Origin of the sequence: Hydrogenophaga defluvii, from assembly GCF_042665235.1 — a bacterium.
In the GTDB taxonomy this organism is placed as follows: domain Bacteria; phylum Pseudomonadota; class Gammaproteobacteria; order Burkholderiales; family Burkholderiaceae_C; genus Hydrogenophaga; species Hydrogenophaga defluvii_A.
In genome coordinates this window covers 56,999-155,860 of sequence record NZ_JBHTBZ010000010.1, presented here as the reverse complement: position 1 = coordinate 155,860, position 98,862 = coordinate 56,999, and the positions used below count along the sequence as shown (strand labels likewise).

Below are 98,862 nucleotides of genomic sequence, written 5' to 3'. Positions count from 1 at the left end.
GTGCCCGATGACTGTGTGATCGTCAACCCCAACCAGCCCGGCTGCACGTTTGAGAGCAAATCCATCGCGGGCGTGGGTGTGATGTTCTACGTGCTGCTGGCCTTGCGGGCCGAGTTGCGGGAACGCGGCGTTTTCACCGCAGCGACACAGCCCAAGGTAGACGCCCTGCTGCCTCTGGTGGCACTTGGCACCGTGGCCGACGTGGTCAAACTCGATCCCCACAACCGCCGCCTCGTGGCCCAGGGTCTCAAGCGCGTGCGCGCCGGCGCCCTGCCCGCCGGCATGGCGGCGCTGTTCAACGTGGCCGCGCGCCGCCCCCAAGCGGCCACCGCCTTCGACTTCGGTTTTGCCCTGGGTCCGCGCCTGAACGCCGCCGGCCGCCTGGCCGACATGACCCTCGGCATTGAATGCCTGATCACCGACGACGCGGCTCGCGCCGACGAACTGGCCCGCACGCTGGACGGCATCAACCGCGAACGCAAGGCCATCGAAGGCGACATGCGCGAACAGGCGCAACAACTGGCCGAACAACTGTTCGACGAAGACGAGGCACCGCCACCTGCCATCACCGTGTTCGACCCGGACTTCCACGAAGGCGTGGTGGGCATCGTGGCCTCGCGCCTCAAAGACAAGCTGCACCGCCCGACCTTTGTGTTCGCGGCCAGCGCGGCCGAGGGCAAAGGGCACGAACTCAAAGGCTCAGGTCGCTCCATCCCAGGCTTCCACCTGCGCGACGCACTTGACCTGGTGGCCAAACGCCACCCCGGCGTGCTGCTGCGCTTTGGCGGTCACGCCATGGCGGCCGGCTGCACCATCCACGAAGACGGCCTGGACGCCTTCGAACAAGGCCTGGCCCAGGTGGCCAGCGAATGGCTGGACGCCGAAACCCTGCAGCGCCGCCTGGAAACCGACGGCCCGCTGGACCCGCAATACCGCCGCCCCGACGTGGTGGACACCTTGCACGCCGCGGTCTGGGGCCAGGGTTTTGCGCCGCCCGTGTTCTGCGAAGAAGTAGAGGTGGTCTCGCAACGTATCGTGGGCGAAAAACACCTGCAGCTCAAACTCAAACACCAGGGCGCGGCGGTGGACGGCATCTGGTTCAGCCACACCGAGCCCCTGCCCGCCCGTGCCAAGCTGGCCTTCCGGCTCGACGCCGATGAGTGGCAAGGCCAGAAACGGGTGCGCTTTCTGGTGGAGGCGGTGGAGCTGTGACGGGCAGCATCGGGAGGCCATTTCGGGAGACCATTTCTTGGCAAAGATTGCCAAAACCGTTAAGCTGCTGACCATGCCAACCACCATGAACATCTCGCTGTCCGACGAACTGAAATCGTTCGTGGATGAACGCGTCAAAAGCCGTGGCTACAGCACCCACAGCGAGTACGTGCGCGATCTGGTGCGCCGCGACGAGCAGGAAGCAGGGCGTGAGCGTTTGCGCGCCCTGCTGGCCGAAGGTTTGGCGTCTGGCCCCGGGCCGGACTGGACGACCCAGCGCGATCACCTGCGCCAGCGTGCGTTGGGTTCATCCGGCAGCAAGGTTTGAAGCCCTGCCGACCGACGGCCGCTGCAGCAGCGGACATTGACCGTGCCTTCGACCACTACCTCACGCAGGCAAACGCCGACGTGGCGCTCGGGTTCATCGATTCGCTTGACGCCGCTTTCCTGCACCTGGCCGAACACCCCGGCACCGGCTCACCTCGCTACGCACGGCCACTCCACGTGCCCGGCCTGCGCTGCTGGCTCACCACCGGCTATCCCTACGCGGTCTTCTACCTGGAACGCGACACCCACCTGGATGTGATCCGCGTGCTGCATCAGCATGCGGATCTGCCTGCACACTTGGTTTGAGCATGACACGACTCAACGTGGTGCACGCCGACGAGCACTTGCTGGTGCTGGACAAGCCCGCCGGCCTTTTGTGTGTGCCAGGACGCGGCCCCGACAAGGCTGACTGCCTGAGTGCGCGCGCCCAAGCGGTCTACCCCGACGCCCTCATCGTGCACCGGCTGGACATGGCCACCTCGGGTCTCGTGGTGATGGGGCGCGGTGCGGCCGCCCAGCGCACGCTCAGCCTGGCGTTTGCCGATCGCCGGGTGCTCAAGCGCTACGAGGCGGTGGTGGCCGGTGTGCCCGATGCCTCGGCCGCCGATGCCGAGGGCTGGAGCGACATCCACCTGCCCCTGATCGTGGACTGGCCCAACCGGCCCAAAAGCAAGGTGGACTTTGACCTCGGCAGACCCAGCCACACCCGTTGGCGCACGCTGCAAGTGAGTGAAGTGCCTGGGCTTGGCCCCTGCGCAAGGTTGGCGTTGGTGCCGGTGACCGGCCGCTCGCACCAACTGCGCGTGCATTTGCTGGCGCTGGGCCACCCCATGTTGGGCGATGACCTGTATGCCGACGGCGCTGCGCTCGCGGCCTCACCTCGGTTGCTGTTGCACGCCTGCGCCATCACCTTGCCCCACCCCCACACCGGCCAACCGATGGGCTGGACCAGCCCTGCGCCTTTCAGCGCATGAAGCTGCTCTCCACCCGGTTGCGGCCGTTCTGTTTGGCGCGGTAGAGCTGGTGATCGGCCGCGCGCACGGCCGCGTCGCTGCTGTTGTGCTCCGGTTGCGCCTCGCTCAGGCCGATGCTGAGCGTCACATGGTCGGCGGCAGGCGGGCGTGAGATGTCGACCGCATGACGCAGCTTTTGCGCCACACGCAAGGCCTCGTCGGGCGGCGTCTGGGGCAGCAACACCAGAAACTCCTCGCCACCGCTGCGGCCCACAAAGTCGGTGGACCGCAACTGGCGCCGCAGCACATCGGCCACGTGCCGCAGCACGGCGTCACCCGCCGCATGGCCATGGCTGTCGTTGACCAGCTTGAAGTGGTCCACGTCCAGCACCAACACCACATACGCCACGCCGGTGCGGCGCATGCGTTCGAACTCCAGGGCCAGGCGCTCGTCACAGGCGCGCCGGTTGGGCAAGCCGGTCAGCGGGTCGTGACGGGCCAGGCGCTCCAACTCGGCGTTGCTGCGGGCGAGTTCGGCCGTGCGCTCGGCCACTTTGTCCTCCAGCTCGTGGTTGCTGCGCTCGAGCGCCTGGCGCCGGGCAATCAGGGTGGCCGCCATGCCTTTCAAGGCGGTCGACAGGGCACGCACCTCGGCACTGCGTGCACCGGCGTCCAGCACCACATCTTCTTCGCCCCGCTCCACACGCAAGGCCAGGCCGGTCAACACCTCCAACGGGCGGCTGATGATGCGCGCGCCCCACCACGCCAGCAGCAAAAACACCAAGCTGGCCAACAAGGTCACGCCCAGCACCGCGCGCTGCAGATCGACCAGATCGCCCAGCGCTGCGGTCAGCGGCTGTCGCACCACCACACGCCACCCCAGCGGGCTGGCAGGCCCGGCCTCGGGCACGGGCATGGCCACACTGAGGTACTCACCCCCTTCCGGCCAGCTGTCGAGCACTTGCGGCACCTCGGACACAAGTCCGTCGGGCACGCGATCGGCGCCCAGAGCACGGTCGGGGTAGCTGATGTGCCCCGTCTGGTCGACCAGGAACACATCGATTTGTTGCCGCGCACTTTTGCGGGGGACGATGGCACCCACCACGTTGGCGGCCCAGCGCCAATGCAGGTGGGCGGACAGCACACCACTCACGCTGCCGTCGGGTGCCCGCAGCGGCACCGCCACGTCGATGAAATACAGCGGTTCGGACGCGCCCGGCGCCAGCAGCGACTGCAGCAGATCCGCGCGGTGGCGGTCGCCCAGGTACGGGCCGTTCAGACCGGCGGCAAACCAGGGGCGCTGCGCCACCGAACGCCCCACCAGCAGGCCACCCGTGGCCACCTTGACCACGCCCTGCGCGTCCGTGGCGCCGATCCACGCGTACACGGGGTAGGCAGCCTGCAAGGCGTCCAACGTGGCCGCACCGGCCTCCTCCGCCCGCACGCCCGCCAATTCGGGCGACAAGCGAGCCACCTGACCGATCTCGCGCAAGCGCTCTTCCAGGTTGAGCGACACCACCGACGCCACCGCCTCGGCCAACTCGTGCAAGGCCTGTTCGCGTTCGCGCACCAGCTGCTGCCCATAGACGTGGGTGACGTAAAGGTAAAACGGCAAGCCCACGCCCAGGGCCAAGACACCAATCGCCAAGGCCAAACGTGAACGGAAGGTTTCAGGGAGCCATTTCATTGTCAAACATTTGCAAAAACCGACCCACCCTATCGTATGCTTGGCCGCAATGGCAAACACGTCGAAACAGTGTACGGGTGGTGATGCGGTCGCGCTCCGATTATTCGTGCGCAGCCTGACCCTGGGTCTGGCCTGTCTTCTCACCCTGCCGACCGTGGTCAGTGCGCGCGAGGTGCGCGTGGGCGTTTACGACAACCCGCCCAAGGTCACCGCCGATGCCAGCGGCCGGCCCAGCGGCATCATGGGCGACTTGCTGCAAGAAGTGGCGCGCCGCGAAAACTGGACCTTGGTGCCCGTGCCCTGCCGTTGGGACGCCTGTCTGGCGAGCCTGGAGGCCGGCTCTCTGGACCTGATGCCCGATGTGGCGCGCACCGACTCGCGGGTGCGCCTGTACGACTTCCACCGCGTGCCAGCCCTGCACAGCTGGTCACAGCTCTACCGCAAACCGGAGCAACACATCGAGTCGATGCTGGACCTGCAGGGCAAACGTGTGGCCGTGCTCGATGGCTCCAGCCAGCAAGAGTACCTGGCCACCTTGCTGGCCGGTTTTGGCCTGCGCACGGAACTGGTGCCACACACCACGTTTGACGAGGCGTTTGCCCGTGTGGCCGCTGGTGAGGCCGACGCCGTCGCCGTCAACCACCACTTTGGCGACTTGGCGGCGAGGCGCTACAAGCTGGTGGAAACCAGCCTGATGTTCCAGCCTTCGCGCCTGTTTTTTGTGGCGGCCAAAGGCCGCAACGCTGATGTGCTGGCCGCGCTCGACCGCCACCTCGAGCCCTGGCAGGCACAGCCCGATTCGCCCTACTACCAGGTGCTCAAACGCTGGGCCGTGCCACGCGAATCACCGCCCATTCCGGCCGCGTTCTGGTGGGGGCTGGGGGGCGTGGTGACCGCGCTGTTGCTCGCGCTGGCTTTTGTGGCGTTGCTCAAGCGCGAGGTGGCGCGTCGCACCGCCGAGCTGCGCGCCAGCGAGGACAAGCTGTCCACCATCCTCAACAGCGTGGACGCCTTCATCTTCATCAAAGACACCGAGCTGCGCTACCTCTATGCCAACCGACAGGTCTGCGAGCTGTTCGGCAAACCCCTGTCCGAGATCGTCGGCCAAGGCGACAGCGCTTTTTTTGACCAGACCACAGCCCGGCACCTCCGGGTCACCGACCAGCGGGTGTTCGACCGGGGCGAACGTCTGGTGCAGGAGGAAGTGAACCGGCTGCCCGACGGCAGCCAGCGCACCTACCTCTCCGTCAAGTTGCCGCTGCGCCGGGCCGACAACAGCATTTACGCGCTGTGTGGCATTTCCACGGACATCACAGAACAGCGCCAGTTTTTGCAGGAAATCCATCAGCTCGCGTACCACGACCCACTCACCCACCTGGCCAATCGGCGCCAGATGATCGAGCGCCTGCAGCAGTTGTTGGCCGATCCGGCCGCCGGCCTGCACCAGCACGCCCTGCTGCTGCTCAACCTCGACAACTTCAAGGGCCTCAACGACACCCACGGCCACAACGTGGGCGACCTGCTGCTGCAACAGGTCGCACAACGCCTGAGCGGCTGCGCCCGTGCCGACGACCTGGTGGCGCGGCTGGGCGGCGACGAGTTCGGCCTGCTCATGACCTCGCTCAACGCCCAGCCCGGCCTGGCCATGCGGCAGATCGAAACCGCCGCCACCCAATTGGTGCGCGCCATCACCGACATGCCCTTCCAGCTTGAAACACTGACCCACCCGGCGTCGGTCAGCGTCGGCATCGCGCTGCTGAACCAGCAAGACCACTCGGTGGAGGCGGTGCTCAAACAGGCCGACATCGCGCTGGCCCAGGCCAAGGCCGCCGGGCGCGGCACGGTGCGCTTTTTCCGCTCCGACATGGAGGCGGTGATCGCGGCGCGTGCGGCGCTGGAAGCCGACCTGCGGGAAGGCCTGGCGCAGCGTCAGTTTCTGCTCCACTACCAGCCACAGATCGACGAACACGGCGCGGTGTTCGGGGTCGAGGCCCTGGTGCGCTGGCAGCACCCGCAACGTGGCATGGTGCCGCCGGGCAGCTTCATCGGACTGGCCGAGGTGTCGGGGCTGATCGAGCCGCTGGGCCTGTGGATTCTGCGCAGCGCGTGCGAACAGATCGCAGCCTGGCGCGACGACCCACAGCGCGCACACCTGCTGGTGGCGGTCAACATCAGCGCACGCCAGCTGCACCACCCCGAATTTGTGCAACTGGTGGCCACGGTGTTGGCCGAAACCGGGGCCGACCCACAACGCCTGGAACTGGAGCTGACCGAAAGCCACCTGGTGGAAGACGTGGACGGCGCCACCGCCAAAATGCACTCGCTCAAATCGCGTGGGGTGCGGCTGTCGCTCGACGATTTTGGTACCGGGTATTCGTCGCTCAACTACCTCAAGCGCCTGCCGCTGGACCAGCTCAAGATCGACCAGAGTTTTGTGCGCGACCTGCTGCTCGACGCCAACGACCTGTCCATCGTCAAAGCCATTGTGGACATGGGCCGCAACCTGAAACTGAACGTACTGGCCGAAGGGGTAGAGACCCAGGCACAGTTCGACATGCTGCGGCAAGCCGGTTGCAAGCGCTACCAGGGTTACCTCTTTTGCCACCCGGTGCCCGTGGACCAGCTGCCCACAACCTACACCCTCCACCCGCCTCACTCGGAGCTGACCGCATGACCCCCCCCGTTTTGTTTGGCCTCATCGTTCTGGTGCTGGCGGTTGTGGCCTACCTCGTGCTGCGCCGTGCGGCGCCGCGCCGTGACAACACACCCACCACCATGCGCCCCGCCGAGCCGCGGGCCGCTCCGCCCTCACACCAGCCCGTTGCGGTCCCACACAGGGCTCCATCTGAGGGCACACCTGTGGCGGTGTCCTCACGCCCATTGCCCCCCGAACTGGCGACTTTCCGCATCACACCGGTGCAAGACATGCCCCCCGCCCAGCGCGATGCCCTCACCGAGTCCTTGCGCAACATTCCCCGACCACCCCGTGCGCTGCACCGCCTGATCTCGCCCGAGTTCCTCGCCACGGCCACCTCGACGGAAATGAGCGAGCTGGTCATGAGCGAGCCGCTGATTGCCGCCAAGGTGCTGTCCACCGTCAACTCTCCGCTGTATGGACTACAGCGCTCCGTCACCAGCATTGGTCAGGCCATCACCTTTCTGGGCATGAACACCGTGCGCAGCATCTGCGTGCGTTACCTGCTCGACGAATCCTTCCAGGCCAGCGACCCCGCCAGCCGCCGCGTGTTCGAGCAGTTGTGGACCGCCAGCGCCATTGCCAGCGAGTTGTGCTCACGGCTGAGCAAACAGCTGCACATGGCCGACGCCGGCACCCTGGTCACCCAGGTGGTGCTCTCGTTTGTGGGCCACATGGCCGTGGCCACCCTGCCCCAGAGCCGCGCCCAACCGGCGTTGACCGACATGTCGCTTGATTTGGTGCAGCGCTACAGCGCACAACAGCAGGCGCTGGGACTGTGTGCGCCCGAAATCGGTCGCCTGTTGATGACCAGCTGGGAACTGCCCGCCAGCATCGTGCACGGGGTGGGTGACATCGACCTGGTGCTGACCCAGCCCGCCAGCGGCCTGGACACCCCCGCCGCAACACGCCGTGCCCTGCTCTACCTGTGCGCCCGTCTGGCCGAGCGCCTGACCGCAGGCGCGCTCGACACACTGGCCCAGTGGCACTTGGCCACCGACACCGCCCTTTGCACCCACCACCTGGCGGGTCATTTGCAGCCCGCCCAGGAGGCCGCGCTGCAAACGCTGCTCGGCGCGCCCGAGCTGCAAACCAGCGTGGATCAGCTGTTGGGCAAAGGCGCCGACACGGCGGCGTGAGCAATGGGCAACAAGGACGAGGCCGCATCGGCCAGCAGCACCGCCCCATAACCACGCGAACGCGGCACCGCACCGGCCACACCCATGCGCAGCGGACCCAACGCGGCAATGGCTGCGGCCACCCGCTGGCCCGCCAGTTGCGCGCCGTCCAGCGGCGTGTCGGGCAACAACACCGCCACCCGCTGAGGGCCCAGACAGGCCACGAGGTCGGTGGTGCGCTTCATCTCGGCGGCCACCGCGCGTGTCACATCGCGCAACAACACCGAGGGCTCGTTGGCCGATTCGACCCCCCAGTCAAGCAGGATCATCGACAGCGGTGACTCGCTGCGAAAACCGCGCGCCGCTTCTTCTTCCAGCCGGGTTTCAAACAGGCGCGCATCGGCGGCCTGGAGTTCGTCGTCAAAATGGCCCTGGCGCGCCAGGCGCTCGTGCAGCACCTGGGCGCTGGCGGCCACCGCGTCGGCCGCAGCCAATGCGGCGTCGCGCGCGCGGGCGTGCGCGGACAGCTCCAGGTACAGGTGTCCCACCAGATTGAGCAGCGCGCGCTGGCCGGCCTCAGATACACCCGGATCGTCCTCGTAGGCATCCACGGCCGCCCGCCCCGCTTTCACCTGGCGCATCTGCCGCACCATCGATGGGTCCACCCCCAGGATGTGCAGACCGATCCACGACACCAGAAATCCCATCAGCCGGCCATGCAGGTCGGGCTGGGTCGCGCGGCCATTCCACATCTCGCGCAGGTTGATGATGAACTGCTCGTGCTGGCGGCGGTGTTTCTGCTGGTGGCGCTCGTCGATGCCGGCCTCACGCATGAGTTGCTCTTCGCCGGTGAACTGGGCTCGGGCGTAGTTCATGAGGCGGTCGAAGGCGCGGCGCAGCGCGGCTTCGCGTTCGTCGGACGACACACCGGCGTGGAACAGGGTGTCGTGCAAGCGGTTGAAGACGTCGATCAGCGCCTTGTGCTGCTCGTCCAGCTCGGGCAGGCCGGTGCTGAAGTGGTGGTCCCAGACAAACAATTGCATGGTGCGCGGTCTCCTCGTGTCGCGGCCTGACCGCAGCACGGGCTGTGGTCGAACGCCTCAGATAATACGCGCACCTGGCGCTGAGTCGGCTGACCCGGCCTCAGGCCAGCGCGGCAATCCACTGTGTGGCGCCACGCAGCTTCACCGCCAGGTCGCGGGCCAGGTTTTCCAGCAGCCGTATCTTGATCTCTGGCATCTGTTGGGCCAGTGCCTCCAGGTCGTTCACATGCAGCACGCGGCAGCGCACGTCGCTGTCGGCCACCACCGAGGCGGTGCGCTGGGTCTGGCCCAGCAGCGTCATTTCGCCAAACGCCATGCCCGGCCCCAGCGACGCGATGCGTTGGTGCCCCCCTTCGTCCAGCGGCACCAACACGCTGACCCGCCCGCTCTCGATGAAGAAGACCCGGCCATCGCCGGCCTCGCCGGCCTTGAGGATGGTGTCGCCAGCCCCAAACAGCTCGGTGCTCATGTGGCTGTCCATGAGCTTGAGCATCTCCGGCGAGTAGCCGGCCAGCAAGGGCGAGTCGGCCAGGGGCACGGCCACCTCCTCGGTCGACCCCATGCCTTGCAGCAAGCGGTTTTCGCACCACTCCACCGCCAGGTCGTTGTCTTCAAAAACCAGAAAGCCCCGGTCCTGCGCCCCCGCCGCCCGCGCCAGCGGTTGCAGGATGGCGGCGCGCCGGTGCACCCGCGAGCACACCACCGGTTTGCCCTCGATCTGCAGCGTGCGCCGCACCTGGTGCAACATCAAGGCGGCGCTGTCGGCCACGCCGGTGACCTGGTTCATGTCGAGAATGAAGCAGTCGGTGTCAGCGGCCATGCCCAGCATGCGGCGCACGATGTACTCCACCCCGTCCACCGCCAGCATGCCGTGCAGCGAGAGGTATTTGATGCGGTGCGCGTGCGCCTGCAGGTGCGCCCGGGCCGGCCCCACCGGTTTGCGGCGCGATGCCGCGTCGGCCCCGGTGTAGACCCGGCCTAGGGCCTGGCGCGGGTCGCGCACCTGCTGGAACATGTGCAGGCCAAAATCGCGCGAGATGCGGCGACAGGCCTCGATGCCACGCACGCTGTTGCCCTTGGCGTCCAGCCTGGGCGAAAAGATGGCGATGCCAAAACGCCCGGGGATGACCGCGATGACACCACCGCCGACGCCGCTTTTGGCCGGCATGCCCACCTCGTAGAGCCAGCTGCCAGCAAAGTCGTACATGCCGCAGGTGGCCATGACGCTGAGCACCTGGCCCACGTGTTCGGCGGGCAAGGCGCGCTGCCCGGTCAACGGGTTGACCCCGCCATTGGCGAGCGTCGCGGCCATGTAGGCCAGGTCGCGGCAGCTCACCTCGATGGCGCATTGCCGGAAGTAGTTCTCCAGCGACGCCATGGGCTCGCCTTCGATGATGCCGAAGTTCTTGAGCATCCAGGCGATGGCCCGGTTGCGGTGGCCGGTGCTGCTCTCGGACTGGTAAACCGACCCGTCCACCGTGACCGGGTGCCCCACGAAGGTGGCGATGGACGACTCGATGCGCTGCCACTGCGCCTCGGTGGTGCGCCCGGCCACCAAACTGGTGGTGGCGATCGCACCAGCGTTGATCATGGGGTTGAGCGGCGCACCAGTCTGGGGATGCAGACTGATGGAGTTGAAAGCGTCGCCGCTGGGCTCCACGCCCACCTTGTCGGACATGGCCTGCTGTCCCCGGTCGGCCAGGGCCATGCCGTACACGAATGGCTTGGAGATGGACTGGATGGTGAACAGCTGCTCGGCATCCCCCACGCTGTAGGCCACGCCGTCCATGGTGACGATGCTGATGCCCAGCCAATCGGGGTTGGCCTTGGTGAGTTCGGGGATGTAGCTGGCCAGTTCACCAGCGTTGGCGCCGGCCAATTGTGCGTGCAGCGCCTCGAGGTAGGCGGCGATGGGTGCCTGCATGGAAATGTGCTCTTGGGTGGCCTGAGGTGCAGGCACTGAGCAATTCGCGTACCCGGCGCAGGCGAGCCGGGTACGCACCCCTACCCTAGGGGGTTCAGATCAGCGGCACGCCGGTCTTGCTCTGGATGAACTCACGCGTCACGCCATCGGCCAGCTCCACCAGCTTGAGGCCTTCGGGCGTCACGTCCATCACGCCCAGGTCGGTGATGATGCGGTCCACCACGCCCACGCCGGTCAGCGGCAAGGTGCACTCGGGCAGGATCTTGAGGTCCTCGGTGCCGTCTTTTTTCTTGGCCACGTGTTCCATCAGCACGATCACGCGCTTGACGCCGGCCACCAGGTCCATGGCGCCGCCCATGCCCTTGATCATCTTGCCGGGGATCATCCAGTTGGCCAGGTCGCCGCGCGCGTTGACCTGCATGGCGCCCAGGATGGACAGGTTGATCTTGCCGCCACGGATCATGGCAAAGGACTGGTCGGAGCCGAAGATGGACGAGCCCTTGATGGTGGTCACGGTCTGCTTGCCGGCGTTGATCAGGTCGGCATCGACCTCGTCTTCGTACGGGAAGGGGCCAATGCCCAGCATGCCGTTTTCGCTTTGCAGCCAAACCTCGATGTGGTCGGGCACATGGTTGGCCACCAGCGTCGGGATGCCGATGCCGAGGTTGACGTAAAAGCCGTCTTGCAGTTCAGATGCCGCGCGCGCGGCCATTTGGTCTTGGGTCCAGGGCATGTCGGTCTCCTCAAACTTTGCGGTCGCGGGTGGTGCGCTTTTCGATGCGCTTTTCGGGCGTGGCGTTGAGCACGATGCGGTGCACGTAGATGCCAGGCAGGTGAATGTCGTCGGGCGCGAGCTCGCCGGTGGCGACGATGCGCTCGACCTCGACGATGCAGATCTTGCCGGCGGTGGCGGCGGCGGGGTTGAAATTGCGCGCCGTCATGTTGAAGCGCAGGTTGCCGCTGCGGTCGGCGACGTCGGCCTTGATCAGCGACACGTCGGGCACCAGCGAGCGCTCCATCACGTAGGTTTCGCCGTCGAACTCGCGCAGCTCCTTGCCCTCGGCCACCAGGGTGCCCACACCGGTTTTGGTGAAAAAGGCGGGGATGCCGGCGCCACCGGCGCGCAGCTTCTCGGCCAGCGTGCCTTGTGGCGTGAATTCCAGCTCCAGCTCGCCCGACAGGTACTGGCGCTCGAACTCCTTGTTCTCGCCCACGTAGCTGCTGATCATCTTCTTGATCTGGCGTGTCTGCAGCAGCTTGCCCAGTCCAAAGTCGTCCACACCGGCGTTGTTGGAAATGGCGGTCAGGTTCTGCACGCCGCTGTCGCGCAGCGCGTCGATCAGCGCCTCGGGAATGCCACACAGGCCAAAGCCGCCCACGGCCAGCAGTTGGCCATCGGCCACCACGCCTTTGAGCGCCTCGGCAGCGCTGGGGTAAATCTTGTTCATGCCACCGGTCTCCAGTCAGAAAGTGAAGGGGTCTACGAGAAACGCTACGATACTACGTATTCAGATACGTAGTATTTCGTAATGTCCAACCCGGTCCCCGCACACGCCGCCATCGACTACCGCCTGGCCTTTGACCTGGCGCCGGTGGGCCTGGTGCTCTCGCGCCACCGCACCATGGTGGACTGCAACCGCGCCGTGTGCGACATGTTCGGCGCCAGCCGCGAACAGCTGGTGGGTCAGAGCTTTCAAATCCTCTACCCCAGCGCCGACGAGTACCAGCGCACCGGCGAGCGCATCGCACCCATCATGAACACGCGCGGCCACTATGCCGATGACCGCTTGATGAAACGGGTGGACGGCGCTCAAAAGGGCGAGACATTCTGGTGCCATGTGACCGGGCGTTCGCTGGACAGGAACGACCCCCACGCGGCCGGCATCTGGAGCTTTGAAGACCTGAGCGCACGCCGCACGGTGAAAGCCGACCTCACCGCCCGCGAGCGCGAGGTGGCCGCGCTGGTGATGCAGGGCCTGACGGCCAAGGAGATCGGCAAAACCCTGGCCATCAGCCACCGCACGGTGGAGATCTACCGCGCGCGCCTGATGCGCAAGTACCAGGCCAACGGCATCACCGACCTGGTGCAGCGCTTGTTGGTGGGCTGAACGGCCGCAGCGTCAGGCCCGAACGCCGGACAAGCGGAACACCGACACCGTCTGCAACAGGTCGGCGGCCTTGCGGCGCAGCGCCTCGGCCACCGCCGCCGACTCTTCCACCAAGGCCGCGTTTTGTTGGGTGGCCTGGTCCATGTGGCCCACCGAGTCGCCCACCTGGATCACACCCGCGCTTTGTTCGTCGCTGGCGGTGCTGATCTGGCTGACGATGGTGTTGACCTGCCCGATGCTGTGCACAATTTCTTCCATGGTCTGGCCCGCGCGGTGGACCAGACCGCTGCCTTCGCTCACCCGCCGCACGCTGTCGTCGATGAGGTCCTTGATTTCCTTGGCCGCCGCCGCGCTGCGCTGGGCCAGGTTGCGCACCTCGCCGGCCACCACGGCAAAACCTCGGCCCTGTTCGCCCGCACGCGCGGCCTCCACCGCGGCATTGAGCGCCAGGATGTTGGTCTGAAACGCAATGCCGTCGATGACACCAATGATGTCGGCAATGCGACGCGAGCTGTGGTTGATGCCCTCCATGGTGGACACCACCTGGGTCACCACCTCGCCACCCCGCAGTGCCACCGCGCTGGCGCCTTGAGCCAGCTGGTTGGCCTGGCGCGCGTTGCCCGCGTTCTGCTGCACGTTCACACCGAGCTGCTGCATGGTCGATGCGGTGTGGCTCAGGGTGCCGGCCTGCTCCTCGGTGCGCTGCGCCAGATCGTTGTTGCCCTGCGCAATCTGCGAGCTGGTGCTGGCCACGTCTTCGGCGTTGCTGCGCACACTGGAGACAATGCGGGCCAACGCCTGTTGCATGTCGCGCATGGCCGCCAGCAGTGGGCTGAACTCGTCGTTCGCGCCGTCTCTCACCTCGGTACTCAGGTCGCCATCGCGCACACGTTGCGCCACGGCACGGGTCTGCTCCACCCGCTGGTGCAAACGGCGGCCAATGTAAGCAAACAAGCCCAACAGCACCACCGTGATGGCCACCGCCATGCCCACGAGCAACACCAAGGTGCGCCTGGCGTCGCTGACCAGGCGCCGGGTGTCGGCCTGCAGGCCGGCCTGCTGGGCGCGCCGCGTGTCGTCCAGCACCGCCAGCACGGCGTTGCGGGCCGGTATGGTGCGCCGGACCAGGAAATCGAACGCCTCATCGGTGCGGCTGTCGGCGATCAGTTGGAGGTTGGCCTCGCCTTCCTGCCAGAAGGCTTTGTACAGCCGGGGCAGGTCTGCCAGGCGGCTGCGGGCCTGGTCATCGTCGGCCGCCGCTGTCAGCTGGCCCAACAAGGCATCCAGCGCCTGGCGCTTGGCAACAATGTCGTCGAGGGCGGCGCGGCGCTCGGCCGGGTCACGCGCCAGCATCATGTGGCGCAACTGCAGCGAAACACGGGTGACATTGAGTTCCATCGCCGAGGCCGCCTCCAGCTGCGACACGCGTGAGGTCTCGATGTAGGTGGCGCGGCGTTGCACGTCCCCCAGGTTGTGGTACGCGAACGCGGCCAGCATGGCCAGCCCCAGCGTGAGCACAGCGGCGACCAGATACATGCTGGCGCGCAGACCCAGCGAACGGATGATTGGCATTATTTCCTCCCTGACCCGCCCCGGTGGGGCCCACATCAGCCTGGGCACCGGCCCCTTCCCAAGGGCGGTGCCACACGGCCTATATTACTTTTTTTGTCATTTTCGTTCCCACAGAAACAATTGCCTCACTATTGTTGACTGTTTTAGGCGGGATTGCCCCCGCCCATCAGAAGGTTTCCCAGTCTTTGTCGTCACCACCAGCGGCCGGGCGCGCCGCCGCTGGCGCGGCAATCGCACGGGGGGTTGCGCCCACCTTGGGCGGGGCCGCCGCCGGGCGCGAGGTGGGCCGGGGCTGGGTCAAGGCGGTGGGTGCGGGTTTGCGAGGCGCAGCAGGCGGGGGGGCGGGCCGGCGTGGCGCGACCGGCGCACTGGGTGGCGGCGCCACCGACTCGTTGCCCAAGCGGAACACCGACACCACCTGCGCCAAGCGCTGCGCCTGTTCGCGCATGCTGTCGGCAGCCGCCGCGCTCTCCTCCACCAGGGCGGAGTTCTGCTGCGTCATCTGGTCCAGCTGCGACACCGCCTGGTTCACCTCGGCAATGCCCTGACTCTGTTCGGCCGAGGCGCTGTGGATGTCGGCAATGATGTCGCTCACGCGTTTGACCGAGCTGACGATCTCGTCCATCGTCTGGCCGGCTTGTGCCACCAACTGGGTGCCGCTGTCCACCTTGGCCACCGAGGCGCCGATCAGCTCCTTGATCTCCTTGGCCGCCGCCGCCGAACGCCCGGCCAAGCTGCGCACCTCGGACGCCACCACCGCAAAACCACGGCCCTGCTCGCCAGCGCGCGCAGCTTCCACGGCGGCGTTGAGCGCGAGGATGTTGGTCTGGAATGCGATGCCGTCGATGACGCCGATGATGTCGCTGATCTTGCGGCTGCTGTCGTTGATTTCCCCCATGGTGCTGACCACCTGCGCCACCACCTGACCACCGCGCTGGGCCACCTCGGCGGCAGACGACGCCAACTGGTTGGCGGTCTGGGCACTGCCGGAAGTCTGCTGCAGGGTGCCGGTCAGCTCCTCCATCGACGAGGCGGTTTCCTCCAGGTTGCTGGCGGTCTGTTCGGTGCGCTGAGACAGGTCGGCATTGCCCTGGGCGATTTCGCTGGAGGCGTTGGCGATGCTGTCGGTGGAGCTGCGCACCTCGGCCACAAGCTGGCGCAAGGAATCCACCATCTGGTGCAGGCCATCGAGGATGCTGCCCGTCTGGGTGGGCGGCAGGCGCACGCCCAGGTTGCCCTTGGCCACTTCCGACATGGCGGCATAGGCCACATCAGGCTCGCCGCCAATCTGGCGGATGACCGAACGCGCAATCACCCAGCCAATGCCACCGATGATCAGCAGCGCGACCAGCAACAACACGGCATCCTGCACAAAACGCTGGCGAATCTGCTGGTCCAGGTCATCGGTGTACAGGCCCGATCCCACCATCCAGTTCCACCCATCGACCTTGATGATGTATTGCAGCTTGGGCACCGCCACGGTGGAGCCGGGGCGGGGGAAATTGGTGGGCACAAACGCACGGCCATCGCGGCTGTTTTTCATGCCATCCATCAGCGCCACGATGATGTCCACCCCGGCGCCGTCCTTGACCTTGCCAATCATGTTCTGGCCGTTCCACTCGGTGCGTATGGGGTGCATCACGCCCACACCGTCCAAGGTCCAGATGTAGAAGTACTCGGTCTTGCCCTCAGGGCCGCCGTAACGCGACAGCCCCACCGCCTCGGCGGCGGCCTTCTTGGCGTCGGCTTCGCTCATTTCGCCCTTGGCGGCTTTGGCCTGGTACCCCAGTACGGTACCGTGGGCCGCCTGCACAGCCGTCACCAGTTGCTGCTGGCGCGCTTCGGTGATCTGGGTGCGCGACTGCAGGGCTGCCGTCACCGCCATCAGCATCACCGCGACCACGGAGGCCGCCACCAGCAGGCCAATCTTGGCCTTGAAACTCAAACGGTTGAGCATGTTGTCTCCTCTTGACACCCCAAAAAGGGATGCAATCGTAAGGCAGAAGTCAGCTCAAATTAACATTTCTTACCGCTTGAAACCAGTTGTTTTAGGGCCTCGCACCGAGTGCTGTCAGCGTCCGTCCACCACCTCGGCGGCCGTGCGCATGGCCTCTACTGCGGTGGGTACCCCGCAATAAATGCTGGCGTGCAGCAGCACTTCTCGCACTTCTTCAGGCGTGGCACCGTTGTTGAGGGCACCCCGCACGTGGCCTTTGAGCTCGTGCTGTTTGCCCAGCGCGGTGAGCATGGCCACAGTGATCAAGCTGCGGGTTTTCAGGTCCAGGCCCGGACGCTGCCAGACATCACCCCAGGCGTTGTGGGTGATGTAGTCCTGCATGGGGCGGGTGAACTCGGTGGCGTTGCCAAAGGCCTTGGCCACAAAGTCTTCGCCCATCACGCGTTTGCGCATGGCCAGGCCTTTGTCGTACTGATCGGGGTTCATGGGTGTGTCCTTCGGTTGGAAAACCCAAGGATAAACTTGGCCGAACAACCACGGAGACACGCATGAGCCATACCCCCCGCTACCCCATCCCCGATCTCAACAGCCTGCCCGAGGACATCAAGGCCAAGGTACTGGAGGTGCAGGAAAAAGCCGGCTTTGTGCCCAACGTGTTCCTGGCGCTGGCGCGGCGCCCAGCCGAGTGGCGGGCGTTTTTTGCCTACCACGACGCGCTGATGCTCAAGGAGGACTCGGGCCTGAGCAAGGGCGACCGCGAGATGATCGTGACCACCACGAGCGCGGCCAACAACTGCCTGTACTGCGTGGTGGCCCACGGCGCGATTTTGCGCATTTACGAGAAGAAGCCGCTGGTGGCCGACCAGGTGGCGGTGAACTACCGCAAGGCGGACATCACGCCACGGCAGCGCGCCATGCTGGACTTTGCAATGAAGGTGTGCCAGCGCTCGGATGAGATCGAGGACGCGGACTTTGCGACCCTCCATGCCCATGGTTTTACCGACGAAGACGCATGGGACATCGCGGCCATCACGGCCTTCTTTGGGCTGAGCAACCGCATCGCCAGCTTCAGCGGGATGATGCCGAACCCAGAGTTCTATCTGATGGGGCGGGTACCCAAGGCCAAGTGAAGGGCCTGCTTCGTTGCGCCCGAGGACATGGGGCGCTTGGCTCCGCGGCTGTCCCCCGCCGGCTGCGCCGGCTCCTCCTTTATGCCGCTGCGCCAAGCACCCCATGCCCTCGGGCATCCACCATGTCGGCAAACCAACGGTTGCGCGCCAACATCACTTCAGATCGGGGTGGTGGGGCGTTCTGCAGAGCGAGGTAAAGGAGGAGCCGGCGCAGCCGGCGGGGGACACGAGCGGCGCAGAGCGCCCCGCCACCCCGATCCCGCCCACCCAGTGGCAAAAACCCTCAGGACACCAATGAACGCAACCACTCCGGCATAGGCGCCGACCGCTTGGCCTGGTAATCCACCCACACCGTGGTAGCACCACCCGACGCATACACCGTGTCCGGATCGTCCGCCCGCGACAACACACACCAGGTCTCGAACGAACTGCGCCCCGGGTCGCTCACATACGTGCGCACACGCACATCGCCCGGGTATTCCAGCTGTTGGTGAAAATTGCAGAACGCATTCACCACCAGTGGGCCATGACCAGATGGCGCAGGCGGGCAGCCGATGGCCGTCATCCAGTCGATGCGCGCCACCTCCATGTAGCGAAAGTAGACCGTGTTGTTCACATGGCCCATCGCGTCCATGTCGCCCCAGCGGATGGGCAGGGTCATGTCATGAACCAGCTTTTTCTGGCTCGGCAGTTCCAATTTCACAGGTGCACCTCATCGATGGCGGGCTCGCGGTGCGCGCGCACCGAAGCCACAATGCCCAACACAAACAGGACCGCCGCCACCCACTGCACTGGCAATGGCCAGGTGGCGTCCCACACAAACGAATAGACCAGCGCGAACAGCGTCTCGCTGACGATCAACTGGCCACACAGGCTGGCACTCAAACGGCGGCTGGCCATGGTCCACAACAAGGACGCCAACCAGGCCGAGCCCACGCCGGTCAACACACACACCATCAGGCCTTGCACCAACCCGGGCAAGGCCACCAGTTCGGCCCAGGGGGTGCCCAGCGCCAACCACAACAGCAAGGCGCCCAGCCCGGTGGCCACGCCCAGCCAATTGGTCCACTGGGCCGAATCGACCTCCGGGTGGGCTTTGACCCAGCGCTCGTTGAGCAGCGCAAAAGCCGTCCAGCTGACCATGGACAGCACCGCCAACGCCATGCCCCAGCCGTATTGACCCGACGCCGCATCGCCCAGCGTCACGTGCGCCAGATCGGCCCACACCATCAGCGCCAGCCCTGCGGCCGTGCACACCAGGCCTGGCCAGAGCGCACGCCAGCTGAGGTGCTCAGGTTTGCCCAGCACCATCAGCCACAGGGGGATGGTGCCGATGATGAGCGCTGGCACCGCCGTGCCGGCCCAACCGATCGCCAGCGCCAGCAGCGTGTAGTAGCCGGTGAAACCCAACACACTCAAACCCAGGGCCGCACGCATCTGGGCGCCGGTGGGTGGCACCTCACCGCGCCGCAGGCGCCAGGCCAGAAGCACGGCAGACATCAGCCCAAAACTCATGAAACGGAACGAGGCCACGTCCACACCCGTGAAACCGGGCGCCATGCGCGGCGCCACAAACACCAGACCCCACAGCGCGCCCGCACCCAGCCCCGCCAACAAGCCCACCGTGACACGGCGCTGGGCCAGGGCTGCGTTCGGGTCGGCACCCACCGCCACGTTGGTGGCGCTCACACCGGGCATCCCATGTGGGCGGCCATCGCGCCCCGCAGCCGCAGCGTCGTCGCGCCAGCGTGCCGGGTAGCCCAGGCGACATGGTCCGTCCAATCGATGTGATGCGACATGAGCGTGCTCTCTAGAAAATGGCTTACTTGGAAATGACAGGATCGAGATTGTCTGTGAAGCCCCACTAAAATCCGTCGCGAGCTAGACAAGACCGCCCTGCCCTCGCCTGGGGGCGTGGTGCCACACAACTTCTACCGAGACCCCTCATGACCCACGACGAGATACTGGCGCAGTTCGGCCCCCGCGAATCCATGGAATACGACGTGGTGATCGTGGGCGGTGGCCCGGCTGGCCTGGCCACCGCCATCCGCTTGAAGCAGATCGCTGCCGACAAGGGCCAGGAAATTTCGGTCGTGGTGCTGGAAAAAGGGTCTGAGCCCGGCGCCCACATCCTGAGTGGCGCCGTGATGGACCCGCGCGCCATCACCGAACTCTTCCCCAACTGGAAGGAATTGGGCGCCCCGCTGGCGCAGGAAGTGACCGGCGACGACGTGCTGTTCCTGTCCGAGACCGGCAGCACCCGCACCCCCGACTGGCTGGTGCCCCGCAACTTCCACAACCACGGCTGCTACGTCATTTCCCTGTCCAACGTGGTGAAGTGGATGGCACAGCAGGCCGAGAACCTGGGCGTGGAAATTTTCCCCGGCTTCGCCGCTGCCGAAGTGCTGTACGACGAGCAGGGCCGCGTCAAGGGTGTGGCCACCGGCAACATGGGCGTGGGCAAGGACGGCGAGCCTATGGACAGCTTCCAGCTGGGCATGGAGCTGCTGGGCAAGTACACCATCTTCGCCGAAGGCGCGCGTGGCCACCTGGGCAAGCAGCTGCTGGCCAAGTACGACCTGACCGCCGGCAAAGACGCACAGACGTTTGCCATCGGCATCAAGGAACTGTGGGAAGTGCCTGCCGACAAGGCCCAGCCCGGCCGCGTGGTGCACACCGCCGGCTGGCCCATGGTGGACGACAGCTTTGGCGGTGGCTTCCTCTACCACCTGGAGGGCAACAAGGTCACGCTGGGCTTCGTCATCGGGCTCGACTACAAAAACCCCTGGATGTCGCCCTTCGAGGAAATGCAGCGCTGGAAGACCCACCCGGCCATCAAGGCGCACATCGAAGGCGGCAAACGCATCGGCTACGGCGCGCGCGCCATCAACAACGGCACGCCCCAAGCCCTGCCCAAGACAGTGTTCCCGGGCGGCGCGCTCATCGGCTGCGACGCCGGCTACCTGAACGCCGCGCGCATCAAGGGTAGCCACGCCGCCATCAAGAGCGGCATGCTGTGCGCCGAGGCCCTGGCCGAAGCCGTGGCGGCTGGCCGCGCGCAGGACGAACTGAGCGCCTACCCCGCCGCCTTCGAGAAAAGCTGGCTCAACGAAGAACTGCAGCAGACCCGCAACTTCAAGAACTGGTTCAAGAAGGGCAAGCTGGTCGGCCAAGCCATGACCGGCATCGAGCAATGGCTGCTGCCCAAGGTGGGCGTGGCCAACCCGCCCTGGACGCTCCACAACACCACGCCCGACCATGTGAAGCTGCGCCCAGCCGCCGAGATGCCGCAGATCAGCTACCCCAAGCCCGACGGCAAGATCAGCTTCGACCGCCTCTCCAGCGTGTTCATCAGCAACACCAACCACGAAGAACAGCAGCCGGCCCACCTCACACTCAAGAACGCTGGCGTGCCGGTGAGTGTGAACCTGTCCAAGTTCGCCGGCCCCGAAAGCCGCTACTGCCCGGCCGGTGTGTACGAGTTCGTCAACAAGGACGGCGCCGACCAGCTGGTGATCAACGCACAGAACTGCGTGCACTGCAAGACCTGCGACATCAAGGACCCGACGCAGAACATCGTGTGGGTCACACCGGAAGGCGGCGGCGGGCCGAACTACGTGGGCATGTGAATCGCCCCAAGCTCAACACCAAAGCGGCCTCGGCCGCTTTTTTCGTTCAAGCGGGCGACAGATGCCCCGCCAGCGAGCGCCCTAAATCCCCCTTGACCTGCGCCCAATCGGTACGAACGCCCTGGGTCAGCAAGGCCTGAAAAACCGCGCCATAGGTCAGCACATGCACCGCGCGCGCCAGGGGTTGCAAGGCATCAGCCTCGGGCGCATCACACGCGCAAGCCAAGGCCATGGTCCAGGCGTCCACATAACGCCGGTAGTTTTTGCGGTAAGCCTCTGGCGGTGAGATTTCGCGCTCCAGCTGATAAAGCGCCGCCCAGGCCCGCACGTCACCGCGCATGCTCTCGATCTGCTGCTCCACCAGCAGCGGCACCAAGCGCGCCAACGGCAGGCCCGCATGGGCCTGCGCCGTGCTCACCAGTTGCTGGCCCACCGCGCGCACCCGGCGGTGGATGGTCAAGGCGGCCAGGGCCTGCTTGTCGCTCACGTAGTCGTAGAACGTGCCAATGCCCACACCGGCCACGCCGGCCAGTTCGCGCACGGTCATGGCGGCATAACCCCGGTCCAACAAAACCCGAACAAAGGCATCTTGCAGGGCCTCGGAGCTGGCGCGGGCGCGCGACTGCTGGGGGCGCCGCCGCAGCGCCACCGAGGTGGCGGGAATCCGAACACGTTCGCGGGGCATGGCTCCTAAACTTCTCCGAGGCAAACACACACGCGGAGACATTAGCATGGGCTGGCCCACACACGACGTCACCAACCAGTTCGACGAACTGCAGGACTACAACCTCTACGCCACCGACCACGCCCTGCAGGAGGCCGTGACCCGCCACGGCGGCGCCTCGGCCCACGGCCGACTCGGCGACTACGGCGCGCTGATGGGCACGGCCGACAGCTACGCCAAGGCCGACCTGGCCAACCGCTTCCTGCCCGAACTCAAAACCTTTGACGCCCGGGGCCGCCGTGTGGACCAGGTGAACTTCCACCCCGCGTGGCACGAGCTGCTGGCGCGCTACCGGCAGGCCGGCCTCATCTCCAGCCCCTTCCGCGACAACGCCCCTGGCCGTTGGGCCGCCTGGGCGGCAGGCTTCTACATGCACGCCCAGATCGAGGCCGGCACCTTGTGCCCCTCCACCATGACGTTGGGCGCCATCCCGCTGCTGCAGCGCGAGCCGGCGCTGTGGGCGCAGGTGGGCGACAAGCTCTTCAGCGATGGCTACGACCCGCGCGACCTGCCCGTCGCGCAGAAAACCGCCATTTACATCGGCATGGGCATGACCGAGAAACAGGGCGGCTCCGATGTGCGCGCCAACCAGACCACGGCCACGCCCGTCGGCGCGGGCGGGCGCGGCGGCGAATACCTGCTGCGCGGCCACAAGTGGTTTTTCTCAGCCCCCATGTGCGATGCCCACCTGGTGGTGGCGCGCACGCCCGAGGACGGCCTGGCCTGCTTCTTTGTGCCGCGCTGGCGGCCGGACGGCAGCAAGAACGCCATCCACATCCAGCGCCTGAAGAACAAAGTGGGCAACAAGAGCAACTCCAGCAGCGAGGTGGAGTTCCACGACGCCTGGGGCGTGCTGATGGGCGAGGCCGGGCGCGGCATCCCCACCATCATCGAGATGGCCACCTACACCCGTCTGACCTGTGTGCTGGGCAGCGCCGCGATGATGCGCCAGGCCCTGGTGCAAGGCATCGCCTACGCCCGCCAGCGCAAGGCCTTTGGCTACACCCTGGCCCAGCAGCCGCTGATGCGCGCGGTGCTGTCCGACATGGCGCTGGAAAGCGAGGCCGCGCTGGTGCTGGGCATGCACCTGGCCGAGGCCTACGAACACGACACGCCCGAGGCCCAGGCCTGGCACCGCCTGATGACGCCGGCAGCCAAGTTCTGGGTCTGCAAGCGCGCAGTGGAACTCACCGGCGAGGCGATGGAAGTGTTTGGCGGCAACGGCTACGTGGAAGACGGCATCATGGGCCGCCTGTTCCGCGAGGCGCCGGTGAACTCCATTTGGGAAGGCTCGGGCAACGTGATGTGCCTGGACGTGATGCGCGGCATCGGCCGCCAGCCCGCGCACGCGGAGGTGCTGCTGGCCGACCTGATGCGCCGTGCGGGCGACGATAGAACCCTCACGCAAGAAGCTTTGGCCCTGAGCCAGATGCTGCAGCGCAAGCCGGAGGAACTGGAAGGCATAGGGCGCCAGTTCACCACCCGCCTGTGTGTGCTGGCCCAGGCCTGCCTGCTGCGCCAGTACGCGCCCGAGCACGTGGCCCAGGCCTTCGTGGCCACCCGTTTCAGCGGCCACTGGGGCGCCGTCACCGGCCTGGTGGACCCCAGCGCGCTGGACGTGGACCGCCTGCTGGAGCGTGCCCTGCCCAGATAACCGCACTGAAGGTGATGAACAAATGGAGAAACATGCTGCAAGCTTCGTGTAGTGGCGGGCGTCTACGGAGGACGCCCCATGGCTGATACCGGTTGCCCACCCGGTTTCAAACCCCTGTTTCGCACGAGTCCTTTTCTCGACGCCACAGGCCCCTATTTCTACAAGCCAGAAGAACGTGGTTTTGTGGTTGGGCTGCGGGTAGAAACCAGGCACACCAACAACACCGGGACCGTGCATGGTGGCCTGTTGGCCACCATGGCAGACGTATCGCTTGGGTATGTGACGGCGATGTCGCAGCAACCACCCGTTCGCATGCTGACCACCAGCCTGGGACTGGACTACGTGGGCACCGCCAACGTGGGCGACTGGCTGGAAGCCCACGTGTCGGTGGTCAAAGTAGGGAGCCGCCTGGCATTTGCCAACCTGTTGATCGTCGCCAATGCCGCACCCATCGTCACCGCACGGGCCACTTTTTTGGTGACGGAGCCTACCGCCACACGGTAGGGCATGGCAACTGCAGCGCCCGCTTGCGCGGTCAACATTCATGTAGTAATGTAACTACATTTGAAGCCGTAGGAGGTGCAACATGACCGTGACCACCCTGTCCAGCCGTGAGCTGAACCAAGACGTGACCCGCGCCAAGCGCGCGGCCCAGAACGGGCCCGTGTTCATCACCGACCGAGGCAAGCCTGCGCATGTGCTGTTGAGCTTCGAGGCATACCAGCGGCTGACCCGGCAACGGCGCCACATCGCCGACGCCCTGGCCTTGCCGGGTACCGCGGACATTGCGTTTGAGCCGCCGCGTGTGACCATCGCTACCCGGCCGGCTGATTTGTCGTGATGTACCTGCTCGACACCAACGTGGTGTCCGAACTGCGCAAGGTGCGATTGGGCAAGGCCGACGCGCATGTGGCCGCCTGGGCCGACAGCGTCGATGCCGCCGATCTGTTTGTGTCGGCCATCACCGTCATGGAACTGGAGCTGGGCGTATTGGCCATTGAGCGCAAGGACGCCATCCAGGGCGCCTTGCTGCGCACGTGGTTGGACCAACAGGTCTTGCCGGAGTTTGTGGCGCGCACGCTGCCGATCGACACCGCTGTGGCACAACGCTGCGCCCGGCTCCACGTGCCCGACAAGCGTGGCGAGCGAGACGCGCTGATCGCCGCGACGGCGTTGGTGCACGGCATGACCGTGGTCACCCGCAACGTGGCCGATTTCGAACCCACTGGCGTGACGCTCATCAATCCGTGGTTGCGCCAGACCTGATCAAACGCACCGCCCCGTTTTTTTTGATATCAGTTGCCCAACACGGCCATGCGCCGCCTTGGCACGGCGCTACAATCGCGCCCACGTCAGGAGAGTGTCGCCCCGAGCGACCGCCGAAGGCGCAGGCGGTTTGCACATGCAAACCCTGAACGCTCAGGCAAAAGGACTGGCAGACGCCCGGCAACGGGCGATTCCCCCCTGGAGAGAGGCCATAGAACATGGCCCACCGAAGGAGCAAACGCGGCATCGCCCGCGTGAATCTCTCAGGTAAAGCGGACAGTGGGGCTGGTGCACGGCATGGCCGTGTGTGGCCCCTGCATTTCAAGTCCGCTCCATGTCCTCCGACACCCTGTTGACCACCCCGTTGAACGCCTTGCACCTCGAACTGGGTGCGCGCATGGTGCCTTTTGCAGGCTACAGCATGCCGGTGCAGTACAAGCCCGGCCTGATGGCCGAACACCTCCACACCCGCCAGGCCGCTGGCCTGTTCGATGTGTCGCACATGGGCCAGTTGCGCCTGGTCGGGCCCGACGCGGCAGCGGCTTTCGAAACCCTGATGCCAGTGGACGTGATAGGCCTGGGCGAACACAAACAACGCTACGGCCTGCTGCTCAACGACGAGGGCGGCATCATCGACGACCTGATGTTCGTCAACCGGGGCCGGGACATCTTCGTCATCGTCAACGGCGCGTGCAAACATGGCGACCTTGCCCACATGTTGGCCCGCATCGGCGGTCGCTGCCAAATCGATGTGTTATTTGACCGGGGCCTGCTCGCCCTGCAAGGACCCCAGGCCGTGACCGCCCTCGCCCGCCTGCTGCCCGGCGTCGAGAAACTGGTCTTCATGACCGGTGGCGACTTCAGCTGGAACGGCGCCGACCTCTACGTCACACGCAGCGGCTACACCGGCGAAGACGGCTTTGAGATCTCGGTGCCCGCTGCACAGGCCGAGGCCCTGGCCCGCGCCCTGCTGGCCCAACCCGAAGTGAATCCTGTGGGCCTGGGCGCACGCAACTCGCTGCGGCTGGAAGCCGGCCTGTGCCTCTACGGCAACGACATTGACACCACCACAACGCCAGTGGAAGCCGGCTTGAACTGGGCCATGCAGAAAGTACGGCGCACGGGCGGCGAACGTGCTGGTGGTTTCCCCGGCGCGGACAAGGTGCTGGCGCAGCTGGACGGCGCCGAAGCGCTGACCCGCAAGCGCGTGGGTCTGGTGGCCCTGGAGCGGGTGCCGGTGCGCGAACACACCGAACTGCAGAACACCCATGGCGCAACCATAGGCGAAGTCACCAGCGGCCTGCTGGGCCCCAGCGTGGACAAGCCCGTGGCCATGGGCTATGTGGGCGCAGAATACGCCGCCGTGGGCACCCGCGTGAACGCCATCGTGCGTGGCAAGGTGGTGCCCATGGAAGTGGCCGCGATGCCTTTCCTGCCGCCGCGTTATCACCGCGGCTGAACCCTTTTTTCATCTTCTCAACGGAGCCCTTCATGACCAAACAATTCACCGAAGACCACGAATGGGTCGAAGTCAGTGGCGATGTCGCCACCGTCGGCATCACCCACCACGCGCAGGACGCGCTGGGCGACGTGGTGTTTGTCGATCTGCCCGAAGTGGGCAAGGCCATCGCACAGAAAGAAGTGGCCGGCGTGGTCGAGTCGGTCAAGGCCGCTGCCGATGTCTACATGCCATTGAGCGGTGAGGTTGTGGAAGTCAACGAAGGCCTGCGCGCTGACCCTTCGCTGGCCAACAGCGACCCGCTGGGTGCGGGCTGGTTCTTCAAGGTCAAGCTGTCCGACGCGGGCCAACTCGCCGGCCTGCTGAGCGAAACCGCCTACGCCGATTTCGCGGCCCAGGGCTGACCAGAACCGTGCGTGAGCGGCGTTGCCCCGGCAGCGCCGCTTGCAGACTGTTCTGGAGCCCCCCATGCTGAAGCCCGCCACGCCCCCGCTCGAAGCCCTCGAAAACCCCAGCGAATTCATCGCCCGCCACATCGGCATCAGTGCCGAGGACGAGGCCATGATGTTGTCCGTGATCGGCGAGGCCTCGCGCCGTGCGCTCATCGAAAGCATCGTGCCACGCAGCATCGCACGGTCCACCGGCATGAAGCTGCCCGAGGCCGTGACCGAAGCCGTCGCACTGGCCGAACTGAAAGCCATCGCGCAGCAAAACCAGGTGTTCAAGAGCTTCATCGGCCAGGGCTACTACGGCACCCACACGCCCGGCGTGATCCTGCGCAACATCCTGGAAAACCCCGCCTGGTACACCGCCTACACGCCCTACCAGGCCGAGATCTCGCAAGGCCGCATGGAGGCGCTGGTCAACTTCCAGACCATGGTGACCGACCTCACCGGCATGGCGATTGCCAACGCGTCCATGCTGGACGAAGCCACCGCCGCCGCCGAGGCGATGACGCTGGCCATGCGGGTGGGCAAGTCGAAGTCCAACGTGTTTTATGTGGACGACCAAGTGCTCCCCCAAACACTTGAGGTGGTGCGCACCCGCGCCAAACCCTTGGGGATCGACGTCCGCATTTGCACTGGCCCCGAAGCCTTGGAGAACGACAGTTTTGGGGTGCTGCTGCAATACCCCGCGCTGAATGGCGAAGTGCGCGACCTGCGTGACTGGACCACCCAGTACAAGACAAAAGGCGGCAGCGTGATCGTCGCTGCCGACCTGCTGGCTCTCACCCTGCTGGCGCCCCCAGGCGAATGGGGAGCGGACATCGTGGTCGGCACCACCCAGCGCTTTGGCATGCCCATGGGTGCCGGCGGCCCCCACGCCGCCTACATGGCCTGCCGCGACGAGTTCAAGCGCTCCCTGCCCGGCCGCTTGGTGGGCGTGAGCGTGGACGTGCACGGCAACCCGGCCTACCGCCTGGCGCTGCAAACGCGCGAGCAACACATCCGCCGCGAAAAGGCCACCAGCAACATCTGCACCGCGCAGGTACTGCCTGCCGTCATCGCCAGCATGTACGCCGTTTACCACGGTCCAGAAGGATTGAAACGCATCGCCCAGCGCGTGGCCGCTTACACCGCCATCCTGGCCCAAGGCCTCAAAACGCTGGGCCACACGCTCACCAGCGACAGCGCTTTCGACACCCTGACCGTGAAACTGCCCGATGCCGCCACCGCCCAGGCCGTGGCCGCCAAGGCCCGCGCCAAGCAGGCCAACCTGCGCGTGAGCTGGGGCCAGTTCGTGTCCATGTCGCTCGACGAAACCACGGCCCGCGCCGACATCGAGCTGTTGTGGGGCGTGTTCGCCGCCGAAGGCCAAAGCCTGCCGCGTGTGGCCGACTTTGACGCCGGCGTGGAGCCGCTGATCCCAGCCAGCCTGCGCCGCGCCAGCAGCTTCCTCACGCACCCGGTGTTCAACAGCCACCACAGTGAGACGGGCATGCTGCGCTACATCCGCGCGCTGAGCGACAAGGACCTGGCACTGGACCGCAGCATGATCCCGCTGGGCTCGTGCACCATGAAGCTCAACGCCACCAGCGAGATGATTCCCATCACCTGGCCGGAGTTCGCCAACGTCCACCCGTTCGCCCCCGCCGACCAGCTCAAGGGCTACCAGCAGCTCGACGAGCAACTGCGCACCTGGCTGTGCGAAGCCACCGGCTACAAGGGCATCAGCCTGCAACCCAACGCGGGCAGCCAGGGCGAATACGCCGGCCTACTGGCCATCCAGGCCTACCACGCCTCGCGCGGTGAAAGCCACCGCAACATCTGCCTGATTCCCAGCAGCGCCCACGGCACCAACCCGGCCAGCGCGCAAATGGTGGGCCTGCAGGTGGTGGTCACCAAGTGCGACGACAACGGCAACGTGGACATGGCGGACCTGCAAGCCAAGTGTGAGCAGCACAGCGACAAGCTGGCCGCAGTGATGATCACCTACCCGTCCACCCACGGCGTGTTCGAGACCACCGTCAAAGAGCTGTGCGCCCTGGTGCACCGCCACGGTGGCCGCGTGTACGTGGATGGCGCCAACATGAACGCCCTGGTGGGCGTGGCCGCACCCGGCGAGTTCGGCGGGGACGTGAGCCACCTCAACCTGCACAAGACCTTCTGCATACCACACGGCGGCGGCGGCCCCGGCGTGGGCCCGGTGTGTGTGGTCGACGACCTCGTGCCCTTCCTGCCCGGTCACGAAACGGGTGGCGTGAAAAGTGGCGTGGGCGCCGTGAGTGCTGCCCCCTTAGGCAACGCGGCCGTGCTGCCGATTTCGTGGATGTACATCCGCATGATGGGCGCCGACGGCCTGAAGCACGCCACCGAAGCCGCCATCCTGAGTGCCAACTACATCAGCAAGCGCCTGGCGGACCACTACCCCACGCTGTACGCCAGCGAAAACGGCCATGTGGCGCACGAGTGCATCCTGGACCTGCGCGGCCTCAAGGAAACCAGCGGCGTGATGGCCGAGGACGTGGCCAAGCGCCTGATGGACTACGGTTTTCACGCGCCCACGTTGAGCTTCCCGGTGGCCAACACCTTGATGGTGGAGCCGACCGAAAGCGAAACGCGGGAGGAGTTGGACCGCTTCATCGACGCGATGATCGCCATCCGCGAGGAAATCCGCCGTGTGGAAAAAGGCGAGTGGCCGCAGGACAACAACCCGCTCAAACACGCACCGCACACCGCGGCCACCGTGCTGCAAAGCGATTGGAACCGTCCTTACGCGCGCGAGCTGGCCGCTGCCGCCAAAGGCCACGCGGTCAACACCAAGTACTGGCCCTCGGTCGGCCGGGTGGACAACGTCTACGGCGACCGCAACCTGTTCTGCAGCTGCGTGCCGGTGGGGGAACTCGCCACCGATTGATTTTTTCGGGTCTGTAAGGCCCCACGCAGGATCGGGAGAGACCGCGCGCCTGAGAAGGCAGCGCGGCGCCGAAGGAGCAACCGCCCCGGAAACTCTCAGGCCAAAGGACCGGTCTTGCGAACAAAACTCTGAAGAGCGGTCGGGATTCGTCACCCGGCCCACCGCAGGAGCAAACCCGCCGCCTAAAAGGCACACAGTGGGTGAATCTCTCAGGTCACAAACAGAGGGGGCGTGCCATGCACACGGTGTGTGTGGCACTCCCATCCTCGACGTTTGGAGCCTGAAACCATGCAGCAATCAATCGCCGTCATCGGCGGTGGCATCACCGGTGTCACCACAGCCTACGCGCTCGTCAAGCGCGGTTTTTCCGTCACCCTGTTCGAGCGGCACCGCTACGCCGCCATGGAAACCTCCTTCGCCAACGGTGGCCAGCTCTCGGCCTCCAACGCCGAGGTATGGAACCACACATCCACCGTGCTCAAAGGCCTCAAATGGATGCTCAAGAGCGACGCGCCGCTGTTGGTCAACCCCAAGCCCAGCTGGCACAAGCTCTCGTGGTTTGCCGAGTTCATCGCCCACATCCCGCGTTACCGCGACAACACCGTGGAAACCGCCCGCTTGGCCATTGCGGCGCGCGAGCACCTGTTTGGCTGGGCGCAGGCCGAAGGCATTGACTTCGACCTGAAGAAGCAGGGCATCCTGCACATCTACCGCGACAAAAAGGGCTTTGACCACGCGGCCGAAGTCTCCAAGCTGCTGGCCGAGGGCGGCCTGCCGCGCCGCGCCGTCACGCCCGACGAGATGCGCGCCATCGAGCCCACCCTGGCCGGCACCTACTTTGGTGGCTTCTACACCGAGAGCGATTCGACCGGCGACATCCACAAGTTCACCGTGGGCCTGGCCGCCGCCGCCGAGCGCCTGGGCGTGCGCACGCTGTACGGCCAACAGGTACAGCGCCTGGTGAGCGACGGCCAGCGCGCCAGCGTCACCGCCACCGATGAACATGGCACGCAGACGCACCAGTTCGACGCCCTGGTGGTTTGTGCCGGCGTGGGCAGCCGCGAGCTGGGCGCCCAACTGGGCGACCGCCTGAACGTCTATCCCGTCAAGGGCTACTCCATCACCGTCAACCTGCTGGATGAACAAAGCCAGCGTGCCGCGCCCAACGTGAGCCTGTTGGACGACGAAACCAAACTGGTGACCAGCCGCCTGGGTGTGGACCGCTTCCGCGTGGCCGGCACGGCCGAGTTCAACGGCGTCAACCGCGACATCCGCGCCGACCGCATCCGCCCGCTGATCGACTGGGTGAACCAGTGTTTCCCTGGCGTCAACACCCGCCAGGTGGTGCCCTGGGCCGGCCTGCGGCCCATGATGCCCAACATGCTGCCGCGCGTGGGCGCCGGCAAGCGCGCCAATGTGTTCTACAACACCGGCCACGGCCACCTGGGCTGGACCTTGTCGGCCGTGACGGCAGACATGGTGGCGGGGCATGTGGCACAGTGGCAGCAACAGCAGCGCCCCACCCAGCTCGGCGTACCCGCCCACGCTGTCTGACCCACACACCACCGCCGGAGCACCCCATGGCCATCTCCGCCTTCGATCTCTTCAAAATCGGCATCGGCCCCAGCAGCTCGCACACGGTGGGCCCGATGCGGGCGGCGCGGCTGTTTGTGGCGGGCTTGCAGAACCAGGGGGTGCTGGCGCAGGTGGCGCGAGTGCACTGCGGGTTACACGGCTCGCTGGGCGCCACCGGCAAAGGCCACGGCAGCGACACGGCGGTGCTGCTGGGCCTGGCCGGCCACGAGCCCGAGACCGTGCCCATCGAATCGGTGGCGGCGACCGTGGCCGAGATCCGTGGCACGGCGCACATCCGGCTGTTGGGCCAACACGAGATCGGTTGGAACGAGCGCGAAGACCTGTCCTTCTACCGCCAGCCCCTGCCCTTACACGCCAACGGCATGCGGCTGCAAGCCTGGGACGCGGCGGGTGGCTTGCTGGTAGAACGCGTGTACTACTCGGTGGGCGGGGGTTTTGTGGTCACCGACGAACTGGCCGCCGATGGCAGCCGCCAGAAAGCAATAGCCCCCGACACCACCGCCCTGCCCATCCCCTTCCGCTCGGGCGACGAGTTGTTGCAACGCTGCCGCGAACACGGCTTGTCGGTTGCCGGCGTGATGCGGGCCAACGAAGCCCATTGGCGCAGCGAAGGCGAGGTGCGCGACGGCCTGCTGCACATCTGGGCGGTGATGCAAGCCTGCGTGGTGCGCGGTTGCCAAACGGAAGGTGTGCTGCCCGGTGGCTTCAAGGTCAAGCGCCGCGCGCCCGGCCTCTACAAAGACCTGACCGGCCACCCCGAAAAAGCCCTGACCGACCCGCTGGCCGTGCTCGACTGGGTCAACCTCTACGCCCTGGCCGTCAACGAAGAAAACGCCGCTGGCGGCCGGGTGGTGACGGCGCCCACCAACGGCGCGGCGGGCATTGTGCCGGCGGTGCTGCACTACTACCGCCGCTTCGTGCCCGGCGCCACCGACGAAGGTGTGGTGGACTTCCTGCTCACGGCGGCGGCCATCGGCATCCTCTACAAAGAAAACGCCAGCATCAGCGGCGCCGAGGTGGGCTGTCAGGGCGAGGTGGGCGTGGCCTGTTCCATGGCCGCCGGCGCCTTGTGCGCGGTGCTGGGCGGCACACCCGAACAGGTGGAAAACGCCGCCGAAATCGGCATGGAACACCACCTTGGCCTGACCTGCGACCCCGTGGGCGGCCTGGTGCAAATCCCCTGCATCGAGCGCAACGCCATCGCCTCCGTCAAGGCCATCAACGCCGCGCGCATGGCGCTGCGTGGGGACGGCTCGCACTTCGTCAGCCTCGACAAAGTCATCAAGACCATGCGCGAAACCGGCGCCGACATGAAAACCAAATACAAGGAAACCGCGCGCGGCGGGCTGGCCGTGAACATCGTGGAATGCTGATTGGCTCCCCCCGCGCCGCCTGCGGCGTCACCCCCCACGGGGCGATGCCAGCGGACCGGCAGAGCCGGCTCCACGGCATCCCAGGATAAGGCACGCGTGCCGACTGTGCGGCCGGTTCGCTAGTGGGCTAAGCTCGCTGCTTCGCTTTCTCTCCCTGCCCGCATGATTTCCGATTTCCGCGTGTTGAGCCTCATCCCCCCGATGACGCAGCTCAACACGCCCTACCCCTCCACCGCCTACCTCACCGGCTTCCTGCGTTCGCGTGGTGTGCCGGCGGTGCAGGAAGACCTGGCGTTGGCACTGGTGCTGCGCCTCTTCACCCCTGCCGGACTCGACGCCGTGCACGAGCGTGCCCAAGCCCTGCCCGACGCCGAACGCTCGGCCAGCGTGCACGCGTTTCTTGATCAGTTCGCGCTTTACCGCAGCACCATCGCCACAGCCATCGCCTTTCTGCAGGGGCGCGACTCGACACTCGCCCACCGCATCGCTGCGCGTGGCCTGCTGCCCGAAGGCCCGCGCTTTGCGGCGCTGGACGCCTACATCGATGACGGCAGCGGCGACCCACTGGCTTGGGCCTTCGGCGCCCTGGGCGTGCAGGACAAGGCCCGCCACCTGTGCACCCTGTTCCTCAACGACCTGGCCGACGTGTTGCGCGACGCGGTGGACGACCGTTTCGAGTTCGTGCGCTACGCCGAATCCCTGGCCGCCAGCCAGCCCCGCTTCGACCCGCTGGCGCAAGCCCTGGCGGCACCGCCCACGCTGGTGGACGAGCTGCTGCGCGAATTGACGTTGGCGGCCATCGCGCGGCACCAACCCCGGCTGGTGCTGCTCTCCGTGCCTTTTCCGGGCTCGGTTTACGCTGCGTTTCGCATCGCGCAGGCCGTCAAGGCACACGATGCGTCCATCGTCATCGCCCTCGGCGGCGGCTTCGTCAACACCGAGCTGCGCGAACTGAGCGACCCGCGCGTGTTCGACTTCGTGGACTTCGTGACGCTGGACGCGGGCGAGCGGCCGGTGTTGTCGCTGGTGGAGCACCTGCAAGGCCAGCGTGGGCGCCAGCGCCTGCAGCGCACCTTTGTGCGCAACGACGGCGGCGCCGTGCAATACGTGAACATCACCGAGCCCGACATCCCGTTTGAAGACGTGGGCACGCCCACCTGGGATGGCCTGCCGCTGGACCGCTACCTGAGCCTGCTCGACATGCTCAACCCCATGCACCGCCTCTGGAGCGACGGGCGCTGGAACAAGCTCACCGTCGCACACGGTTGCTACTGGAAAAAGTGCAGCTTCTGCGATGTGAGCCTGGACTACATCGGCCGCTACGAGACCGCCACCGCCCACAAGCTGGCCGACCGCATCCAGCAGATCGTGGAAGAAACCGGCCAGACCGGCTTCCACTTCGTGGACGAGGCCGCACCACCCAAGGCCCTCAAGGCCCTGGCCGAGGAACTGATCCGCCGCCAGTTGCACATTTCATGGTGGGGCAACATCCGGTTTGAAAAAACCTTCACGCCCGAGCTGGCCGACCTGCTGGCCCAAAGCGGCTGTATTGCCATGAGCGGTGGGCTGGAGGTGGCCAGCGACCGGCTGCTGGGCCTGATGAAAAAAGGCGTGTCGGTGGAGCAGGTGGCGCGTGTGACCAAAGGCTTTTCGGACGCCGGCATCCTCGTGCACGCCTACCTGATGTACGGCTTTCCCACCCAGACGCTGCAAGACACGGTGGATGCCCTGGAGTACGTGCGCCAGCTGTTCGAAAACGGCTGCATCCAAAGCGGCTTTTTCCACCGCTTTACCTGCACCGTTCACTCGCCCGTGGGCAAAAACCCCGAGGCCTACGGCATCGAACTCATTCCCCTGCCGGCGGTGAGTTTCGCCAAGAACGACATCGGCTTCATCGACCCCACCCCCATGCCACCGGGCGTGGACCACGACGCCCTGGGCCAGGGCCTGCGCAAGGCCATCTACAACTTCATGCACGGCCTGTGCCTGGAGGACGACGTGCGCCGCTGGTTCGAACACCTGCCGTGCAAGGTGCCCAAACCCACGGTGAAGCGGCAGCACATTGGCCGGGCGCTGGGCGTGCACTGACCCGCCCGCAAGCGGACACGCGTCGTCTCAGCGAGCCGCCTCCTCACGGCCATCAGGGTGGCGTGCAAAACGGCCCCGCTCGGCGCCATGGTGGGGCGCCTCGTTCTGCCAGGGCCACCCACCAAAGCGGGTGCGCTGGTAGTCGCTGAAAGCCTGGTGGATTTCGGCCTGCGTGTTCATCACGAAGGGGCCGTACTGGGCCACGGGCTCGGCGATGGGCCGGCCTTGCAGCATCAGGCATTCGGCAGCGGTATCGCCATTCACCAGCTCCACCGCTGCGGCTGCGTCCAATTCCAACGCGGCGTGCTGATCGACCAGATGCCCCCCAACGCGCAGGGCGGTGCCAGCAAAAAAGTACAGCATGCGCCGCGTACCCTGGCCTTGCGCTACAGGCAGCGTGAAGCGGGCGCCGGGGGCGAGCTTGAGCGTCCAGATGGCCACGTCGGCATCGGGCTGAGCAGCCCATGATTCGGGCGGTGGTGCCAGGGGAGCCGGTGCGCCATTCAGGGCACCTGCCACCACACTGACCTCCACGCCGCCGGCCTGCAGGGCCGGGATGTCCTGGCCCCAGAACATGGTGAAGTGCGGGGCGGCCATCTTGCGGGCGGCGGGCAGGTTGAGCCAGATTTGGAACAACTCGCAGGGGTTGGGTTGGTCGGCTTGCAGCAGCGGGAACATCTCGGAATGCACGATGCCACGCCCAGCCGTGAGCCACTGCACGTCGCCCTCGCCAAAACGAGCGGCGGCCCCCAGCGAATCCGAATGGTCAATCAGCCCACGGCGCGCGATCGTCACGGTCTCGAAGCCCCGGTGAGGGTGCGCGGGAAAACCGGGCACCTGCTCGCCGTGGTACATGCTCCAGCCGTCCTTCTGCGAGAAGTCCTGCCCGATCTGGCGGCCAGCCAGCGACGCCGCGGGCCCCAACTGGGCGTTGCCCGGCGGGTAGTGGTCGTTGTGGTGCACGCAGAACAGAAACGGGTCCAGCGTGGGCCACTGGAAGCCCAACGCCTGCGCGCTCAGGATGGGGTGGGTGTTGCTCACGTCGTCTCCTTAGAAGTGATGCGCTGCAGCCAGGCGATCCACTGCTGCAGTTCGGCCGGGCGCAATTCGTGCCCGCCGGGGAAATCGGCACCGTCCAGCGCCACCGGCAAGGCGCCAAAGTGCTCGCGGATGCGCTGTGCCTGCGCCAAGGGGATGACCATGTCCTGCAAACCGTGGCTGACCCACAGTTGTTTGCCGGCCAACTCGGCGGCAGGCGCGGCCAGCGTCAGCACCTCGGGCAACAGGCGGCTGTGCAGCGCAAAGGCGCCTTGCATCAGCGAAGGCTGCGTCAACAACAGGCTCAAGCCCATGATGCCACCCTGACTGAAGCCGCCCACCAGCACACGCGCAGGTGGCACACCAAGACGTTGGGCGTGGGCCGCGATCTCACGTGTGAGCGCTTCGCGGCTGGCCAGCTCCTGCTCACCGTCGATGGCGCGCGAGCCATCGGGCCGCACATCGAACTCAAACCAGGCGTAACTGCCCGGCCCCAGCACAAAGGGTGCGCGCAGGCTCAGCACATGGAAGTGCGGCGGCACATACGGCGCAAGGCCGAACAGGTCTTGCTCGTTGCTGCCCACGCCGTGCATGAGCACCAGCAGCCAAGGTGTGGGGGTGCCCGCAGCCGGGCGCTCAAGCGATTGGAGAAGTGTGTCGTTCATTTGGGTCGTTGCGCCGAAGCGCTGTGGGCGACGCGTGAGGCACCCCAGCCGGGGGACACCGCCGGGCCGGCTTTGCCGGACGGCTGGTGTCGCCCCTTGAGGGGGATGCGGCCACGCGCAGCGGGCAAGCAACGGGGTGGTGTGGTCATCCCAGTGCAAAGGCGTCCATGGCCAGGTAGCGGTACATGATTTCGCGCGTCAGGTAGTTGGGTGCCACAGCGGCGTCGCTGCCCCACCCGGCCGCGCCCAGCGCGAAAAAGATGGGCAGAAAATGCTCTTCGGTGGGGTGGGCGCGCACGGCGTGAGGCGCGCGGACGCGGTAGTCCAGCAGCGCATCCACATCGGCACGCGCCACCACATCTTCGATCCAGCGGCTGAACTCGTTGGCGTAGGCGGCGGCGGGGTCGTCCTGCTGCGGCATGCCGCTGAAGAACTCACCCAGGTTGTGCGTCATGCTGCCGGAGCCGACGACCAGCACCCCTTCGCCGCGCAAACCGGACATGGCCTGGCCCATGGCAAACACCTCGCGCGGGCCGGCGCTGGCGGGCAGCGCCACCTGCACCACCGGCACGTTGGCCTGCGGGAACAGGTGCATCAGCGGCACCCAGGCACCGTGGTCCAGCGGGCGCTGGGCATCGGGCACGGCGGGCACACCGGCCGCCTGCAGCAGCCCCAGCACCTGCGCGGCCAGTGCGGGTGCACCGGGCGCGGGGTATTGCAGGCGGTACAAGGGTTCGGGGAAGCCGCCAAAGTCGTGCCAGGTTGCGGGCTGGGCGTTGGTCATCACCGCCGGCTGGCGCGCCATCCAGTGGGGCGACATGAGCACGATGCCGCGCAGGGGCTGGCCCTCGGTGGCCAGCTGTTCACGCAAACCCTCGGCCCAGCGGGTGAGCGCCGGGCCAGACGCCCCGGGCTCCAGCGCCCACATGGGCGAGCCGTGGGAGAGGAACAGGGTGGGCAAGGCGGCGTGTGACATGGCGTTTTCCTTGTGGTGTGGGATGTGTCAAGGATGGCAGCACAACCCACCATCCACAAGCGCCGCCCGCTGAAGTCAACGTTCAAATAATTTGTTGCTTTTCACCCATTTGATTCAGACGATGTTCAAGCTGCCGGCCCCACCAGGTAGTCGCGCTTGCCCAGCGGCACACCGTTGTGGCGCAGGATGGCGTAGGCCGTGGTGACGTGGAAGAAGACGTTGGGCAAGGCCCAGCTCTTGAGGTAGTCCTCGCCCAACATGGTGCGGGTGCCGGCCTTGCCCACCGGGAAGGTGATTTCGCGCGCCTCCTGGCCGTCGATGGCGCTGGCGGGCACGGTGTCCAGCCAGTCCAGCGTCTTCTGGATGCGGCCTTGCAGCTCCTCGAGCGTGTTTTCGGTGTCGTCGAACTTGGGGGCGTCCAGGCCACCGAGGCGGGCCATACACAGCTTGGCGGCGTCGCAGGCGATGAAAACCTGCGACTTGAAAGGCAGCATGTCGGGGGCCAGGCGGTAGCTCACCAGCACCTGCGGGTCGTAGCCCCGGGTGGCGGCGTCGGCACGGGCTTTTTCCAGCAGGTGGTGCAGGTTGGTGAGCGCGTTGCGGAACACGGGCTGGCTGGCGGAAAACAAGGTGATGCTCATGGTGGCCTCGTTGGAAAAAAGGATCAGTAGTGGGGTGGCAGTTCGTCGCGCAGGCTGCGGAACACCGCCCCGCCCGCCTCTGGCTGTTGTTGGCGCAGTTGCGCCAACTCGCGTTCCAGCCGGTCGATCTGTTGCTGCTGGCGGTAGATGATTTGGTTGAGCTGGTCCAGGGTGTCGTCGGCGTAGCTGGCCTTGATCTCCAGCTCGGTCAACCGGCGCTCCACCTCGGCGGGGGCCAGCGTCATGCCTGGGCCCCAGCGGCGATCTGGCGCAAGGCCTGCTCGAACACCTCGGCTGGCTGGCCGCCGGAGATGAGGTGACGGTCGTTGATGACCACGGCGGGCACGGAGCGGATGCCGGCACGCTGGTACATCAGCTCTTGCGCGCGCACTTCGTCGGCCAGTTCGTCGCTGGCCAGCACGGCTTGCACACGGGCTGGGTCCAGGCCCACCTCGGTGGCCAGGCGCAACAGCACCTCATGCGACTCGGGGCTCTCGGCGCGGCCGTGGTAAGCGGTGAGCAGCGCCTTCTTGAGCGCGTGTTGCTGGCCAGGCTGGCCTTCGTTTTCGGCCAGCAACAGCAGGCGGTGGGCGTCGAACGTGTTGTAGATGCGGCCACGGCCTTCGCGCCTGAATTCAAAGCCCACCTCGGCGCCGCGCTGGCGGATCATCTCGCGGATCTCGGCCTGTTTTTCGGGCGTGGAGCCGTACTTTTCCGTCAGGTGTTCGGTGATGTCCTGGCCGCCAGGCGGCATCTGGGGGTTGAGTTCGAAGGGCTGGAAGTGCAGATCGGCCTTCACCGTGCCTTGCAGGCGCTCCAGCGCCTGCTCCAGCGCACCCAGGCCCACGGCACACCAAGGGCAGGAAACGTCGGACACAAAATCGATCTTGAGAGAGGCAGTCATGGCGCAAAGGCCCACGCGGGGGCCGTCAGTGAAACAGGCCAACATGCTAGGCCATTTCGATGCCCGCCACCGACGGGCCCACCATGTCCCTACTGCTGCGCCTTGAGTGTGTCGTAGGCCTCGCCCACGCGTTTGAACGCCGCTTCGGCCAATTGGCGCACCAGGGGCGACACGTGGCCGAGCCGGTCCGGATGGTATTGCTGCAGCAGCGAGCGGCGCGCGCGCTCCACCGCCTCCCACGGGCTGCCTTCGGCCAGCCCCAGCACAACCCAGGGCGATGTGTCGTCCGCGTCGGTGGCCTGTTCTTCAGGCGCGTCATCAGCCTCCGGTGCGGCAATGCGCTCCACCAGGCAGACGCTGTCTTGCCAGTGCACGGCGTATTCGGTCTGGCAGCCGGGGCAGCGGATTTCGCCGGGTTCAGCCAGGTGCGGCACGCGCAGCCGCTTCTGGCAGCAGCCGCAGCGCAGGATGCCGCTGGGCGGCGGCGCAGCCTGGGCGCTCGGCGCCGGATCGGCGGCAGCGACGGGCCCCAGCGCCGCACGCAACAGCTCGGTTTTGGACATCGGCCGGTGGTTCAATTCGGCCCGAAGCACCGCCACCACGGCCGGATTGCTGCCGTGAGCACGGTGCAAGGCGGCCAGCTCGTCCACCGCCAGACCCTGCAAGGGACGCATCCGGTTGGCTGCGGGCAACAGCAGCAAGGCATCGGGCGTGCGCGCCAAGAGCTGCCGCGCATGCAGGATGTCTTCGCCGCTCAGGTCTTCTTCGGCCAGCGCCTGCGCGGGGTCCAGCAGGCCCGCCAGCATGTCAACGGTCAGGCGTGGCAGGTCCAGGTAATCGGCGCAGGCCTGGGCCAGGTCCTCGTCCAACGTTTCGATGGGCCGAAAACCGATGCGCAACTGACTCAGGCTCCAGTAGCTCACGCCCATGTGCGTGGCCAGATCGCTCAGCGACAGCCCCCGCTCTTCTGCGCACTGCAGCAGCGCGGCGATCAAAAGCCCCCCAGGGCGCCCCAGGTCGTACACGCTCACCCGGCCGCTCCAGGGCACAGGCGCCTCGTCTGCAGGCGCGGAACGGAAAAAGGACGGGCGATCTTGGGTGCGGGCTGTGGGCATAAGGGACCGATGGTAACGACCCGCCGCACCCAACACCCGGTGCTTATGCGCGTCTGTCCAGTGCGCGCAACCGCAGCGCGCAGGCCGTGGCCACCAGAGCACACGCGGCCGACAACCAGAACATGCTGGTCAAGCCCCACACGGCACTCAGCGCCCCGCCACCCAACCCACCCAGCACCCCAGGGAAACCGTAGCCCACCACCGAGTACAAGGCTTGGCCGCGACCGCGCAACCGCCCCGGAAAATGCCGCGACAGCAGCGCGATGCACACCGTGTGGTGGGTGGCGAAGGTGATGGCGTGCAGCATCTGCGCCAACAGCAACAGCGGCCACACCAGCGGCAGGCCGGCGGTCAACACCATGCGAACCACCATCAGCGCGGCGGCCAGCACCAGCCAGCCACTGTGCGACAGCAAGGGCAGCCAGCGGCCCTGGGTGAAAAACCAGCCGATCTCGATCAGCACCGACACCGCCCACAGCAAGCCAATCACGGTCTTGCTGTAGCCCAGCCCATCGAGGTAGAGCGAAAAAAAGGCGTAGATGAAGATGTGGGCCAGCACATGGAATAACATGGCCGCAAAAAACCAGCGCACCTGAGGTTGGCGCAGCACCGGCCCGATGTGCCCCTGGTCGTCGGCAGCATGGGGCGCCTCTTTGAGGTTGGGCAACCACCAGGCGCTCAACACCACCGCGATCAGCGTGCCCTGTGCCCAGGCCGGGAAGTGGCCCATGCCAAAACGTTCAAACCAGGCCCCGGCCACCACCACCGTGACCAGAAAACCCAGCGAGCCCCACAGGCGCACCCGGCCATAGCGAGCGGCATCGAACCGCCCGTCCTGGCTCACCAGGTGGGCCATGGCCGCCTCGCTCATGGGCATCATGCCGCTGGTGTTCACGAACATCAGCAGCAGCAAGAACATCAGGCCGTACAACGACCACTCGAACCACAAACCGAGGGACAACAGCAGCGCGGCCAAAGCGCTGTAGCGCAGCAGCTTGACGCGCTCGCCCGTGTGGTCGCTGAACCAGCCCCACGCATAGGGCGCCACCAGCCGGGTGCCCGACTGCACCGAGGTCAACAAGCCGATGGCGAACAGCCCGTAGCCCAGGTCTTTGAGCCACAGCGAGAGATAAGGGTTGAAAAACCCGATGTGCGCAAAGTAGGAGGCCGAGAGCGCCGCAAAGGGCGCGAGCTGTCCACCCCCAGGTTCCACCGCTGTGCGGGTCACTGCCCCCCGAGGGGGCTGATCCGCCTTGGGACGGCCCTGCGCCGGATCACTTTTCAACGCCCCAGCGCCGCGATGTCGGGCGTGCCCACGGTCACGTCGCCACACTGGGCGCGCTGGCGCAGGGCGTGCTCCATCACCACCAGCGCAAGCAGCGCCTCGGCAATGGGCGTGGCGCGTATGCCCACACAGGGGTCGTGCCGGCCCTTGGTGATGACTTCGGTAGGCTGGCCTTGCAGGTCGATGGTGTCGCGAGGAATGAGGATGGAGCTGGTGGGCTTGATGGCCATGGCCACCTCCAGGTCCTGCCCGGTGCTGATGCCGCCCAGCACGCCGCCCGCGTTGTTGTTGGCGAAACCATTGGGCGTGAGCGCGTCGCCATGGGTGCTGCCCTTGTGGGTCACGCTGTCGAAGCCAGCACCAATCTCCACGCCCTTGACGGCGTTCAGCCCCATCATGGCGTAGGCGATGTCGGCGTCGAGCTTGTCGTACAGCGGCTGGCCCAGCCCCACAGGCATGTTGCGGGCCGTGACGCGCAGGCGGGCACCACAGGAATCACCGCTCTTGCGCAGCGCGTTCATGTAGTCCTCCAATGCCGACACATCGGCCACCGGGGCAAAAAACGGGTTGTTGGGCACGTGGTCCCAACTCTCGAAGGGAATGGCCACGTCACCGATCTGCGTCATGCAGCCGTGGAAGGTGGTGCCGTAACGCTCCTTCAGCCACTTGCGCGCCACCGCGCCGGCGGCCACGGTGGGCGCGGTCAGGCGGGCCGAAGACCGGCCGCCGCCGCGCGGATCGCGGATGCCGAATTTGTGCCAATAGGTGTAGTCGGCATGGCCTGGGCGAAAGCTCTGCAGGATGTTGCCGTAGTCCTTGCTGCGCTGGTCGGTGTTGCGGATCAGCAGCGCGATGGGGGTGCCGGTGGTCTTGCCTTCGTACACCCCACTCAGGATTTCCACCGCGTCGGGCTCGTTGCGCTGGGTGACGAACTTGCTGGTGCCGGGGCGGCGGCGGTCCAGCTCGGCCTGGATGTCGGCCTCGCACAGGTCCATGCCGGGTGGGCAGCCGTCGATGACGCAGCCGATGGCCGGGCCGTGGGATTCACCGAAGTTGGTGACTGCGAAAAGATTGCCGAAGGTGTTGCCGCTCATGGGGGGCGATTATCCCAGAGGGCCGACGGGCGGTGACCCCGACTGGAATGCTTCATGCTTGATGTTGCAGTGCAGCACCTTTGGCTGCGCAAGGAGAACCCCATGCTCGACCGCACTGGCACCCAGTTTTCCCATGTCAAGCCCGCCGACACCGACTATGTGTCGGGAGGGCTGCGCGACTTTTTCCTGTACCGCGATCTGGGCATTGCGGAAGCCACACACGGCAAGGTGATCGCGCACCTCGTCAAGGCCAACATGGCACCGGATGAGGGCACGGGCTGGCACCGGCATGAGGCGGACTTCCAGATCGTGATCATGGTCAAGGGCTGGGCGCGCTTCATGTACGAAGACAAGGAAACCTTGGTGGAAGCAGGCGACGTGGTGCACCAGCGCCCGGGCATACGCCATTACCTGTTCGACTACTCGCCCGACATGGAGTACCTGGAGATCGTCTCACCGGCCGATTTCAAGACGGTGGACGTGGAGCCGGTGTGTGCGATTCCGGCGTCTACGCCTTGGAAATAGTGCTGTTTTGATCGGTGTGGGGTGGATCGGGACGCCCGGGTGCGCTGCTCCGCGGCTGTCCTCCGCCCCGCTGCGCGGGGCTCCCCCTTTATGCCGCTGCGCAGCGCACCCGGGCATCCCGATCTGAAACGGTGTGGGCGTGCCACCGTTGGTGTGCCTGCATGGTGGGGGGCCGAGGGCATGGGGTGCCTGGCGCAGCGGCATAAAGGGGGAGCCGGCGCAGCCGGCGGAGGACAGCCGCGGAGCCAGGCACCCCATGTCCTCGGGCGAAGCAAGCCCGGCAAGAACCGAGTCAAAACTCCGCATCCAACTCGTCAATCTCCTCCGGCTCCTCGCGCGCCGCCGTCACCCACTCCACCATGGCCGGCAAGGCCATGATGCGCTGGCAATACGCGGCACACACCGGCTCCAGCGCCACGTCGTAGGTGAGGAAACGCGTCACCACCGGCGCATACATCGCATCGGCCAACCCCGGCGTTTTGCCGAACAGATACGGGCCGCCGTGCGCCACCAGGCATTCCTTCCAGATGGCCACCACACGCTCGATGTCGGCCACCGCACGCGACCACACCTTGAAGCCCGGGAAATGCGCCTTGATGTTCATGGGCAAGGCACTGCGCAGAGCGCTGAAACCCGAATGCATCTCGCCGCAAATCGCACGACAATGCGCGCGCGCCTTCTGGTCGGCCGGCAGCAAGCCCGCGCGTGGCTTCACCTCGTGCAAATACTCGCCAATGGCCAACGTGTCCCACACCTTGATGCCGTTGTGCTGCAGCGAGGGCACCAGCATGCTGGACGAAAGCAGCAGCATCTCGGCCTTCATCGCCGGATCGTCCGGCGGGATCACGTGCTCGGTGAAATCCAGGCCCGCAAACCGGCACATCAACCACCCACGCAAAGCCCACGCGCCGTAGTTCTTGCTGCTGATCGTCAATTGGGCTTTGGCCATGGGGTTGCTCCTGTTGTTCGAGGGGCATCAGCAAGCCCTGTGCCAGATTGAGACGAACCGATGAACGTGGCCGCGAAACACCGTGCTTGGCCCACAAATTGCGTTCACCCACGCACCGGACCACAAGTCCACAGCACGACAGGACCCCCATGCTGTACCAGGCCTACCAGAACCAGTCCGACCTGCTGTCGCCCCTGCGCCTGATGGCGCAACACACCGGCGCCGCCCTCTGGCTGCACAAAACCGAGCGCAGCCTGCTGCGCCGCGTGGCCGCCGCCAGCGAGGTGTTTCACCGCATGAAGCTCACCCACACCCGCCCGCCCTACCGCATAGACAGCGCGCTGGTGGGCAGCGAACCTGTGCCGGTGACCGAGGAAAAAGCCCTCGAATTGCCATTTGGCACCCTGTTGCACTTCAAGAAACCTGGCGTCAGCGACCAGCCGCCCGTGCTGCTGGTGGCGCCGCTGTCAGGCCACTTCGCCACGCTGCTGCGCGAAACCGTGCGCACCCTGCTGCAAGACCACGACGTCTTTATCACCGACTGGCACAACGCGCGCGACGTGTCGCTGCGCCACGGCGCGTTCCGGCTCGACGACTACGTGGACTACATGGTCCGCTTCATCACCCACATCGGCCCAGGCTGCCACGTGGTGGCGGTGTGCCAGCCTTGCGTGGCCGCGCTGGCCGCCACCGCGTTGATGGCCGAAGACGACCACCCGGCCCAGCCGCGCAGCCTCACGCTGATGGCCGGCCCGCTGGACTGCCGCATCAACCCCACCGAGGTGAACCGGCTGGCGGTCAGCAAGCCCATCGATTGGTTTGAGCACAACCTCATCAGCCACGTGCCCCTGCCCCACGCGGGTTTCATGCGCCGTGTGTACCCGGGCTTCGTGCAGGTCAGCGCCTTCATGAGCATGAACCCCGAGCGCCACAAACAGTCCTTCATCGACATGTTCAACCACCTGGTCGAAGGCGATGTGGAGCAGGCCAGCGTGATCCAGAACTTCTACGAGGAGTACCTGGCCGTCAACGACCTGCCGGCCGAGTTCTACCTGGAAACGGTGGAAAAGGTGTTCCAGACCTACGACCTGGCGCGTGGCGAACTGATGGTGAACCGCCGCCGTGTGGACTGCGGGGCCATACGGCGCACCGCCTTGATGACGGTGGAGGGCGAGCGGGACGACATCTGTTCGGTGGGGCAAACCGTGGCGGCCCACGACCTGTGCACCAGCCTGCGGCCCTATCTCAAAACCCACCACATCCAGACCGGCGTGGGCCACTACGGCGTGTTCAGCGGCCGCAAGTGGAACCAGCAGATTTACCCGCGCGTGCGGGCCGTCATCCACGACGCCCTCCGCTGAGCCGCTCGCGCAGGTGTTGCGCAAACCGCTCGGCCGCCTCACTGCGCTGTGGCCCAGGCCGCTGCAGCAAAGCCACGCGCCGCTCGATCGCGGGGCGCACCAAGGGCCGCACCACCAGCGTGGGGTCGGCCAGGTGGGTGGTGTAGAGCCGGGGCATGAGTCCCAGGGCCAGGCCGCTGCGCACGCAGCCGTACAAGGTCTCGGAATGTTGCACCCGCATCGGCTCGCGCTCGATGCGCGCGAATTGGGCACTCGCCGGCCCGGCCAGCTCCGACACACTGCCGCTGGCGAACAGCACCAGGCGCTCGTGGCGCAGCTGGCGCCAGGCCACCTCGGCGCCCTCGCCCAGCGGGTGCGAGCGCGGCAGCACCAGCACCAGCGGGTCTTCGAACAGCTCGGTCACGGCCAGGCCGTCGGGCGGATCGGTGAGCGCCACCACGGCCAGGTCGATGCGACCCTGGCGCAGTTCGTCGAGCAAGGCACTGGAGGGCAGGTCCAGCAGATCGACCTTGAGCTCGCCACTGGCCACCGGCCGATGAGCTTGAAGCGCTTCGGTGACGAGCGCTGCGGCCGAGGGCACCACGCCCAGGCGCAACAGGGCCTGCCCGCTGACCAGGATCTGGGCCATGTCCTCCAGCGTCAGGTCCACCGTGTGCACCAGGTACTGGGCGCGGCGCAGCAACTCGGCACCGGCCGGCGTCAGCTCGAAGCGCGGGTTCTCACGCGCCAGCAGCGGCGTGCCCACCAGGCGCTCCATTTGGCGCATGGCGTTACTCAAGGCCGGCTGTGTGATGGCCAGGCGCTCGGCCGCGCGGCCGAAATGGCGTTCTTCGGCCAGCGTGACCACGCAGCGCAGGTGGCGCAGCGTGATGGCCCGCAGTCCGTGCTCGATGTCATTCATAGATTGAATGAAGTCATTGAAATTTGAAACTTCGATTATCGATGCGCCTGACCTAGACTGGCCCACCTTATGAGCCAACCCGACCCACTCGAAGCCTTTTTGCGGGCCATGCCCAAGGGCGAGCTGCACTGCCACCTGCTGGGCACCGTGCGGCGCGACACCTTCACCCACCTGGTGCGGCGCGAGCGCGCGCCTATCAGCGACGCCGAGATCGAGGCCTTCTACACCCGGGGCGAAAAGCCGGTGGGCGTGCTGCGGGTGCTGCGCGCGCTGGACCAGGACCTGATCCGCTCGGCAGACGACCTGCACCGCCTGACCTACGAGTACCTGCAGGACGCCGCCGCGCATTCGGTGCGCTACGCCGAGTTCTTCTGGAACCCCACCGGCACCGCCGAGGTCTCGGGCCTGCCCTACGCCCGCGCGGTCGAGGGCATCGTGCGCGCCATCCACGACGCCCAGCGCGACCACGGCATCATCGGCCGCCTGGTGCCCGCCATCGACCGCGAGGCCAGCCCCGAGGCCGCGCTGGAGATGGTGCGCTGGGTGCTGGCCCACCCGCACGAGGAAGTGATTGGCATCGGCATCGACTACCGCGAGAACGACCGACCACCCGAGCTGTTCGTGGACGCCTACGCCGCCGCGCGCGCCGGGGGCCTGCGCACCACCGCCCACGCGGGCGAATTCGGCATGCCCTGGCACAACGTGCGCACCGCGCTGGACCTGCTCAAGGTGGACCGCATCGACCACGGCTACACCGTGGTGGACGCGCCCGATTTCGCGCGCGAGTGCGCCGAGCGCGGCGTGCTGTTCACCGTGGTGCCCACCAACTCCTACTACCTGCGCACCCTGGCGCCCGAGCGCTGGGCGTTGGACCACCCGATACGCCACATGCCCGGGCTGGGCCTGCGCGTGCACCCCAACACCGACGACCCCACGCTGCACCACGTCACGCCCACCCGGGCCTGGCTGATGATGGTGCGCGACTTCGGCTTCTCGCTGGACGACCTGCGCGGCTTCATGCTCAACGGCATCGAAGGCGCCTGGACCGACGACAGCACGCGCCGCCAATGGCGCAGCGAATGGACGGCCGAGTTCGACCGCCTGCGCGCCACGCTCCTGCCCGTTTCCCCATCTTCCACCCTTGCCTGAGGACCACCCATGACCACGCCCCTGCCCCGCCGGCTTTTCACCCTGTTGGCCGCCACCGCCCTGGCCACCCCTTTCACGGCCCAGGCCCAAGCTTGGCCGGCCGCCAAGCCCATCACCCTGGTGGTGCCCTTCACCGCCGGCGGCAGCGTGGACTTCAGCGCGCGGCTGGTGGCCACCAAGCTGGGCGAGCGGCTCAAACAGTCGGTGGTGGTGGAGAACGTAGCCGGCGCCGGTGGCGCCATCGGCGTCTCCAAGGTGGTGCAGGCCAACCCCGACGGCTATACCCTGGTGGTGGGGCCCGACAGCCCCATCGTCATCGGTCGCCTGATCAACCCCTCGGCCTTCCGGTACGACCCGCTCACCGACCTGGCCCCGGTGGGCCTGATCAGCACCGCACCCATGGTGCTGGTGGCCCGCCCCGGCCTGCCCGCCAAGGACTTCGGCGAGTTCGTGAAGCTGGCCAAGAAGGAACCTGGCAAGTACAACTACGCCACCTCGGGCATCGGCACCGTGCTGCAGCTGGCCATGGAATTGCTCAAGGACCAGACCGGCACTTTTGTCACCCACATCCCCTACCGGGGCGGCGCGCAGATCGCCTCCGACGTGATCGGCAACCAGGTCGATCTGGCCATGCTGGTGGCCACCACGGCCATGCCGCACATCAGCGCTGGCCGCGTCAAGGCCCTGGGCGTGACCGGCGCCAAGCGCCTGCCCAACCTGCCACAGGTGCCGGCCTTCGCCGAGATGCCCGGCCTCAAGGGCTACGAGATGAACACCTGGATCGGCCTGTTCGCACCGGGCAAGACGCCCCCCGAGGTGGTGGCGCGCATCAACCAGGAGTTGAACGAGGTGCTCAAGTCCGACGAGATCAAGGCCAAGTTCAGCGAACAAGGCGCCACGGCCGGCAACGGCAGCCCGGCGCAGTTCGGCACCTTCGTGCGGGAGGAGTACGCGCGCAACCAGAAAATCGTTCAGCGCGCCAACATCAAAGAATAAAAAAAGCGCCCGGTCGGGCGCTTTGTCCTTTGGTCTTTTTCAGAGCTTGGGGCTGTCCGCCTCGCTCTCGGCGTCTGCAGGCCAGTCGCGGATGTAGGCCTTGAGCATCTTGTTCTCGAAGTTCTGGCTGTCCACCACGGCCTTGGCCACGTCGTAGAAGCTGATGACGCCCATGAGCATGCGTTTGTCCATCACGGGCATGTAGCGCGCGTGGCGGTCCAACATCATGCGGCGGACTTCGTCGAGTTCGGTCTCCATGGTGCAGGTCAGCGGGGCATCGTCCATGGCGGTGCGCACGATGGTGGTGCCCACCGCGCCGCCGTTCTTCACCACCAGCTGAATCACTTCGCGGAAGGTCAGCATGCCCACGAGGTCGCCGTGGTCCATCACCACCAGCGAGCCGATATCCTTCTCAGCCATGAGGTTCAAGGCGCTGGCCAGGGGCTCATCGGGGGTGGCCGTGTAGAGGGTGTTGCCCTTGACACGAAGAATGTCGCTGACTTTCATGGTTTCTCCTCGCGGCCCCGGTATCGGGTGGATGGTTGTGCCTGAAATATAGCCCACAATAATCGCTCACGACACCCACACACCCAGGCCGCGCCTCACTGTGGCGCGGCACACACGGAGACCCTCCCATGCCCGGCTACGCCGACCCCGGCTTCGACACGCTCGCACTGCACGCGGGCGCCGCCCCCGACCCCAGCACAGGCGCGCGCGCCGTGCCCATCCACCTCACCACCTCCTTCGTCTTCGAGTCCAGCGACCACGCGGCCTCGCTGTTCAACCTGGAACGCGCCGGCCACGTCTACAGCCGCATCAGCAACCCCACCAACGCCGTGCTGGAGCAGCGCGTTTCAGCACTGGAAGGTGGCATTGGTGCCATCGCCACCGCCAGCGGCCAGGCCGCGCTGCACTTGAGCATCGCCACGCTCATGGGCGCGGGCTCCCACATCGTGGCCAGCACCGCGCTCTACGGCGGCAGCCAGAACCTGTTGCACTACACGATGCGTCGTTTCGGCATCGACACCACCTTCGTCAAACCCGGCGACATCGATGGCTGGAAGGCGGCCGTGCGGCCCAACACCAAGCTCTTCTTCGGCGAGACCGTGGGCAACCCCGGTCTGGACGTGCTGGACATCCCCACCGTGTCGCAGATCGCACACGAGGCCGGCGTGCCCCTGCTGGTCGATTCGACCCTGACCTCGCCCTACCTCATCAAGCCCTTCGAGCACGGCGCGGACATCGTCTACCACTCGGCCACCAAGTTCCTGAGCGGCCACGGCACCGTGATCGGTGGTGTGGTGGTGGACGGCGGCAGCTTCGACTGGGAGGCCTCGGGCAAATTCCCCGAACTCACCCAGGCCTACGAAGGCTTTCACAACATGGTGTTCAGCGAAGAGTCCACCGTGGGCGCCTTCCTGCTGCGCGCCCGCCGCGAGGGCCTGCGCGACTTTGGCGCCTGCATGAGCCCCCACACCGCCTGGCTGATCCTGCAAGGCATCGAAACCCTGCCCCTGCGCATGGAACGCCACATGAGCAACACCGAAAAGGTGGTGCAGTTCCTGGCCAGCCAGCCCATGGTGGAACGCGTGGGCCACCCTTTGCTTGAATCGCACCCCAGCCACACGCTGGCGCAAAAGCTGCTGCGCTTTGGCCCCCGTGGCGCCGGCTCGGTGTTCAGCTTCGACATCAAGGGCAACCGCGCCCAGGGCCGCAAGTTCATCGAGACGCTCAAGATCTTCAGCCACCTGGCCAACGTGGGCGACTGCCGCAGCCTGGTGATCCACCCGGCCAGCACCACCCACTTCCGCATGAGCGACGAGGCGTTGGCCGGTGCCGGCATCGCCCAGGGCACCATCCGCCTGTCCATCGGCCTGGAAGACCCGGACGACCTGATCGACGATCTCAAACGCGCGCTCAAGGCCGCAGAAAAAGCGGGGGCCTGACCATGTACCTGCAAGTCAATGGCGCCAAAACCTACTGCTACACCGGCGGCAAGCCCTTCAACCCCGCCCAGCCCACGGTGGTGTTCATCCACGGTGTGCTCAACGACCACAGCGTGTGGATTCTGCAAAGCCGCTACCTGGCCCACCACGGTTTCAACGTGCTGGCGGTGGACCTGCCCGGCCACTGCAAGAGCGGCGGCGACGCGCCGGAAACCGTGGAGCAGGCGGCCGATTTCGTCGCTGCCTTGCTGGACGCGGCCGGGGTGCAGACCGCAGCATTGGTGGGCCACAGCTGGGGTTCGCTGATCGCGCTGGAAGCCGCCAGCCGGCTGCGCGAGCGTGTGAGCCATTTGGTGCTGGTGGGCACGGCCTACCCCATGAAGGTGTCGCAGGCGTTGTTGGATGCCTCCGTCAACGACCCCGAACAAGCGCTCAAACTGGTCAACGTGTTCTCGCGCGCCACGCTGGCGCCGCCCCCTTCGGCACTTGGCCCGGGCACCTGGGTGTACGGCGCCGGCATGGCCCTGGGCCGGCGCGTGTTGCGCAGCAACACACAAGTCAACGTGTTTTACCGCGGCTTCAAGGCCTGCGACAGCTATGCCAACGGCGAGGCCGCCGTCCGCGCCGTCACCTGCCCGGTGCTGTTCGTGCTGGGCGCGCAAGACCAGATGACACAGCCAAAAGCCGCGCACAGCCTGATCGCCGCCGCCAAGGACAGCGGCAAAACCATCACCGTGCACACCGTACCGGTGGGGCACCACCAGATGACCGAAGCGCCCGACGACACCTTGTTCGCCCTGGCCAAGTTCCTCAACCGCTGACACACGCCCCGTCATGACCCAGCGCCTCGCCCTCCTCCAACTGGCCCAGGCGCATGGGCTGGACGGCCCCGCACGCACACGCTTGATGGCATTGGCCAGCCTGGCGGGCGAGCCACCCGATGCCTACCGGCAGTTCTGGCGGGCCCTGGCTCTGCTGGCTGCCGCCTTGGTGGGCCTGGGCCTGGTGTTGTGGGTGGCCGCCAACTGGGACGACCTGGGCCGCGCCGGCCGCTTCTGGCTGCTACAGGGTGTGGTGGTGGCCATGGGCCTGGGCGCCTGCCTGCGCCCCGCCTTGCGCGCGCCGCTGGGCTTGCTCACACTGCTTGCCGTGGGCGCGCTGTTCGCCTACTTCGGCCAGACCTACCAAACCGGTGCCGATGCCTGGCAACTCTTCGCCCTGTGGGCCGCCCTCACCCTGCCGATGGCCTTGGGCGCGCGGCACGACGCGGTGTGGGCGCCCTGGGCGCTGGTGGCGGCGGTGGGCATATCGCTGTGGGTGCAGACCCACACCGGCCACCAGTGGCGCGTGTTGCCCGACGACCTGCGCGTGCACGCCACAGGCTGGGCGGCCCTGGGTCTGCTGTGCCTGCTGCTCTCGCCCGCCTGGTTCCGCTGGACTGGCGCCGGCCCCTGGGCGCGCCGTACCGCACTCACGCTTGCTACCGTGGCCATCACCCTCACCGCCATCGGCGGCCTGTTCCCCAAGGACATTGCCCCACACTACCCGCTGGGCCTGGTGCTGCTGGCGCTGGCCGGTGCCTGGCTGAGTCGGCCCGCGCACTTCGAGGTGTTTGGTCTCAGCGCGGCCGCGATGGGCCTCAATGCGCTGGTGGTGGGCGGCCTGGTGCGGGTGCTGTTTGAACACGGTGGGCGGGACCCGATTGGCCGGCTCATGCTCATCGGCCTGGTGTCGGCAGCCTTGTTGGCGCTGTCGGTCAAATGGATTCTCCGGCTCGTGCGCGAACACGGGGTTCAGGAGGACGCCGCATGACACACCCGCTCGATGCCGTGCTGCGCAACGCCCAGGCCGAAGGCCTGTTGCCACCCAACGCCACCCTCCCCCCCATCGAAAGCCGGCCCTGGCCGGTGGTGCTGCTCACCGCACTGGGGGCCTGGCTGGCCGCCGTGCCGCTGATGTCGGTCATCGGCCTGCTGCTGGGCGACCTGGCCGCGCGTGGGCTGGGCACCCACCTGGTGGGCCTGCTGCTGCTGGCCGGTTCGGTCATCGTGCTGCGGCGGCCCGAGGTGCCCATCTTCGTGGAGCAACTGGCTGTGCCTGCCCTGCTCGCGGGGGCCGGCACGCTGGCCTACGGGCTCGCCCGCGACCTGCCCGACCAGGCCGCCTTTGCCGCGCTGGCGCTGTTGGCCCTGGGCATTGCGATGTGGATCGACAGACCCTGGCTGCGCGTGCTGGCGGGCGCCGCGGCGGCCGCATGCGCGGCCCTGGCACTGTGGCCAGGTCGCTTGTGGCGCGCGCCCAACCTGTCTGCCTGGTGGGCGGTGCTGCACGCCCTCACAGGCCTGTGGCTGCTCGCGCTGGTCATCCAGCGGCGCTTGAGCCGGGGCGCAACACTGCTGGAAAGCACGGGCGCCGGCTGGCTGCTGGCCACGCTGGTGGGCCTGGCCGCGCACTCAGGCCTGGCCTTTTTGGTGCCCGGCGCGCTGGGCGGCGGTCTGGTGGGTGCCGTGGCCATGGGCCTGGCCGGCAGCCTGCCCGCCACCGCCATGGCCTGGCTGCAACACAGTGTGTCGGCGACGCTGGCCCTGGCCGGCGCCGCCGTGCTGACGCGCGCCTGGCCCACCCTGGGCACGCGCACCCCGTGGAGCGGCCAACTGGCCGCGCTGTGCCTGGCGGCGCTGGCCTTTTTTATTCCCACGCTGGGCGCGGCCCTGCTGGCCCTGGCCTTGCTGCTGGGCACGCGGCGTTGGACGTTGGCCGGTGCCGCTGGCCTGGCTGCGGTGTGGATGCTCGGCAGCTTCTACTACGCGCTGGCCTGGCCCTTGGCACAGAAGGCCGTGGTGCTGGTGGCCTGCGGCGCCGACCTCGGTGCACTGGCCTGGTGGACGCTGCGGGACGGCACGCCCACCAAAGCCGTTGAACGCACCCCGCGCTCGCTGCCCGCGATAGCCGCCGTCGCCCTCACCGTGCTGGCCACCGTGGTGGTGGCCCAAGGCGCCATCCGCGAAAAGGAAGGCCTGATCGCCCGGGGCCGACCCGTCTACGTGCCGCTGGCGCCAGTGGACCCGCGCTCGCTGATGCAGGGCGACTACATGCGCCTGAACTTCGCCGTGCCCGGCGGCGCCAGCCGCAACGACACCGGACTGCTGAGCGGCCAGCGCCCCCACGTGGTGGCACGCCTGGACGCGCGCGGCGTGGCCACCTTGGTGCGCCTGCACCAGCCCAGCGAGCCGCTGGGCGCCAACGAGCTGCGCATTGAACTCACGCCCAAAAACGGGCAATGGACGCTGGTGACCGACGCGTGGTTCTTCCGCGAAGGCGAGGCGGCGCGCTGGCAAGTGGCGCGGTTCGGGGAATTCCGCGTGGACGCCGATGGCCGGGCGCTGCTGGTGGGCCTGGCCGACGACAAGCTCGGCGCGATCAAGCCCTGAGCAAACGCTGCACCTCGTCCACCAACTGCGGGGTGCGCATTTCAACCGCCAGTTGGGCCAGCTTGGGGTCCGACATGAAATGTGTCTGGGCATGGAAGAACTCGGGCCCCACCAGCCGCTCCGGCACCGCAGCCTCCAGGTCGGCCCAGGTGCCAGCGGCCAGCTTGTCGGCCACCCGCACGCAGTAGTAGGTCAGCGCGTAGCGCGTGGCCTTTTGAGCCGAGAGCTGCTTGGGTGGCGTGGTCACCACCAGGTCGATCTGGCGCACGTCTTCCACGATGGCCACCGGCATGTTCCACGCTTCCAGCAACAGGCAACCCAACTCGCCCGCCGCAATACCGACATCGTCCTGCTCGTGCTGGCTGCGCTCCAGGAAATCCTTCCTGCCATCCTGCAGCGACGCTTCGGGCGCGCGCATGGCCAGCATGGCCATGTGACCCACATAGGACAACACCGCCGCCGTCACCATGGCGCCGCTGTCGGGCACCCCCACGCGCCGCGCCAGAATTTGGCAGAGCTGCGCCGCCAGGCGGCTGGCGCGCGCGTGGTTGTCGTAAAGCGCGCTGAGGCGAGCGTCGGCCGGCGCCAGCGCGGGCTCGATGAGGCAACGCACGGCCACGGAGCGCACCGTGTCGCGACCCAGGTAGGTGATGGCGTCCTGCACGCTGGCCACCGGGCGCGCCAAACCATAAAAAGGCGAGTTGACCGTGGCCAGCACCTGAGCCGCCAGGTGGGGCTCGCTCAGGATTTCCTGTGCCAACGCGTCGGCACTCGCGCTGTCCATGAAATCGCCCGACAGCAGCTTGAACGCGGCCGCCGCAGGGCGAGGCAAGGCCAGCAAACGCTCGCGCAAGGCGGCCACCCGCTCGGGCGGCAGCTCAAAGCCCTCCACCCGCCGGAATTGCACCAGCACGTCAGGAATGACCCACGCCGTGGGCAAAACGATGGGTTTGGGGCCAGGGGGTGGGGCTGTGGCGGCCGATTCGGGCGCAAACATGGACCGCTCGGTGCCGCCCGATCGCAGCCGCCAGACCAGCACAACAACAGCGGCCAAGGCCAGAACGAACAGGAAAGTGGTCATGAAAGTAAAAAAGGTTGATGGACAACCGTCTGGCTCGGTATGGGGCACATGCCGTGGGCAAGAACCTCTGCTCAATAGCGGTGCAACAACTGCTGCAAACCTGTCTCCAGTGCCGGCAGTTCACGCACAACCGTCTCGTGGAGGATTTCGTACGCGACCTGTTCGTAGCCATGGGCCAATATGTTGCGCAGCCCGATCACCCGTCGCCATGGAATCGCGGGCATGTTCACGGCATCCGCACCCACCCTGGCGGCGGCCTCGCCCAGATTGATAAACAGCTTTTCGACCGCTAGGCACAACACCCGGTTGGCAACAAAATCCGACACGGGCATGGTCTCGACCAAGCCTCGCAGTTCCTGTGTGAACCGCAGCATGTCGGCCAAATGCGCGGGAACCCGGTCCACCGTCATTGAAAAACCGTGCGCAGTTGCGGCTCGATGGCCTTGCGCCGGAACGGGTTGTCCAGCACCGAAGGGAAGGCCAGATCCACCGGCCTGCCGCCGAAGGTGACGGACAACTCGTCCTGAAAATCCACCAGTGCAAAACCGCTGGGGTATTGACCCGGCACAAACTCCACCAGCAAGTCCACATCGCTGTCCGGGCCATCGGTGCCTTCGGCCGCCGAACCGAACATCTGTAAACGGCGCACGCCGTACCGCCGACAAATGTCGGCGATGCGTTGTGAGGTATCGGGCGCGATGTGCATACGCAAGATTATGAAGGCCTGCGCTCACCTGGGCCACCCTCCGAAACCACAACCACCGAACATCGCCTGCGACGAGTGCCAAGCATCCACAAACAATCGCTATCCGATACATTTCAAGTCGAGCAAAAGGGCCCACATGCAGGCTCGTTCAGGGAGAAACAAGATGCAGCGATATTGCGCAACCATAGTCTTGGCCGCGTCATTGGCCGCCGCAAGCGCAACGGCTCAAACAGATTGGCCTGCGGTCATGCCTCGACTGCAGGCAGCAGTCTCAGAAAGCCCGGTGATCGCGACTTTGCCGGAGGGCGGCGCACCGACGCCACCTGAGCCGACACTGCCTGCCCACCTGGTCCGCTGGCACGGACTGTGGCAGGGCTGGGCATGTGGTGGTCGCCAGTGCGATGTGCGTCTCGCAGTCGAACGGGTATCTGCCACACAGGTCACGGTTGCGTTTGCCCACGTGAACCCGCTTCAGGGCCTGTTTGCCGAACGCGCAGTGGGTCAGTTTGTCGGCGACGAACTGGTGCTGCCATTGACTGGTGCGCGACTGACGCTTCGGCTACGCAATGACGGCGACATGGAAATGGCCTTCTGGAAGCCAGAGAAGCAGCTGTTGTCCGTTGGCGTCCTGACGCAAAAGCAGATTCAAACCCCGTACACGCGGACCATTGAACGCATTCCTACACCTTGGAACGATGGCGAAAGGCAACAGACGCTCGAAATGGTGGTTTACCGTCCGCTTGGAAATGGTCCTTTTCCGACGCTGGTTTTCAACCACGGCTCAACTGGAGCGGGCAACCGGCCTGAATGGTTCAAACTGACCTGGAGTAGCCCCGAAGTCGCGCATTACTTCACCAACCAGGGCTGGCAGGTGTTGTTTCCACAGCGTCGGGGACGCGGTCAATCCGACGGTTTGTATGACGAAGGTTTTTCGGCAGATCGATCCAAGGGCTACTCGTGCGAGCCTGAGCGCGCCATCGCCGGCTTTGACCGGGCGGTGGCCGATCTCGACGTGGTGATGACGCATATCTTGGCGCGACCCGATGTTGATCGCGCTCAAGTCTTGGTCGGTGGTGTTTCTCGGGGCGGCATTCTGTCTGTTGCCTATGCCGGCCGCCGCCCGGAAATGTTCAAGGGCGTCTTGAACTTCGTCGGCGGTTGGCTCGGTGATGGCTGCCGTCAGGTCGCTGCCGTGAACCCCGTGCTGATGCAACGAGGGGCCAACTTCAAACGACCGACACTGTGGCTCTACGGCGACCGCGACCCCTACTACAAGCTGAGCCACAGCCGGAACAACTTCGAGGCCTTCAAAGCGGCGGGTGGGCAGGGCGAGTTTCTGACCTTCGAGCCTGCCCCGGGACGGGATGGACACTCACTGCACAACGAACCGTTCATTTGGACATCTGCCGTCGATCGGTACTTGGCTGCGGCACTCGGGCGCTGAGGCCAGCCCAGGCTCAGTACGCCTCGCCACCCCATCAGCCCAAGCCCTGACTCGCCTCACCCCAGCGACCGCAACAGGTACTCGGCATGCGCCAACTGCATGGGCGCGTCGGGCATGGCGTCGGCTTCGATCACCACCCAGTCCTGGGTCAGCTCCAGGGCATCACCGGCGGTGAGGAACACGTCCTGGCTGGCGCCGGGCTGCGTCAGCCAGAGACGGCCGCCGAGCACCTGCAGGCGCATGCCCTGGCCTGCATGCAGGGTGCGTGCCTGGCCGGGGAGCAGGCGTGTGGGAGCGATGTCGCTGCGCGTCGTGGTGCGCGCGGCCAGCGCCCGGCGGGGCAGCAAGGCCAGCAGGCTGGAGAGGAACGACGGGGCGGTGGCGGTGGTCATGGTGGGCTCCTGTGATGGGAGTCCACTGTCGCGTGGCCGCCTGTTTTGCAACAGACACAACGGCCGGCTTTCTGTGCCGCCGCACCGGCACACAGCCCCCATCTGTGCTGCACCGGTTGGGGCCTGTCTGTGCCGCTCGACCGTCACAAAACCACCTGGCCCCTTGACCCGCCGCGCTACGATGTTCACACCATGGCCGCCACGCCCTCGCCCGACCTCATCGCCACCGAACAGCCGCTGCCCGACACACCCGTGAAGGGCCTGTCACCACGCCTGTACGCCCAGCTCGCGCAACGCCTGGCCCGGCTGATCGACAGCGGTGCGCTCAAGGCGGGCTCGCGCCTGCCGTCGATACGCGAGCTGGCGGCCAACGAGGGTGTGTCCATCTCCACGGTGAACCAGGCACTGCGCCAGTTGGAAGAACAAGGCTTGGTGTTAGCCAAGCCCAAGGCCGGCTACTTTGTGCGGCGCGGCCGGCGCGCCACCAGCACGCTGGTGACCACCACGCCGCCGTTGCGCAGCTTCACGCTGGAGGCGCAGCGCCGCTCTGAATCCTTCGCCACGCTGGAGCAGCCGGGCGACCGCGCCTGCTTCGGCGGCTACCTGCCGCAGGAGAGCGACCTGTTCGACGAGGAGCGCCTGCGCATTGCCATGGGCCGCGCCTCGCGCCTGCACCGCCAAAGCCTCACCCGCTACAACAACGCCGACATGGGCACCCCCGCCCTGCGCCAGGCCGTGGCCCGGCGCGCCCTGCACATGGGCTGCACGCTGGCGGCCGAGCACATCATCACCACCGCCAGTTGCACCCAGGCGGTGAGCCTGTGCCTTCAGGCCGTGACGCAGCCGGGCGACGTGGTGGCGCTGGAATCGCCCACCTACTTCGGCTACATCGATTTGCTCGAAGCCCTGGGCCTGCGCGCGCTGGAGATCCCCACCCACCCGCGCAACGGCATCTCCTTGCCCGCGCTGGAACTGGCGCTGGACACCCAGCCGGTGAAGGCCGTGCTGCTGGCGCCCACGCTGTCCAACCCGCTGGGCTCTGTCATGCCATTGGCAAACAAGCAGGCCCTGGTGCGGCTGCTGACGGCGCGCGGCCTGCCGCTCATCGAAGACGTGGTCTTCAACGACCTGCTGGCCAGCGACGAACGCCGCAAGGCGGCCAAGGCCTTTGATACCGACGGCTTCGTGATGGTGTGCGGATCGTTCGCCAAGACCCTCTCGCCCGGCCTGCGCCTGGGCTGGGTGGAGGCCGGCCGCTGGCGCGACACCGTGGCCAACCGCAAGCGCCTGCAAGGCGCGGCCACCAACGTCATCCTCGAAGAAGCGTTGGCCGACCTGCTCACCCAGGGCTTTTACGAAGCCAACCTGCGCCGCATCAACCTGGCCACCCGCCACCGCCTGAAAGAGGCGCGGCACATCGTGACCGAGCACTTCCCACGGGGCACCCGCGTGAGCAACCCGCCCGCCGGCTACGCCCTGTGGGTGGAGCTGCCCGAAGGCACCGACTGCATGGCCCTGTTCCGTCTGTGCGCCGCCCAAGGCATCACCTTCGGCCCCGGCCCCTTGTTCACGGCCACCGACCGCTACCGCAACTGCCTGCGCCTGAGTTTTTCGGGAGCGTGGGATGTGCCCACACAGGAGGCGCTGGCCGTGGTGGGGCAGATGGCGTGCCGGGTGGTGGCGAGTGCCGACACATCACACCCCATGGCTGCCTAGGGCAAATTGTTGATATCAAACTGAAATTTTCAGGAAAATCGTTGTCTTAAAAACGAAAACACTTAGAATTTCTGCATGATTCGTCTCGCCTCGCCCCCACCCAGCAAAAAGGCGCGCCCCGTTCCCGTGCTGGTGGGCAGCGCCTTGGAGCGCCTGGGCACACGGGTCACCCTGGCCAGAAAACTGCGCGGCCTGACACAAGAAGAATTGGGGCACCTGGCCGACGTCTCCACGTCCACCGTCCGGTCCCTGGAAGACGGCGCGGACGGCATTGCCCTGGGCAATTTCCTCAAGGTGCTGTTGGCCCTGGGCCTGCTGAGCCAGGCAGAGACACTGCTCAACCCGCGTGACGACCCCGAGACGTTGGCCTACGCCGAACGCAAGCTGGGCCCGCCATGACGGTGGTCACGCCGATCTGGGTCTGGCTCCCCGGCCGGGACGAACCCACCCGGGCCGGCGAACTGGTGAACGGCAACGGTGCCCGCTTCATCTACCGCCCCGACTACGCAAGAACCGACGGTGCGCTGGCACTTGACCCGGTGGAGCTGCGGATCTCGCGCTCGTCCAGGGGCACGGCGGTGTTGGGCGCGGACGGCTTGCCCGGCGTCGTTCGGGACGCGAAGCCAGCGGGTTACGGTGAAGACCGCCTCAAGGCCATCCACGGCGACCACCTGGACGCGCTGCAACTGCTGGAACTGGGCGTGCCCGACGGCGTGGGCGCGATCGAAGCTTGCAACGACATGGAGCGCAAACTGCAATGGCGCCCCAAGGGCTTGGCAGACCTGCAACAGCTCACCCAGTACCTCGAAACGCACGAACCGGCCAGCCGGGCCTTGCGCAGACTCAACGACGACCTGGACACCAGCGCCGGAGGTGAACGCCCCAAGGCCACGCTGGTGCACGAAGGGCGCCTGTGGCTGGTGAAGATGCAGGCCCGAGGCGACCGACAGGCCATGCCCGCACGCGAGTTCGTCACCATGCGCCTGGCCGAGTTGGCGGGGCTGCACGTGGCGCCGGTCAAGCTGCACACCTTCGGCGCCCACCAGGTGCTGATGGTGCAGCGCTTCGACCGGGAGGGCGACCCCTACAAGCCCACCCGAAAGCTGTACGCCAGCGCACACACGGTGCTGCGCCTGCGCCTGGATGCCGCCAAGGGCGACCCCGCGCGTTCCTACCTCGCTTTGGCAGACCGGCTGCGCATCTGGACCCGGGACGGCGCGGACGACCACACCGAGCGCCTGGGCCGGCAACTGGTCGAGCTGTGGAAACGCATGGCCTTCAACGCCTTGGTGGGCAACACCGACGACCATGCGCTGAACACCGGCCTGCTGTTTGACCGGGTGGCCGAAGGCCGCGACCGCATGGCCTGGGGCCTGTCACCGGCCTTTGACATCACACCCAATGTGGTGGGCCTGCCGTCACACATCGAGGACGGCCCCCATTTGTCGCTGGCGACCGGCCCCGATGGCCGCTCGGGCACCAGCGTGGCGCGGCTTGCCGATGCCGCGCAATGGATGGGGCTGGAGCGTGACGACGCCATCCAATGGCTGATGAACACCGCGCGGCAAGTCGCAGAGGAATGGGCGCCGATGTTGCGCGCGGCGGCCAGCCCGGCCATCGAAGACGCCACGCGTTTGGAGCGCCTTGTGGGCGACGTTCGCCCTTCCTTCGCGTATGCGGAGTGGCTGGCGCAGGCAAGCTGAGCCGCTATCAGGCAGACACCAACGCAGGCAGCCGGTAGCCACTCACCCAGGCCAGCAAATCGGCGGCCGGCATGGGGCGGGCGATGCCGTAGCCCTGCACGATGTCGCAGCCCATGGCGCCCAGCACGGCGGCGTGTTCGTGGGTTTCCACGCCCTCGGCCACCGCCTCGCGGCCAAAGGCTTTGGCCAGCCCAACGATAGCCTGCACCAGCGCGCGGTCGGTGTCGCTGCTGAGCATGTCGCGCACAAACGACTGGTCGATCTTGATGAACTGCGCCGGCAACCGCTGCAGGTAGCTCAGCGACGAGTAGCCGGTGCCAAAGTCGTCGATGGACACGCGCACGCCCAGCGCATACAGGCGTTCGATGGTCTGGGCCACCAGCGCCAGGTCGTTCATGGTTTCGTATTCGAGGATTTCGATTTCCAGCGTGTAGATGGGCAACTGGGGAAACTGCAACAACAGCTTTTCCATGAACTCGATGAAGCCGGGCGCGGTGAGCGTGGGCACCGCCATGTTGACGCTGATGGCCACCACCTGCCCCGCCTCGCGCCACTGCGCCACGTGCTGCAGGGCGCGCTCGGCCACCCAGCGGTCCAGCACCTCTGAAAACGGCGTGCCGGTGATCTCGTCGAGAAACGCGCCGGGCGCCAGCAAACCGCGCTCGGGGTGACGCCAGCGCAGCAAGGCCTCGGCGCCAAACAGGCTGCCGTTGGACAAGCGCATCTTGGGCTGGAAGAACAGCTCCAACTCGCCCACCTTCATGGCCTGTTCGATGCGCAGCAACGTGGCGCGGCGCTGCTGCACGCGGGCGTCGCGGCTGGGGTCGAACACCTGCACCTGGTTCTTGCCCAGGTCTTTGGCGGTGTACATGGCCAGGTCGGCGTGGCGCAGCAGGGTGTCGGCGTCGGTGCTGTCCTGCGGGTAAAACGTCACGCCCATGCTGGCGGTGAGCTGCGCCGTGTGGCCCAGGGCCTGCACCGGCTGGCGCAGGCGGTTGGCCAGTTGGTCAATGTCGCGCATCACGTCGGGGACGTCGCCGGGCCGGGGCAGCACAAACACAAACTCGTCGCCGCCCACGCGGCCAAAGGTGTCGTGCGGCTGCAGGCCGGCCTTGAGGTGCTGGCCCAGTTCACAAATGAGCTGGTCGCCCACCGCCTTGCCCCACTGTTCGTTGAGCTGGGAGAAGTCGTCCAGATCGGCGTACACCACCGCCACCACACCGCCGGGCTCGCGCGCCATGGCGACCTGCAGTTCGCGCAGCACCTGGCTGCGGTTGGGCAGCCCGGTAAGGGGGTCGTAATGCGCCACGCGTTTGAGTTCTTCCTCGTAGCGTTTGGCCTCCGACTGGTCGGTGCAGATCACCACACACTGCTTGAAACGCCCGTCAGCGTGCCGCTGTACATTCATCTTGACGGTGCAGGGAAACACCTCGCCGTTCTTGCGCTGGCGCGAGATGTTGCCCTCGAAGTGGCCCTTGGTCTCGATGGCGCGCTGTACCTCGCGCTTGAGCGCCGGGTCGAAATGGGTGGGCCGGGTCACGTCCAGCGAACGGCCCAGCAATTCTTCGCGCGCAAAACCGGTCATGGCACAAAAGGCGGGGTTCGCGTCGAGAAAGGTCTCGTCCTCGTCGAGGATGACGATGCCATCGCGCGCGTGCAAAAACACCTCGGCGGCACGCGCCTGCTCGCGCAACATGGCGTTGATGGCCCGCCCGCGCGCGTGGTAGGCCAGCACGCCCTCAAACATCCAGCCAAAGGCCAGCGTGGCCGGCGGAAAAATCAACATCACCGGCACAACAACGCGTTGCAGCACCTCCAGCCGTATGGCAGCGGGCAGCAGCAAAACCAACACCACCGCCAAGGCGGCACACGCCAAACCCAAGCTGAACAACCACAAGGTGCCGGCATAGACCGAGGCCGGCCCACCCAACGCGCGCAACATGCGCTTGCGCTGCGCGCCCCACACCAGCCCCAACAGCGTGACACCCACCAGAATGGCCACGCCCGGCACCACGCCCGCGCCACCCAAATGCCAGCGGTACGAACCCGCCACCAGCAGCGCCATGCCCGCGCCCAGCGGGTGCAGGTACGCGCCCGCCAGCGAAAGGATGACCGTCTTGCCATCCACGATCACGCCCTGCACCACCGTCACCGGCAGGTTCATGGTGAGGATGGCGCCCAAGCCAAACAACAGCCCACACACCAGGCGCCGCCGGTTGATGCGCCGCGCCCGCTCCTGCCGATCGGCCTCCTCAAACGGCCAGCTCAGCGCCGCGTAAACCAGCACCAAGGCCACCAACACACCCGCGTTGGTGGCCACGTTTTGCAGCAAAGCGGTGACAACCACAGCGCCTCGGCGGGGTCAGGAAAAGGGCAAGGGGTGAACGGAGACGACACGCGGCAGGGTCATGAATTCACCATAGACAAGCCTGAAGGGCGCCACAACGGCACCGAGCGCCCTCAATGTGCCACGGATTTGACAATTTTTTGTTCGGGAAACCGCGTGTTGGGGCCGAGTGTTGCGGCGCCCCACCGCCGAGCCTCGTCACCTGAACACGGGATAGCCTACAGACCGCATCACGTCTATCATTTGCCAAGCCGGTTAACAAACACAGGAGGCAGATCGCACCGATCACCCGTACAGCTCCGACAATAGACGAAGATGCCGAAATACCGCAGACGACGCAAAGCGGGCTGCCATTTATCCGCCGGAAAACGAACAGATCGCCACGATTCAGGCCTCTTGATGGGCGAGGCGCCATAGGGTGGGCGCAGTCGGGTTTGTCGATTCCGTTATACCTTGTCGTCGCCGAAGTAAACTGGCGCAGCATGTTGATTTGAAACTACTTATCAGACGGGAGGTCGACTTTGTTTAACGACTGCCATTGTGGGCATCGGGCGTTTTGCCATTTAAATCAAAGTTGGACATCGTGACGAAGATCGTGCAATTTATTCTTGGCTTGGCGCTAGATATCGCACTCAAGCGTCTGACACGCCCCCATACGGTCTACTCGAAGCTGGCGATAACAGCATTGCTCGTCAGTGCAGGTGCCTTTATCACTCCTTTTTGGCAACAAGCTGTTGAAGGTCTCGTCTCGTCCTTTGTAAATCCCGGATGCTCTGACCCACTTCCATCTATCGCATCAGGTTCAATCTTTCTCTTGTTAGCCATTTTATTTGGATCAATTTCTCAAAGACATTCAACACTACAACGGGAATCACTAGTAGACACAAAGTCGATTAGTGCCCCCATCCCAATTGGGCGCGCGAATGTTCATATCTATTGCGGATCAGTATTGGCAATTTCGAACATTGAGGTAGTCGTTACCTCAGAGAATAGGGATTTACATCTTGGAAGCATTAGCGGCACTTCGGTTTCAGGAAGAATTAGACGACTTGCAGCTTCATATAACAGCGACGGAACATTGAGCACCGACCATCTGTTTCATCACATAACCGAATGGAAATCAAGTCAGCCAAATGCGGGGCCGTACAGATTAGGGCAATGCATAGTCTCTCCTCCATTTGATTCCGCATGTCGTGGCATCAAATCCATAGTGCATGCAATCACACTTGAAAAACGTGACTCAGGAATAAATCTCGTCGAGGAATCTGCAAACCGCGAAGTAATCGATCTTGCAATCACACATTGCAACTCACACCAGTATTCTTCATTTTTCATACCAATATTTGGTCTCGGTAGTGGTGGACTATCTCGAGATGAAGCGATCTCAAGAACATTAAATCCTCTCATTGCCAATCTTCGCACAACGGATTACCCTCTCAATGTTTATGTAGGAACCTACCGCCTCTCTGATGCAGCACTTGCTTCCACATTCTTGCTGAGAGCGCTATGATTTCCCCTCTCTCAGAGGATGTTACATCGATCGCAAGTCGGCTAGATGGTCGCAGGACAGAGGTAATAGGCTATACGAGCGGAGTCTTTGACCTTTTTCATGAGGGGCATCTGAACTATCTAACAGCTTGCAAACGATCTGTGGATGTATTGGTCGTAGGTGTAGACACCGATAGCCTAGTTCGAATAAGAAAAGGCAGCCATCGTCCTTACGAAACATGCACCACAAGACTCATTCATGTACAAGAGACAGGCCTTGCAGATGAGCTATTTATCAAAACGATATCTTCGGACGACGTACTTCCAACCATTCGACCACACATATACTTTATTCCAAGCAACCGCCAAATCAGCGCTCTCCGTTTCCAACTTTTAAGAAACTTGTCAGTGCGACTTGGTGTGCTGCCATATACCAGTGGGGTATCTACGACGGCAAGAGCACGGCAAATTGAAATGCCATCCGATAGCAGTCAATTTGGCAATAATTGAGTTGTGCGATGCCCAACCGATCATTCCACCGGCCTCACGCATAAGGTCACGCAAGGCCGGTGAATTCAAACGTTGACCAACTGCTTTCCCGTTTGATGAACGGTCACTCCTGGCCGTATGTGTCCCCTGCCGCCAAGGGTTGCAGCCGCCCCTTAGGGGTTTAGGGGTTTACTCGACTACACGATATGCTGTCCTGCATGGCTGATCTTCAAGTTTTCGAAGTTGTCGTCTATCGCATTAGGTATCCAAACGGAAAGATATACGTGGACCAGGTTCGGACGAACAGCATCAACTACTTTGGTAGCGCGTCCTCAGCTCTTATTGCCGCCGACTTCTCCCCAGAGCAACGGAAGAGCTTCACGATCACCCGAGACATCTTATGGAGTCGAAGGCGGCGACAAGGCCAGAGATCAACAGCATGGAGGTTCACTTCGTCCTGACGCTGCGGGCCAAAGACCCTAAGGTTGGCGACAACCGCTGGCCTGCATTCAATTCACAAACTGGGCGTGTAGATTGAGTGCCTAGGACCGCGCCATTCACCGGTCAGTCAAAAATGGTAGCTCTTGCAGAAAGCTGCGCCTGTAGAAGACCCAGAGCAGCCGGTCGGAACAAAATCATAAGCTATTCACTGAAGATGCACGAAGCCGATATACAGCACCACCTCGCGCGCAAGCTCTAGTGTTTGAAAAGTATATGCTGGCGACACTTACGCATTCACCAGGTTGCGTGTAGTACAGAGGGACGGCGGGTTTTATAGTTGAATTTGGCACTTCAATCGGATACAGTACATCTACCAATAAACTAGGCCGCGATCCAATCGGAGCGATTTTTCCAATGAACACACAAGAGATAGCTGAATTCTTAGACTGGGTTGCGCGAGGAAGTGGAGTAATTGCCATACTGCTAACGGCACTCGGCTTCATGTTCCGCGAGAAGTGGAAACAGCTACTCCAGCGCTCCCTATCTGCTGATCTTGAACGCTTGAAAGCGGAGTTAGCCCGTGACAACGCCGAACATGCGGCCAAACTTTTGCCCCAGTTCGAACAGGTCAAGCACGATTTTCAACAGAAGCTGGAAGCATACAAGGTCGGTTTGATAGCGCAAGCTGAGGCCGCGAAGGCACAAAGTGAGCTACGCAAGACCATCGCCCTACGCTTTTCGGAGGTTGAGTTTGAGAGGCTGATAGCGCTGGAACTACTGCTCGCCCCTATCGGCACAGACATTGCTGCTATCGGCAGCATTGATATGTCCTTCAAAACACATGAACAAGTATCGGATACGCTCGCCAAGATTCGTGCACTTGGTGCCGCTGTTGAGCAAGCAGAAATGTTTTTATCAACCGAGGATCGTAAAGAAATAAATACGTTTAGGGCCACACTTCTGGAGTTCCTCAACGCATATGCTGGGCCTAACAAACCAGTATGCGCACCCGATGACCCATTACGCGAACAGCTAATTGACCAGGCTGCATCAACTCATGGCAAGCTCAAACGTCAGATCAAAGCATTAGGGACCTTTGCATGAGTTACACAATGAAAACGGAAGAGGTTCGATAACACGGACACAGCACAACGATGCTGCAAAGTGCCGCTTACGTAAAACGTTGAGTATCCGCTTCTACTAATTGCCACTGGCTGCTTCTGGCCGGCTCCAGTCATCCCCGCACCCCAGCACAAACCTCCCCCACTACCCCCCTAAACCACCCATGCCCCCCATCCCCCTGAAACCGGGGATGCCAGAACATGGCGATGCTCAATTCGGGCGTCGCAAACGGCAGGGCGAAGGTGTGCAGGCCGCCGCGCAGGTTTTCGGTGTGCCGCTCGGGCACACAGGCCACCACATCGGTGCCACGCGCCAGGGCCAGGGCGGCAACAAAACCGCCGGCAATGGCGGCCACGTTGCGCTCCAGGCCGAGTGAGGCCAAGGCTTCGTCCACCGGGCCGCCCAGCACGCCCCGGCGCGCGGCGATGACGTGGCGGCTGCTGGCAAACACCTCAGGCGTGAGCGCCGCGCCGGCCGTGGCCAGGGGGTGGCTGGGGCGCGCCACGCCCACCCAGCGGTCGCGGAACAGGGCTTGGGTGCGCAGTTCGGGGCCCATGTGGGCGCCCAGCACACCGGTTTCCAGGTCCACGGTGCCGTCGCGCAGGGCGGTGCTGTCTTTGTCGGTTTTCTGAACGAAGCGCAGGCGCACGCCGGGGGCCTCGGCGGCGGCGCGTTCAACCAGGGCGGCGCCGAAGTTCTCGACAAAACCTTCGCTGCAGCGCAGGGTGAAGGTGCGCTGAAGCTCATCGAGCTTGAGGGCTTGCAGCGGGCGCAGCACGGCTTCGGCCTCGTGCACCAGGGGGCCTATGCGTTCGCGCAGGGCCAGGGCGCGGGGCGTGGGCACCAGGCCGCGCCCGGCGCGCACCAGCAGCGGGTCGCCGGTGGTTTGGCGCAGGCGGGCCAGGGCGCGGCTCATGGCCGATGGGCTCAGGCGCAGGCGTTGGGCAGCGCGGGCCACGTTCTGCTCGGTCAGCAGCACGTCCAGCGTGACGAGGAGGTTGAGGTCGGGCATGGTCATGAGTGCACCATACGCTGGTATGGCGTTTGGTGCACTGATTCATTGCACGCCGTGCGTCTTCCGCCATGGGTGCCTCGTTCCTAGCATCGGCTGATCCCCTCAACGGAGCCTTTCATGGACACGACAACCCCCCTTCCCTCCACCCCGGCGCCGCGTGGCGTGCTGGCCGGCCTGGGCCTGGCCATGCTGCTGCCGGCGCTGGGCACCAGCATCGCCAACGTGGCGCTGCCGGCCCTGGCGCGGCAGTTTGCGCTGCCCAGCACCCACGTGCAGTGGGTGGTGATTGCCTACCTGCTCACGCTCACGGCGGCGGTGGTGGCCGCTGGCCGCCTGGGCGATGTGTGGGGCCGGCGCCGTCTGCTGCTGGCCGGGCTGGCGCTGTTTGCCCTGGCCTCACTGGCGGCGGGCGCGGCGCCCGGCCTGGGTTGGCTGATTGCCGCGCGGGTGGCGCAGGGCCTGGGCGCGGCGGTGATGATGGCGCTGACCCTGGCCCTGGTGGGCGAGGTGGTGCCCAAGGCACAGGCCGGCAGCGCCATGGGCCTGCTGGGCACGCTGTCGGCCGTGGGCACGGCGCTGGGCCCCAGCCTGGGCGGGCTGCTGCTGGCCACATGGGGCTGGCAGGCGGTGTTTTGGGTGAACGTGCCGCTGGGCCTGGCGGCGCTGGCCCTGGCCTGGTGGCAGTTGCCGCTTGACCGCGCCACCCCGCCGCGCACCGTGCGCTTCGACCACCTGGGCACCGCCCTGCTGGCACTGAGCCTCACGGCCTACGCCCTGTCCATGACCTTGCAACCGGGCGCCTGGGGCGCGCTCAACACCGGCCTGCTGTTGACGGCGGCGCTGGGCCTGGCCGCCTTTGCCTGGGTGGAAACACGTGCCCCCGCACCGCTGCTGCGCCTGCAAACCTTGCGCCAGCCGGCCGTGGCCACGGGCGTGGCGGTGAATGCGCTCATCACCACGGTGGTGATGGCCACCCTGGTGGTGAGCCCCTTCTACTTGGCCGGTGGCCTGGGGCTGGACGCGGCGCGCATGGGCCTGGTGATGACCACTGGCCCGGCGGTGGCCGCGCTGGCAGGCGCACCCGCTGGAAAACTGGTGGACCGCCTGGGCGCCAGCCGCGTCACCTGGGCGGGCCTGCTGTTAATGCTGGCAGGCACCGCCGCCCTGCCTTGGGCCTCGGCCACCTGGGGCGCGCTGGGCTACGCCGCCACGCTGGCCTTCATCACCGCCGGCTACGCCAGCACCCAGGCGGCCAACAACACCGCCGTGATGGCCAGCGCCCCGGCGGACCAGCGTGGCCTGGTGTCGGGCCTGGTCAACCTCTCGCGCAACCTGGGGCTGATCACCGGGGCATCGGCCATGGGCGCGGTGTACCAGTGGGGCGCCACCGCCACCACGGCAGCCGGTCGGCTGGACGCCCTGGCCGGGCTGCGGCTGGCGTTTGGGGTGGCAACAGGCCTGTTGGTGTTGGCCATGGTGGTGGGCGCCATGGGCATGCGGGTGACGCACCGTGGATAAACACCGCCAAACGCTGATACTGCTGCTGGCGCAGTGGTGGCCAAGCCGCCACATGGGTGCATGACACACCACCTTCTTGACGCGCGTCATCCTTCTGAATAGGCAGCCTGCCCATAATGGTTTGATGCCAACCCCGACGTCCGCCACATGCGTTTTCACTGCCCGTTCTCTGACCAAAACCTATGGTGAGGGCGACACGGCGGTGCTGGCGCTGCGGGGTGTGGACCTGGACATCGTGCGCGGCGAATTTGTGGTGCTGCTGGGCGCCTCGGGCAGCGGCAAGTCCACGCTGCTCAACATTCTGGGCGGGCTGGACACCGCCACCAGCGGCTCGGCCCGGTGGACCCACAACGGCCAGACCCATGAGCTGATTGGCGCAGACGACGCCGAGCTCACCCGCTACCGGCGCGAACACGTGGGCTTTGTGTTCCAGTTCTACAACCTGATCCCCAGCCTGACCGCTGAGGAAAACGTGGCCCTGGTGACCGACCTGGCCGACGACCCCATGGACCCGGCCGACGCGTTGGCGCTGGTGGGTTTGACGCCCCGCAAACACCACTTTGTGTCGCAGCTTTCGGGCGGCGAACAGCAGCGCGTGGCGATTGCCCGCGCCATTGCCAAGCGCCCAGCGGTGTTGTTGTGCGACGAGCCCACCGGCGCGCTCGACTGCGCCACCGGCATCATGGTGCTGCAGGCCATCGAACGGGTGAACCGCGACATGGGCACCACCACCGTGGTCATCACCCACAACGCGCCCATTGCCGACATGGCCGACCGCGTGCTGCGCCTGGCCGATGGCCGCATCGTCGACAGCCACGCCAACGCGCACAGGCAGCCGGCGTCGGCGCTTTCATGGTAGTGCCGTGACCGCGTTGCAAACCAAACTCTGGCGCGATGTCGCCCGCCTGCGGGCGCAGGTCATGACCATCGCGGTGGTGGTGGCCATTGGCGTGGCGGGGTTTGTGGGCATGTTTGCGGTGCACGATTCACTGCAAAGCTCCCGCGACGCGTTCTACCGCGACAACCGCCTGGCCGACCTGTTTGCCGGCGTCAAGCGCGCGCCGGCATCGCTGGGCGCGCGCATCGAAGCCCTGCCCGGTGTGGCCGAGGTCAAGCTGGGTGTGGTGTTCGACGCCCAGGTTGACCTGCCCGGCGTGCTGCAGCCAGTCACCGGGCGCTTCATCGGGCTGGACCTGCCCAGCGTGCATGCCAACCGCCAGGGCCTCAACCGGCTGACCCTTCGCGCCGGCCGCTGGCCCGAGCGCGACGGCCAGATCGAGGCGCTGGTGAGCGACAGGTTTGCTGCAGCGCGCAACCTCCAGCCCGGCGATGTGGTGCACGCCATCCTCAATGGTCGGCTGCAGCGCATCCACCTGGTGGGCACGGCGGTCACGCCCGAGTACGTGTTTGCCTCGCAAGGTGGCGCCCCTGACGACACCAGCTTTGGCATCTGGTGGATAGACAGCCAGCGCATGACCGAGGCCTTTGACATGCAGGGCGCCTTCAACCAGGTGGCGCTGCGCTTGCACGCGGGTGTGCCAGAGCAGGCGGTGCTGAACGCGCTGGACCACCTGCTGGAACCCTACGGCAGCCTGGGCGCCGTTGGCCGCGACCGCCAACTCTCGACCAAGATCGTCACCGACGAACTGGCCCAGCTCCAGGTCATGGGCACGGTGCTCCCGGCCATCTTCCTGGCCGTGGCCATGTTCATCCTCAATGTGGTGCTCAGCCGACAGGTGGCCACCCAGCGCAGCCAGATTGCAGCGCTCAAAGCCCTGGGCTACGGCGACGTCGCCATCGCCTGGCACTACACGCAGCTTGCGCTGCTGATTGCCGGCCTGGGCGTGGCGGTGGGGCTGGCCTTGAGCCAGTTCATTGGTCGCGGCATGCTCAGCCTGTACGACGAGGTGTTCCGCTTCGACCGACTGGCCTATGCCACCGACACCGGGCTGGTGCTGGTATCGGCGCTGGTGGCCGCACTGGCCGCTGCCGCTGGTACCTGGACAGCCATCCACGCGGTGGTGCGGCTGCGCCCTGCGCAGGCCATGTTGCCGCCGGCGCCACCGGCCTACACCGCCACGCTGCTGGAGCGCCTGGGCCTGGGGCGCTTCATGTCCACCGGCGCGCGCATGGTGGTGCGCAACCTGGAGCGCCGACCGCTGCGCGCGGTGTTCACCGTCACCGGCATCGCGTTGGCGGTGGCGCTGCAGATATCGGGGGCCTTCTGGCTCGACGCGATCGCCCACATCGTGGACGTGCAGTTCCGGCAAGTTCAGCAGGGTGACGTGCTGGTCAACTTCCACCGGCCGGTGCCCCTGGACGCGGTGCGAGACCTGCGGCGCCTGCCCGGCGTCATCGACGCCGAAGGCTACCGCACCGAGGCCGTGAAAATCACGCTGCGTGGCACCACCAAAGACACCGCCGTCATGGCACTGCGTGGCGATGCGCGGCTGATGCGCCTGGTGGACGAAAAACGTGGCGCGCTGGCGCTGCCACCCGAAGGGGTGGTGCTTTCGGGCCTGTTGGCCCAGGCGCTGGGCGCGCGTGTGGGCGACCGGGTGCAAATCCGGTTCCGGCTGTGGAGCCAGCGCACGGTGGAGGTGACGGTGGCAGACATCGCCCACACCATGTTTGGCCAGTTGCTCTACATGAACCTGGACACGCTCAACCGCCTGGCAGGTGACGGCAACGGCGTGGCCGACGCCGCCCTGCAAGTGGACCCGCAGGCGATGGACGCTTTCTGGGCTGCGGTGAAGACGGCACCGCTGATCAACTCGGTGTTCGACAAGGCCAGCACACTGACCGAATTCACCCACCGCACCCAGCGCAACATGGGCGTGTTCAGCGGCATCCTCACACTGTTTGCGGTGGCCATGGCAGTGGGCATCATCTACAACGCGGCGCGCATCTCGCTGTCTGAGCGCGCCTGGGAACTGGCCAGCCTGCGCGTGCTGGGCATGACGCGGGCCGAGGTCTCGGTGCTGCTCTTGGCAGAGCTGCTGGCCGAACTGCTGTTGGCCTTGCCTCTGGGCGCGCTGCTGGGCTGGGGCCTGGCATCGCTGATGATGCGGCTGATGGCCAGTGACGCGATCGATTTTCCCGTGGTCATCGAACCCGCCACCTACGCGTCGGCCGCGCTCATCGTGCTGGCCGCCGGCGTGGTGAGTGCCCTGCTGGTGCGCCGCCAGATCGACCGGCTGGACCTGGTTTCCGTCTTGAAAGTGCGTGAATGAACAACAACTCTCACAACGGCGGCGCCAGACGCCGCTGGCTCATCGGTGGCCTGGCCGTGGTGGCCCTGGCCGCGGTGTTATGGGCTGCCTACCGGCCGCGCCCGCTGGTGGTGGAAACCGCCACCGTGGCCGAGGGCCGGTTTGAACAGGTCATCGAGGAAGACGGCCGCCTGCGCCTGCTGCAACGCTACACCGTCACTGCGCCCACGGCGGCGCAGCTGCAGCGCCCCACGCTCAAGGTGGGCGACGTGGTGCGGGCGGGCGACGTGGTGGCGGTGTTGGCGCCTTCTGCCCCGGCCATGATCGACACGCGCACCCGCAGCGTGTTGCAGGAACGTGTGGGCAGCGCCGACGCGGCGTTGGCAGCCGCAGCAGCCAACGCTCGGCGCCTGCAGGCGGCACTGGCCCAAGCCACACTGGAGGCCGAGCGTGCCAGCCAACTGGCCCGAGACAACTTCATTTCGCCCTCTGCCCGTGACCAGGCCCAACTGGGACGCGAGGCCGCACAGCAAGCACTGCGCGCCGGCCAGGCCCAGCAAGCTGCGGCCGCGCATGCCCTGGGCGAGGCCCGGGCTGCCCTGCAGCGCGCGCAGCCCAGCGCCCCCACAGGCCTCGGCCTGTGGTCACTCACCAGCCCTGTCGCCGGCCGAGTGCTCAAACTGCACAAGGAAAACGCCGAACCGGTGACCGTGGGCCAGCCCCTGCTGGACATTGGTGACACGGCCGCGATGGAGGCGGTGGTGGACGTGCTCTCGGGCGACGCGCCGCGCGTCGCACCTGGCGCCGCAGTGCAATTGGCCACCGGCCGCAACCAGCCGCCTCTGGTCGGCCGGGTGGCCCGCATCGAACCACAGGCCTTCACCAAAGTGTCGGCGCTGGGCATTGAGGAGCAGCGCGTCAACGTGGTGGTGGCGCTCGATGCCAACCCGGATGCTTTGCAGCGTCTGGGTGACGGCTTTCGCGTGGACGCGCGAATCACTGTGTCGGCCCAGGACGGGGCGCTGCTGGTGCCCTCGGCCGCGCTGGTGCGCCAGGGCGAAGGCTGGCGCGTTTTTGTGGTGGAAGGCGGCACGGCACGCGCCCGTGTGGTGCGCTTCAAAGACCGCCACGCCGACAGCGCCTGGGTGCAAGACGGCATCCAGTCGGGAGACACGGTCGTCTTGTACCCCGGCAACACCCTGACCGACGGGCAGCGCGTGCGCGTGCGAGGCCAAACACCATGACCCACTTTGCCCCCGTTGCCCTGCCCCACGCCAACCGCCTCATCAACCACGGCCCCACGGTGCTGATCACCAGCATCTACGGGGGCCGGCGCAATGTGATGGCGGCGGCCTGGTCCATGCCGGTGGAGTTTTCGCCGCCGCGTGTGGCCGTGGTGATCGACAAAAGCACCTTCACCCGCGAACTGATGACCGCCCACGGCGGCTTTGGCCTGTGTGTGCCGGCCACGGCAGCCATTGACCTGACTTACGGGGTGGGCAGTTGCTCAGGCCGCGAGGTGGACAAGTTCGCGCAGTGGGGGATTGAGGCCACGCCCGGCCCGGTGCTGGGCGTGCCGCTGATCGAGGCCAACTGCCTGGCCTGGATGGAGTGCCGGCTGATCCGCGAGCCCCACACCGAGGACGCCTACGACACCTGTTTTGCCGAGGTGGTGAGCGCCGCCGCCGACCGCCGCGTGTTTGTCAACGGGCACTGGATGCTGAACGACAACAACGCCGCGCTGCGCAGCATCCACCACCTGGGGGGCGGGCTGTTTGCGCGCGCGGGCGAAGGCATTCAGGCGCAGCCTCTCAAGCCAGCTTGAAAGGCAGCTCGCGCAGCGGCTTGCCGGTGAGGCGGCTCACGGCATTGGCAAACGCTGGCGCCAGCGGCGGCAGGCCGGGTTCGCCCATGCCGGTGGGGGGTTCGGCGCTGGGCACGGTGTGCACGCTGATGGCCGGCATGTCGGTGATGCGGGCCACGGTGTAGTCGCCAAAGTTTTGCTGCTCAACCACGCCGTCCTTCAAGGTGATGGCCGCGCCGGGCAGGCACATGCCCAGCCCCATGAGTGCGGCGCCCTGCACCTGCGCCTCCACCGTGCGGGGGTTGACCACCAGGTTGCAGTGCACCCCGGCCGTGACCTGGTGCAGCACCGGCTGGCCGTCCTTCACCGAGGCCTCGACCACATAGGCCACCACCGACTCGAAGGACTCGTGCACCGCCACACCCCAGGCGCGGCCGGCAGGCAGCGTTATTTTGCCGTAGCCGCTCTGGTCCACCGCCAGTTGCAGCGCGGCGCGGTGGCGTGGATGCGCGTTGCCGAACAGCTTCATGCGGTAGGCCACGGGGTCTTGGTTGGTCTCGCGGGCGATCTGGTCGATCAGCGTTTCCATGACAAACGCCGTGTGTGTGCTGCCCACACTGCGCCACCACAACACCGGCACATTCACCTTGGGGTGGTGCACCGTGAGCCGCATGGGCAGCGGGTACGGGGCGCGCATGCCTTCCACGGCGGTGATGTCGATGCCGTTCTTCACCATCATGCCCTCGAAGGGCGAGCCGGCGAGGATGGACTGGCCCACGATGACGTGGTCCCATGCGAGCACTTGGCCGCTGGCGTCAAAACCCACCTGCGCGCGGTGCAGGTGCATGGGGCGGTAGTAGCCGCCTTTGATGTCATCCTCGCGGCTCCACAGCGTGCGGATGGGCGCACGCACACCGGCAGCCTGCGCGGCCTTGGCGACGGTGCAGGCCTCGACCAGGTAGTCGCTGGTGGGAATGGCGCGGCGGCCAAAGCCCCCACCGGCCGATTGCACCAGCACCTTCACCTGCTCGGGCTTGAGGCCCAGCGTGCGGGCGGCGGCCATGCCGTCCAGCCCCGCCATTTGTGAGCCCACCCACAGCGTGGCGCCCTGCTCGCTCAGCTCCACGGTGCAGTTCAGCGGCTCCATGGGCGCGTGCGCCAGGTAAGGGAAAACGAACTCGGCTTCGATCTTTTTGGGCGCGTTGGCCAAGGGCGCCATGTCGGCGTCGAAGTGTTTGGCGCCGGGCTGGCCGGCCAGTGCGCGGTACTGCGCCAGCTGGGCCACGCTGTCCACCTTCTCCACCGCGCTGCTGTCCCATTCCAGCTTGAGCGCATCGCGCGCGGTCTTGGCGGGCCAGTACCCGTCGGCCACGATGGCCACGCCCTCGGCGCCACGGTCCAGCGGCACACGCAGCACCGCCTTCACACCTTTGACCGCGCGGGCCGCCGTGTCGTCCACCGACTTCAGCTTGGCGCCAAACACCGGCGGGCGCGCGATGACGGCCGTGAGCTGGCCGGGGCGGCGCACGTCGATGCCGAAGTCTTGCTGGCCGCTGCTCTTGGCGGCGGCGTCCAGCCGCGTGGTGGGCTGGCCGATGAGGCGGAACTGCTTGGGGTCTTTGAGGGTGACGGTGGCGGGCACGGGCAAGGCCATGGCGGCATCGGCCAATTCGCCGTAGCCAGCCCGGCGGCCACCGGGGCCGATCACGGTGCCGGCCTCGGTGCGCAGGCTGGCGGCATCCACCCCCCAGCGCGTTGCGGCGGCCAGCACCAGCATGGCGCGGGCGCGGGCGCCCAGTTCGCGGTACTGGGTGAAGCTGTTCTTGATGGAGTTGGAGCCGCCGGTGAGGTGCATGCCAAACAGCGGGTCGGCGTAAGCCATGTCGTTGGTGCCCAACTGGCTGCGCACCTTGGTCCAGTCGGCGTCCAGCTCCTCGGCCAGCACCATGGGCAGCGCGGTCTGCACGCCCTGGCCAAATTCGAGGCGGTTGACGGTGACGGTGACGGTGCCGTCGGCGGCGATGGCCACAAAGGCGCCGGGCAGTTGGGTGGGCTTGAGCGCGGCGGGCGCGGCAGCCGCACCCTGCGCGTGCGAGAGCAGCGGGAACACCCCGAGCGCAAAGCCGCTGGCGGCGCCGAGCTTGAGGAAGCTGCGGCGCGGCAGCGCGGCCACGGTTTCGTTGCCGGCTTCGGGGGCCTGCTCACGCGCCAGCAGTTGCTGCAGGGCGCGCGGAAGTTCGTGTGCGTGGTCGGTGATGGCGTGGCTGAACATGGGGTGGTCTCCTTCAGGCCAGGGTGCGAGCGGCGTCGGCCACGGCGGCCCGGATGCGGGCATAGGTGCCACAGCGGCAGACGTTGCCGGCCATGGCGCCGTCGATGTCGGCGGCACTGGGTTGTGTGCCCTTGGGCAGCGATTTGAGGAAGGCGGTGGCGCTCATGATCTGGCCACTCTGGCAGTAGCCACACTGGGCCACGTCGTGTTTCACCCAGGCATCGCGCACGGCCTTGCCCACGCGGTCGTCGCCGCCGGTGACGGCTTCGATGGTGGTGATCTGCCGGCCTTCCACGCTGCCGATGGGCGTGACGCAGGAGCGGGTGGCCTGGCCGTCCACGTGCACGGTACAGGCGCCACACAGGGCCGCGCCGCAGCCGAACTTGGTGCCGGTCAGGCCGAGCGAGTCGCGCAGGGCCCAGAGGATGGGCGTGGAGGGATCGACGTCCAGCCGCTGGGCGCGGCCATTGACTTGCAAGGTGGTCATGGTTTCTCCTGAGGTTTTTGTGGCACCGTGATGGGGCCGAAGTGTCCCGTCAAACGGCCAGCGGCGCTAGCCAAAACATGCGCCATGCTTGCCCAATCCTGCGCGCGCACCACACAAACAGGCAAGCCCGGCTACCATGCGGCCCCATGCCACCCAGCGCCCAGGCCATGCCCGATCCTTCCGCCCCCGACGCCCTGCGCGACACCCGCACCTCGCTGGCGCGGCGCATTCTGGAGCGCGTGGAAGTGGGTGATGGCGCCCCCCTGCAGCCGCCCGAGATGCCCGGGCTGATGATGATCCGGCTGGACCAGCCCATCCTGAACACCTGCAGCGTCTACGAACCGTGTGTGGCCTTGATCGTGCAAGGGGGCAAGCGTGTGCTGCTGGGCGACGAGACGCTCACCTACGGCGAAGACCGCTACCTGATCGCGTCGATGGACCTGCCGGTCAAAACCGCCGTGATGCAGGCCAGCCCCGAGCGACCGTACCTGGGCGTGGCACTGCGGCTGGACTGGCGCGAAATTGCCTCGTTGATGCTGGAGATGCCGCCCGCCGCGCCACGCAAGGTGGAGCCCGACAGCCGCGCCATGACCACGGGTGCGGTGACGGCACCGCTGCTGCAGGCCTTCGACCGCCTGCTGGCCCTGCTGGACCAGCCCGACCACATCGCGGTGCTGGCGCCGCTCATACGGCGCGAGATCCACTACCGGCTGCTGGCGGGCGAGGCCGGCGCGCGGCTGCGCCAGATCGCCACGGTGGACACGCAAAGCCACCAGGTGGCCCGCGCCATCGCACAACTCAATGCGCGTTTTGCCGAACCGCTGCGCATCGAGGCGCTGGCGCGCGATTCGAGCATGAGCCTGTCCACCTTCCACCACCATTTCAAAGCCCTCACGGCCATGAGCCCGCTGCAATACCAGAAGCAATTGCGCCTGGCCGAAGCGCGCCGGCTGATGCTGTCGGAGCGGGTGGACGCATCGACCGCCGCCTTCCGCGTGGGCTATGAAAGCCCCTCGCAGTTCAGCCGCGAATACCGGCGCCTGTTTGGTGCGCCGCCATCCAAGGACATCGCCGGCATACGCCTGGCGCCGGCCCCGGCGCGGGTGTGAGCGCGCTACAGTGGGGCACCAGGCGCACCCGCAGCGGCGCCGCAGCCACACCCCACCAGAGGAGACACACGTGACACCCACCGCCGACCCCGCGCACATGCGCAGCTTCGCCGAGTTCTACCCCTTCTACCTGAGCGAGCACAGCAACCGCACTTGTCGGCGCTTGCACTTTGTGGGTTCGACGCTGGGGCTGTTGTGCCTGGGCACGGCCCTGGCCACGGGCAACGCGTGGTGGGTGCTGGTGGGCCTGCTGTGTGGCTACGCGTTGGCGTGGGTGGGCCACTTCGGCTTTGAGAAGAACAAGCCCGCATCCTTCAAGCGCCCGCTCTACAGCTTCATGGGCGACTGGGTGATGTACAAGGACATCTGGGTCGGTCGCATCACGCTCTGACGGTCAGGACTCGGGCGGCAGCACCTGCAGGCCCGGCGGGGCGTCGCTTTGGTTGAGCACGCGGGTGATGCGGGCCTCAAGCTGTGCGGCCGAAAACGGCTTGAGGATGAAGTCCGTCACGCCGCCGCTGATGGCGCTGTGGACCTGCTTGGTGCTGTTTTCGCCGGTGATCATCACAAACGGCAGGGGCGCCAGTTGCGCATCGCTGCGCACCCGCTCCAGCAGCTCACGCCCGGTCATGCGCGGCATGTTCCAGTCGCACAACACGAGGTCAAAGGCGTCGGGCACCTGCTGCAGCAGCAGCCAGGCCTCCTCGCCATTGCGCACCGCGCGCACCTGCTTGAAGCCCAGCGCCTGCAACAGCCGCACCAGGATGCTGCGCATCTCTTCCATGTCCTCGGCCACCAGCACGCGTATCGAAGCGAAGTCCATGCCCGTCCTGCTGAAAATGATGGGCCGATTGTCGCTCAGACCGCGGCATCCAGGGCGGCATCCAGGGCCTGCTGCAGGCGCATCTGGGGCAGCAAACCCTGGTCCCAGATGAAATCGGTCGAGCGACCCGAACCCAGCAGCAGGCGGCGCATCAGCGGCTCCAGCGTGGTGTCGACGGGGTCAATCAGCAAAGCGTAGCCGCCGCCGTCCTCCAGCCGCCCCACCCAGCCCAGTGCGGTGAGGGCATCGAACACGTCCTGCAGTTGCAGCGACTCCACATGCAGGCGGCGCGCCAGGGTGTCCACCTTCACCACCGCGCGGCCACCGCGTCGCGCGATCGCCAGCTGGCGCAACACCTCCAGCGACAGCTGGAACGCCGCGCCGGGCGTGTCACCCCGCCAGGCGATACCGCCCAGCAGCGTGGGCAGGTAGGCGGCAATCACCGCCCCCAGCAGCAGCACCACCCACATCAGGTAAATCCACAACAACAGGATGGGCAGGGCCGAGAAGGCGCCGTACACCGCCGAAAACGTGGGCACGGCCTTGATATAGAGCACCAGCAGGCGTTTGGCGATGTCCAGCCCCAGCGCCACAAACAGGCCACCAGCCACGGCGTGGCGCCAGCGCACCGCCGTGTTCGGCACGTAGTGGTACAGCGCGGCCGCGACCAGCACCGACAGGCCGAAGTCGATCAGGTCCAGCAGCAGTTGCAGGCTGTCGGGCATGGCGGCCACCAAACCGCGCGAGACCGACGCCACATAAGAGGTGAGCGCAATGCTCCCGGCCAATGCCAGCGGCCCCAGGGTGAGCACGCCCCAGTAGATGAGCACGCGCTGCCCGAGCGGGCGTGGCTGGCGCACACGCCAGATGGCGTTGAAGGTGCGGTCGATGGTGAGCACCAGCGACACGGCCGTGACCACCAGCACCCCAAAACCCACCCAGCCCAGGCGGCTGGCCTTGTTGGCAAATTGTGTGAGCGCGCCAATCACCTGTTTGGCGATGGGATCGGGGATGAGGTTGGCCCCCAGCCACTGCTGCAGGCTGACCTGCAATTTGCCGAACATGGGAAAGGCCGAAAACACGGCCAGCACCACGGCAAACAGCGGTACCAGAGAAATCAGGGTGGTGAAGGTGAGGCTGCTGGCGGTGTTGCCCAGGCGGTCTTCGCGGAAGCGCTGCAGCAGCGTGCGCCCGGTGTTGCGCCACGGGAAGTCCTGCAAGGCCCGGATGGCGTCATCGACTTTCATGGGCCGGTATCATGCCACCACGATGACCGAGCCCTCTGTTGCCCACGCCTCTCAAGCTGCGCCCAACGCGCCCGCACACCCCGCCCCCCACATTGCCCAAAGCCGCGCTGCCGCCGTGGCCAGCCTGCTGGGCCTGATCGTGCTGGGCCTGGCCTGGGAGCTGTGGCTGGCGCCGCTGCGCCCGGGCGGCTCGTGGTGGGTCATCAAAATTGTGCCGCTGCTGCCCGCCCTGCCCGGCCTGCTGAAAAACCGCATGTACACCTACCGCTGGCTCAGTCTGATGGTGTGGCTGTATTTCACCGAAGGCGTGGTGCGCGCCACCAGCGAAAGTGGCCTCAGCGCCGGGCTGGCGACCCTGCAAGTGGTGTTGTGTGTGGCGTTGTTTGTGGCCTGCACCCTGCACATCCGCCTGCGCCTGCGCGACGCCAAAGCCTTGAAAACCGACACCGCCGCATGAGCACACTGATCGCCCATCTCCGCAGCACCGTGGGCGCCGCCCACGTGTTGACGCACGACGACCCGGCCACCGACCTGAGCGCGTGGGAGCAGGACTGGCGAAAACGCGCCCATGGCCGCGCGCTGGCCGTGGTGCGCCCAGGCAACACCGCTGAGGTGGCGGCGGTGGTGAAGGCCTGCGCGGCGGCCGGTGCGAGCATCGTGCCCCAGGGCGGCAACACCGGCCTGGTGGTGGGCGGCGTGCCCGACAACAGCGGCACCCAGGTGCTGCTGAGCCTGACCCGCCTGAACCGCGTGCGAGCCATCGATGGCGCCAACCTCACCATGACGGTGGACGCCGGCTGCGTGCTGCAAAACCTGCAGACCGCTGCGGCGCAAGCGGGCTTCCTGTTCCCGCTGAGCCTGGCCGCCGAGGGCAGCTGCACCATCGGCGGCAACCTGGCCACCAACGCCGGCGGCACCCAGGTGCTGCGTTACGGCAACACGCGCGACCTCTGCCTGGGCCTGGAGGTGGTGACCGCCCAGGGCGAGGTGTGGGACGGCTTGAGTGGCCTGCGCAAGGACAACACCGGCTACGACCTGCGCGACCTGTTTGTGGGCAGCGAAGGCACGCTGGGCATCATCACCGCCGCCACACTCAAGCTCTACCCACAGCCGGCCGCAAAACTCACCGCCTGGGCCGCCGTGCCCTCCATGCAAGCGGCGGTGGAATTGCTGGGCCTGGCCCAGCAACGCCTGGCCGCCGGCCTCACCGGCTTCGAGGTCATGGGTCAGTTTGCCCTGGGCCTGGTGGACAAACACTTCCCCCAACTGCGCGTGCCGCTGTGGCAGGACACGCCTTACTGCGTGCTGCTGGAAAACAGCGACTTCGAAAGCGAAGCCCACGCGCGAGGCTTGTTCGAGTCGTTGCTGGAGACCGCGTTCGAACGAGGCACCGTGACCGACGCCGTGGTGGCCGAAAACCTGACCCAGGCCAAAGGCCTGTGGAACATTCGCGAGAGCATCCCGCTGGCCCAGGCCGAGGAAGGCCTGAACATCAAGCACGACATCAGCGTGCCGGTGTCAAGCATTCCCGCTTTTTGCGAGGCGACCGACGCCGAGCTGCAGCGCGCCATCCCTGGCATGCGCCTGGTCAACTTTGGTCACCTGGGCGATGGCAACCTGCACTACAACGTGCAGGCGCCTGAAGGCGTGGACGGCAAGGCCTTTTTGCGTGACGAAGAAGAACGTATCAACACCCTGGTGTTCGACGCCGTGGCCCGCTTTGGCGGCTCCATCAGCGCCGAACATGGCGTGGGCTCCCTCAAGGCGACCAAGCTGCCGCACTACAAAAACCCGGTGGCGCTCAGCCTGATGCGCGCCATCAAATCCGCACTCGACCCCCAAGGCCTCATGAACCCCGGCCGGGTCATCTGAACATGACCGCCTCCCTCACCAAGCCGCTGCTCATCCTAAAGGTGGGCAGCACCCACCCCCACATCGCCGCAGAACTGCAGGACTTCGAACACTGGATTCAGGCCGGCCTGCAAGACCCGGCCCTGCCTGTGACCGTGATCGATCCGCGCGAAGGCCAGGCCTTGCCGGCCCAGGCCGACATTGCCGGCGTGGTCGTCACCGGTTCGCACAGCATGGTCAGCGACCGCGAACCCTGGAGCGAAGCCGCCGCCGCCTGGCTGCGCGACGCTGTGGCCGCCGAGGTACCCGTGCTGGGCATCTGCTACGGCCACCAACTGTTGGCCCATGCCCTGGGCGGCGAGGTGGGCTACCACCCCCAGGGCATCGAACTGGGCACGGTGCCAGTGACGCTGAGTGCCGCCGCGCAGAGCGACCCGCTGTTCGCTGGACTGCCCACCCAGTTCGACGCCCAGGCCGCCCACCGCCAGAGCGTGCGCCGCCTGCCCGACGGCGCCACCCTGCTGGCCAGCAACGATTTTGAACCCCACCATGCGTTTCGTTTTGGCTCGCGTGCCTGGGGCGTGCAGTTCCACCCCGAGTTCGGCGAAGCCGCCACCCACGCCTACCTGGCAACCCTCAACGGTGATGTGCCCGAAGGCGCGGTGCGCCCCACCGGCGTGGCGGCCTCGGTGTTGCCACGTTTTGCGCGCATCGTGAGGGGCTGAGGCACAACAAGCCGTGTCGAATGGCCCAACTGGCTGGCCCCGCAACAGACGCGCCACACAGCCGCCATGCGCATAAAATCTGCGCATTCCATCCGCTGGAGCCCGCCATGATCCACTTCGAGAACGGCCCCAAAAAGGCCACCAACCTCACGCTCAATGCCAAGGTGCTGGAGATGGCCAAGTCCATGGGCATGAACATCTCACAAACGGTGGACGCGCTGCTGGCCAAGGAGGTGGAGCGCCGCTACTGGGAGCGCTGGAACGAGGACAACAAGGAGGCGGTGGCGGCGTACAACGAGCGCATCCGCCGCGATGGCATCTGGGGCTCGCAATACCGCAGCTTTGCCCGCGGCCTGGGCGACGGGCGTGAAGCTGACGAAGCCCCTTCCAGCCAGAAGGCGGCCTGAGCCCATGGCGCGCTACGACGTCTACGCCAACCCCGACAAAACCGAACACCGGCACACCCCTTACGTGCTGGATGTGCAAAACGACCACATCGACGCAGTTGAAACGCGCATCGTGATCCCGTTGCGCGATGCCCGGGAGCACGGTGCCCGGTTGGACCGCATTCACCCGCTGTTCCGCGTTCAAGAGCGCGACGTCGTGCTCGACACCCCCACCATGGCCACGTTTCCGCGCGGCTGGCTGCGCCAACCCGTGGCCAGCCTGCGCAGCGAACAAAGCCTGGTGCAAGATGCGCTGGACGCCCTTTTTGGCGCTTATTGACATGACCCACCCCCGCCCCATCCGCTCCCAATACGAAGACTTCATGCGCCATGTGCACACACACGGTGTGTTCAAGGCCGACCGCACCGGCACAGGCACACGCAGCGTGTTCGGCCACCAGATGCGTTTTGACCTGAACGAAGGTTTTCCGCTGGTGACGACCAAAAAGGTCCACCTCAAGTCCATCATTCAAGAGTTGTTGTGGTTCCTCACCGGCTCCAGCAACAACCACTGGCTCAAGGAGCGCGGTGTCAGCATCTGGGATGAATGGGCCGACCCCGAAACCGGCGACCTCGGCCCGGTGTACGGCGTGCAGTGGCGCAGCTGGCCCACGCCCGATGGCGGGCACATCGACCAGATTGCCGAGGTGGTGAAGACGCTCAAGACCAACCCCGATTCGCGCCGCATCATCGTGAGCGCCTGGAATGTGGCCGAGCTGAGCAAGATGGCGTTGATGCCCTGCCACGCCTTCTTCCAGTTCTACGTGGCCGACGGCAAGCTCTCGTGTCAGCTGTACCAGCGCAGCGCCGACATTTTCCTGGGCGTGCCCTTCAACATCGCCAGCTACGCGCTGCTGACCCACATGCTGGCGCAGCAGTGCGATCTGGCCGTGGGCGACTTCATCTGGACCGGCGGCGACTGCCACATCTACAGCAACCACACCGAACAGGTTGAGTTGCAGTTGAGCCGGGCGCCCTACCCCTACCCCACGCTGCACATCAAGCGCCGGCCGGATTCGATCTTCGACTACCAGTACGAAGACTTTGAGGTGCTGGACTACCAGTGCCACCCGGCCATCAAGGCACCGGTAGCCGTTTAAGTGCTCACCCGCAAGCAACTCTGGGTGCTGGTGGCCCTCACCCTGATGTGGGGTGTCAACTGGCCGATGATGAAGCTCTCGCTGCGGGAGCTGTCACCGCTGTACTTCCGCGCGCTCACCATGACGGGCGGCGCGCTGTGGCTGTTTTTCTTCTTCCGCGCGCGTGGTGTGCGCATGTGGCCACGCTGGTCGACCGGTGGCGGCGAGTGGCGCAGCGTGGTGTGGCTGGGCCTGCCCAACATCCTGGGCTGGCACACCCTGTCCATTCTGGGTGTGCGCGAACTGGCCTCGGGCCGCGCGGCGGTGCTGGGTTTCACCATGCCCATCTGGACGGTGTTGCTGGGCGCGGCCTTTTTTGGCCAGGCCCTGACGCGGCGCGTGCTGCTGGCCGTGGTCGCCGTGAGCGCGGCCATCGCCCTGCTGCTGGCCGACGAGCTGGCCTCGCTTTCGGGCCGGCCCATGGGCATTGTGTGGATGGAACTGGCCGCCATCTGCTGGGCCTTGGGCACGCTGATGATGCGCCGCGCCCAACTGACGCTGCCGGTGGAGGCGCTCACGGTGTGGATGATGGGGACCTCAGCCGCTGCGCTGTGGGTGATGGCTGCGCTGCTGGAACCTTGGCCCAGTTGGCAGTTCAGTCCGGTGATGTGGGCCGCCCTGGCCTTTGGCGTGTTCATCAACTACGGTGTGGCGCAGATCATCTGGTTCGGCCTGGCACGTCACCTGCCCGCGTCCACCAGCGCCATGAGCATCATGGCCATCCCGGTGATTGGCACGCTGTCGGCCACCTTCATCACCAGCGAGGTGCCGGGCTGGCAAGACGCGCTGGCCGTGGTGTGTGTGGTGGTGGCCATTGCCGCCGTGCTGGCGCCTGGCCGCACCACCCAAGCCCGGGCACCGGTTTGACGCGCGCTGGCGCGTCACTGGGCCGGTTCAAGCAACCCTGGGTATTGGCGCAAGAGGCGCTCTCGGCCTTCGGCAAGCCCTGCGCACATGCGCAGCGCAGACACCTCCTGCCCAGGCACGTTTTGCCCGGCCTGCGCCGTTGACGTGGGTTCACACGCCACCCGGCGTGCGTGGTAGGCGGTCACCTCCTCCGGCCTGCCCGCAGGTTGGGCGGCGCGCGCCGCCATCAGGCGCTCTTGAAAGCTGAGGTGCCGATCAAAACAAGCTTGCGCTTGGCCGCCAGGCAACCACAGCGGCGGGGTGCCGTCTTCATACAGACACAGGGTCTGACTTGCGCGGGCTGTCTCCATGCGTTGGGCCGCTTCATGGCTGTCAGCGAACAGCACCGCCGTGTCGTCCGCGTTCAAGTCCCTGCTGGGGTGGTAACGATCGGCCCAGGCCAATGCGCGGGCCTGAAAGTCAGGCGCCTGCATGTCGAGGCGGGTGTAGATCATCAACACCTCGTCGCCTCTGACATCGCCAGGCCGGCTGTGCCCCATCAAAAACGGCTCGGTCACCAGGCCAGACCGGGCGGTCATGGCAATGGGCGCCACCAGCGGCAAGGCAAGAAGCACGGCGGCCACAGGGTCGCGCAGCAACGACAGGCTCGGCCAGCGCGCCGTGACCAACAAAGCCAGCGTCGCATCACACAACAAGAACAAGCCCATCGGGTTGCTGGCCCACTGCCAGCCCGGCCAATTGCCGCCGGAGCGCCACGACACCCACATGCCGTCCAGGCGCAGCAGCCACAGCAGCCCCGCCAGCGCCAGGCCCAGCAGCAAGGCCTGCAAGCGCGCAGCGACGCGGTCGCTGGCGCCGGGGATGAGTTTGACCAGCACCGCGCAAAACACAAACGAGGGCACATGCAAGGCACCACCCGCCACGGGCAACGGCCACAGCAGGTCGGGCAAGGCCGCGCCACCCCACAGGCCCGACCACCCCAGCGCGTGGCCCAGCAGCGCTGGCAGCAACCAGGCCAGCGGCAACCAGATCAACAGGTGGGGGCTCATGCAGCGGTCACGGTGGCCTGTGCAGGGAAAAGCGCCCGGACGACGCGCCTACTCGCAGATGACGTAAATCTTGCTCAAGGTTTCCAGCACCTCGAACGAGCCGGTAAAGCCCGGCGGGATGTGGATGGCCTGGCCTGGCCCGGCCTCCTGCACCTGGCCATCGTCGCCATGCACCCGGCAACGCCCTTCGACCACGGTGAACACCTCTTGCTCGGTCGACCCCATGGCAATGCGCCAGTGGCCGACCTCGCTGCGCCACACGCCCGAGTAGAAACGGCTCGCGCCCGCCAGATCGGTCTCGACCCCGCTCCAGGTGTCGCGGCGGGGGTTGCCACTGATGAGGCGGTCGGTCTGGGGGTGGGACACCTCGGGCTCCCCCGTCACCGGCAAACCGAAGCCGCTGAGTTTCAAGCTGGACATGGCTCAGGCCCTGGGCAGCGTGACGCCGTGCTGGCCCTGGTACTTGCCACCCCGGTCCTTGTAGCTGACCTCACACACATCGTCGGCGTCGCTCTCGAAAAACAGCACCTGGGCACAGCCCTCACCCGCGTAAATTTTGGCTGGCAGCGGCGTGGTGTTGCTGAACTCCAGCGTCACATACCCCTCCCACTCGGGCTCGAACGGGGTGACGTTGACGATGATGCCGCAGCGCGCGTAGGTGCTTTTGCCCAGGCAGATGGTCAACACGTTGCGCGGAATGCGGAAGTACTCCATGGTGCGCGCCAACGCAAAGCTGTTGGGCGGGATCACACAGACATCCTTGTTGATGTCCACAAAGCTGTTTTCGTCAAAATTCTTCGGGTCCACCACGGTGCTGTGGATGTTGGTGAACACCTTGAATTCGGGCGCGCAGCGGATGTCGTAGCCGTAGCTGCTGGTGCCGTAGCTGATGACCTTCTGGCCGTTCACCTGCCGCACCTGGCCCGGCTCGAACGGCTCGATCATGCCGTGCTGCTCGGCCATGCGGCGTATCCACTTGTCGCTCTTGATGCTCATGGGGTGTCTTTGCGTGTTGCGGTGTGCGGTGGCCACGATTGTAGGCACAGCGCCTGCCTGCCGGCGCCCCGCGCACAGACCTCAGGCCGCGCGTTTGGCCATGGCCAGGCCCAGGCCAAAAGCCACAAACGTGGTCCCTGCGAGCCGGTTCACCTGGCGCCCACCGCGTTCCGTTCGCAACCACCGCTGGGCGCCACGTGCGAACAGCGCGTACCCCGAATGAATCAGCACCACCAGGGCGCTGTAGGTCATTACCAGCGACACGAACTGCGGCGCGTAGGGCTGCGCCGGATCGATGAATTGCGGAAACACAGAGAGAAAAAAGAAGATGGCCTTGGGGTTGGTGAACTGCAAAGACAGCCCCTCGGCAAACCGCCGCCCAAAAGACCCAGCGGGCGACGACGAGGTGGTGAACACAAAGGGCGGTGAACGCCAGAGCTTGATGCCCAGGTAAATCAGGTAGGCAGCACCGACCAGCTTGAGCACAGTGAAGGCCAGCGCAGAGGAGGCCAGCAGCGCACCGGCGCTGGTGGCAGACACTGCCGCCACCACCGAGGCGCCGGTGGCAATGCCCATAATGCCACCCAGCGCCGGCCTGAAGCCAAACCGCAAAGCATTGCTCAGCGTCATCACCACGCCAGGGCCGGGGCTCAAAACGGTCACGGCGGCCATGGCCACAAACAAGGCGTACAGCTTCATGTCGGGAGGCAGGATAAAGTTTCAGCGCCCAGCGATCACCGTGCGCTCGATCAGCCGGTCGTCGCCCAGCACGATCAATGCGAACAGCAATTCCTCCAGCGAGTTGGCCTGCGCCGTCTTGCGCGCCAGCAGCGGCGTGGCGTCGGGGCGGATGACCACGAAGTCGGCCTCGTGTCCGGGCGTGAGGTTGCCCACCACACCGCCCAAACCGAGGGCGCGCGCGGCGCCGGCCGTGTGCTGCCACCACAGCTGCGAGGGTTTGAGGCTGATGCCCTGCTTGAAGGCGCCGCCACCGGTGACGCCCGCGCGGCCCACGTGGTAGGCCGCCAGCATGGTGTGGAAGGGGCTGAAGCTGGTGCCACCGCCCACGTCGCTGGCCAGGCCGTAACCCATGCCGGAGCGGTCGGCCGCGACAAAATCGAAAAAGCCGCTGCCCAGGAACAGGTTGCTGGTGGGGCTGACAGCCGCCACCGCGCCGGTGTCGCGCATCAGCGCGCGGTCGTTGTCGTCGAAGTGGATGCAGTGGGCGTAGACCGCGCGTTCGCGCAGCAAGCCAAATTCGCGGTACACGTCAAGGTAGGAACGCGCCTGCGGGTACAGCTCGCGCACCCACTTCACTTCGTCCAGGTTCTCGGCCACGTGCGACTGCACCCACACGCTGGGGTGGGCTGCGGCCAGCTCGCCCGCGCCGCGCATCTGCGCATCAGAGCAACTGGGGGCAAAACGCGGTGTGATGGCGTAGCCCAGACGGTCCACGCCGTGCCACTTGCGGATCAGGGCCTCGGTGTCGAGCAGGCTTTGTTCGGTCTGGTCGCGCACGCCGTCGGGCGAGTGGCGGTCTTGCAGCACCTTGCCAGCAATCAGGCGCAGGCCACGTGCTTGTGCCTCGGCCATGAGCGCATCGACCGACTGGGGGTGCGACGTGGCGAAGCTCAGTGGCGTGGTGACACCGTTGCGCGCCAGTTCGTCGAGGAAGAAACGCGCCACATCGGCCGCATAGGCCGGGTCGTGAAAGCGAGATTCGTGCGGGAAGGTGTAGTTCTCAAGCCAAGGCAGCAGGCCCTCGGCGGGCGAGCCGATGACGTCGGTCTGGGGGTAGTGGATGTGCAGGTCCACGAAGCCGGGCGCGATCAAGCGGCCCGGCAGGTGCTCGATGGCGACGCCGGGGAAGCGGTCCTTCAAAGCGTTGAAGTCCCCTGCGGCGCGCACCACCTGTTGGCCCTGGGCGTCGGGGCCGACCACCAGCAGACCATCGGCGTCGTACAAGGGGGTGTGGTCGTCGTCGGAAAAGCGCAGCAGCGCGGCACGGTAGGCTTTCATGACGGCGAGCGTAGCGCAAGACCGCCGCGCCGACATGCGCCACGCGGCATAGTGGCTATAGGGCTGGGGGCCACAGCAGGGGGAACAGCGGGTGGTCCATGGGCGCGCCGGCAGGCAATTCGGCCTCCAGGCCCGGAAAGGCCGGCGAGGTCTTCCAGGGCCGGGGCGCATGCCGCATGTCATCGCCCAGCATGCGCACCGAGAACACGCGCCGGCGCCGGCCCGGCTCCACGCCGGCCGAGGCGTGCAGCGTCAGCATGTTGAAGGCGATGGCATCGCCCGGCTCCACCGCCCAGCCGACGATGTCATGGGCGCTGCGGTTGGCCTCGATGTCGGGCAAGTCGGCCAGGCTGCCCTCGGGGAACCACTTGGCCTCGTGGGTCATGAAGGAACGCGGCATGAGCCAAGGCCCCTTGTGCGAACCCGCCACAAACTCCAGGGTCGCTGGCCGCGACACCGGATCGACCGGTATCCAGAAGCTCACGTTCTGGCTGCCTTCGACGTTGTAGTAAGGCTGGTCCTGGTGCCAGGGGGTGCGCTGCACCGTGCCCGCTTCCTTGGTGAGCATGTGGTCGTGGTAGAGCCGGACCGTGGCGCTGCCGGTGAGCCGTGCCGCCACGGCGGCCAGGGCGGAGGTGGTGATGACCTCGCGGTAGGCGGCGTTCTCCTGCCAGTTGCAGAAGTCTTCGATGAACAGCCCAGGGTCGTCCGGCCGGCTGGCCACCTTGGCGCGTGGGCTGGGCGCAGTCAGGTTGGCATCGAGCCCTTCGCGCAAGCGCTGCACCTCGTGCGGTTTGAGCACGCCACGCAGGCACACCACGCCGTCGCGCTCAAAAGCGTGGGCGAGTTCGGGCGATACCACGGCATCGACGAAGGCATTGGCTGGGGAAATGTTCATGCTGCGTGTCTCCTCAGGGTCAAAACGACCGGTTGGCGGCCGGTTGGATCGGATGACGCAGTCTAATTTGTCTGCCTGTATTCAAATACGCTGGTTCAGACAACCCGTGAAGCGATAGCGACAACATGACCCCGCCCGCCCCCGCCCCCGCCCCAGCACTTGAATTCAAGGTCGTCCACGTGCGTGCCGGCCATGAGGATGCGCCCGCCACCCACGACACCGGGCAGTTTGTGCACGCCATCTCGGGCGTGATCGAAGTGGGTATGGCCGGGCGCGTGCTGCTGGCACCGCCGCAATACGGGGTATGGATTCCACCGGGGCTGGAACACGTCTCCAGCAACCGCCACGAGGCCAGCTACGCCACGCTGTACGTGCCACCGCCGTGGTGCGCCGAACTGCCTGCCCAAGCCTGCACCTTGGCGGTGAACCCACTGATGTTGGCCCTGCTGGACAGCTTGCGCGAAGGCACCACGGCGTGGCTGCACACGGCCAAGGCGCAGCGCCTGTTGTGGGTGCTGCTGGACCAGCTGACCGAGGCGCCGCCGCACGACAGCTACCTGCCGATGTCGCAAGACCCGCTGCTGGCGCAGGTGCTGCACGCGCTGCAGGCCCAGCCTTGGGACACACGCTCACTGGCAGACTGGGCCAGCAGCGTGCACACCACCGAGCGCACCCTAGCACGCCGCTGCCAGCGCGACCTCAACATGCCCTTCAACGAGTGGCGCCAACGCCTCAAGGTGCTCAAGGGCATCGCCCTGCTGGAGGCGGGCCACGCGGTCAAACGCGTGGCCATGGACCTGGGCTACAGCGCGCCGTCGGCTTTCATCAGCATGTTTCAGCGCCAGGTGGGCCTCACCCCGCAGGCCTACATGCAGCACAAGCGGGGATCGCGCTAGGTGGCGCCAGGTGGTGCTAAACGCTCATTTGGGCAACTTGCTCAACACACCTTCGGCCAGCCAGTTCATGTTGAGGATGGCCTCGTCCGTCAGGGTCTGCCCTTTGGCGATCACCACGCGGCCCTCGTTGTCCTTCACGTCGGCACGGGCCGCAAACGGGTGCAGCTTGCCGGCGGCGATGTCCTTCTGACGCGCCAACACCTCTTCGCGCACAGCGGCAGGCACCTTGGGGCCGAAGTGATCGACCCGGATCATGCCGTCCTTCACCCCGCCCCACACACGCTCGCTTTTCCAGGTGCCGTCCAGCACCGCCTTCACGCGGCGCGTGTAGTAGTCGCCCCAAAGGTGGGTGACGGCGGCCACTTGCGCGTCGGGCGCCACTTTGCGCATGTCGGAGTGGTAGGCCACGGCCAGCTTGCCGCGCTCCTGCGCGGCCACCATCACCGCCGTGCTGCCGGTGTGAAAGGCCAGCACCTCCGCACCCTGGTTCATCAGCGTCATGGCCGCGTCGCGCTCGCGCGGCGGGTTGAACCATTCGCCCAAAAACACCACCCGCAACTCCGCCTTGGGGTTGACCGAGCGCATGCCCAGTGTGAACGCGTTGATGCCTTGCAGCACCTCTGGGATGGGGAAACCCGCCACGTAGCCGGCCTTGGACGCCAACCGCCCCGCTGCCACTCCGGCCAGGTAACGGCCTTCGTAGTAACGCGCGTTGGACACCGCCACGTTGGCCGCCGTCTTGTAGCCGGTGACCGACTCGAACTTCACGTTGGGGAACTCGGCCGCCACCTTGAGTGTGGGCTCCATGTAGCCAAAGCTGGGGGTGAAGATGATCTGGTGGCCCTGCTGCGCCAGGTCGCGGATCACACGTTCGGCGTCCGGTCCTTCGGCCACGTTTTCCACATAGGTGGTCGTGACCTGGTTGCCCAGCGCGGCTTGCACGGCCATGCGCGCCTCGTCGTGCTGGCGCACCCAGCCGGCATCGGTGAGCGGCGCGACATACACAAATGCGGCCTTCAGCGGCGCTTGTGCAGGTGCGGGGGATTGGGCGAAAACGGGGGAGAAACAACAAGCGGCCACGAGTGTGGCTGCGAGGTTTTTGTACATGGTAGTCCTCTACATGGCGCCGAGACAAAGAAAAACCCAGACCACCGGCACAATGGTCTGGGGGCCCACATTCTAAGGCAGTGCCTGTTTTTGCAGACGCGGGGCTGGCATGATGATGCCCCTGCCCCCACAGCTTTGTCCCGTGCGAAAACCGGTTCCCCCCCCCTCCACCATCCCGTCCGAGGCGCCCGCCGCCCAGCGCACCCGCGTGCTGCGCCAATTCCGCGTGGTGTTTGGCGCGGTGCGACAGCACTTCCACCAGATCGAAAAACAGGCCGGTGTGGGCGGCGCCATGGTGGCGGCGCTGGGTTACATCCAGGGTCAACCGGGCATGCGTGTGTCCGAGTTGGCGCAGGCCATGGACGTGCACCAGTCCACCGCCAGCAACCTCATCAAACAGCTGGTGCAGCGCGGTCTGATCAGCTCTGAAAAAGGCGAAGAAGACCGGCGCAGCGTGCGCCTGCAGGTGTTGCCCGCCGGGCAGGCGGTGCTCACCAAGGTGAGTGGCCCGCGAGAAGGGGTCTTGCCGCGTGCCCTGGGCAGCTTGTCCGACGACGCCTTGTCGCACCTGGAACAAGGCCTGGAAGCGCTGCTGGCACAACTGCCGGTGGACCAGGAAACGCCGGCCGCGCGCACGCCGCTGGCCGACTTGTAAGCCTGTCGCGCCTCAGGCAGCGACGCTGCGCGGTGGCACCATGGCGGCAATGATGTCGGCCATGGCGATGGTGCCCAACACCCGGCCTTTGGCATTGACCACGTTGGCCAGTTCCCTGCCCTCGGCACTGAGCAGTCGCGCGGCTTCTTCGATCACCAGGCCGCTGTCCACACTCGGGCCTTGCACCGGCGCGCCGGCACGCATCAAGGTGCGGCAGCGGATCACGCGGCCGCGGTTGACGTCGCGCACAAAACTGGCGATGTAGTCGTCCGCCGGTTGCAGCACGATCTGCTGGCCCGTGCCCTGCTGCACCACCTCGCCGTCGCGCAGGATGGCGATGCGGTCGCCCAGGCGCAAGGCTTCGTCCAGGTCGTGGGTGATGAACACGATCGTCTTGCCAATCTCCTGCTGCAGGTCGAGCAACACACTTTGCATGTCGGCGCGGATCAGCGGGTCTAGCGCCGAAAAGGCCTCGTCCATCAACAACACGGGCGCGTCGTTGGTCAGCGCACGCGCCAGGCCCACACGCTGCTGCATGCCACCCGAAAGCTGGCTCGGATAGTGCGACTCGTAGCCGCTCAGGCCCACGCGCTCGATCCAGCGCATGGCCTGTTCGCGCCGCGCCTTGCGGGCCACGCCCTTGATCTGCAGACCGTATTCGGTGTTCTCCTGCACTGTGAAATGCGGGAACAGCGCGAACTTCTGGAACACCATGGCGGTGCGCTCGCGGCGAAAGGCGCGCAGGCGCTTCTCGTCCATGGCGGTCACGTCGTCCGCACCCACTTGAACCAAGCCAGCGGTGGGGTCGATCAGGCGGTTGATGTGGCGAATCAGCGTGCTTTTGCCCGAACCCGACAACCCCATGATGACCTGGATCTGCCCGGCCGGCATGTCCAGATCGATGTGGCGCAGGCCCAGCACGTGGCCGGTCTGCTCCAGCAACTGCGTTTTGCCCATGCCTTCCATCACCAGCGGCAGGCACGATTGGGGGTGGGGGCCAAACACCTTGTACAGGCCCTTGATGGACACACCCACGGCGCTGCTGCTGTGGGCGGTGGTCTCGCTGCCGGCGGGCGCCATCGCGCCCATCGACAAGGTGGCGGCTTCAGACATGGCTTCCCTCCCGGTTTTTTTGCAGACGCAGGCCGTAGGCTTGCGAGACGCGGTCGAACACAATGGCGATCACCACGATGGCCAGGCCGTTGAGCAGGCCCATGGCAAAGTACTGGTTGGTGATGGCACGCAGCACCGGTTGCCCCAGGCCCTGCACACCGATCATCGAAGCCACCACCACCATGGACAGCGCCAACATGATGGTCTGGTTGACACCGCCCATGATGGTGGGCAAGGCCATGGGCAGCTGCACCTGGCGCAGCTTCTGCCAGGCCGAGGAACCGAACGCGTCGGCGGCTTCCAGCAGGTCGTCGCGCACCATGCGGATGCCCAGATCGGTGAAGCGGATGATGGGCGGCACGGCGTAAATCACCACCGCAATCAGGCCCGGCACGCGCCCAATGCCCAGCAGCATGACCACCGGGATGAGGTACACAAAACTGGGCATGGTCTGCATCACATCCAGCGCCGGGCCAATGATCCGGCGCACGCGGTCCGAGCGGCTCATCAGCACGCCAATCGGCAAACCGAGCACCAGCGCCACCACCGTGCACACGAAGATCATGGAGATGGTCTTCATGGTGTCGTCCCACATGCCCAGGGCACCCACACCCAGCAGCGCGAGCATGGAGGCGACCGCAATCTTCCACGAGCGGCTGGCCAGCCAGGCCAGCAGCCCAATGCCGCCCACCACCAGGGGCCAGGGCGATGTGGTCAGCAGCCGCTCGCTGGCCAGCAGGAAGTCGCGCAGGGGGTTGAACAAGGCCTCCATCGCCTCGCCATGGGTGCGGGTGAAGGCACGGAACTCGCTGTCGATGAACAGCCGCAGCGCGCGCAGCTTGTCCTCATCGATGGCGGGAAATTCAAGCAACACGTTCATGGCTCACTCGCCCACGGCCCCTCGCACCTTGGCCGCCACCTCGGCGCTGACCCAGGGCTCCCACACCGTTGGCTGGGTTTTGAGGAAGTGGCGCGCGGCGTCGGCGCCGTTGGCCTGCTTCTCCGTCATCCAGGCCAACAAGCCGTTGACCGTGTTGTTGGACCAGCCGCGCTGGCTCAGGTAATCGTAGGCCGGGCCGGCGCGCTTGCGGAACTCATCGGTCACCACGGTGAAAACCTCGGCGCTGGCCCAGTCGGTGCGCACCGGTGCCGCGCAGTCGGCGCGCGAGTTGCAGACCTCGAACGCGGCCTTGTCGTGTGGCACCCCGGCGTCGAGCTTGACCATCTCGTACCGACCCAGAATCGCGGTGGGCGCCCAGTAGTAACCCAGCCAGCCCTGCTTGCGCTCGTAGGCCTTGGCAATCGAGCCATCCAGACCGGCGGCAGAACCCGTGTCCACCAACACAAAGTTCTTGTCCTTGGCGCCCCAGGCCTTGAAGGCGTTTTCGGTGGTGATCTGGCAGTTCCAGCCCGACGGGCAGTTGTGCACGGCACCTTTGCCCTTGGCCTCGGGGGCGGGGAACAGCTCGGGGCGCTTGAGCACATCGTCGATGGTCTTGATGTCGGGGTGCTGGTCGGCCACGTATTTGGGAATCCACCAGCCCTCCACGCCGCCATCGGGCAGCGAGCGCGCGGCGTAGTGCAGGCGGCCCTCTTGCACCGCCGCATCCAGCGGCTGGCGCACTGCGTTGATCCACGCCTCGGGCGCCACGTCCGGCTGGCCCTTTTCCATCATCGAGGTCAACGTGGGCATGGTGTCGCCCGGCACCAGCTCCACCTCACAACCGTAGCCGGCGCTCAAGATGATCTGATCGACGTTGGCCAGCACCTCGGCCGACTGCCAGTTCATGTTGGCCACCTTCACGCGGCCACATGTTGGTTCGCTCGTGGCCGCAGCGGTGGTGGCCACCGGCGGCGACTCGGATTTGCTGCAGGCGCTCAGCGCCAACACACAGGCTGCGGTGGTGGTCAGACGGGTGGAAAGTTTCATGGGTCCTCCTGATGAATGGGGTCTGATGCGCCTGCGAACTGCGGCGCCCACCCTGCGTGCCGGGCTGTGCGGCGACGGGGGCAAAGACGGGTATCGGACAAGCCACGCGTGGCGCGCGACCAAGAAAAGCGGTGGCATGGCGCCACCTGAGCGCTGTAATTATATTTGCACAAATGTAATTAAGTCAAGCCAGATGGCAGAAGCGTTGGCATGCTGGACAGGTGAGCACCATGGGTTTCATACGGGTGCGCGTATGTCCTGCCCTTCTCCGGCACCGATGATGGCGCGATGGAAACGATCCCCACACTGCAACGCCTGACGGCCCTGCCTAAAGCGGAGGTCCACGTCCACCTGGAAGGCACCTTCGAGCCCGCCACCCTTGCGCACTGGGCGCGCGAGGCCACGGTGCCCATGCCGCGCCCGCGCGAGCGGCTGCTGCAGTTCGAAGGGCTGGCCGACTTCCTGTACTTCCTGGACTGGGCTTGTGGTCTGGCCAACACGCCAGAACGCGTGGCCACGCTGGCACGGGCGTTCTGCGAACGCCTGGCCGCCGACGGCACCGGCTACGCCGACCTCATCGTCAACCCCACACACTGGAGCGCCTGGCACGGGCGCCTGCGTGCCTTCATCGATGCGCTGGACGCAGGCTTTCGAGAGGCCGAGCAAATGGGCCTGCCCCGCGTGGGCCTGTGTGTGAGCCTGCTGCGCACCCAGACTGCGGACGAAGCCACCGAACTGGTTGGGCTGCTGGCGGGCTGGCGCCACCCGCGTGTGGTGGCCTTGTCGGTGGACGGCAACGAGGCCACGGCCGGCCGCACCGGCCCGCGTTTCGCCGACGCCTTCCGCCGCGCCGGTGAAGCGGGCCTCAAGCGCACCGTGCACGCGGGCGAATCCAGCGGCGCCGAGGGCGTGCGCGATGCCGTCGAACTCTTGCAGGCCGACCGCATCGACCACGGCGTGCGCGCCATCGACGACCCGGCCGTCGTTGGCCTGCTGGTGGACACCGGCATCCCGCTGGGCGTGTGCCCCAGCTCCAACCTGGTGCTCAAGGTCTATCCCTCGCTGGACGCCCACCCGGTGGAGCGCCTGCGCGCGGCCGGGGTGCGGCTCTCGCTCAACACCGACGACCCCAGCCTGCTTGGCACCACACTGCCGAACGAATACGCGCTGTGCGCCAAACACTTCGGCTGGGGCGACGACACCCTGCGCGCACTGGCCGGCACGTCAATTGCCGCGAGTTTTGCCGACGCCAACACGAAGGCACGGCTGCACGCGCACCTCGCGGCCTGGTGAGGCTCAGGCCAGGAAGGCGGCGTCCACCCGGTCCAGCATGGCCCGCTTGGCCGCTGGCGCCAGGAAGCTGGCCTCGAAGCTGTTGCGCATGAGCGTGTAGGCGTGCTGGGCCGTGAGGCCGGTGGCGGCGAAGGTCTGCAGGAAGTTGTCGTTCATGTAGCCGCCGAAGTAGGCCGGGTCGTCGGAATTGACGGTGGCGCACAGACCGGCGTCCAGCAGGCGGCCCAGGTTGTGGTCGGCCAGGTTGGGGAACACACACAGCTTCTGGTTGGACAGCGGGCACACGGTGAGCGGGATGCGCTCGGCCGCGAGTCGCTTCATCAGCGCGGCGTCGCGGGTGGACTGCACGCCGTGGTCGATGCGCTCGACCTTGAGCACGTCCAGCGCGCTCCAGATGTACTCGGGCGGGCCTTCCTCGCCCGCGTGGGCCACCAGGTGCAGACCCAACTCGCGGCAGCGCGCGAACACGCGAGCAAACTTTTCGGGCGGGTGGCCGAGCTCGCTCGAGTCGAGCCCGACGCCGATGAACTGGTCACGATGGGGCAAGGCGTCTTCCAGCGTGGCAAATGCGTCTTCTTCGCTCAGGTGGCGCAGGAAACACAGGATCAGGCTGGCGCTGACGCCCAGCTTCGCATGCGCGTCCTGGCAGGCGCGGTGCAGGCCGTCGATGACGGTCTTCATCGCCACACCGCGCGCGGTGTGGGTCTGCGGGTCGAAAAAGATTTCGGTGTGAATGACGTGGTCGGCCTGCGCCTTGAGCAGGTAGGCCCAGGCCATGTCGTAGAAGTCCTGTTCGGTGATGAGCACGCTGGCACCGGCGTAGTAGATGTCCAGAAAGCTCTGCAGGTTGCTGAAGGCATAGGCACGGCGCAATTCGTCCACGCTGGCGTAGGGGATGGCGATGCCGTTGCGCTGGCTCAAGGCAAAGATCAGTTCAGGCTCCAGCGAACCTTCGATGTGGATGTGCAACTCGGCCTTGGGCGCGGTGCGCAGCAGGTCCACCAGACGTTCTGCGGAGATGGGGGGCAAGGTGTTCATGCGATGACTCCAAAGGTGATGCCACTGTCGCGCAGGAAGCGTCGGTAGGCAAGCGACACGCGGTCGGCTGTGGTGTGTTGTTCCGCACGCGGGTCCAACGGCAGGCACTTGGGGTGTTGCGATTCCAGCACCGGCTGGTCCTGGGTGAAGATGGTGTGCTGGAAGGCGCGCAGCGCCTCGTCGCTGGACGCGAAATCGGCCATGGCCAGGCGGAACCAGACCCGGCTGGTCTCGGGCGTGAGCGGGCAGATGAAAAGGCCAATGGCCTCGTGGTAGTCGCCCAGCGCCGGGTCGTCCGGGCGTTTGGTGAGCACGGCGCTGAAGGGGCCGGTCACTTCATACGTGTAGTCCACCATGGCCCCGCCGCTGGACAAGCGGTTGGACTGCGGCTGCCAGGCCTGGCAACCGGTGGCGATCAGCCCGCTGGGCGTGCGCTCCACCGGGTGGTCGTGGTGCGCGGCGTGACCCCGCTCGCCCAGCCAGCCTTCGTGCACAAACGCGAAGTGGGTCATGTCGAGAAAGTTCTCGACGATGCGCGGCGCGCTGGTGGCCACGTCATACGGACCACAGTTCAGC

At 66.2% G+C, this 98,862-nt stretch carries 96 protein-coding genes, 1 pseudogene and 3 riboswitches (1 of these 100 running past the window's edge); of the genes and pseudogenes, 52 read left to right on the top strand and 45 right to left on the bottom strand.

Features of this window, described 5'->3' with window-relative positions; all coding sequences use genetic code 11:
- The 4 genes from ACFQU0_RS04505 to ACFQU0_RS04490 all read left to right on the top strand — a co-directional run.
- Nucleotides 1-1,212: single-stranded-DNA-specific exonuclease RecJ (locus ACFQU0_RS04505; protein WP_382198925.1), on the top strand; the 1,212-nt coding region annotated here is incomplete at its 5' end.
- A 73-nt stretch (nucleotides 1,213-1,285) separates the two neighbouring features.
- Nucleotides 1,286-1,540, top strand: coding sequence for a type II toxin-antitoxin system ParD family antitoxin (locus ACFQU0_RS04500; RefSeq protein ID WP_382198924.1), 255 nt, complete (start codon nucleotides 1,286-1,288; stop codon nucleotides 1,538-1,540).
- Entirely contained in the window at nucleotides 1,537-1,845 is a 309-nt protein-coding gene (locus tag ACFQU0_RS04495) for a type II toxin-antitoxin system RelE/ParE family toxin (protein ID WP_382198923.1), read from the top strand. The genes ACFQU0_RS04500 and ACFQU0_RS04495 overlap by 4 nt, the downstream gene beginning before the upstream one ends.
- A 2-nt stretch (nucleotides 1,846-1,847) precedes the next feature.
- Nucleotides 1,848-2,513 carry a pseudouridine synthase gene (locus ACFQU0_RS04490; RefSeq protein WP_382198922.1) on the top strand — a complete coding sequence of 222 codons (666 nt, stop codon included), beginning with the start codon at nucleotides 1,848-1,850 and terminating at the stop codon, nucleotides 2,511-2,513.
- On the opposite strand, the gene ACFQU0_RS04485 is transcribed toward ACFQU0_RS04490, so the two are convergent.
- Entirely contained in the window at nucleotides 2,503-3,408 is a 906-nt protein-coding gene (locus ACFQU0_RS04485) for a GGDEF domain-containing protein (protein ID WP_382198931.1), read from the bottom strand. The genes ACFQU0_RS04490 and ACFQU0_RS04485 overlap by 11 nt on opposite strands.
- Nucleotides 3,409-3,839: 431 nt before the next feature.
- Between ACFQU0_RS04485 and ACFQU0_RS04480 the strand changes: the two are divergent.
- The 3 genes and pseudogenes from ACFQU0_RS04480 to ACFQU0_RS04470 all read left to right on the top strand — a co-directional run.
- Nucleotides 3,840-4,001: pseudogene (locus ACFQU0_RS04480) on the top strand (pseudouridine synthase); the annotation flags it as partial.
- Nucleotides 4,002-4,285: 284 nt separating this feature from the next.
- On the top strand, nucleotides 4,286-6,853 hold the full coding sequence (locus ACFQU0_RS04475; protein WP_382198921.1) for an EAL domain-containing protein: 2,568 nt from the start codon (nucleotides 4,286-4,288) through the stop codon (nucleotides 6,851-6,853).
- Nucleotides 6,850-8,013 (top strand): HDOD domain-containing protein, encoded by a 1,164-nt coding sequence (locus tag ACFQU0_RS04470; protein ID WP_382198920.1) that lies wholly within the window; start codon nucleotides 6,850-6,852, stop codon nucleotides 8,011-8,013. The genes ACFQU0_RS04475 and ACFQU0_RS04470 overlap by 4 nt, the downstream gene beginning before the upstream one ends.
- On the opposite strand, the gene ACFQU0_RS04465 is transcribed toward ACFQU0_RS04470, so the two are convergent.
- The 4 genes from ACFQU0_RS04465 to ACFQU0_RS04450 form a co-directional block, all read right to left on the bottom strand.
- The gene (locus ACFQU0_RS04465; RefSeq protein ID WP_382198919.1) at nucleotides 7,977-9,035 is read right to left on the bottom strand and encodes a hemerythrin domain-containing protein; all 1,059 of its coding nucleotides are present in this window, start codon (nucleotides 9,033-9,035) and stop codon (nucleotides 7,977-7,979) included. The genes ACFQU0_RS04470 and ACFQU0_RS04465 overlap by 37 nt on opposite strands.
- 100 nt (nucleotides 9,036-9,135) lie before the next feature.
- Nucleotides 9,136-10,959, bottom strand: a complete 1,824-nt coding sequence (gene glsA, locus ACFQU0_RS04460; RefSeq protein ID WP_382198918.1) for a glutaminase A — start codon at nucleotides 10,957-10,959, stop codon at nucleotides 9,136-9,138.
- Between the two features lie 94 nt (nucleotides 10,960-11,053).
- Nucleotides 11,054-11,692, bottom strand: coding sequence for a 3-oxoacid CoA-transferase subunit B (locus ACFQU0_RS04455; protein WP_382198917.1), 639 nt, complete (start codon nucleotides 11,690-11,692; stop codon nucleotides 11,054-11,056).
- Nucleotides 11,693-11,702: 10 nt separating this feature from the next.
- The gene (locus tag ACFQU0_RS04450; RefSeq protein WP_382198916.1) at nucleotides 11,703-12,407 is read right to left on the bottom strand and encodes a CoA transferase subunit A; all 705 of its coding nucleotides are present in this window, start codon (nucleotides 12,405-12,407) and stop codon (nucleotides 11,703-11,705) included.
- An 81-nt stretch (nucleotides 12,408-12,488) separates the two neighbouring features.
- Between ACFQU0_RS04450 and ACFQU0_RS04445 the strand changes: the two genes are divergently transcribed.
- A complete protein-coding gene (locus ACFQU0_RS04445) occupies nucleotides 12,489-13,067 on the top strand; it encodes a LuxR C-terminal-related transcriptional regulator (protein ID WP_382198915.1) in 579 nt (192 codons plus the stop codon).
- A 12-nt stretch (nucleotides 13,068-13,079) separates the two neighbouring features.
- Here the strand turns inward: ACFQU0_RS04445 and ACFQU0_RS04440 are convergent, their stop codons facing one another.
- The 3 genes from ACFQU0_RS04440 to ACFQU0_RS04430 form a co-directional block, all read right to left on the bottom strand.
- Nucleotides 13,080-14,639 (bottom strand): methyl-accepting chemotaxis protein, encoded by a 1,560-nt coding sequence (locus tag ACFQU0_RS04440; protein WP_382198914.1) that lies wholly within the window; start codon nucleotides 14,637-14,639, stop codon nucleotides 13,080-13,082.
- A gap of 166 nt (nucleotides 14,640-14,805) precedes the next feature.
- Nucleotides 14,806-16,596: a methyl-accepting chemotaxis protein gene (locus tag ACFQU0_RS04435; RefSeq protein ID WP_382198913.1), complete on the bottom strand. Its 1,791-nt coding sequence runs from the start codon at nucleotides 16,594-16,596 to the stop codon at nucleotides 14,806-14,808.
- Nucleotides 16,597-16,710: 114 nt separating this feature from the next.
- Nucleotides 16,711-17,082 carry a carboxymuconolactone decarboxylase family protein gene (locus ACFQU0_RS04430; protein WP_382198912.1) on the bottom strand — a complete coding sequence of 124 codons (372 nt, stop codon included), beginning with the start codon at nucleotides 17,080-17,082 and terminating at the stop codon, nucleotides 16,711-16,713.
- A 62-nt stretch (nucleotides 17,083-17,144) separates the two neighbouring features.
- On the opposite strand from ACFQU0_RS04430, the gene ACFQU0_RS04425 reads away from it, so the two are divergent.
- Nucleotides 17,145-17,726 carry a peroxidase-related enzyme gene (locus tag ACFQU0_RS04425; protein ID WP_382198911.1) on the top strand — a complete coding sequence of 194 codons (582 nt, stop codon included), beginning with the start codon at nucleotides 17,145-17,147 and terminating at the stop codon, nucleotides 17,724-17,726.
- 283 nt (nucleotides 17,727-18,009) lie between these two features.
- Here ACFQU0_RS04425 and ACFQU0_RS04420 read toward each other — a convergent pair whose 3' ends face one another.
- Nucleotides 18,010-18,429 carry an acyl-CoA thioesterase gene (locus ACFQU0_RS04420; RefSeq protein ID WP_382198910.1) on the bottom strand — a complete coding sequence of 140 codons (420 nt, stop codon included), beginning with the start codon at nucleotides 18,427-18,429 and terminating at the stop codon, nucleotides 18,010-18,012.
- Complete coding sequence (locus tag ACFQU0_RS04415; RefSeq protein WP_382198909.1) at nucleotides 18,426-19,508, bottom strand: DMT family transporter; 1,083 nt, start codon at nucleotides 19,506-19,508, stop codon at nucleotides 18,426-18,428. The genes ACFQU0_RS04420 and ACFQU0_RS04415 overlap by 4 nt, the downstream gene beginning before the upstream one ends.
- A gap of 164 nt (nucleotides 19,509-19,672) precedes the next feature.
- Between ACFQU0_RS04415 and ACFQU0_RS04410 the strand changes: the two genes are divergently transcribed.
- Complete coding sequence (locus ACFQU0_RS04410) at nucleotides 19,673-21,355, top strand: electron transfer flavoprotein-ubiquinone oxidoreductase (RefSeq protein WP_382198908.1); 1,683 nt, start codon at nucleotides 19,673-19,675, stop codon at nucleotides 21,353-21,355.
- Between the two features lie 46 nt (nucleotides 21,356-21,401).
- Here the strand turns inward: ACFQU0_RS04410 and ACFQU0_RS04405 are convergent, their stop codons facing one another.
- Nucleotides 21,402-22,040 carry a TetR/AcrR family transcriptional regulator gene (locus ACFQU0_RS04405; RefSeq protein WP_382198907.1) on the bottom strand — a complete coding sequence of 213 codons (639 nt, stop codon included), beginning with the start codon at nucleotides 22,038-22,040 and terminating at the stop codon, nucleotides 21,402-21,404.
- Nucleotides 22,041-22,086: 46 nt separating this feature from the next.
- Here ACFQU0_RS04405 and ACFQU0_RS04400 point away from each other — a divergent pair, with 46 nt between their 5' ends.
- The 10 genes from ACFQU0_RS04400 (at nucleotide 22,087) to ACFQU0_RS04355 (ending at nucleotide 34,872) form a co-directional block, all read left to right on the top strand.
- Nucleotides 22,087-23,733, top strand: a complete 1,647-nt coding sequence (locus ACFQU0_RS04400) for an isovaleryl-CoA dehydrogenase (RefSeq protein ID WP_382198906.1) — start codon at nucleotides 22,087-22,089, stop codon at nucleotides 23,731-23,733.
- Between the two features lie 78 nt (nucleotides 23,734-23,811).
- A complete protein-coding gene (locus ACFQU0_RS04395; protein WP_382198905.1) occupies nucleotides 23,812-24,237 on the top strand; it encodes a PaaI family thioesterase in 426 nt (141 codons plus the stop codon).
- Nucleotides 24,238-24,319: 82 nt separating this feature from the next.
- The gene (locus ACFQU0_RS04390) at nucleotides 24,320-24,574 is read left to right on the top strand and encodes a type II toxin-antitoxin system Phd/YefM family antitoxin (protein WP_382198904.1); all 255 of its coding nucleotides are present in this window, start codon (nucleotides 24,320-24,322) and stop codon (nucleotides 24,572-24,574) included.
- Nucleotides 24,571-24,999 (top strand): type II toxin-antitoxin system VapC family toxin, encoded by a 429-nt coding sequence (locus ACFQU0_RS04385; RefSeq protein WP_382198903.1) that lies wholly within the window; start codon nucleotides 24,571-24,573, stop codon nucleotides 24,997-24,999. Before ACFQU0_RS04390 ends, ACFQU0_RS04385 begins: the two co-directional genes overlap by 4 nt.
- A 77-nt stretch (nucleotides 25,000-25,076) precedes the next feature.
- Nucleotides 25,077-25,178: riboswitch (glycine riboswitch) on the top strand.
- A 9-nt stretch (nucleotides 25,179-25,187) separates the two neighbouring features.
- Nucleotides 25,188-25,289: riboswitch (glycine riboswitch) on the top strand.
- A 44-nt stretch (nucleotides 25,290-25,333) separates the two neighbouring features.
- Nucleotides 25,334-26,458, top strand: coding sequence for a glycine cleavage system aminomethyltransferase GcvT (gene gcvT / locus ACFQU0_RS04380; protein WP_382198902.1), 1,125 nt, complete (start codon nucleotides 25,334-25,336; stop codon nucleotides 26,456-26,458).
- Nucleotides 26,459-26,490: 32 nt separating this feature from the next.
- Nucleotides 26,491-26,862, top strand: a complete 372-nt coding sequence (gene gcvH, locus ACFQU0_RS04375) for a glycine cleavage system protein GcvH (protein ID WP_382198901.1) — start codon at nucleotides 26,491-26,493, stop codon at nucleotides 26,860-26,862.
- Between the two features lie 64 nt (nucleotides 26,863-26,926).
- A complete protein-coding gene (gene gcvP, locus ACFQU0_RS04370; RefSeq protein WP_382198900.1) occupies nucleotides 26,927-29,815 on the top strand; it encodes an aminomethyl-transferring glycine dehydrogenase in 2,889 nt (962 codons plus the stop codon).
- Nucleotides 29,816-29,837: 22 nt separating this feature from the next.
- Nucleotides 29,838-29,936: riboswitch (glycine riboswitch) on the top strand.
- A gap of 167 nt (nucleotides 29,937-30,103) precedes the next feature.
- Nucleotides 30,104-31,369, top strand: coding sequence for a D-amino acid dehydrogenase (locus ACFQU0_RS04365; RefSeq protein ID WP_382198899.1), 1,266 nt, complete (start codon nucleotides 30,104-30,106; stop codon nucleotides 31,367-31,369).
- A gap of 26 nt (nucleotides 31,370-31,395) precedes the next feature.
- Nucleotides 31,396-32,784: an L-serine ammonia-lyase gene (locus ACFQU0_RS04360; RefSeq protein ID WP_382198898.1), complete on the top strand. Its 1,389-nt coding sequence runs from the start codon at nucleotides 31,396-31,398 to the stop codon at nucleotides 32,782-32,784.
- Between the two features lie 162 nt (nucleotides 32,785-32,946).
- Entirely contained in the window at nucleotides 32,947-34,872 is a 1,926-nt protein-coding gene (locus ACFQU0_RS04355; RefSeq protein ID WP_382198897.1) for a B12-binding domain-containing radical SAM protein, read from the top strand.
- Between the two features lie 27 nt (nucleotides 34,873-34,899).
- On the opposite strand, the gene ACFQU0_RS04350 is transcribed toward ACFQU0_RS04355, so the two are convergent.
- The 9 genes from ACFQU0_RS04350 to aroC all read right to left on the bottom strand — a co-directional run bounded on the left by ACFQU0_RS04350 (nucleotide 34,900) and on the right by aroC (nucleotide 42,590).
- Complete coding sequence (locus tag ACFQU0_RS04350; RefSeq protein ID WP_382198896.1) at nucleotides 34,900-35,913, bottom strand: pirin family protein; 1,014 nt, start codon at nucleotides 35,911-35,913, stop codon at nucleotides 34,900-34,902.
- A complete protein-coding gene (locus tag ACFQU0_RS04345; RefSeq protein ID WP_382198895.1) occupies nucleotides 35,910-36,575 on the bottom strand; it encodes an alpha/beta hydrolase in 666 nt (221 codons plus the stop codon). The genes ACFQU0_RS04350 and ACFQU0_RS04345 overlap by 4 nt, the downstream gene beginning before the upstream one ends.
- Nucleotides 36,576-36,720: 145 nt before the next feature.
- On the bottom strand, nucleotides 36,721-37,551 hold the full coding sequence (locus ACFQU0_RS04340; RefSeq protein WP_382198894.1) for a DODA-type extradiol aromatic ring-opening family dioxygenase: 831 nt from the start codon (nucleotides 37,549-37,551) through the stop codon (nucleotides 36,721-36,723).
- A gap of 125 nt (nucleotides 37,552-37,676) precedes the next feature.
- Nucleotides 37,677-38,192: a DUF1993 domain-containing protein gene (locus ACFQU0_RS04335; protein ID WP_382198893.1), complete on the bottom strand. Its 516-nt coding sequence runs from the start codon at nucleotides 38,190-38,192 to the stop codon at nucleotides 37,677-37,679.
- A 23-nt stretch (nucleotides 38,193-38,215) separates the two neighbouring features.
- Nucleotides 38,216-38,437, bottom strand: coding sequence for a SlyX family protein (locus ACFQU0_RS04330; protein WP_382198892.1), 222 nt, complete (start codon nucleotides 38,435-38,437; stop codon nucleotides 38,216-38,218).
- A complete protein-coding gene (locus tag ACFQU0_RS04325; RefSeq protein ID WP_382198891.1) occupies nucleotides 38,434-39,096 on the bottom strand; it encodes a DsbA family oxidoreductase in 663 nt (220 codons plus the stop codon). The genes ACFQU0_RS04330 and ACFQU0_RS04325 overlap by 4 nt, the downstream gene beginning before the upstream one ends.
- Before the next feature lie 89 nt (nucleotides 39,097-39,185).
- Nucleotides 39,186-40,211 (bottom strand): hypothetical protein, encoded by a 1,026-nt coding sequence (locus ACFQU0_RS04320; protein ID WP_382198890.1) that lies wholly within the window; start codon nucleotides 40,209-40,211, stop codon nucleotides 39,186-39,188.
- Between the two features lie 43 nt (nucleotides 40,212-40,254).
- Nucleotides 40,255-41,439 carry an MFS transporter gene (locus ACFQU0_RS04315; protein WP_382198889.1) on the bottom strand — a complete coding sequence of 395 codons (1,185 nt, stop codon included), beginning with the start codon at nucleotides 41,437-41,439 and terminating at the stop codon, nucleotides 40,255-40,257.
- A 53-nt stretch (nucleotides 41,440-41,492) separates the two neighbouring features.
- Nucleotides 41,493-42,590, bottom strand: a complete 1,098-nt coding sequence (gene aroC, locus ACFQU0_RS04310) for a chorismate synthase (protein ID WP_382198888.1) — start codon at nucleotides 42,588-42,590, stop codon at nucleotides 41,493-41,495.
- A 102-nt stretch (nucleotides 42,591-42,692) separates the two neighbouring features.
- Between aroC and ACFQU0_RS04305 the strand changes: the two genes are divergently transcribed.
- Nucleotides 42,693-43,115, top strand: coding sequence for a cupin domain-containing protein (locus ACFQU0_RS04305; protein ID WP_382198930.1), 423 nt, complete (start codon nucleotides 42,693-42,695; stop codon nucleotides 43,113-43,115).
- A 292-nt stretch (nucleotides 43,116-43,407) separates the two neighbouring features.
- Here ACFQU0_RS04305 and ACFQU0_RS04300 read toward each other — a convergent pair whose 3' ends face one another.
- Nucleotides 43,408-44,064, bottom strand: a complete 657-nt coding sequence (locus tag ACFQU0_RS04300) for a glutathione S-transferase (RefSeq protein ID WP_382198887.1) — start codon at nucleotides 44,062-44,064, stop codon at nucleotides 43,408-43,410.
- A gap of 149 nt (nucleotides 44,065-44,213) precedes the next feature.
- Between ACFQU0_RS04300 and ACFQU0_RS04295 the strand changes: the two genes are divergently transcribed.
- Nucleotides 44,214-45,425 (top strand): polyhydroxyalkanoate depolymerase, encoded by a 1,212-nt coding sequence (locus ACFQU0_RS04295; RefSeq protein ID WP_382198886.1) that lies wholly within the window; start codon nucleotides 44,214-44,216, stop codon nucleotides 45,423-45,425.
- Here ACFQU0_RS04295 and ACFQU0_RS04290 read toward each other — a convergent pair.
- Complete coding sequence (locus tag ACFQU0_RS04290) at nucleotides 45,403-46,326, bottom strand: LysR family transcriptional regulator (RefSeq protein ID WP_382198885.1); 924 nt, start codon at nucleotides 46,324-46,326, stop codon at nucleotides 45,403-45,405. The genes ACFQU0_RS04295 and ACFQU0_RS04290 overlap by 23 nt on opposite strands.
- A 69-nt stretch (nucleotides 46,327-46,395) precedes the next feature.
- Between ACFQU0_RS04290 and ACFQU0_RS04285 the strand changes: the two genes are divergently transcribed.
- Nucleotides 46,396-47,475, top strand: coding sequence for an adenosine deaminase family protein (locus ACFQU0_RS04285; RefSeq protein ID WP_382198884.1), 1,080 nt, complete (start codon nucleotides 46,396-46,398; stop codon nucleotides 47,473-47,475).
- A 9-nt stretch (nucleotides 47,476-47,484) separates the two neighbouring features.
- Nucleotides 47,485-48,471 carry a Bug family tripartite tricarboxylate transporter substrate binding protein gene (locus ACFQU0_RS04280; protein ID WP_382198883.1) on the top strand — a complete coding sequence of 329 codons (987 nt, stop codon included), beginning with the start codon at nucleotides 47,485-47,487 and terminating at the stop codon, nucleotides 48,469-48,471.
- 39 nt (nucleotides 48,472-48,510) lie between these two features.
- Here the strand turns inward: ACFQU0_RS04280 and ACFQU0_RS04275 are convergent, their stop codons facing one another.
- Entirely contained in the window at nucleotides 48,511-48,978 is a 468-nt protein-coding gene (locus tag ACFQU0_RS04275) for a CBS domain-containing protein (protein WP_382198882.1), read from the bottom strand.
- A 128-nt stretch (nucleotides 48,979-49,106) separates the two neighbouring features.
- Between ACFQU0_RS04275 and ACFQU0_RS04270 the strand changes: the two genes are divergently transcribed.
- From ACFQU0_RS04270 to ACFQU0_RS04255, 4 genes are read left to right on the top strand one after another with little or no spacing between them, the layout of a single operon-like run.
- The gene (locus ACFQU0_RS04270) at nucleotides 49,107-50,417 is read left to right on the top strand and encodes an O-acetylhomoserine aminocarboxypropyltransferase (protein ID WP_382198881.1); all 1,311 of its coding nucleotides are present in this window, start codon (nucleotides 49,107-49,109) and stop codon (nucleotides 50,415-50,417) included.
- Between the two features lie 2 nt (nucleotides 50,418-50,419).
- Nucleotides 50,420-51,238: an alpha/beta fold hydrolase gene (locus ACFQU0_RS04265; RefSeq protein ID WP_382198880.1), complete on the top strand. Its 819-nt coding sequence runs from the start codon at nucleotides 50,420-50,422 to the stop codon at nucleotides 51,236-51,238.
- Between the two features lie 13 nt (nucleotides 51,239-51,251).
- Complete coding sequence (locus tag ACFQU0_RS04260) at nucleotides 51,252-52,229, top strand: DUF2157 domain-containing protein (RefSeq protein WP_382198879.1); 978 nt, start codon at nucleotides 51,252-51,254, stop codon at nucleotides 52,227-52,229.
- The gene (locus ACFQU0_RS04255) at nucleotides 52,226-53,848 is read left to right on the top strand and encodes a GDYXXLXY domain-containing protein (RefSeq protein WP_382198878.1); all 1,623 of its coding nucleotides are present in this window, start codon (nucleotides 52,226-52,228) and stop codon (nucleotides 53,846-53,848) included. Before ACFQU0_RS04260 ends, ACFQU0_RS04255 begins: the two co-directional genes overlap by 4 nt.
- Here the strand turns inward: ACFQU0_RS04255 and ACFQU0_RS04250 are convergent.
- The 3 genes from ACFQU0_RS04250 to ACFQU0_RS04240 all read right to left on the bottom strand — a co-directional run bounded on the left by ACFQU0_RS04250 (nucleotide 53,838) and on the right by ACFQU0_RS04240 (nucleotide 55,635).
- The gene (locus ACFQU0_RS04250) at nucleotides 53,838-54,929 is read right to left on the bottom strand and encodes an HDOD domain-containing protein (RefSeq protein ID WP_382198877.1); all 1,092 of its coding nucleotides are present in this window, start codon (nucleotides 54,927-54,929) and stop codon (nucleotides 53,838-53,840) included. The genes ACFQU0_RS04255 and ACFQU0_RS04250 overlap by 11 nt on opposite strands.
- Nucleotides 54,930-55,000: 71 nt before the next feature.
- The gene (locus tag ACFQU0_RS04245; RefSeq protein ID WP_382198876.1) at nucleotides 55,001-55,339 is read right to left on the bottom strand and encodes a HepT-like ribonuclease domain-containing protein; all 339 of its coding nucleotides are present in this window, start codon (nucleotides 55,337-55,339) and stop codon (nucleotides 55,001-55,003) included.
- Complete coding sequence (locus ACFQU0_RS04240) at nucleotides 55,336-55,635, bottom strand: nucleotidyltransferase family protein (RefSeq protein ID WP_382198875.1); 300 nt, start codon at nucleotides 55,633-55,635, stop codon at nucleotides 55,336-55,338. The genes ACFQU0_RS04245 and ACFQU0_RS04240 overlap by 4 nt, the downstream gene beginning before the upstream one ends.
- A gap of 247 nt (nucleotides 55,636-55,882) precedes the next feature.
- Here ACFQU0_RS04240 and ACFQU0_RS04235 point away from each other — a divergent pair, with 247 nt between their 5' ends.
- Nucleotides 55,883-57,079 carry an alpha/beta hydrolase family protein gene (locus tag ACFQU0_RS04235; RefSeq protein WP_382198874.1) on the top strand — a complete coding sequence of 399 codons (1,197 nt, stop codon included), beginning with the start codon at nucleotides 55,883-55,885 and terminating at the stop codon, nucleotides 57,077-57,079.
- Between the two features lie 56 nt (nucleotides 57,080-57,135).
- On the opposite strand, the gene ACFQU0_RS04230 is transcribed toward ACFQU0_RS04235, so the two are convergent.
- The gene (locus ACFQU0_RS04230; protein WP_382198873.1) at nucleotides 57,136-57,471 is read right to left on the bottom strand and encodes a DUF2917 domain-containing protein; all 336 of its coding nucleotides are present in this window, start codon (nucleotides 57,469-57,471) and stop codon (nucleotides 57,136-57,138) included.
- Between the two features lie 192 nt (nucleotides 57,472-57,663).
- Between ACFQU0_RS04230 and ACFQU0_RS04225 the strand changes: the two genes are divergently transcribed.
- From ACFQU0_RS04225 to ACFQU0_RS04215, 3 genes are all read left to right on the top strand, one after another.
- Nucleotides 57,664-59,187, top strand: a complete 1,524-nt coding sequence (locus ACFQU0_RS04225) for an aminotransferase-like domain-containing protein (RefSeq protein WP_382198872.1) — start codon at nucleotides 57,664-57,666, stop codon at nucleotides 59,185-59,187.
- A gap of 75 nt (nucleotides 59,188-59,262) precedes the next feature.
- Nucleotides 59,263-59,586 (top strand): helix-turn-helix domain-containing protein, encoded by a 324-nt coding sequence (locus ACFQU0_RS04220; protein ID WP_382198871.1) that lies wholly within the window; start codon nucleotides 59,263-59,265, stop codon nucleotides 59,584-59,586.
- Nucleotides 59,583-60,890 (top strand): type II toxin-antitoxin system HipA family toxin, encoded by a 1,308-nt coding sequence (locus ACFQU0_RS04215; RefSeq protein WP_382198870.1) that lies wholly within the window; start codon nucleotides 59,583-59,585, stop codon nucleotides 60,888-60,890. Before ACFQU0_RS04220 ends, ACFQU0_RS04215 begins: the two co-directional genes overlap by 4 nt.
- A gap of 7 nt (nucleotides 60,891-60,897) precedes the next feature.
- Here the strand turns inward: ACFQU0_RS04215 and ACFQU0_RS04210 are convergent, their stop codons facing one another.
- Entirely contained in the window at nucleotides 60,898-63,237 is a 2,340-nt protein-coding gene (locus ACFQU0_RS04210; RefSeq protein ID WP_382198869.1) for a putative bifunctional diguanylate cyclase/phosphodiesterase, read from the bottom strand.
- Nucleotides 63,238-63,820: 583 nt separating this feature from the next.
- Between ACFQU0_RS04210 and ACFQU0_RS04205 the strand changes: the two genes are divergently transcribed.
- The 3 genes from ACFQU0_RS04205 (at nucleotide 63,821) to ACFQU0_RS04195 (ending at nucleotide 66,759) form a co-directional block, all read left to right on the top strand.
- Nucleotides 63,821-64,747 (top strand): hypothetical protein, encoded by a 927-nt coding sequence (locus ACFQU0_RS04205; RefSeq protein WP_382198868.1) that lies wholly within the window; start codon nucleotides 63,821-63,823, stop codon nucleotides 64,745-64,747.
- Complete coding sequence (locus ACFQU0_RS04200; RefSeq protein ID WP_382198867.1) at nucleotides 64,744-65,235, top strand: adenylyltransferase/cytidyltransferase family protein; 492 nt, start codon at nucleotides 64,744-64,746, stop codon at nucleotides 65,233-65,235. Before ACFQU0_RS04205 ends, ACFQU0_RS04200 begins: the two co-directional genes overlap by 4 nt.
- An 834-nt stretch (nucleotides 65,236-66,069) precedes the next feature.
- The gene (locus ACFQU0_RS04195; protein ID WP_382198866.1) at nucleotides 66,070-66,759 is read left to right on the top strand and encodes a hypothetical protein; all 690 of its coding nucleotides are present in this window, start codon (nucleotides 66,070-66,072) and stop codon (nucleotides 66,757-66,759) included.
- Nucleotides 66,760-66,889: 130 nt separating this feature from the next.
- On the opposite strand, the gene ACFQU0_RS04190 is transcribed toward ACFQU0_RS04195, so the two are convergent.
- Nucleotides 66,890-67,795, bottom strand: coding sequence for a LysR family transcriptional regulator (locus ACFQU0_RS04190; protein WP_382198865.1), 906 nt, complete (start codon nucleotides 67,793-67,795; stop codon nucleotides 66,890-66,892).
- A gap of 114 nt (nucleotides 67,796-67,909) precedes the next feature.
- Between ACFQU0_RS04190 and ACFQU0_RS04185 the strand changes: the two genes are divergently transcribed.
- The 5 genes from ACFQU0_RS04185 (at nucleotide 67,910) to ACFQU0_RS04165 (ending at nucleotide 74,347) form a co-directional block, all read left to right on the top strand.
- Nucleotides 67,910-69,310 (top strand): MFS transporter, encoded by a 1,401-nt coding sequence (locus ACFQU0_RS04185; RefSeq protein ID WP_382198864.1) that lies wholly within the window; start codon nucleotides 67,910-67,912, stop codon nucleotides 69,308-69,310.
- A gap of 124 nt (nucleotides 69,311-69,434) precedes the next feature.
- Nucleotides 69,435-70,169 carry an ABC transporter ATP-binding protein gene (locus ACFQU0_RS04180; protein WP_382198863.1) on the top strand — a complete coding sequence of 245 codons (735 nt, stop codon included), beginning with the start codon at nucleotides 69,435-69,437 and terminating at the stop codon, nucleotides 70,167-70,169.
- Nucleotides 70,170-70,173: 4 nt separating this feature from the next.
- Nucleotides 70,174-72,543 carry an ABC transporter permease gene (locus ACFQU0_RS04175; protein ID WP_382198862.1) on the top strand — a complete coding sequence of 790 codons (2,370 nt, stop codon included), beginning with the start codon at nucleotides 70,174-70,176 and terminating at the stop codon, nucleotides 72,541-72,543.
- Nucleotides 72,540-73,766, top strand: a complete 1,227-nt coding sequence (locus ACFQU0_RS04170) for an efflux RND transporter periplasmic adaptor subunit (RefSeq protein WP_382198861.1) — start codon at nucleotides 72,540-72,542, stop codon at nucleotides 73,764-73,766. Before ACFQU0_RS04175 ends, ACFQU0_RS04170 begins: the two co-directional genes overlap by 4 nt.
- Nucleotides 73,763-74,347: a flavin reductase family protein gene (locus ACFQU0_RS04165; RefSeq protein WP_382198860.1), complete on the top strand. Its 585-nt coding sequence runs from the start codon at nucleotides 73,763-73,765 to the stop codon at nucleotides 74,345-74,347. Before ACFQU0_RS04170 ends, ACFQU0_RS04165 begins: the two co-directional genes overlap by 4 nt.
- Here ACFQU0_RS04165 and ACFQU0_RS04160 read toward each other — a convergent pair.
- Together ACFQU0_RS04160 and ACFQU0_RS04155 are read right to left on the bottom strand one after the other, a co-directional pair.
- Nucleotides 74,334-76,598, bottom strand: coding sequence for a xanthine dehydrogenase family protein molybdopterin-binding subunit (locus ACFQU0_RS04160; protein ID WP_382198859.1), 2,265 nt, complete (start codon nucleotides 76,596-76,598; stop codon nucleotides 74,334-74,336). The two genes, ACFQU0_RS04165 and ACFQU0_RS04160, sit on opposite strands and share 14 nt — an antisense overlap.
- A gap of 13 nt (nucleotides 76,599-76,611) precedes the next feature.
- Nucleotides 76,612-77,085 carry a (2Fe-2S)-binding protein gene (locus ACFQU0_RS04155; RefSeq protein WP_382198858.1) on the bottom strand — a complete coding sequence of 158 codons (474 nt, stop codon included), beginning with the start codon at nucleotides 77,083-77,085 and terminating at the stop codon, nucleotides 76,612-76,614.
- Nucleotides 77,086-77,231: 146 nt separating this feature from the next.
- Here ACFQU0_RS04155 and ACFQU0_RS04150 point away from each other — a divergent pair, with 146 nt between their 5' ends.
- Together ACFQU0_RS04150 and ACFQU0_RS04145 are read left to right on the top strand one after the other, a co-directional pair.
- Nucleotides 77,232-78,194: an AraC family transcriptional regulator gene (locus ACFQU0_RS04150; RefSeq protein ID WP_382198857.1), complete on the top strand. Its 963-nt coding sequence runs from the start codon at nucleotides 77,232-77,234 to the stop codon at nucleotides 78,192-78,194.
- 97 nt (nucleotides 78,195-78,291) lie between these two features.
- Complete coding sequence (locus ACFQU0_RS04145; RefSeq protein ID WP_382198929.1) at nucleotides 78,292-78,585, top strand: Mpo1-like protein; 294 nt, start codon at nucleotides 78,292-78,294, stop codon at nucleotides 78,583-78,585.
- Between the two features lie 3 nt (nucleotides 78,586-78,588).
- On the opposite strand, the gene ACFQU0_RS04140 is transcribed toward ACFQU0_RS04145, so the two are convergent.
- Together ACFQU0_RS04140 and ACFQU0_RS04135 are read right to left on the bottom strand one after the other, a co-directional pair.
- Entirely contained in the window at nucleotides 78,589-79,017 is a 429-nt protein-coding gene (locus tag ACFQU0_RS04140; protein ID WP_382198856.1) for a response regulator, read from the bottom strand.
- 35 nt (nucleotides 79,018-79,052) lie between these two features.
- Nucleotides 79,053-80,264: a YihY family inner membrane protein gene (locus ACFQU0_RS04135; RefSeq protein ID WP_382198855.1), complete on the bottom strand. Its 1,212-nt coding sequence runs from the start codon at nucleotides 80,262-80,264 to the stop codon at nucleotides 79,053-79,055.
- Nucleotides 80,265-80,286: 22 nt separating this feature from the next.
- Here ACFQU0_RS04135 and ACFQU0_RS04130 point away from each other — a divergent pair, with 22 nt between their 5' ends.
- From ACFQU0_RS04130 to ACFQU0_RS04100, 7 genes are all read left to right on the top strand, one after another.
- Nucleotides 80,287-80,721: a DUF2069 domain-containing protein gene (locus ACFQU0_RS04130; protein ID WP_382198854.1), complete on the top strand. Its 435-nt coding sequence runs from the start codon at nucleotides 80,287-80,289 to the stop codon at nucleotides 80,719-80,721.
- The gene (locus tag ACFQU0_RS04125; protein ID WP_382198853.1) at nucleotides 80,718-82,136 is read left to right on the top strand and encodes an FAD-binding oxidoreductase; all 1,419 of its coding nucleotides are present in this window, start codon (nucleotides 80,718-80,720) and stop codon (nucleotides 82,134-82,136) included. The genes ACFQU0_RS04130 and ACFQU0_RS04125 overlap by 4 nt, the downstream gene beginning before the upstream one ends.
- 2 nt (nucleotides 82,137-82,138) lie before the next feature.
- Nucleotides 82,139-82,840, top strand: coding sequence for a glutamine amidotransferase (locus ACFQU0_RS04120; protein WP_382198852.1), 702 nt, complete (start codon nucleotides 82,139-82,141; stop codon nucleotides 82,838-82,840).
- A 107-nt stretch (nucleotides 82,841-82,947) separates the two neighbouring features.
- Nucleotides 82,948-83,247: a type II toxin-antitoxin system CcdA family antitoxin gene (locus ACFQU0_RS04115; RefSeq protein ID WP_382198851.1), complete on the top strand. Its 300-nt coding sequence runs from the start codon at nucleotides 82,948-82,950 to the stop codon at nucleotides 83,245-83,247.
- A gap of 4 nt (nucleotides 83,248-83,251) precedes the next feature.
- A complete protein-coding gene (locus ACFQU0_RS04110; RefSeq protein ID WP_382198850.1) occupies nucleotides 83,252-83,566 on the top strand; it encodes a CcdB family protein in 315 nt (104 codons plus the stop codon).
- A 1-nt stretch (nucleotide 83,567) separates the two neighbouring features.
- A complete protein-coding gene (locus tag ACFQU0_RS04105) occupies nucleotides 83,568-84,386 on the top strand; it encodes a thymidylate synthase (RefSeq protein ID WP_382198849.1) in 819 nt (272 codons plus the stop codon).
- Nucleotides 84,387-85,292: a DMT family transporter gene (locus ACFQU0_RS04100; RefSeq protein ID WP_382198848.1), complete on the top strand. Its 906-nt coding sequence runs from the start codon at nucleotides 84,387-84,389 to the stop codon at nucleotides 85,290-85,292.
- A 14-nt stretch (nucleotides 85,293-85,306) separates the two neighbouring features.
- Here the strand turns inward: ACFQU0_RS04100 and ACFQU0_RS04095 are convergent, their stop codons facing one another.
- The 6 genes from ACFQU0_RS04095 to ACFQU0_RS04070 all read right to left on the bottom strand — a co-directional run bounded on the left by ACFQU0_RS04095 (nucleotide 85,307) and on the right by ACFQU0_RS04070 (nucleotide 90,254).
- Nucleotides 85,307-86,341 (bottom strand): hypothetical protein, encoded by a 1,035-nt coding sequence (locus ACFQU0_RS04095; protein WP_382198847.1) that lies wholly within the window; start codon nucleotides 86,339-86,341, stop codon nucleotides 85,307-85,309.
- Nucleotides 86,342-86,389: 48 nt separating this feature from the next.
- Nucleotides 86,390-86,761: a cupin domain-containing protein gene (locus tag ACFQU0_RS04090; RefSeq protein WP_382198846.1), complete on the bottom strand. Its 372-nt coding sequence runs from the start codon at nucleotides 86,759-86,761 to the stop codon at nucleotides 86,390-86,392.
- A 3-nt stretch (nucleotides 86,762-86,764) separates the two neighbouring features.
- Nucleotides 86,765-87,337, bottom strand: coding sequence for a dCTP deaminase (gene dcd, locus ACFQU0_RS04085; protein ID WP_382198845.1), 573 nt, complete (start codon nucleotides 87,335-87,337; stop codon nucleotides 86,765-86,767).
- A gap of 81 nt (nucleotides 87,338-87,418) precedes the next feature.
- Nucleotides 87,419-88,036 carry a LysE family translocator gene (locus tag ACFQU0_RS04080; protein ID WP_382198844.1) on the bottom strand — a complete coding sequence of 206 codons (618 nt, stop codon included), beginning with the start codon at nucleotides 88,034-88,036 and terminating at the stop codon, nucleotides 87,419-87,421.
- 21 nt (nucleotides 88,037-88,057) lie between these two features.
- Nucleotides 88,058-89,356 (bottom strand): guanine deaminase, encoded by a 1,299-nt coding sequence (gene guaD, locus ACFQU0_RS04075; protein WP_382198843.1) that lies wholly within the window; start codon nucleotides 89,354-89,356, stop codon nucleotides 88,058-88,060.
- Between the two features lie 55 nt (nucleotides 89,357-89,411).
- Nucleotides 89,412-90,254, bottom strand: a complete 843-nt coding sequence (locus ACFQU0_RS04070; protein WP_382198842.1) for a phytanoyl-CoA dioxygenase family protein — start codon at nucleotides 90,252-90,254, stop codon at nucleotides 89,412-89,414.
- 125 nt (nucleotides 90,255-90,379) lie between these two features.
- Between ACFQU0_RS04070 and ACFQU0_RS04065 the strand changes: the two genes are divergently transcribed.
- A complete protein-coding gene (locus ACFQU0_RS04065; RefSeq protein WP_382198841.1) occupies nucleotides 90,380-91,150 on the top strand; it encodes an AraC family transcriptional regulator in 771 nt (256 codons plus the stop codon).
- 24 nt (nucleotides 91,151-91,174) lie between these two features.
- Here ACFQU0_RS04065 and ACFQU0_RS04060 read toward each other — a convergent pair whose 3' ends face one another.
- The gene (locus tag ACFQU0_RS04060) at nucleotides 91,175-92,257 is read right to left on the bottom strand and encodes a BMP family ABC transporter substrate-binding protein (protein WP_382198840.1); all 1,083 of its coding nucleotides are present in this window, start codon (nucleotides 92,255-92,257) and stop codon (nucleotides 91,175-91,177) included.
- A gap of 142 nt (nucleotides 92,258-92,399) precedes the next feature.
- On the opposite strand from ACFQU0_RS04060, the gene ACFQU0_RS04055 reads away from it, so the two are divergent.
- Complete coding sequence (locus ACFQU0_RS04055) at nucleotides 92,400-92,912, top strand: MarR family winged helix-turn-helix transcriptional regulator (RefSeq protein WP_382198839.1); 513 nt, start codon at nucleotides 92,400-92,402, stop codon at nucleotides 92,910-92,912.
- 12 nt (nucleotides 92,913-92,924) lie between these two features.
- Here the strand turns inward: ACFQU0_RS04055 and ACFQU0_RS04050 are convergent, their stop codons facing one another.
- Genes ACFQU0_RS04050 through ACFQU0_RS04040 form a run of 3 tightly spaced genes read right to left on the bottom strand, consistent with a single transcriptional unit; the run spans nucleotide 92,925 to nucleotide 95,955 of the window.
- On the bottom strand, nucleotides 92,925-94,025 hold the full coding sequence (locus tag ACFQU0_RS04050) for a quaternary amine ABC transporter ATP-binding protein (RefSeq protein ID WP_382198838.1): 1,101 nt from the start codon (nucleotides 94,023-94,025) through the stop codon (nucleotides 92,925-92,927).
- On the bottom strand, nucleotides 94,018-94,905 hold the full coding sequence (locus ACFQU0_RS04045) for an ABC transporter permease (protein WP_382198837.1): 888 nt from the start codon (nucleotides 94,903-94,905) through the stop codon (nucleotides 94,018-94,020). The genes ACFQU0_RS04050 and ACFQU0_RS04045 overlap by 8 nt, the downstream gene beginning before the upstream one ends.
- A 3-nt stretch (nucleotides 94,906-94,908) precedes the next feature.
- Nucleotides 94,909-95,955, bottom strand: coding sequence for an ABC transporter substrate-binding protein (locus ACFQU0_RS04040; protein WP_382198836.1), 1,047 nt, complete (start codon nucleotides 95,953-95,955; stop codon nucleotides 94,909-94,911).
- Between the two features lie 288 nt (nucleotides 95,956-96,243).
- Between ACFQU0_RS04040 and add the strand changes: the two genes are divergently transcribed.
- Nucleotides 96,244-97,248: an adenosine deaminase gene (add, locus tag ACFQU0_RS04035; protein ID WP_382198835.1), complete on the top strand. Its 1,005-nt coding sequence runs from the start codon at nucleotides 96,244-96,246 to the stop codon at nucleotides 97,246-97,248.
- Nucleotides 97,249-97,251: 3 nt separating this feature from the next.
- Here the strand turns inward: add and ACFQU0_RS04030 are convergent, their stop codons facing one another.
- The gene (locus ACFQU0_RS04030) at nucleotides 97,252-98,286 is read right to left on the bottom strand and encodes an adenosine deaminase (RefSeq protein ID WP_382198834.1); all 1,035 of its coding nucleotides are present in this window, start codon (nucleotides 98,284-98,286) and stop codon (nucleotides 97,252-97,254) included.
- On the bottom strand, nucleotides 98,283-98,862 hold the 3' portion of the coding sequence (locus ACFQU0_RS04025) for a Rieske 2Fe-2S domain-containing protein (protein WP_382198833.1). 395 nt of this gene lie beyond the right edge of the window; only the last 580 of its 975 coding nucleotides appear in the window; its start codon lies beyond the right edge, outside the window — the gene reads right to left on this strand; its stop codon occupies nucleotides 98,283-98,285. The genes ACFQU0_RS04030 and ACFQU0_RS04025 overlap by 4 nt, the downstream gene beginning before the upstream one ends.

Coding starts and splice junctions, on each gene's coding strand:
- ACFQU0_RS04360 (WP_382198898.1), top strand. CDS start 31,396: ATGGCCATCTCCGCCTTCGATCTCTTCAAAATCGGCATCGGCCCCAGC.
- ACFQU0_RS04355 (WP_382198897.1), top strand. CDS start 32,947: ATGATTTCCGATTTCCGCGTGTTGAGCCTCATCCCCCCGATGACGCAG.
- ACFQU0_RS04260 (WP_382198879.1), top strand. CDS start 51,252: ATGACCCAGCGCCTCGCCCTCCTCCAACTGGCCCAGGCGCATGGGCTG.
- dcd (WP_382198845.1), bottom strand. CDS start 87,337: ATGAGCATCAAGAGCGACAAGTGGATACGCCGCATGGCCGAGCAGCAC.
- ACFQU0_RS04180 (WP_382198863.1), top strand. CDS start 69,435: ATGCCAACCCCGACGTCCGCCACATGCGTTTTCACTGCCCGTTCTCTG.
- ACFQU0_RS04275 (WP_382198882.1), bottom strand. CDS start 48,978: ATGAAAGTCAGCGACATTCTTCGTGTCAAGGGCAACACCCTCTACACG.
- ACFQU0_RS04115 (WP_382198851.1), top strand. CDS start 82,948: ATGATCCACTTCGAGAACGGCCCCAAAAAGGCCACCAACCTCACGCTC.
- ACFQU0_RS04165 (WP_382198860.1), top strand. CDS start 73,763: ATGACCCACTTTGCCCCCGTTGCCCTGCCCCACGCCAACCGCCTCATC.
- ACFQU0_RS04230 (WP_382198873.1), bottom strand. CDS start 57,471: ATGACCACCGCCACCGCCCCGTCGTTCCTCTCCAGCCTGCTGGCCTTG.
- ACFQU0_RS04220 (WP_382198871.1), top strand. CDS start 59,263: ATGATTCGTCTCGCCTCGCCCCCACCCAGCAAAAAGGCGCGCCCCGTT.
- ACFQU0_RS04285 (WP_382198884.1), top strand. CDS start 46,396: ATGAGCCAACCCGACCCACTCGAAGCCTTTTTGCGGGCCATGCCCAAG.
- ACFQU0_RS04030 (WP_382198834.1), bottom strand. CDS start 98,286: ATGAACACCTTGCCCCCCATCTCCGCAGAACGTCTGGTGGACCTGCTG.
- ACFQU0_RS04240 (WP_382198875.1), bottom strand. CDS start 55,635: ATGCACATCGCGCCCGATACCTCACAACGCATCGCCGACATTTGTCGG.
- ACFQU0_RS04390 (WP_382198904.1), top strand. CDS start 24,320: ATGACCGTGACCACCCTGTCCAGCCGTGAGCTGAACCAAGACGTGACC.
- ACFQU0_RS04120 (WP_382198852.1), top strand. CDS start 82,139: ATGACCGCCTCCCTCACCAAGCCGCTGCTCATCCTAAAGGTGGGCAGC.
- ACFQU0_RS04345 (WP_382198895.1), bottom strand. CDS start 36,575: ATGAACGACACACTTCTCCAATCGCTTGAGCGCCCGGCTGCGGGCACC.
- ACFQU0_RS04235 (WP_382198874.1), top strand. CDS start 55,883: ATGCCTCGACTGCAGGCAGCAGTCTCAGAAAGCCCGGTGATCGCGACT.
- ACFQU0_RS04215 (WP_382198870.1), top strand. CDS start 59,583: ATGACGGTGGTCACGCCGATCTGGGTCTGGCTCCCCGGCCGGGACGAA.
- ACFQU0_RS04135 (WP_382198855.1), bottom strand. CDS start 80,264: ATGAAAGTCGATGACGCCATCCGGGCCTTGCAGGACTTCCCGTGGCGC.
- ACFQU0_RS04045 (WP_382198837.1), bottom strand. CDS start 94,905: ATGAACGTGTTGCTTGAATTTCCCGCCATCGATGAGGACAAGCTGCGC.
- ACFQU0_RS04105 (WP_382198849.1), top strand. CDS start 83,568: ATGACCCACCCCCGCCCCATCCGCTCCCAATACGAAGACTTCATGCGC.
- ACFQU0_RS04265 (WP_382198880.1), top strand. CDS start 50,420: ATGTACCTGCAAGTCAATGGCGCCAAAACCTACTGCTACACCGGCGGC.
- ACFQU0_RS04140 (WP_382198856.1), bottom strand. CDS start 79,017: ATGGACTTCGCTTCGATACGCGTGCTGGTGGCCGAGGACATGGAAGAG.
- gcvT (WP_382198902.1), top strand. CDS start 25,334: ATGTCCTCCGACACCCTGTTGACCACCCCGTTGAACGCCTTGCACCTC.
- ACFQU0_RS04160 (WP_382198859.1), bottom strand. CDS start 76,598: ATGTTCAGCCACGCCATCACCGACCACGCACACGAACTTCCGCGCGCC.
- ACFQU0_RS04325 (WP_382198891.1), bottom strand. CDS start 39,096: ATGACTGCCTCTCTCAAGATCGATTTTGTGTCCGACGTTTCCTGCCCT.
- ACFQU0_RS04090 (WP_382198846.1), bottom strand. CDS start 86,761: ATGTCCAGCTTGAAACTCAGCGGCTTCGGTTTGCCGGTGACGGGGGAG.
- ACFQU0_RS04445 (WP_382198915.1), top strand. CDS start 12,489: ATGTCCAACCCGGTCCCCGCACACGCCGCCATCGACTACCGCCTGGCC.
- ACFQU0_RS04365 (WP_382198899.1), top strand. CDS start 30,104: ATGCAGCAATCAATCGCCGTCATCGGCGGTGGCATCACCGGTGTCACC.
- ACFQU0_RS04040 (WP_382198836.1), bottom strand. CDS start 95,955: ATGAAACTTTCCACCCGTCTGACCACCACCGCAGCCTGTGTGTTGGCG.
- ACFQU0_RS04250 (WP_382198877.1), bottom strand. CDS start 54,929: ATGACCACTTTCCTGTTCGTTCTGGCCTTGGCCGCTGTTGTTGTGCTG.
- ACFQU0_RS04255 (WP_382198878.1), top strand. CDS start 52,226: ATGACACACCCGCTCGATGCCGTGCTGCGCAACGCCCAGGCCGAAGGC.
- ACFQU0_RS04500 (WP_382198924.1), top strand. CDS start 1,286: ATGCCAACCACCATGAACATCTCGCTGTCCGACGAACTGAAATCGTTC.
- ACFQU0_RS04490 (WP_382198922.1), top strand. CDS start 1,848: ATGACACGACTCAACGTGGTGCACGCCGACGAGCACTTGCTGGTGCTG.
- ACFQU0_RS04225 (WP_382198872.1), top strand. CDS start 57,664: ATGGCCGCCACGCCCTCGCCCGACCTCATCGCCACCGAACAGCCGCTG.
- ACFQU0_RS04245 (WP_382198876.1), bottom strand. CDS start 55,339: ATGACGGTGGACCGGGTTCCCGCGCATTTGGCCGACATGCTGCGGTTC.
- ACFQU0_RS04270 (WP_382198881.1), top strand. CDS start 49,107: ATGCCCGGCTACGCCGACCCCGGCTTCGACACGCTCGCACTGCACGCG.
- ACFQU0_RS04190 (WP_382198865.1), bottom strand. CDS start 67,795: ATGACCATGCCCGACCTCAACCTCCTCGTCACGCTGGACGTGCTGCTG.
- ACFQU0_RS04145 (WP_382198929.1), top strand. CDS start 78,292: ATGCGCAGCTTCGCCGAGTTCTACCCCTTCTACCTGAGCGAGCACAGC.
- ACFQU0_RS04155 (WP_382198858.1), bottom strand. CDS start 77,085: ATGACCACCTTGCAAGTCAATGGCCGCGCCCAGCGGCTGGACGTCGAT.
- ACFQU0_RS04335 (WP_382198893.1), bottom strand. CDS start 38,192: ATGAGCATCACCTTGTTTTCCGCCAGCCAGCCCGTGTTCCGCAACGCG.
- gcvH (WP_382198901.1), top strand. CDS start 26,491: ATGACCAAACAATTCACCGAAGACCACGAATGGGTCGAAGTCAGTGGC.
- ACFQU0_RS04150 (WP_382198857.1), top strand. CDS start 77,232: ATGCCACCCAGCGCCCAGGCCATGCCCGATCCTTCCGCCCCCGACGCC.
- ACFQU0_RS04440 (WP_382198914.1), bottom strand. CDS start 14,639: ATGCCAATCATCCGTTCGCTGGGTCTGCGCGCCAGCATGTATCTGGTC.
- ACFQU0_RS04410 (WP_382198908.1), top strand. CDS start 19,673: ATGACCCACGACGAGATACTGGCGCAGTTCGGCCCCCGCGAATCCATG.
- ACFQU0_RS04110 (WP_382198850.1), top strand. CDS start 83,252: ATGGCGCGCTACGACGTCTACGCCAACCCCGACAAAACCGAACACCGG.
- glsA (WP_382198918.1), bottom strand. CDS start 10,959: ATGCAGGCACCCATCGCCGCCTACCTCGAGGCGCTGCACGCACAATTG.
- ACFQU0_RS04485 (WP_382198931.1), bottom strand. CDS start 3,408: ATGCCCGTGCCCGAGGCCGGGCCTGCCAGCCCGCTGGGGTGGCGTGTG.
- ACFQU0_RS04280 (WP_382198883.1), top strand. CDS start 47,485: ATGACCACGCCCCTGCCCCGCCGGCTTTTCACCCTGTTGGCCGCCACC.
- guaD (WP_382198843.1), bottom strand. CDS start 89,356: ATGAAAGCCTACCGTGCCGCGCTGCTGCGCTTTTCCGACGACGACCAC.
- ACFQU0_RS04295 (WP_382198886.1), top strand. CDS start 44,214: ATGCTGTACCAGGCCTACCAGAACCAGTCCGACCTGCTGTCGCCCCTG.
- ACFQU0_RS04340 (WP_382198894.1), bottom strand. CDS start 37,551: ATGTCACACGCCGCCTTGCCCACCCTGTTCCTCTCCCACGGCTCGCCC.
- ACFQU0_RS04395 (WP_382198905.1), top strand. CDS start 23,812: ATGGCTGATACCGGTTGCCCACCCGGTTTCAAACCCCTGTTTCGCACG.
- gcvP (WP_382198900.1), top strand. CDS start 26,927: ATGCTGAAGCCCGCCACGCCCCCGCTCGAAGCCCTCGAAAACCCCAGC.
- ACFQU0_RS04450 (WP_382198916.1), bottom strand. CDS start 12,407: ATGAACAAGATTTACCCCAGCGCTGCCGAGGCGCTCAAAGGCGTGGTG.
- ACFQU0_RS04330 (WP_382198892.1), bottom strand. CDS start 38,437: ATGACGCTGGCCCCCGCCGAGGTGGAGCGCCGGTTGACCGAGCTGGAG.
- add (WP_382198835.1), top strand. CDS start 96,244: ATGGAAACGATCCCCACACTGCAACGCCTGACGGCCCTGCCTAAAGCG.
- ACFQU0_RS04130 (WP_382198854.1), top strand. CDS start 80,287: ATGACCGAGCCCTCTGTTGCCCACGCCTCTCAAGCTGCGCCCAACGCG.
- ACFQU0_RS04400 (WP_382198906.1), top strand. CDS start 22,087: ATGGGCTGGCCCACACACGACGTCACCAACCAGTTCGACGAACTGCAG.
- ACFQU0_RS04405 (WP_382198907.1), bottom strand. CDS start 22,040: ATGCCCCGCGAACGTGTTCGGATTCCCGCCACCTCGGTGGCGCTGCGG.
- ACFQU0_RS04095 (WP_382198847.1), bottom strand. CDS start 86,341: ATGAGCCCCCACCTGTTGATCTGGTTGCCGCTGGCCTGGTTGCTGCCA.
- ACFQU0_RS04455 (WP_382198917.1), bottom strand. CDS start 11,692: ATGCCCTGGACCCAAGACCAAATGGCCGCGCGCGCGGCATCTGAACTG.
- ACFQU0_RS04425 (WP_382198911.1), top strand. CDS start 17,145: ATGAGCCATACCCCCCGCTACCCCATCCCCGATCTCAACAGCCTGCCC.
- ACFQU0_RS04185 (WP_382198864.1), top strand. CDS start 67,910: ATGGACACGACAACCCCCCTTCCCTCCACCCCGGCGCCGCGTGGCGTG.
- ACFQU0_RS04430 (WP_382198912.1), bottom strand. CDS start 17,082: ATGAACCCCGATCAGTACGACAAAGGCCTGGCCATGCGCAAACGCGTG.
- ACFQU0_RS04290 (WP_382198885.1), bottom strand. CDS start 46,326: ATGAATGACATCGAGCACGGACTGCGGGCCATCACGCTGCGCCACCTG.
- ACFQU0_RS04050 (WP_382198838.1), bottom strand. CDS start 94,025: ATGTCTGAAGCCGCCACCTTGTCGATGGGCGCGATGGCGCCCGCCGGC.
- ACFQU0_RS04300 (WP_382198887.1), bottom strand. CDS start 44,064: ATGGCCAAAGCCCAATTGACGATCAGCAGCAAGAACTACGGCGCGTGG.
- ACFQU0_RS04435 (WP_382198913.1), bottom strand. CDS start 16,596: ATGCTCAACCGTTTGAGTTTCAAGGCCAAGATTGGCCTGCTGGTGGCG.
- ACFQU0_RS04125 (WP_382198853.1), top strand. CDS start 80,718: ATGAGCACACTGATCGCCCATCTCCGCAGCACCGTGGGCGCCGCCCAC.
- ACFQU0_RS04070 (WP_382198842.1), bottom strand. CDS start 90,254: ATGAACATTTCCCCAGCCAATGCCTTCGTCGATGCCGTGGTATCGCCC.
- aroC (WP_382198888.1), bottom strand. CDS start 42,590: ATGAGCGGCAACACCTTCGGCAATCTTTTCGCAGTCACCAACTTCGGT.
- ACFQU0_RS04470 (WP_382198920.1), top strand. CDS start 6,850: ATGACCCCCCCCGTTTTGTTTGGCCTCATCGTTCTGGTGCTGGCGGTT.
- ACFQU0_RS04200 (WP_382198867.1), top strand. CDS start 64,744: ATGATTTCCCCTCTCTCAGAGGATGTTACATCGATCGCAAGTCGGCTA.
- ACFQU0_RS04465 (WP_382198919.1), bottom strand. CDS start 9,035: ATGCAATTGTTTGTCTGGGACCACCACTTCAGCACCGGCCTGCCCGAG.
- ACFQU0_RS04065 (WP_382198841.1), top strand. CDS start 90,380: ATGACCCCGCCCGCCCCCGCCCCCGCCCCAGCACTTGAATTCAAGGTC.
- ACFQU0_RS04320 (WP_382198890.1), bottom strand. CDS start 40,211: ATGCCCACAGCCCGCACCCAAGATCGCCCGTCCTTTTTCCGTTCCGCG.
- ACFQU0_RS04195 (WP_382198866.1), top strand. CDS start 66,070: ATGAACACACAAGAGATAGCTGAATTCTTAGACTGGGTTGCGCGAGGA.
- ACFQU0_RS04060 (WP_382198840.1), bottom strand. CDS start 92,257: ATGTACAAAAACCTCGCAGCCACACTCGTGGCCGCTTGTTGTTTCTCC.
- ACFQU0_RS04305 (WP_382198930.1), top strand. CDS start 42,693: ATGCTCGACCGCACTGGCACCCAGTTTTCCCATGTCAAGCCCGCCGAC.
- ACFQU0_RS04080 (WP_382198844.1), bottom strand. CDS start 88,036: ATGAAGCTGTACGCCTTGTTTGTGGCCATGGCCGCCGTGACCGTTTTG.
- ACFQU0_RS04170 (WP_382198861.1), top strand. CDS start 72,540: ATGAACAACAACTCTCACAACGGCGGCGCCAGACGCCGCTGGCTCATC.